This window comes from Paenibacillus sp. 4624, assembly GCF_050435065.1.
Taxonomy (GTDB): domain Bacteria; phylum Bacillota; class Bacilli; order Paenibacillales; family Paenibacillaceae; genus Paenibacillus; species Paenibacillus amylolyticus_D.
Genome location: NZ_JBNDJR010000001.1, coordinates 403,701 through 519,043 on the forward strand (window position 1 = coordinate 403,701; position 115,343 = coordinate 519,043).

General features: G+C 46.7%; 95 protein-coding genes, 1 pseudogene and 1 other annotated feature (1 of these 97 only partly in view). Of the genes and pseudogenes, 82 read left to right on the forward strand and 14 right to left on the reverse strand.

Annotated features, from left to right (window positions below; genetic code table 11):
- The 26 genes and pseudogenes from ABIE27_RS01870 to ABIE27_RS01995 form a co-directional block, all read left to right on the forward strand.
- A protein-coding gene (locus ABIE27_RS01870) for a hypothetical protein (protein WP_429349809.1) crosses the window boundary here: on the forward strand, positions 1–728 show its 3' portion. 337 nt of this gene lie to the left of the window's left edge; 728 of the gene's 1,065 nt are visible here — the last part of the coding sequence; the start codon falls outside the window, past its left edge; its stop codon occupies positions 726–728.
- Positions 728–964 (forward strand): hypothetical protein, encoded by a 237-nt coding sequence (locus ABIE27_RS01875; protein WP_429349810.1) that lies wholly within the window; start codon positions 728–730, stop codon positions 962–964. The genes ABIE27_RS01870 and ABIE27_RS01875 overlap by 1 nt, the downstream gene beginning before the upstream one ends.
- The gene (locus ABIE27_RS01880) at positions 961–1,248 is read left to right on the forward strand and encodes a hypothetical protein (RefSeq protein WP_429349811.1); all 288 of its coding nucleotides are present in this window, start codon (positions 961–963) and stop codon (positions 1,246–1,248) included. Before ABIE27_RS01875 ends, ABIE27_RS01880 begins: the two co-directional genes overlap by 4 nt.
- Positions 1,235–1,693, forward strand: a complete 459-nt coding sequence (locus ABIE27_RS01885) for a sigma factor-like helix-turn-helix DNA-binding protein (protein ID WP_429349812.1) — start codon at positions 1,235–1,237, stop codon at positions 1,691–1,693. The genes ABIE27_RS01880 and ABIE27_RS01885 overlap by 14 nt, the downstream gene beginning before the upstream one ends.
- 227 nt (positions 1,694–1,920) lie before the next feature.
- On the forward strand, positions 1,921–2,049 hold the full coding sequence (locus ABIE27_RS01890; protein ID WP_429349813.1) for a hypothetical protein: 129 nt from the start codon (positions 1,921–1,923) through the stop codon (positions 2,047–2,049).
- Positions 2,050–2,127: 78 nt separating this feature from the next.
- Positions 2,128–2,637 carry a BC1881 family protein gene (locus ABIE27_RS01895; protein WP_429349814.1) on the forward strand — a complete coding sequence of 170 codons (510 nt, stop codon included), beginning with the start codon at positions 2,128–2,130 and terminating at the stop codon, positions 2,635–2,637.
- Positions 2,638–2,665: 28 nt separating this feature from the next.
- Positions 2,666–3,076 carry a terminase small subunit gene (locus ABIE27_RS01900; RefSeq protein ID WP_429349815.1) on the forward strand — a complete coding sequence of 137 codons (411 nt, stop codon included), beginning with the start codon at positions 2,666–2,668 and terminating at the stop codon, positions 3,074–3,076.
- The gene (locus tag ABIE27_RS01905) at positions 3,063–4,541 is read left to right on the forward strand and encodes a PBSX family phage terminase large subunit (protein WP_429349816.1); all 1,479 of its coding nucleotides are present in this window, start codon (positions 3,063–3,065) and stop codon (positions 4,539–4,541) included. The genes ABIE27_RS01900 and ABIE27_RS01905 overlap by 14 nt, the downstream gene beginning before the upstream one ends.
- The gene (locus tag ABIE27_RS01910; RefSeq protein WP_429349817.1) at positions 4,535–4,738 is read left to right on the forward strand and encodes a hypothetical protein; all 204 of its coding nucleotides are present in this window, start codon (positions 4,535–4,537) and stop codon (positions 4,736–4,738) included. Before ABIE27_RS01905 ends, ABIE27_RS01910 begins: the two co-directional genes overlap by 7 nt.
- Positions 4,713–6,470 (forward strand): portal protein, encoded by a 1,758-nt coding sequence (locus tag ABIE27_RS01915; protein WP_429349818.1) that lies wholly within the window; start codon positions 4,713–4,715, stop codon positions 6,468–6,470. The genes ABIE27_RS01910 and ABIE27_RS01915 overlap by 26 nt, the downstream gene beginning before the upstream one ends.
- Positions 6,471–6,551: 81 nt before the next feature.
- Positions 6,552–7,340 carry a hypothetical protein gene (locus tag ABIE27_RS01920; RefSeq protein ID WP_429349819.1) on the forward strand — a complete coding sequence of 263 codons (789 nt, stop codon included), beginning with the start codon at positions 6,552–6,554 and terminating at the stop codon, positions 7,338–7,340.
- Positions 7,341–7,354: 14 nt separating this feature from the next.
- A complete protein-coding gene (locus ABIE27_RS01925) occupies positions 7,355–8,329 on the forward strand; it encodes a N4-gp56 family major capsid protein (RefSeq protein WP_429349820.1) in 975 nt (324 codons plus the stop codon).
- A 45-nt stretch (positions 8,330–8,374) separates the two neighbouring features.
- A complete protein-coding gene (locus tag ABIE27_RS01930; RefSeq protein ID WP_429349821.1) occupies positions 8,375–8,704 on the forward strand; it encodes a hypothetical protein in 330 nt (109 codons plus the stop codon).
- Between the two features lie 44 nt (positions 8,705–8,748).
- Positions 8,749–9,333 carry a phage adaptor protein gene (locus ABIE27_RS01935; RefSeq protein ID WP_429349822.1) on the forward strand — a complete coding sequence of 195 codons (585 nt, stop codon included), beginning with the start codon at positions 8,749–8,751 and terminating at the stop codon, positions 9,331–9,333.
- A complete protein-coding gene (locus ABIE27_RS01940; protein ID WP_429349823.1) occupies positions 9,333–10,862 on the forward strand; it encodes a GDSL-type esterase/lipase family protein in 1,530 nt (509 codons plus the stop codon). The genes ABIE27_RS01935 and ABIE27_RS01940 overlap by 1 nt, the downstream gene beginning before the upstream one ends.
- 481 nt (positions 10,863–11,343) lie before the next feature.
- Positions 11,344–12,267, forward strand: coding sequence for a hypothetical protein (locus ABIE27_RS01945; RefSeq protein ID WP_429349824.1), 924 nt, complete (start codon positions 11,344–11,346; stop codon positions 12,265–12,267).
- Positions 12,267–12,995, forward strand: coding sequence for a hypothetical protein (locus tag ABIE27_RS01950; protein WP_429349825.1), 729 nt, complete (start codon positions 12,267–12,269; stop codon positions 12,993–12,995). The genes ABIE27_RS01945 and ABIE27_RS01950 overlap by 1 nt, the downstream gene beginning before the upstream one ends.
- A gap of 49 nt (positions 12,996–13,044) precedes the next feature.
- Entirely contained in the window at positions 13,045–13,659 is a 615-nt protein-coding gene (locus tag ABIE27_RS01955; RefSeq protein WP_429349826.1) for a hypothetical protein, read from the forward strand.
- Positions 13,660–13,716: 57 nt separating this feature from the next.
- Positions 13,717–15,438 carry a hypothetical protein gene (locus ABIE27_RS01960; protein WP_429349827.1) on the forward strand — a complete coding sequence of 574 codons (1,722 nt, stop codon included), beginning with the start codon at positions 13,717–13,719 and terminating at the stop codon, positions 15,436–15,438.
- A complete protein-coding gene (locus tag ABIE27_RS01965) occupies positions 15,402–15,854 on the forward strand; it encodes a glucosaminidase domain-containing protein (RefSeq protein ID WP_429349980.1) in 453 nt (150 codons plus the stop codon). Before ABIE27_RS01960 ends, ABIE27_RS01965 begins: the two co-directional genes overlap by 37 nt.
- Before the next feature lie 4 nt (positions 15,855–15,858).
- Positions 15,859–20,313: an LPD38 domain-containing protein gene (locus ABIE27_RS01970; RefSeq protein WP_429349828.1), complete on the forward strand. Its 4,455-nt coding sequence runs from the start codon at positions 15,859–15,861 to the stop codon at positions 20,311–20,313.
- A 116-nt stretch (positions 20,314–20,429) separates the two neighbouring features.
- Positions 20,430–20,696, forward strand: coding sequence for a hypothetical protein (locus ABIE27_RS01975; protein ID WP_429349829.1), 267 nt, complete (start codon positions 20,430–20,432; stop codon positions 20,694–20,696).
- Positions 20,697–20,913: 217 nt separating this feature from the next.
- Positions 20,914–21,789 (forward strand): N-acetylmuramoyl-L-alanine amidase, encoded by an 876-nt coding sequence (locus tag ABIE27_RS01980; RefSeq protein WP_429349830.1) that lies wholly within the window; start codon positions 20,914–20,916, stop codon positions 21,787–21,789.
- Positions 21,790–22,134, forward strand: a complete 345-nt coding sequence (locus tag ABIE27_RS01985; RefSeq protein WP_429349831.1) for a phage holin, LLH family — start codon at positions 21,790–21,792, stop codon at positions 22,132–22,134.
- 72 nt (positions 22,135–22,206) lie between these two features.
- Complete coding sequence (locus ABIE27_RS01990; RefSeq protein WP_429349832.1) at positions 22,207–22,524, forward strand: hypothetical protein; 318 nt, start codon at positions 22,207–22,209, stop codon at positions 22,522–22,524.
- Between the two features lie 28 nt (positions 22,525–22,552).
- Positions 22,553–22,831, forward strand: a pseudogene (locus ABIE27_RS01995) (sigma-70 family RNA polymerase sigma factor); the annotation flags it as partial.
- A gap of 423 nt (positions 22,832–23,254) precedes the next feature.
- Here the strand turns inward: ABIE27_RS01995 and ABIE27_RS02000 are convergent.
- The gene (locus ABIE27_RS02000) at positions 23,255–23,824 is read right to left on the reverse strand and encodes a TetR/AcrR family transcriptional regulator (protein WP_429349833.1); all 570 of its coding nucleotides are present in this window, start codon (positions 23,822–23,824) and stop codon (positions 23,255–23,257) included.
- A gap of 332 nt (positions 23,825–24,156) precedes the next feature.
- On the opposite strand from ABIE27_RS02000, the gene ABIE27_RS02005 reads away from it, so the two are divergent.
- From ABIE27_RS02005 to ABIE27_RS02025, 5 genes are all read left to right on the forward strand, one after another.
- Positions 24,157–25,590: a 4-hydroxyphenylacetate 3-hydroxylase family protein gene (locus ABIE27_RS02005; RefSeq protein ID WP_123062652.1), complete on the forward strand. Its 1,434-nt coding sequence runs from the start codon at positions 24,157–24,159 to the stop codon at positions 25,588–25,590.
- A 38-nt stretch (positions 25,591–25,628) separates the two neighbouring features.
- Complete coding sequence (ssuD, locus tag ABIE27_RS02010; protein ID WP_123062651.1) at positions 25,629–26,786, forward strand: FMNH2-dependent alkanesulfonate monooxygenase; 1,158 nt, start codon at positions 25,629–25,631, stop codon at positions 26,784–26,786.
- Positions 26,787–26,963: 177 nt separating this feature from the next.
- Positions 26,964–28,040: a dimethylsulfone monooxygenase SfnG gene (gene sfnG / locus ABIE27_RS02015; protein WP_123062650.1), complete on the forward strand. Its 1,077-nt coding sequence runs from the start codon at positions 26,964–26,966 to the stop codon at positions 28,038–28,040.
- A gap of 95 nt (positions 28,041–28,135) precedes the next feature.
- Entirely contained in the window at positions 28,136–29,341 is a 1,206-nt protein-coding gene (locus ABIE27_RS02020) for an acyl-CoA dehydrogenase family protein (protein WP_429349834.1), read from the forward strand.
- A gap of 241 nt (positions 29,342–29,582) precedes the next feature.
- A complete protein-coding gene (locus ABIE27_RS02025; RefSeq protein WP_123062648.1) occupies positions 29,583–30,932 on the forward strand; it encodes an amino acid permease in 1,350 nt (449 codons plus the stop codon).
- A 142-nt stretch (positions 30,933–31,074) separates the two neighbouring features.
- On the opposite strand, the gene ABIE27_RS02030 is transcribed toward ABIE27_RS02025, so the two are convergent.
- The 3 genes from ABIE27_RS02030 to ABIE27_RS02040 all read right to left on the reverse strand — a co-directional run bounded on the left by ABIE27_RS02030 (position 31,075) and on the right by ABIE27_RS02040 (position 33,165).
- Positions 31,075–31,923 (reverse strand): alpha/beta fold hydrolase, encoded by an 849-nt coding sequence (locus ABIE27_RS02030; RefSeq protein WP_123062647.1) that lies wholly within the window; start codon positions 31,921–31,923, stop codon positions 31,075–31,077.
- A gap of 53 nt (positions 31,924–31,976) precedes the next feature.
- Complete coding sequence (locus ABIE27_RS02035) at positions 31,977–32,399, reverse strand: MarR family winged helix-turn-helix transcriptional regulator (RefSeq protein ID WP_123062873.1); 423 nt, start codon at positions 32,397–32,399, stop codon at positions 31,977–31,979.
- A gap of 139 nt (positions 32,400–32,538) precedes the next feature.
- Positions 32,539–33,165 carry a DUF421 domain-containing protein gene (locus ABIE27_RS02040; protein ID WP_240036618.1) on the reverse strand — a complete coding sequence of 209 codons (627 nt, stop codon included), beginning with the start codon at positions 33,163–33,165 and terminating at the stop codon, positions 32,539–32,541.
- A gap of 191 nt (positions 33,166–33,356) precedes the next feature.
- Between ABIE27_RS02040 and rnhA the strand changes: the two genes are divergently transcribed.
- The 7 genes from rnhA to ABIE27_RS02075 all read left to right on the forward strand — a co-directional run bounded on the left by rnhA (position 33,357) and on the right by ABIE27_RS02075 (position 39,232).
- Positions 33,357–34,010, forward strand: coding sequence for a ribonuclease H (gene rnhA / locus ABIE27_RS02045; RefSeq protein WP_123062646.1), 654 nt, complete (start codon positions 33,357–33,359; stop codon positions 34,008–34,010).
- A 213-nt stretch (positions 34,011–34,223) separates the two neighbouring features.
- A complete protein-coding gene (locus tag ABIE27_RS02050; RefSeq protein ID WP_123062645.1) occupies positions 34,224–35,093 on the forward strand; it encodes an alpha/beta fold hydrolase in 870 nt (289 codons plus the stop codon).
- Positions 35,094–35,505: 412 nt separating this feature from the next.
- On the forward strand, positions 35,506–36,495 hold the full coding sequence (locus ABIE27_RS02055) for a serine/threonine protein kinase (RefSeq protein ID WP_123062644.1): 990 nt from the start codon (positions 35,506–35,508) through the stop codon (positions 36,493–36,495).
- A gap of 188 nt (positions 36,496–36,683) precedes the next feature.
- Positions 36,684–37,265, forward strand: a complete 582-nt coding sequence (locus ABIE27_RS02060; protein ID WP_123062643.1) for a hypothetical protein — start codon at positions 36,684–36,686, stop codon at positions 37,263–37,265.
- 45 nt (positions 37,266–37,310) lie between these two features.
- Positions 37,311–38,240 (forward strand): nucleotidyl transferase AbiEii/AbiGii toxin family protein, encoded by a 930-nt coding sequence (locus ABIE27_RS02065; RefSeq protein WP_429349835.1) that lies wholly within the window; start codon positions 37,311–37,313, stop codon positions 38,238–38,240.
- Complete coding sequence (gene imm48 / locus ABIE27_RS02070) at positions 38,233–38,673, forward strand: Imm48 family immunity protein (RefSeq protein ID WP_123062642.1); 441 nt, start codon at positions 38,233–38,235, stop codon at positions 38,671–38,673. Before ABIE27_RS02065 ends, imm48 begins: the two co-directional genes overlap by 8 nt.
- Positions 38,674–38,692: 19 nt before the next feature.
- Positions 38,693–39,232, forward strand: a complete 540-nt coding sequence (locus ABIE27_RS02075) for an RNA 2'-phosphotransferase (RefSeq protein WP_123062870.1) — start codon at positions 38,693–38,695, stop codon at positions 39,230–39,232.
- A gap of 145 nt (positions 39,233–39,377) precedes the next feature.
- Here ABIE27_RS02075 and ABIE27_RS02080 read toward each other — a convergent pair whose 3' ends face one another.
- Positions 39,378–40,235 carry an SDR family oxidoreductase gene (locus ABIE27_RS02080; RefSeq protein WP_123062641.1) on the reverse strand — a complete coding sequence of 286 codons (858 nt, stop codon included), beginning with the start codon at positions 40,233–40,235 and terminating at the stop codon, positions 39,378–39,380.
- A gap of 566 nt (positions 40,236–40,801) precedes the next feature.
- On the opposite strand from ABIE27_RS02080, the gene ABIE27_RS02085 reads away from it, so the two are divergent.
- From ABIE27_RS02085 to ABIE27_RS02160, 16 genes are all read left to right on the forward strand, one after another.
- Positions 40,802–41,278 (forward strand): DUF6790 family protein, encoded by a 477-nt coding sequence (locus ABIE27_RS02085; protein ID WP_240036616.1) that lies wholly within the window; start codon positions 40,802–40,804, stop codon positions 41,276–41,278.
- Between the two features lie 62 nt (positions 41,279–41,340).
- Positions 41,341–58,134, forward strand: a complete 16,794-nt coding sequence (locus tag ABIE27_RS02090; protein ID WP_429349981.1) for an amino acid adenylation domain-containing protein — start codon at positions 41,341–41,343, stop codon at positions 58,132–58,134.
- On the forward strand, positions 58,124–62,266 hold the full coding sequence (locus ABIE27_RS02095; protein WP_429349836.1) for a beta-ketoacyl synthase N-terminal-like domain-containing protein: 4,143 nt from the start codon (positions 58,124–58,126) through the stop codon (positions 62,264–62,266). Before ABIE27_RS02090 ends, ABIE27_RS02095 begins: the two co-directional genes overlap by 11 nt.
- Entirely contained in the window at positions 62,263–62,520 is a 258-nt protein-coding gene (locus ABIE27_RS02100; protein ID WP_090914993.1) for an acyl carrier protein, read from the forward strand. The genes ABIE27_RS02095 and ABIE27_RS02100 overlap by 4 nt, the downstream gene beginning before the upstream one ends.
- Positions 62,517–63,674, forward strand: coding sequence for an acyl-CoA dehydrogenase family protein (locus tag ABIE27_RS02105; RefSeq protein WP_123062638.1), 1,158 nt, complete (start codon positions 62,517–62,519; stop codon positions 63,672–63,674). The genes ABIE27_RS02100 and ABIE27_RS02105 overlap by 4 nt, the downstream gene beginning before the upstream one ends.
- Positions 63,671–64,651, forward strand: a complete 981-nt coding sequence (locus ABIE27_RS02110; protein ID WP_429349837.1) for an ACP S-malonyltransferase — start codon at positions 63,671–63,673, stop codon at positions 64,649–64,651. Before ABIE27_RS02105 ends, ABIE27_RS02110 begins: the two co-directional genes overlap by 4 nt.
- On the forward strand, positions 64,648–65,970 hold the full coding sequence (locus ABIE27_RS02115) for an aspartate aminotransferase family protein (protein ID WP_123062636.1): 1,323 nt from the start codon (positions 64,648–64,650) through the stop codon (positions 65,968–65,970). Before ABIE27_RS02110 ends, ABIE27_RS02115 begins: the two co-directional genes overlap by 4 nt.
- A 28-nt stretch (positions 65,971–65,998) precedes the next feature.
- Complete coding sequence (locus ABIE27_RS02120; protein WP_429349838.1) at positions 65,999–66,850, forward strand: 3-hydroxyacyl-CoA dehydrogenase family protein; 852 nt, start codon at positions 65,999–66,001, stop codon at positions 66,848–66,850.
- A gap of 18 nt (positions 66,851–66,868) precedes the next feature.
- Positions 66,869–67,918 (forward strand): HAD-IIIC family phosphatase, encoded by a 1,050-nt coding sequence (locus ABIE27_RS02125; RefSeq protein ID WP_429349839.1) that lies wholly within the window; start codon positions 66,869–66,871, stop codon positions 67,916–67,918.
- A gap of 15 nt (positions 67,919–67,933) precedes the next feature.
- Positions 67,934–68,197, forward strand: a complete 264-nt coding sequence (locus ABIE27_RS02130; RefSeq protein WP_090914983.1) for an acyl carrier protein — start codon at positions 67,934–67,936, stop codon at positions 68,195–68,197.
- The gene (locus ABIE27_RS02135; RefSeq protein WP_192895044.1) at positions 68,194–69,078 is read left to right on the forward strand and encodes a hypothetical protein; all 885 of its coding nucleotides are present in this window, start codon (positions 68,194–68,196) and stop codon (positions 69,076–69,078) included. The genes ABIE27_RS02130 and ABIE27_RS02135 overlap by 4 nt, the downstream gene beginning before the upstream one ends.
- Positions 69,079–69,103: 25 nt before the next feature.
- The gene (locus tag ABIE27_RS02140; protein WP_123062633.1) at positions 69,104–69,868 is read left to right on the forward strand and encodes a thioesterase II family protein; all 765 of its coding nucleotides are present in this window, start codon (positions 69,104–69,106) and stop codon (positions 69,866–69,868) included.
- Positions 69,869–69,916: 48 nt separating this feature from the next.
- The gene (locus ABIE27_RS02145) at positions 69,917–72,220 is read left to right on the forward strand and encodes an ABC transporter permease (RefSeq protein ID WP_429349840.1); all 2,304 of its coding nucleotides are present in this window, start codon (positions 69,917–69,919) and stop codon (positions 72,218–72,220) included.
- Between the two features lie 15 nt (positions 72,221–72,235).
- Positions 72,236–73,003 (forward strand): ABC transporter ATP-binding protein, encoded by a 768-nt coding sequence (locus ABIE27_RS02150; RefSeq protein WP_123062631.1) that lies wholly within the window; start codon positions 72,236–72,238, stop codon positions 73,001–73,003.
- Positions 73,004–73,064: 61 nt separating this feature from the next.
- A complete protein-coding gene (locus ABIE27_RS02155; protein WP_123062630.1) occupies positions 73,065–73,718 on the forward strand; it encodes a TetR/AcrR family transcriptional regulator in 654 nt (217 codons plus the stop codon).
- Positions 73,719–73,720: 2 nt separating this feature from the next.
- The gene (locus ABIE27_RS02160; RefSeq protein ID WP_123062629.1) at positions 73,721–75,049 is read left to right on the forward strand and encodes an MFS transporter; all 1,329 of its coding nucleotides are present in this window, start codon (positions 73,721–73,723) and stop codon (positions 75,047–75,049) included.
- A gap of 238 nt (positions 75,050–75,287) precedes the next feature.
- Here ABIE27_RS02160 and ABIE27_RS02165 read toward each other — a convergent pair whose 3' ends face one another.
- The 4 genes from ABIE27_RS02165 to nirB all read right to left on the reverse strand — a co-directional run bounded on the left by ABIE27_RS02165 (position 75,288) and on the right by nirB (position 79,827).
- Entirely contained in the window at positions 75,288–75,917 is a 630-nt protein-coding gene (locus ABIE27_RS02165) for a YfbR-like 5'-deoxynucleotidase (protein ID WP_090914967.1), read from the reverse strand.
- A 245-nt stretch (positions 75,918–76,162) separates the two neighbouring features.
- Positions 76,163–76,945: a formate/nitrite transporter family protein gene (locus tag ABIE27_RS02170; protein ID WP_123062628.1), complete on the reverse strand. Its 783-nt coding sequence runs from the start codon at positions 76,943–76,945 to the stop codon at positions 76,163–76,165.
- A gap of 59 nt (positions 76,946–77,004) precedes the next feature.
- Positions 77,005–77,331, reverse strand: coding sequence for a nitrite reductase small subunit NirD (nirD, locus tag ABIE27_RS02175; protein WP_123062627.1), 327 nt, complete (start codon positions 77,329–77,331; stop codon positions 77,005–77,007).
- A gap of 66 nt (positions 77,332–77,397) precedes the next feature.
- Positions 77,398–79,827 carry a nitrite reductase large subunit NirB gene (nirB, locus tag ABIE27_RS02180; RefSeq protein WP_429349841.1) on the reverse strand — a complete coding sequence of 810 codons (2,430 nt, stop codon included), beginning with the start codon at positions 79,825–79,827 and terminating at the stop codon, positions 77,398–77,400.
- 269 nt (positions 79,828–80,096) lie between these two features.
- Here nirB and ABIE27_RS02185 point away from each other — a divergent pair, with 269 nt between their 5' ends.
- Positions 80,097–80,804: a metal-dependent hydrolase gene (locus ABIE27_RS02185; RefSeq protein WP_308722840.1), complete on the forward strand. Its 708-nt coding sequence runs from the start codon at positions 80,097–80,099 to the stop codon at positions 80,802–80,804.
- Between the two features lie 279 nt (positions 80,805–81,083).
- Here the strand turns inward: ABIE27_RS02185 and ABIE27_RS02190 are convergent, their stop codons facing one another.
- A complete protein-coding gene (locus ABIE27_RS02190; protein WP_123062624.1) occupies positions 81,084–81,404 on the reverse strand; it encodes a hypothetical protein in 321 nt (106 codons plus the stop codon).
- 193 nt (positions 81,405–81,597) lie between these two features.
- Entirely contained in the window at positions 81,598–82,671 is a 1,074-nt protein-coding gene (locus ABIE27_RS02195) for a M42 family metallopeptidase (RefSeq protein WP_429349842.1), read from the reverse strand.
- Between the two features lie 649 nt (positions 82,672–83,320).
- On the opposite strand from ABIE27_RS02195, the gene spoVAC reads away from it, so the two are divergent.
- From spoVAC to leuS, 17 genes are all read left to right on the forward strand, one after another.
- Positions 83,321–83,773, forward strand: coding sequence for a stage V sporulation protein AC (spoVAC, locus tag ABIE27_RS02200; protein ID WP_123062868.1), 453 nt, complete (start codon positions 83,321–83,323; stop codon positions 83,771–83,773).
- Positions 83,770–84,786 (forward strand): stage V sporulation protein AD, encoded by a 1,017-nt coding sequence (gene spoVAD / locus ABIE27_RS02205; protein WP_123062622.1) that lies wholly within the window; start codon positions 83,770–83,772, stop codon positions 84,784–84,786. Before spoVAC ends, spoVAD begins: the two co-directional genes overlap by 4 nt.
- Positions 84,787–84,791: 5 nt before the next feature.
- Positions 84,792–85,142, forward strand: a complete 351-nt coding sequence (spoVAE, locus tag ABIE27_RS02210; protein ID WP_123062621.1) for a stage V sporulation protein AE — start codon at positions 84,792–84,794, stop codon at positions 85,140–85,142.
- A 196-nt stretch (positions 85,143–85,338) separates the two neighbouring features.
- Positions 85,339–86,295, forward strand: a complete 957-nt coding sequence (locus tag ABIE27_RS02215; protein WP_429349843.1) for an AAA family ATPase — start codon at positions 85,339–85,341, stop codon at positions 86,293–86,295.
- Positions 86,296–86,298: 3 nt separating this feature from the next.
- Positions 86,299–87,546 carry a DUF58 domain-containing protein gene (locus ABIE27_RS02220; protein WP_429349844.1) on the forward strand — a complete coding sequence of 416 codons (1,248 nt, stop codon included), beginning with the start codon at positions 86,299–86,301 and terminating at the stop codon, positions 87,544–87,546.
- Positions 87,543–89,756: a transglutaminase TgpA family protein gene (locus ABIE27_RS02225; protein ID WP_429349845.1), complete on the forward strand. Its 2,214-nt coding sequence runs from the start codon at positions 87,543–87,545 to the stop codon at positions 89,754–89,756. Before ABIE27_RS02220 ends, ABIE27_RS02225 begins: the two co-directional genes overlap by 4 nt.
- Positions 89,757–89,864: 108 nt before the next feature.
- Positions 89,865–90,392, forward strand: a complete 528-nt coding sequence (locus ABIE27_RS02230; RefSeq protein ID WP_123062617.1) for a YqeG family HAD IIIA-type phosphatase — start codon at positions 89,865–89,867, stop codon at positions 90,390–90,392.
- The gene (yqeH, locus tag ABIE27_RS02235; RefSeq protein WP_123062616.1) at positions 90,389–91,516 is read left to right on the forward strand and encodes a ribosome biogenesis GTPase YqeH; all 1,128 of its coding nucleotides are present in this window, start codon (positions 90,389–90,391) and stop codon (positions 91,514–91,516) included. Before ABIE27_RS02230 ends, yqeH begins: the two co-directional genes overlap by 4 nt.
- 51 nt (positions 91,517–91,567) lie before the next feature.
- Entirely contained in the window at positions 91,568–92,437 is an 870-nt protein-coding gene (gene aroE / locus ABIE27_RS02240; RefSeq protein WP_429349846.1) for a shikimate dehydrogenase, read from the forward strand.
- A 76-nt stretch (positions 92,438–92,513) separates the two neighbouring features.
- Entirely contained in the window at positions 92,514–92,807 is a 294-nt protein-coding gene (gene yhbY, locus ABIE27_RS02245; RefSeq protein ID WP_123062614.1) for a ribosome assembly RNA-binding protein YhbY, read from the forward strand.
- 14 nt (positions 92,808–92,821) lie between these two features.
- A complete protein-coding gene (locus ABIE27_RS02250; RefSeq protein ID WP_429349847.1) occupies positions 92,822–93,412 on the forward strand; it encodes a nicotinate-nucleotide adenylyltransferase in 591 nt (196 codons plus the stop codon).
- Entirely contained in the window at positions 93,396–93,962 is a 567-nt protein-coding gene (yqeK, locus tag ABIE27_RS02255; RefSeq protein WP_123062612.1) for a bis(5'-nucleosyl)-tetraphosphatase (symmetrical) YqeK, read from the forward strand. Before ABIE27_RS02250 ends, yqeK begins: the two co-directional genes overlap by 17 nt.
- 17 nt (positions 93,963–93,979) lie before the next feature.
- Positions 93,980–94,327: a ribosome silencing factor gene (rsfS, locus tag ABIE27_RS02260; RefSeq protein ID WP_123062611.1), complete on the forward strand. Its 348-nt coding sequence runs from the start codon at positions 93,980–93,982 to the stop codon at positions 94,325–94,327.
- Entirely contained in the window at positions 94,324–95,226 is a 903-nt protein-coding gene (locus tag ABIE27_RS02265) for a CvfB family protein (protein ID WP_429349848.1), read from the forward strand. The genes rsfS and ABIE27_RS02265 overlap by 4 nt, the downstream gene beginning before the upstream one ends.
- Positions 95,227–95,436: 210 nt before the next feature.
- Positions 95,437–96,207, forward strand: a complete 771-nt coding sequence (locus tag ABIE27_RS02270; RefSeq protein WP_429349849.1) for a class I SAM-dependent DNA methyltransferase — start codon at positions 95,437–95,439, stop codon at positions 96,205–96,207.
- Positions 96,208–96,430: 223 nt separating this feature from the next.
- Positions 96,431–97,387, forward strand: coding sequence for a phosphotransferase family protein (locus tag ABIE27_RS02275; protein ID WP_161556836.1), 957 nt, complete (start codon positions 96,431–96,433; stop codon positions 97,385–97,387).
- A 114-nt stretch (positions 97,388–97,501) separates the two neighbouring features.
- Positions 97,502–97,754: a binding site (T-box leader), on the forward strand.
- A gap of 73 nt (positions 97,755–97,827) precedes the next feature.
- Positions 97,828–100,272 (forward strand): leucine--tRNA ligase, encoded by a 2,445-nt coding sequence (gene leuS / locus ABIE27_RS02280; protein WP_429349850.1) that lies wholly within the window; start codon positions 97,828–97,830, stop codon positions 100,270–100,272.
- Here the strand turns inward: leuS and comER are convergent.
- Positions 100,253–101,098, reverse strand: a complete 846-nt coding sequence (gene comER / locus ABIE27_RS02285; RefSeq protein ID WP_123062606.1) for a late competence protein ComER — start codon at positions 101,096–101,098, stop codon at positions 100,253–100,255. The genes leuS and comER overlap by 20 nt on opposite strands.
- A gap of 185 nt (positions 101,099–101,283) precedes the next feature.
- Here comER and ABIE27_RS02290 point away from each other — a divergent pair, with 185 nt between their 5' ends.
- From ABIE27_RS02290 to ABIE27_RS02305, 4 genes are all read left to right on the forward strand, one after another.
- Complete coding sequence (locus ABIE27_RS02290; RefSeq protein WP_240036615.1) at positions 101,284–101,883, forward strand: ComEA family DNA-binding protein; 600 nt, start codon at positions 101,284–101,286, stop codon at positions 101,881–101,883.
- Positions 101,884–101,930: 47 nt separating this feature from the next.
- The gene (locus tag ABIE27_RS02295; protein WP_123062605.1) at positions 101,931–102,452 is read left to right on the forward strand and encodes a deoxycytidylate deaminase; all 522 of its coding nucleotides are present in this window, start codon (positions 101,931–101,933) and stop codon (positions 102,450–102,452) included.
- Positions 102,453–102,703: 251 nt separating this feature from the next.
- Positions 102,704–105,664: a ComEC/Rec2 family competence protein gene (locus ABIE27_RS02300; protein WP_429349982.1), complete on the forward strand. Its 2,961-nt coding sequence runs from the start codon at positions 102,704–102,706 to the stop codon at positions 105,662–105,664.
- 136 nt (positions 105,665–105,800) lie between these two features.
- Positions 105,801–107,771: a copper amine oxidase N-terminal domain-containing protein gene (locus tag ABIE27_RS02305; RefSeq protein ID WP_429349851.1), complete on the forward strand. Its 1,971-nt coding sequence runs from the start codon at positions 105,801–105,803 to the stop codon at positions 107,769–107,771.
- 149 nt (positions 107,772–107,920) lie between these two features.
- On the opposite strand, the gene ABIE27_RS02310 is transcribed toward ABIE27_RS02305, so the two are convergent.
- The gene (locus ABIE27_RS02310) at positions 107,921–108,223 is read right to left on the reverse strand and encodes a hypothetical protein (protein ID WP_123062602.1); all 303 of its coding nucleotides are present in this window, start codon (positions 108,221–108,223) and stop codon (positions 107,921–107,923) included.
- Between the two features lie 349 nt (positions 108,224–108,572).
- Between ABIE27_RS02310 and ABIE27_RS02315 the strand changes: the two genes are divergently transcribed.
- The 3 genes from ABIE27_RS02315 (at position 108,573) to holA (ending at position 111,686) form a co-directional block, all read left to right on the forward strand.
- Positions 108,573–109,121, forward strand: coding sequence for an RNA polymerase sigma factor (locus ABIE27_RS02315; protein ID WP_090914823.1), 549 nt, complete (start codon positions 108,573–108,575; stop codon positions 109,119–109,121).
- On the forward strand, positions 109,118–110,410 hold the full coding sequence (locus ABIE27_RS02320; RefSeq protein ID WP_123062601.1) for a zf-HC2 domain-containing protein: 1,293 nt from the start codon (positions 109,118–109,120) through the stop codon (positions 110,408–110,410). Before ABIE27_RS02315 ends, ABIE27_RS02320 begins: the two co-directional genes overlap by 4 nt.
- A 259-nt stretch (positions 110,411–110,669) precedes the next feature.
- Positions 110,670–111,686 carry a DNA polymerase III subunit delta gene (holA, locus tag ABIE27_RS02325; RefSeq protein ID WP_123062600.1) on the forward strand — a complete coding sequence of 339 codons (1,017 nt, stop codon included), beginning with the start codon at positions 110,670–110,672 and terminating at the stop codon, positions 111,684–111,686.
- A 185-nt stretch (positions 111,687–111,871) separates the two neighbouring features.
- Here the strand turns inward: holA and rpsT are convergent, their stop codons facing one another.
- Complete coding sequence (rpsT, locus tag ABIE27_RS02330; RefSeq protein WP_090914815.1) at positions 111,872–112,144, reverse strand: 30S ribosomal protein S20; 273 nt, start codon at positions 112,142–112,144, stop codon at positions 111,872–111,874.
- A gap of 176 nt (positions 112,145–112,320) precedes the next feature.
- On the opposite strand from rpsT, the gene gpr reads away from it, so the two are divergent.
- The 3 genes from gpr (at position 112,321) to ABIE27_RS02345 (ending at position 115,227) form a co-directional block, all read left to right on the forward strand.
- Positions 112,321–113,322, forward strand: a complete 1,002-nt coding sequence (gpr, locus tag ABIE27_RS02335) for a GPR endopeptidase (RefSeq protein WP_123062599.1) — start codon at positions 112,321–112,323, stop codon at positions 113,320–113,322.
- A gap of 155 nt (positions 113,323–113,477) precedes the next feature.
- A complete protein-coding gene (locus ABIE27_RS02340; RefSeq protein WP_123062598.1) occupies positions 113,478–114,770 on the forward strand; it encodes a stage II sporulation protein P in 1,293 nt (430 codons plus the stop codon).
- A 100-nt stretch (positions 114,771–114,870) separates the two neighbouring features.
- Positions 114,871–115,227 (forward strand): DUF3679 domain-containing protein, encoded by a 357-nt coding sequence (locus ABIE27_RS02345; RefSeq protein WP_123062597.1) that lies wholly within the window; start codon positions 114,871–114,873, stop codon positions 115,225–115,227.
- The last annotated feature ends 116 nt before the right edge of the window (positions 115,228–115,343 follow it).

The window sequence follows — 115,343 nt, forward strand, 5'->3', positions numbered from 1 at the left end:
AAACGGCGTCCAAGGATGCGGCACAATCAGCGGCTGACGAAGCTGGAGAAGCGAATGCAAAACTGGTGACGGAGATTCGGGACATTCGTATGGAGTTGGAGGACACAGCAAGCAAACGTGATGCCGCGAATGCACAACTGGAGGAAGCTAAAGCAGAGATTACACGCTTGAATGGTCATGTGGATGATCTGCGCCAGCAATTGGCGGTGGGTGCTGCAAATGCAGTTAAGGTAATTGACACTGGGGACGTGATGGCGGCTTGGAGAGCGCAGAAGGAACGCGAGGAAGAAGAAAGACGTAAGGCAGAAGAAGCGAGAGAGGCGGCTAAACCTGCTATTTATGACGTGCAATGGGGAGATCACAAACGTTCGTTTTACATTGCAAAACTGGCTGAAACGGATGAAGAGATCAAAATCCCATTCTTGACAATCAAGAGTTACCGGGAGGTGAGCGCCGAAGAGGCGCCGCAATTTCGAATCGCCCAAGAACCCGAACGTGTTGATGCGGATTTGGCACAACCTGAAAGTGTGGAAGAGAGCAGCGAACTGACGCCTCCCACATGGCAGTTTCCAGAAGCAGACGAAGCCGAAAACGGACACGAGTTGGCTGAAGAACAGCTGGCAGGAAGTGCTACTGAGACGCAAACGGGAGAAGTTACGCGAGCAGAATTTGAAGAACTCAAGAAACGCGTAGCCCTGTTAGAACCGCCACAAACTGAGGTGGCGTAATGGCGAAATATCGGAAGAAGTCGGTTGAGGTTGAGGCGATACTGTTTGATAACGTTGGAAACGTGTATGACTTTGTTGGTGAAAACATGACTCAGCCGCTTGGAGGTAAAGTCGGGATAATTACTTTGGAAGGTACGATGTGGGCTTCTCCAGGAGATTACATCATCAAAGGCGTAAATGGTGAATTCTATCCGTGCAAGCCTGACATATTTGAAAAGACATACGAACCAGCATGATCTACCACCGCAAAGCAGAAACCGTGAGAGCGATCCAGATCAAGGATTACTCTCCGGCTACTGTTGCCGCAGTAAAGGAGTTTACAGGCAGTGAGATGGTGGAGCATCGGAAGTACATCCGGGCCGGGCAAGACGCAATTCAGGTGGCGATACGAGGTGTACACGGATACATTAATTTATACCGTGGAGATTGGCTTGTACGATCGGATTTAACAGGCTGGTGTAAATATATGGATTACGAGTTCAAACAAAGGTATGAGGAGGGAGAACATGGATCAGCGTAACGTGACCAAACTGCTGAAAAACTATCCGCAGTACAAATATGCAGTGAAGAACTACGACGAAACAGTCGAGTCAAGGCATTACCTGCAAGCAACCAGATATTCGGATATGCCACGAGGTGGCGATGGATACGGACCGAAAGCGCCAGGAGGATATGGAGTTGGTTTTAAGGACAGCTTGGACTACCATGCGTACACACGAGCGGTGAAGATGGTGGAAGGTGCATTGGATACGCTGACCGATGAAGAGCGGAGCGTAATCAAACTGAAATGGATGGACGATCTTACACTTGGTCAGATAGCCAATCGGAAGAATTACAGCAAGGACACGATCAAGAGAACACACCGCAGAGCTATGGAGAAGTTGAACATATGCTTCCGGTTCGTGGAGATTCCCGAGATCGAAGATATGCACCTTTCTGCACCCTTTTTGCACCCCAGCGCATGATAATATATCATCATAGGGAACGGATGATAAGCGCCGATAGCTGTATGCGCAGTCGTCGTTTACAACGTTCCTTCCTTGCATGCCAAAACTGAATGCGACCGTAACGCACGGGACTAGCTCCCCGCACGATTGAGTGCAACATTACGGATAGAGAGTGACGGTCAAGCGCCGTTGCTCTTTTTGTTTTTATCATGTCGTGCAACTGCACGGAAAGATGGTGAGATGCAGTGGAGATATTCTTCAAACCGCAAGAGTCGATCCTGCACAAAGCGATCATTTACTTTGTTGTATCCGTGTTGGGTGGAGCAGTAGGAGGCTTTATAGGCGGCATGGTTGGCATTTGGTTTTTGCCGTAGGCCATCGAGTCCGACCGAATCACCCAGCGACAGCGGGGGCCGTATAGGGGTGGGTCATTAAGAGGAGGGATAACACATATGAAACTCCATAAAGACGGAACAGTAGAAGGTACACCACAGGAGATCGCGGAGTATAACGGGTTAGCGGTTAGTGGTGGTGGAGAGAGTGAGCGATGCCGACTAATCAACCGACTACACGAGCTTAACAAGAGAGCATGCGCAGCTACAAGTAGCACAGAGCATGATGAGATCATACGTGAAGCAAATGAGATACGTAGTAGGTTAAAAACGCCGGAGGAAGAAAGTGCGATTAAAGGTGTGTTGAAAGGGATTGGAAATCCATATGCGGGTGCATTGAAGCACACACATAGTCTCGCAGGAGTGAAGGTTACATCGAATGAATGGGGAGAAGTGGTTCCTGTACAAGAGAAGGTAGCTCCAACAACCAAATGGCTGTCAGAAGAGTTGGAGAAGCGCACAGGAGTAGAAGTTCACAAGATCGCTCCACACGATGAATACTCACTTATCATCGGACATGTACGACACGACAGAACAGGCCCAGCAACGATACTGATCAATATAGACTAATTGGGGAGTAGAGAGGAAGGTGATACCCATGGCAGACTTGAGACCGCAAATGATGCTGTTTGTAACGGAATATCTGCAAAACGGAAACAACGCAACACAGGCTGCCATTGCAGCAGGATACAGTGAGAAGACAGCGTCAAGTCAAGGAAGTAGGCTGTTAAAGTCTGTTGAGGTTCAACAATATCTTAACAAAACTGAACAGAATCTTAACAAGGACTTGCGCATGATGTTCGCTGAGGATGCTGTCAAGGCGTATAACGTGCTATTGGAGATCATGGAGAGTCCGAATGCAATGGACAAGGACAGGTTGGTTGCGGCACGGGATTTGCTGGATCGTGCAGGATACAAACCAATTGATAAACTACAAGCCGACATGAATGCAGAGGTTAGTTTTAAAGTTGCATTACCTGAAGGGTTTGGTGGCAATGCCGACGATTAACATCGATTTAACCGAGCTGCCGAACCTGACAAATGACAAATTCTATCCGCTCTACACCAACAAAGATAGATACCTTGTACTCATGGGCGGCGGCGGTTCGGGTAAGTCGGTGTTCACGGCTCAGAAGATAGTTGTACGAATGCTGACAGAACAAAAGCACCGCATCTTAGTACTGCGTAAGGTAGCTAAGACGTTGCGTGAATCGGTGTTCACCGAGTTGAAGAATGGCATTTACCGATGGGGACTGGAAAAGCTGTTTAAAATTCCGAAGGGTACAAGCTCAGAACTGCACATCAGCTGCGTGAACGGGAATGAAATCTTGTTTGCTGGGCTAGATGATGTAGAGAAGCTGAAGTCTATTTCAGGCGTAACCAGCGTGTGGATGGAAGAGGCGAGTGAGTGTTCACCTGAGGACTTCAGGCAACTGGACATCCGGCTCAGGGGCAGGACACAGAATTACAAACAGATGATGATCACCTTCAACCCGATTGACATTAATCACTGGTTAAAGCGTGAGTTCTTCGATATGCCAAAGCCGAATGCGATGACATTGCACAGCACATACAAGGACAACAAGTTTCTGGATGCAGAAGCCATCGCAGTACTGGAGGCGTTCAAGGAGACAGACCCATACTTCTATCAGGTGTACGCGCTTGGTGAGTGGGGCGTGCTTGGTAAAACCATATTCAACGCTCAGAAAGTATCTGAACGAATCTCATACCTTCGTGACCATGATCCTGTGGTGCAGCGAGGGTATTTTGTTTACGACAAGGATTCAGCAGATAAGATCATCGACAGATCAATCAAGTGGATTGATGCAGATGACGGGTACATTAAAGTGTTTGAGAAGCCTCAGTCCTATATCCCGTATGTGCTTGGCGGCGATACCGCTGGTGATGGATCAGATAATTTTGTCGGGCAGGTCATCAACAATGTGACAGGCAAGCAAGTGGCAGTGTACAAGAATCAGTTTGACGAGGATTTGTACGCCGAGCAGATGTACTGCCTGGGCAAGCATTACAACAATGCACTGGCAAGCATCGAGACCAACTTTAGTAGCCATCCAGTTAAGGTTCTTACACGACTGGGCTACACGAACCAGTACGTCAGAGAGCGTGAGGACACGTTTACAGGCTCCGTAGTCAAAGCCTATGGATTTGTCACAGGCAAGCTTACAAGGCCATCAGCCATAGCAGAGTTGGTCACAGTGGTGCGTGAGTCGGTAGAGTGCATTAATGACATCGACACGCTGAACGAGATGCTTACCTTTGTTCGTAGCGAGAAAGGTAGGCCACAGGCACAGGAAGGCGCACACGATGACTTGATTATGGCATTGGCAATAGCATATTACAGCCGAGGACAGCAGGAAGACAAGGTGCTGCAGAAGGCAATAGAAGCAACCGTGACCCCGTTCCCATTTCGGACGGACACAGAAAGCACAGGAGGTGGATATCTGGAATGGTAGATGAGGCAATCAAACTGGGAGAGCTCCTGAAGCTGCCGAACCTTGAGCAAGAGACGATAACACTGATCAACGGCAAGATGCGAGAAATGATTGGCGAAATTAAGCCGCTGACACCAGCGCAAAAGGCTGAGGTCGAAAGCTTAATGAATGAATGGATGGGAGGTGAGGCGAATGGACAAAGAAACAACGCTGGATAAACTGGCAGGCGAGATGCAGAAACAGTATCAGGATGGTTTGTCATACAAGCGCCGCATGCGCTTTCTGGACAAATGGCCTGAGTACGAGCGCTTCAAAGCGGGTGACCAATGGCCTGCGGCTACACAGCGCACCAAACATTTACCACGTCCGGTATTCAACGTCATTAAGATGATCGAGACACACAAGGTAGCTACGGTCATGAGTGAACAGATCAAGATGGTGTACAGTGCACAGGAGATCGTCGAGGACAATCAGATGGACGTGGATGTGGGTGAACTGTTCAGTCGCTATTCTGAGGCAACCTGGGAGCGTATTAAGCAGGATGAACTCAATGAGGAAGCTTTGGACATTGCAGCCAATACTGGCACATGCGTACTGCACTATTACTGGGACAACGACGTGAAGGGCGGAAAGCGATTCGCCTGGATCGGAGAGATGGAGGGTGAGGTGATTGATCCTATCAACGTATTCTTTGGTAATCCTCAGCAACGTAATGTTCAGAAGCAAAACTATATCATTATCAGTAGTCGCGAGTTGGTATCCAGTGTTAAAGATTACGCCAAGAACAACGGAGTCAGTAACGCGATGCTTGGTCAGATCAAGCCGGACAAGGAGACGACAGATCAAGGGTATGACATGGCGAAGGTGGAACTCAACGACACTAGTAAGGTGACTCTGCTCACCAAGTACTGGAAGGAAGGCGGCAAGATCATGTTCGCCAAGACATGTTGTGGGATCACCCTCAAAAAGCCAACAGACACAGGCCTCAGCCGCTATCCTATCGCAGTCATGCAGTGGGAGAGACGGAAGAAGTCTATTTTTGGTATTGGCGACACAGAGGGATTGATCCCGAACCAGAAGGCAGTCAACATGCTGGTAGCCATGCAGATCCTGTCTGTTCAGCTTACAGGTTGGCCTAAGATGGTGTACAAGTCACAAGCTATTGACCCGAGCAAAGTAACCAATGCACCGGGCGAGATGATTGAAGATCGTTCACCTCCAGGAATGGGTGATGGCGTGAAGTACCTTAACCCGGGTGCAATCAGTTCCAGTGCTGCCAACTTGGTTGAAGCAATCCTTGGTTATACCCGTCAGATGACTGGAGCAGATGAAGCAGCCACAGGCTCAGCACCATCAGCACAGCTTAACGCAACGGCAATCATGTTGTTACAAAAGGCTGCTGCTATCCCGATTGAGTCTATCAAGCGTCGGTTCTACCGGCTCATTGAGGATGTTGGCCGGATATGGGAGGACTTCTTCAAGGTTAAGTACAACCTACCGCGTCAAGTTAAGCTGAAAGATGATGACGGTGAAGAGTATGCACAGATGTTCAACGGTTCGCAGTTCCAAGACACTGATCTGAACCTGAAGATCGATGTTGGCCCGAGCTCCACGTACTCTGAATCTCTGGTGCTCAGTAGCTTAAATGATGCCCTTAACCGTGGAAATATCACATATGAGCAGTTCTTGAAGTATGCACCGCGCAATGTTGTGCCGTTCCGGGATCGATTGATGAAGGAAATGGAAGAGAAGAAAGGTATCATCGGCATCATTGAACAGATGGTTGCCACCATGCAACCACAGGAACAGGAGGCATTCGCCAGCCTGACACCTGACCAGCAATTAATGCTTGTTCAACAACTGATGATGCAACAGCAAGGCATGCAACAGGCATCACCCATGCAAACAGAGATACCACCGCCGATGGCACCACAAGCGATGGGCATATAAAACAACGGGCTTCTGCTGAGACTGCAGGGGCCCTTTCTATATACAATTTTGCTCCTACCATAGAGCAGGGAGGTTACACCCATGGAGGAAATCGCCAACCATAGCGATGACGTAGTGCAAGAAACGGTTGAACAGACAACTGATACGCAAGTTGACACACAAACAGAAGGGCAAGATTCCCCACCACAGGAAGAGCCCAGAGGAATAAAGGTCAAGTACAACAAGGAAGAACGCTTTGTGCCAGAGGATGAGGTACCGAATTGGGTTCAGAAAGGCTTGAACTATGACAAGGTGTCCGAAAAAGCCCAGGAAGCCGAGCGTTATCAGCAGATGCTTGATCGTACTGCAAAATATTACGGATTTGACAATTACGAAGCGTACATGACTGCGCTTGATCAAGCCGAAATGGAGCAAAGAATCCAGCAAGAGGCTGACAAGTTAGGCGTGGATGAATCGGTTATCAGAGATCACCTACAACCTTTAAACCAAAAGGTTACTGAGTACGAGAAACAATTGAATGAGTTGAAAGAAGCTGACTTGGTCCGCAAGGTTGAGTCACAGATCCAGAACATGGAGAACGACACAACCAACTTCCCGGACTTTGGCAAATACAAAAACGATGTAATCAACATGGCTGCAACCAACGGATACTCGCTTGACGTCGCGTACAAGATCGTTACATACGACGAGCGAGTCAAGACAGCTACGGCACAAGCCGAGCAAGAGGCAATACGAAAACTACAACAAAACGCGGATAGCTCAACCGGCTCTCTTGGTGCTGATGCGCCTGACCCACAGGGTGGATACATGAGTATGACCCCGGCAGAGCGTAAAGCATTCAGGGACAACAGGCGGGGCCGCGTAATATAAGGAGATGACTAACCATGGCAACATTAGTACAAGGTTATAACGCAACAACTGGAGTAAACGCCCTTACTGCGGAACAAGCAGAGTTTTACCAAGACGAATTACTGGAACGTTTGATTCCCGAGCTACAATGGACGAAATTCGGAGATAAAAACAAAAATATCCCTAAGCGCAAAGGTGCTACAACAAGCTTCCGACGTCTAAATTCTTTGGCTGTGAACACAACAGCACTGACTGAGGGTGTTACTCCAGACGGTGTAAACCTGGATATCGTGAAAATCACTGCTGTGATCCAAGAGTACGGATCATGGACAAAGATTTCTGAGTTCATCGACATGACTGGTCTGGATCCATTGCTGCAAGAGGCGTCTGGATTGATGGGTGAAAACGCAGGTGAATCCATTGACACCATCGTTCGTGATGTGGTTGCTGCTGGTACGAATGTGTTCTACGCCAACGGCAAAACGTCTCGTGCAAACTTGGTGCCAGCGGACAAGATCACGGCATTGGACATCCTGAAGGTACGTCGTACCATGAAGCGTAATAAGGTTAAACCAATCCGCTTGCCTAACGGTGGTACTGGATACGTCGCAATGGTTCATCCTGACGTCGCACTGGATATCATGCAACTGCAAGAGTGGAAGGATCAGAACACGTATGTGGACACCAAGAACCGCGAGGAAGGCATCTTGGGCAAGATGTATGGTATCTACTTCATGGAGGTAGACAACGGCGTGAAATACGCTTCTGGTTCGGCTGGCGCCCCTGCTGCCAACGATGCATACGCAACAATTTTCCTTGGTCGTGGTGCTTATGGACTGCCTGACATTGAGGGTTCCATGAAGCCAGAAATCATCGTGCACCCTGCTGGTTCTGGCGGTGTAGCCGACCCGCTCAACCAATTCAACACCGTCGCTTGGAAGTGTGCGTTTGCCGCAGTTCGTTTGCAAGAACTAGCTATCGTGCGTTACGAGTCCGGCGCAACAGTATAATACAGGGAGCCTTCGGGCTCCTTTTAATTTGAGGAGGAAACAACCATGGCAGCAAAAGAAACCGAGAAAACACCTGAGCAAATGCAAATGGAAGAGAAAGCATACGAGCGTCAAGCAGCTGAAGCAGAAAAAAGTGTACTGGAACAGTTAAAGGCGATGAAGAAAGTTAGTATCTTAATTCCAGACGACCCTACTAATCCAGATGATAAAGTGGTTCCTATCGGATTCAATGGAGTAATATACACAGTTCCGCGAGGAAAACCAGTTGATGTACCAGAGGCAATCGCTGAAATTTGGAACTATTCCTATATCCAGACACGCGAAGTCAACCAACGCATCGAAAACAGCACCAAGAAGGAAATCAAAGGCATGTGACAAGGCCCCATAGGGGCTTTTTCCTGTTTGAAGGAGTGATAACAGTGAATCTACAGGAGATCCTGGATGAAATAGCAGAGAAGTACCCGCATGGCCTGTCCAATGACAGTGTAATCCGGAAGCTTAACAGCGTGCAGGGTGAGTTGTTTCGCACAACATTCCGCATCAACACGATGTTCCAATACGATGTAACCGAAGGGATATTTGCTTACCCGCTGCCGTGTGCCAGGTCCAACGTAATAGACGTACTGGTGGGTGATGTTGAATACATTTATCAGGATGTGAAGAAAAGCGCAAACACACCGTTTTATTACTTCACAGAAGGCGATGAACTTGGTATATATCCAACACCTGACAGGGACATTGAAGGCGGTCTGATCATCTTCTACAACCGGGAGCCAGCCAAGTTAACGGCAAGCAACACAAATGTGACGCCAGATCTGGACGTAGACTTCCATCAGTTGCTGGTATATGGGGCACTTGTACAGATTGCGGAGAATTTTGCTGATGTTGCGATGGTGAACAACTTCGCTTCCAGGTACAACGGATTGATTAAAGAGTTCCAGCGGGTAGATGATGAAGCCCCGGATTACCCTGTTATTGAAGATGTCATGGGGGTGTGGAGTTAATGGTCCAAGCGAATCAGCTTATCGCAGCACAATACAGAAACGCAGATTTAAACAAACGTAACTTCGGAGACTCAATGTACTTTGTGTCTGCTTATGATGTTTTCCCGGATGGTTCGGATGCCACAGCAAAGCTGCAAGAACTTGTTAACCTTGCTCAGACTGAAGGGAAAGCGACATTGTTCTTTCCGCATGGTGCCTACAGGGTAACCAGTCTTTATAACACAGATGGAATCGTATTTCTGGGCGATAACTCCACATTTATTGGTGGATATGATGGGGTCATCAGTAACTTTGGAGAGATCACGGGTGATTTTAGCGGTGGAATGATCGAACTAAACTCCATTCCGTCATCCAAACTGAGCATATCTACGGACGAAGATCGCATCCGTCTCGCTAACCTGAGCCAAGAGGTTCTGCAAGCGATGGCTGGAACAACTCCGATCAACTCGATCCCAGCGGATAAGAGTGTGACGCCAGACAAAACATCGTTTATGCAGACGACAACAAACTTGTTTAATCCGGCAGCAGTAGAATACGGGATTGTACACTCAGCCAATGGAACGATAGTATACAACGAAAGCTATTATGCGAGCGGGTATATTCCAGTTTCTGTGGGCACGGTGTACAAAGCCACCAAGTGCGCGGATTACGCATATTACAATTCAAGCAAAGTGTTTGTGTCCGGTGTAGTTAATCCCATTGGCCCATCAGTGAATACACTGACGCCTCCTGCAGGTGCTGCCTATGTCAGGATTACAATCAGAGTCGTTGATCTTAATACCACTATGGTGTGCAAGAATAGTCTTCCATCCAGTTACGTCGCCTATGGCACGAATCGAATAGATATCACAGACCAGGGTTTCATTGAGGCGATCAACAGAGATTTAGAATCGGGACAATCCAAATGGTCAGGGAAGACGTGGAACGTAGTTGGTGATTCAATTACCGAACACAATAGTAAAACAACTAAAAACTATCAGGATTACATCAGCGCAAAAATAGGCTGCACTGTGAACAACTACGGTATAAGCGGCACAGGCTGGCGCACACCGTCCGTCTCTGGCGGTACAAATGCATTCTATCAAAGGGTGCCTTCGTTGGCAGCAGGCGCGGATCTTATCACCGTTTTTGGCGGTGTTAATGACTGGTACCAAGTGGGCATCCCGTTTGTCATGGGGACATTCGGAGATACGGACCCGGCAGCATCATTCTACGGTGCAGTGAATAATACAATTACACAACTGGTCACAAAGTATCCGACCAAGACAATCGCGATTATCACACCAATTCCTTGTGACAATGCGTGGGCAGCCAATAGCGCGGGTGTAACGCTTGATCAAATTGCAGAGGCGATTAACAAGGTAGCCAAGCGCTACAGCTTACCTGTACTGAATCTATACCATCACAGTAATGTCTACGCATGGGATACCAATTATAAAGCATACGCCATGCCTGACGGACTGCACCCGAATGACAACGGTCATTTGGCGCTAGCTGACAAGATACTGGCGTTCATCAATTCGTTGTAAGGAGGCGTATGGAATGGAAGGGTGGAGTAATTCGCCATCAAAGACAAAGCAATCCATCGTCAACCTGAGCGGTGGAATTAATCAATCGGTCGAATCTATAGAGATCAAAGATAGCCAATTGGTAGCTGCGTTAAACGTAGATTCTTTTTTATATCCTACCTTACAAGTAACAGATGGACATACACTGTATAGTCAACACACGGGCTATATAAACCGTATTTTTAATTTCCTTGGTGTTTGGTACTGTGGTAATGGAAGAGGGCTATTCAAGCAATCTGGATCGTCATGGGTAGCTGTTTATGAACAAAGTAGCACAGACAACAGTCGTCTGTGGGATTCAGCAATGTTTTTTGATGGCAGCAAACTATATTTTTTAGATGGTTTTTCTCAGCTACGACAGTACGACGGTACAACCTTGACAACATTATCTGGGGCTCCGAACAACAGCAAATACATGACGACTCATGCAAATCGCTTTTATTTGGCTAACTCAGCGGATAACCTTCTTGCATACTCCGGACTGAGAGATGCTACAGACTGGTCTAGCACCAACAAGTACACCGGAACAGGCAAGATTACGGTTGAGACTGCAGATGGGCAGAAGCCTACAGGGCTTACAACCTTCGCTAACCACGTCATCCTGTTCAAGAAATGGACTATGCATGAACTGTTTGGGGAAGATTCAACCAACTTCCAGATGCAAAACCCCTACGGTGTGGGATGTATCTCTGACCGATCGATTGTGCAGACCAATGAGGCGTTGTATTGGCTGGCAACTGATGGCGTATATGCCTATATGGGTGGTGCTGCTCCGATCAAGATTAGCGATCCAATACAGGACTATATCAAGCGCGTCAATCAAGAGTACGGTCAGCATTGTGTGGCTGGTTATGATGGTAGATTCTTGTACTTATCACTGGCGATTGATCAGTCCACCTTGCCTAATGTCACTCTGAAATACGATATTAAGAACCGTGCATGGTGGCCGATGTCTTTCGTGGCATCTTCCTATTACTTAGACGGTCAAACGTTGTATTTTGGAACAACAGATGGTCGTATCATGCGGCAAGGAGCCAGCTCTTTCAACGGTACACCTGTTGAGTGGTCGTTTGAAACTAAGCCATTTTCTGAGGGTGATGAAACCGTCCATAAAGCTATTCATCGTCTATGGGTAGTCGCAGAAGTTCCATTGGGAGCAACGTTGCGAGTTGAATACGCAGGTGGAACATCTGGTGGAATATGGACGCAAGTGTACACCACGGTTAACAACACAGGCCAACTGGATAGCATAAAGATACCTGTGGTTGTACGTACGCCTGAAACATGGTTCCGGTTGAGGTTGAGCGGAACAGGTAAATCCAAAATACACCGGATCATCCGGGAGGTAACAAGGAGGGGTGCCTGATGGCTTCGTTTGAAATGCCAAATGTTGATGGGATGTCATCCATGGACGAACTGAAGAACGCAGTCGGCAAGATGGCGAAGGAACTCGGCTGGCTGCTGAACAACATTGACTGGAAGAACATTAATGAGCTGAATATTTCACTCAATGGTGGAGCATCCGTCAATATCGCCAACGAGGGAATAACAGTAAATGACGGGACGAAGAACACCTTTACCGTGAATACAGCCGGGCAAGTGACGATGACCGGGGCTAAGGTGCAAAGTTCGGAGGATGGATATCCAAGGGTAGAGATGAACCCAGACGATACTTTGTTCGGCGCCTATTCTTCAGCCGACAATTACATCCAAATGCGTGCGGTATCAGTTGGCACCGGTTCACCACAATTAGTACTAGTAAGTCCCGTTGGTTCCCTAAGCCTTTACCAGCAAGCGAATGTATCCGACATATATGCATTTAACTCAGAAGCGAGAATAACTGCTCAAAGAGATATAGTTTTAACACCAGGTAGCATTGCATACGATGTAATCATGCCATTTGAACAGGTTCTTGACGCTAACAGAAACACTACACTGTTTGCACAACTTCTAGGTAAAGCCACCAAAGGATCACAGACTGCTACAGCGGGAGCATCAGATGGAGGAATTCCTATTGGAACAATACTTCGAAAAGCAGACGGAGGCACAGTTCAATGGAACGGCTTACCATCACATACACATACCCAAAACTAACAATCTATGCTATGATGTTGGCAAAATCTAACACAGGGGTGTGTGCGGAATGAAGAAGATAGTAAAGAACATTGGTCTTGTAATGGGCGGAGTTGTTATTGGTGTGTCAATCTCTTTTTCAGGGGATATCAGTGCAGCGACATCTAAATTGCTCGGGGTCAAAGTCGGCAAAGTAATGACAGTGTCATTGGATAATAAAAATATCGGGGATGCGCCTGTTATTGGCGGTACTAGTTATGTGCCAGTAAGAACGGCTGCAAATGAACTGGGATTGGAGGTTTCGGTGGAAGGTAACGAAATCAAGTTAAGTACACCTGAAGAGGAGCCAGTGGTTAGTACACCAATTAATGAAGGTACAGATGAAATAAATAAGGAAGAATTAACAGTACAGATCAGCAATTTAAATGTTGAAATCAGAAATTTGGAGGATGTACTCTCTAAAAAAGAAACAATTCTGCGGAGGATTAACAGTGATACCGAATATCTAAAAAAGATGGAAGAATCAAAGGCAAGAGGTAGCGACTTCTATAGCGATGCATTAATTGAAACAACTAAAGAGGGTATCGCCAATTCAAAGAAAACACTATCTGATGCTGAAGCAGTACTTCCTAAACTACAAGCTAAACTCACTGAACTCGAATCACAGCTTGCAGCACTTAAATAATCCATAACAAGAGGGACTCCATGCGGGGTCCTTTTTCTATTGCAAAGGAGTGAGAACATGATCGAGACCACAGGTACTGTGTTGCCGCAAAAGAAGAAACAACCCACGCTGGCTGCGCCTGTCTCTGCTGTACAGGGGATGGTTGCCCCCAAGCCTACACCATCGTTATCCACTCTAGCCACGCCGGGCATGGGTAATGGCGGTGCGAACTACAACACAGGCGATCAGGCCATGAAACTACAGATTGCACAGAATCAGGCACGCATCGGAAGTGACACTGGCTTTAGAGACAACGAGGTTTCTCGCGCGCTTCAGGTTATTAAGAATCGCCAAGCACAGGGACAAGACACCTCAGCACAACAAAAGTACCTCACAACCAACTTGGGATATAAAGCACCATCAGCAACACCACCTACTCCAACGCCATCACCGAGCACTCCAAGTGCCAATACGCAAATGACCAACACCCAGCAGGGTATGGACTTACTCAGCCAGATGCGCGCTATAGCGAACCGAGAGCAAACGCCGTTCAGCTACGATCCTAACGCTGATCCACTCTATCAAGCAGCGCTCAAACGAGCACAGGCTAACATTGATAGCGGAAACTCAGCCACACAGGCCGAGCTTAATCGCCGCGGTATCCTGAACAGCACCATCACGAGCGACCGCATGTCTGAGCTAGCAGCACAAGAGATGGGCCGCGTAGAGACGGACGTCATGCCATCCCTGATGCAACAGGCGTACCAGCAGTATATGGACAACGAAGCTTTGAAACAGCAACAGTTTGGCAACCTCGGAGCGCTATCACAAAGCTACTTGGGCGAGGATCAGCGACAGTTTGGTAACCGTGTAACTGAGGGTGAACTCTTAGGCAACTACATGCCAGAGGGAGCGCAGACAGCAATCAATAACATCCTGCAGTTGAAACAACAGGCAGAGGCCAAGGGCATTACAGCACAAGAGCGCTCCAAACTGAGCGCTCAGGCTGACGGATACAGGGCTCAATTGTTGTCTATGGGTATTGACACGGCTGCATATGCGTCAGGCGTCAACTACAACACCGCTCGTACAAACAACGCTGGCATCCGAACACTAGGCGGTCAGGCAATGGACTTGAACAACAAGCAAGCTAACCTCAACGCTGCAGGAGCGTATATGGATGCGACAGGCAGAGTGGTTACACCACAAAGCGACTGGAGCGGATTGGCACGACAAGCAGCGAATCCAAACGCACCGCTAACGATGGCTGGACAAAATCAAGCGTTTAACCAGCAACAGGTGGGAATTGATAACCAGTTCCGTGCAGAGCAGTTCGCCTATGCTAAAGCCCGTGACGCTGTGGCAGATAGCCAGTGGTCAGCACAGTTTAACCAGAACGTTACTCAGTTCGGCCTGAACTATGCATTGCAACAGCTACAACAACAGGACGACAGTGCGTACCGCAATGCAATGCTGAGTATTAACCAGGACGAAAACTCCCGTGCATGGCTGGGTCTCCAGAACGCACCATCAGCAGAGTATAACGGCATGAATGCAAACCAAGTACTCAGTGCATTGCAGTCCCAATACATTGACCCAACCACAGAGAAGTACGCTGCGCCGAAGGATGCAGCAACAAGGGAACAGATTTATCAGCAAGTTGCTGGGTTTGGATTACCGCCAGGTCAAGACGATCAAGTTATGCTTTCTATGGGATTGACGACGAAAGAGATTCAAGAGTTCGATAAAAAGTACATCCAGCCATCAACCGGCACGGGAGCGGCAACAGCGGGAAAGTAGCTGGCCTCACAGCTCCCACGGCTGGTGGGGCCAAACTAAACGCTAAACTCGGCGGTGCACTCAAAAACACTGGCGGGGTATTCGAAGCGGCTGGACGCAAATATGGAATTGATCCTGCGCTATTGGCGGCTATTGCTGTACACGAGACAGGTAATGGTACAAGTAAAGCAGTCAGAAACAAGAATAATGTGGGCGGCATGATGGGTAAAAACGGACTTATGACATTCTCCAGCATCGAAGAAGGCATTGACAAGATGGCATCCAACTTGAAACGTCTGTATTTTGATCAAGGACTGACGACCATCCCACAGATCCAGAAGAAATATGCGCCAGTTGGTGCAGCAAATGATCCAACAGGACTCAATAACAACTGGGTCAGTGGCGTAACCAAGTACTATAACATGTTTGGAGGGTAAGCGTATGGCGACAAGGCTCGAACGATTTTCAGAAGAACAACGACAAAAGGCGATGCAGATCAGGGATGCAGCAATGTCTGGTACGCTTAATTTACAACAACCTAGTGCGCCAATTAACCCTCGGACACAAGCGGTGCAAACCTATTTTGCAAATCAACGATCCATGAATGACCTGAAGTCAGCCTTGCCGCCTGCACTTACCCAACCGGGATCAGACATCTATATGAACTCCACGTTGGGACGGTCGCTCGCTGGTAGCCCAAGTGATATTCGAACGTACCAACAGGCAACGGGAGTCAATCCTACACCTATTCCACCACAGCCAAGTCAGTATGAGATTAACAAACAGAAAATTGCGGACAGTGCGGCAAAAAGTCCATTTGCTAACTTTGTATCCCCGTTCTCTAACCTGATGAATGATCTCACCTACGGTAACCCCGTGGGTGGGTTTATCACTCGTGCAGTCGGTACAGGTGGAGGCATGTTGCTGGGCACGCCTTCGATGGCTCCAGGATCAACTGGTAACGCTACAGCTGACCGTGTAGCAGATATCACAGGTATAGCTGGTGGCGTACTTGGCGCAGGTTTTAACCCAGCTGGGGGAGGAAACTTGATCACAGCCCCATGGAGAGCGGCAAACGGACTGCTGGCAACGCGTGGCGGTAATGCTGTGGCGAATATGGTCGGCGGAGGCATTAACAAGGTATTGCCAAGGTTAAGTCCTACAACGGCAACCAGAGTGGCAGAGACGGCCTTGCGTGGCGCAGGAACGGGTGCATTGAGTAACACTGCCATGGGATTGATCCAAGGCCAGAACAGTAATAGTGATATCCTGAGAAACGCCGCTTTGGGTGCCGGCCTCGGTGCTGGTGGTGACTTGCTTATCGCTGGTATAGGCGCTGGCTTACGTAATGCACTGACCAAGCTTAAGGGTAACAACGGCGTACGTCAGGCAGAGGAAATACTTGCATTGCCGCTTGGACGTGGGGACGAAAGATTAAACGCCGCAACCAGACGTAGTCAGACTACAGCTGGACGCGATCCGATTATTAACTCCACAGATTGGACGCCTGAACCTTTGGGGCTTCCTGCTGGTAAAATGAGTGGGCCTACGGTTGGGCGAATAGCCCGTACACCAAATGTGTACCGTCAGAAATTTGAAAACCTGATGCGTGTGGCAAACGAAACGCAGTTTACACCGGGACGAGAAGCGGAAGAATTAGAGAGTCTATGGGCGAGCATGGCTGATCGCAATGACCCGGGTCTGTCCGAACTTATTGACCAAGCTTACGCAAGCACGCGCCGTGAGATCGCGCCGGATCTGATGCAACGTGCGCGGTCTAACCAAGCTCAACGTGATGTATACGGTGTTCCGCTTCCGGTCAAGAGCCTGGAAGATCGTATGCCACGCCCGACCGTTGCTGACAATGCGAAGATTACACAAGAGCGACTAACATTTGAACGCCCTACCCGCCGCAATGAACCGGAGGTTATTAATCCCGGTGGCAGCGCTTCAGTAAATCCAAGAACTGAGGCTGTGCGTAGATATCAAGCAGACCAAGCTACACCATCACCGGATACAAGCGCCCCATCAGAAAACTTTTTAAACAGCCGACCGGGTCGTGAATTTGAATCGCCTACAGCAACGCAACGCACGCCCGAAACGACAACCGTACCCGAGCCGGATGCACCGTTGAATTACCAAGAGGATTATCAATCCGCAGCCAATGCGGCAAAGCAGAACTGGTTTACCAATTTGTTTGGCAATCAGGGCGTGGGTATCTCGCCATTCGGCAGCAACCGCAGACAAGGTGTTAACCCGATCAGCACAGAAGATCAAATTGTCGGAAATCGAATCAGACGAGATACAGAAGGGAGAATTGCAGAAGGCAAAGCGGCAGCTAGGGCAGCTTATCAAAACGCGGTAGATTACTTGTCACCGTTAAAAAATATCAGCAAGAAGGCATATGAACAGTCTATCGATGCGAATAGGGCGAACAACATTGCCAACACGATTATCAATGATAAGTTTGTAGACCCACAAGGACGTATCATTGGCGAGAGTTTGCAAGAAATATTCAACAAGGTTCCGCGAGGTCAGTCAAAACGGTTTGTGGATTATCTGATTCAACGCCACGCCGTCACCCGTTTAACTCGTGGAGAGCGCGTTTATGCAGAGAACCTACAGATGACACCACAAAAATTAAAACGTCAAATGGAACAAACGTTATCTCGCAATCCGGAATTTGATAGCATAGCAAAGGACTGGGATCGATTCAATGAAAATTTGCTTAAAGTATACGGTGTAGATGAAGGTCTGATTTCACCACAGTTGTTCAATTCTCTAAGAGAGAAAAATCCTAATTACGCACCTATGCAGCGCCAATTCAAGCTATCAGAGAAGTTTTCACAACCATTTACTATGAAACAAGGCAATGCGTTCAGCGGTCAGAAAGCGCCGATTAAGCAGGTAAGTCCAACCGGTTCCGTTCGAAACATCGTCGACCCTCGACGTACGATCATTGAATCAACAGGCGCTTGGGTTAATGCGTCTCTTAGAAACCGCGTTATGCAATCGTTGGTCGATGCTGTTCGTCGTGATCCACAAGCGTTTAAAGGTGTAGCAGAGATTGTACAGGCCCCAAAGGGTCAACATAACTTGAAGCAAGTGCTGTCCGAAGGCGACCAAATGGACTTTATGAACATGCTAAATGACGATTTTAACAAACTGTTCAACCGCACGCGCTTGGATCAGGACAATGTTATCAGAGCCATGTATAAAGGTGAGCCAGTGTACTTGCGAATCCATGATCCAGAAGCGGTTAAGGCTTTGTCTGGTATGGGTACTGAAACATCAAACGTAGTTCTGGATGCTATCGGCAAACTTAGTACGGCAACAAAGTATTCAGCAACAGGCCCATTTGCACCGATGTTTGCAATCAAGGGTTTCTTCATGGATACACCACAGGCGTTAATCCAATCCAAGAATCCAGCTATGCATATGGTTGATTTGGGACATGCATTGATTAGTTCTATCGCTGATAGTTTGCCTAAAGGTACACCTGGAGTAGAAAAAATTAGATCACTGGCGCAAGAATACCGCCGTGTTGGTGGTGGATATTCGGCAATCTTGCGAGGTGACCGCGGTTTAAAAAGGGGGATTTCTAAGCTGAATCGTGATCCATTGCTATCCCCAAAAAATGTAGCAAAGACCGCTGGTAAGGCAGTAGCAGCACCATTCAAAACACTTGCTAAGTTTGGAGATGTCGGTGAAAACCTGAACAGGATGGCTGCATATCAAGGAGAACTTCGCCGCCGCGGGTTTGATCGCAGTCCCGATAATGTTACAGCTGCTTTGAATGAATCCCGTGAAATCACAACTAACTTTAGCAGACGCGGAAACCTTGCCACACAGGTAGAAAAGTTTGTGCCGTACTCTAATGCAGCGATGCAGGGATTACGCCGTTTTGTTGTACAGTGGAAACAAAATCCTGTGAAGACAATGGCTTTGGTCGGAGGAACAATTCTGCTACCAAAAGCGCTTGAATTGATGTCTCACTATGATGATCCAGATTACCAGAACATCCCTGCTAGGGAAAAATACCGTAACCTGATCTTAGGCAAAACAGAGGATGGAAAGTTCAACAAGGTGCCAATCCCTATGGAATACGGAGCGATGGGTGGGCTATTTGCCTCCATCTTGGAATCTGTTTATCTGGATGATCCACAAGCATTCAAAGGTTCTGCAGAAGCATTAGTGAATGCGTTCCTGCCACCACAATTGTCGGGTCCAATTGCGCCGCTTGCAAGGGGAGAAGGATTAGAACAGATGATTGTAGGTGGCCTTAATTCGACAGTAGCGGCACCATTCGTGGCAACTGCTGCAAACATTGACTATGCTGGACGTCCGATTGAATCACGTGCGTTAGAAGGTAATTCACCAGTGAATCGATACGATGAACGGACATCATCGGTAGCGAAAGAAATTGCAAAGTACACCAATATGTCACCGAAGAAGATTGATTACCTGATCCGTTCCTATGGCGGTGACCCTGCCAGATTGCTGCTACCTCTGACCTCAGAAGTTGGACAGGGCGATGTAAAAGGAACGTTGCTGAAAAACTTTATTGTCGATCCACAGTATTCCAACACGCTGTCAACGGATTATTACAAGTACAAAGAGAAGCTTGCTCAGACCGAAAAGGACGCGAAGGACGGAAAGTCCGATCTGCCATCATGGTACAGATCTGATTTGGCTAAAATGATCACGACTACACGAGCAGGATCATACAATAAGCGTCTGTCTGTGCTGAGTCAACAAAAGAGAGAGATTCAAGCGAATAAAGAATTGACAGCCAAACAAAAGACGGATCAGTTACGTGATATTCAATTCAAGATCAACGATATTTATATGACAGTAAATCAGGCAATGGAAGATGCAGGAATTCCTTTGAATTAGCACTGTATTTACGTGTTATCTGTGGTAAAATGATAAAGTATAGCGGTAACCCCGCATACACCCTAAAAAGGACTCTGGGAAATCATCCCGGGTCCTTTTGTCATTGAGGTGACGATATGATTGAAATGGACGAGAACGAGTATCAGGAGTCGGCAGTATCCGACGACACCCTGTATCTCGTCTCTTTATTTTGCGGACCAGAAATAAGAGATAAACTGCTCTATCGGAGAGTGGACGATGTACGATATCCTACTAGAAATTTCACATGCAATAGTGAAGAACGGCCTCACGCTATCAACAGCGGGAACGGTCGTTTTTTTGATCTTGAAGCAACGGAAGATGAAAGCACGGCTGAAAAGATTCATACCTTGGATGTTTCATGACGACTCCGAAATCAAGCCATACATGCACAACCAGATGATCATTATGAAGAACCAAGAGATCATTATGAAGGGGATGGGACTGGAACCATGTGTGATCATTTTGAGCGAAAAACCGCAGGGCTCAGCGACCAACTTAAACAAATTTTACTCATCATCTTGGGCGATTACTACCTATGCCCGCATTGTAAAAAAATTAAGGAAACGGAGGGTTTATCCGATGGCAGAAAAGCTAGTAGTTCTTGACCCTGGACACGGCGGGAAAGATCCTGGCGCTTCTGGACCAACCAAGAAGAGGGAGAAAGACTTCACGCTGACGATGGCAATGAAAGTGGAAGATATCCTGAAAAGCATCCCCGGTATCACGGTCTCATTGACCAGAAGAACTGACGTATACATCGGGTTGAGTGACCGTGCAAAAGTGGCCAATCGAATGAAGGCTGATTTCTTTGTTTCGATTCATGCAAATTCATACCTGAGCACTTCACATGGATCGGAAACTTTTTATAAAAAAGACAACAGTAAATCGGCGGCTCAGATACTCAACAAAGCAATGGTGAGTGCATCCGGTTTATATGATCGCGGCGTGAAGTATGGAAATTTTGCTGTAGTCAGAGAAACGAAAATGCCCTCTGTGTTATTGGAGGTAGGATTCATATCAAACCCGGAGGAAGAGAAGCTGCTATTTGATCCTGCATTCCAGGACCGTGTAGCACTGGCAATAGCGAAGGGTATCTGTGATTACATGGGCGTGAAATTCGTTGTCCAACCAGAACCAGCGCCGGGCAAGCCTATTCCGGTATCGTATCCAATCATGGAAGTCACAGTTCATGCTGAGCCGGCACAGAAATTTGAAGGAATCAATGTGAGTGGCACAACATGGTTACCATCACGGCCCATCGGAGAGTATCTGGGAGGTAAGATCGGATACAAGAAGGGTCAGGTTACTATCAACGGCACGGCTGTGGAAACGATGAATATTGGTGGCACCGGTTATGTGCCGGCTCGTGCGCTTACTGAGAATGTGGGTGCTCGGCTGTTTTGGGGAAAAGAGAATCCAACAAAAGTAGATATCTACCCTAAGGAGGCGATTTAAATGTTAGAAACCATCTGGACATCATTTATCAATAAGATTGCAGCGGATCTGGTAACGGTGATTGTGAGTGTGTTGCTTGTATTGTATGCGATGATTAAAGCGAGAGTATTTTCATGGATCAAGAACGAGATGATACGCAAAGCTGCAGAAGAAGGGTTTGCACTGGTGGAGCAGAGATTCACGGATGCGTATAAAGAAGACAAGTTTGATCGCGCATTCGCCTACACCAGCGAAAAGCTAGCACGATGGAAAATTAAGATCCCGGATAAGGAAATTGAAGCAGCTATTGAAAAAGCCGTTGTTGATTACAACGCGAAAAAGGCTGGTGGCAAGGTTGCCAGCTAAAAGGAGAGGCCCTGCTATTGCGGCAGGGTCTTTTTGCTTTATACTGGGATAAAACGAACGGAGGTTCTGTTTATGCCATTACCTGCATCAACGCACGCTTTACAAATGGCTGGATATACGGCACGGTACATGCGCGAGAAAGGATACTGGGAAGATTGCACGCCTGATGATATCCTGAGACTGGCAGAATCCTATGCGGAGCTATCAGCGTGGCAGAAGTATGTATGGGCGCATTACAAGATGAATAACTACTATTATAGTCTGTATGATGTAGTGCAGCCGGAGGAAGGTCAGACAGCAGTGATCGTGGAGAGTGAAAAGAAGATGACGCGATATCGGTATCAGGATGGGAACTGGAACTACATGCAAGATGAGACTCCATTTGATTAATTGTTAACACGGATATGTACTTAGTGTTAATGAAATTACATTAATTGATATCCTCGGCACCGAGGCGGATGATGTGGTAGATCGCGTGCAACTGAAAATTGAGAAAAGCAAGATTTATCGTAATCTTGACATTTTGGATGATCGGGAGAAAGAAGTCGTCATTGGCCGCTTTGGCCTGGAAGCTGGCGGAGAAGAGCGCACGCAGCGCGAGATTGCCAAGGAGCTTGGCATTTCACGCAGTTATGTTTCGCGGATCGAGAAACGCGCGTTGATGAAGCTGTACCATGAGTTTTATAAGCAGAAATAGATGTGAACTAATGTATGTGTTTAAGATTAGAAGGGCGGCCTTTCGTTAGGAAGAAAGGTGGTCCTTTTTCGTATATGTATGCAATGCGACAGACTCATCACGTCAGGAGCTTTTCCCATGAATACTATTCCGGAATAAAGCCCCTGGGACGCTGGAGCGGATTGAGGCACAGGTGGATCAGACGGAGCTGTTTTGATATACCGATCATGGATCAGCTTTAAAAAAACGAAGATGTAACAGGAAAGGAATACGCGCGTCGGTTTACGCGATATAACGCAAGGAGGAAAAGTCCAATCTCTGAATCTCTGATACACTCCCATTATCGTAGGCAGTAGAAAAAACTACGTTTACTCATGATGGGGGTTCTTCCCATGTCCAAAAGAAGTTCATTTTTTGATGTAGTCAGGCTGCGTCAGGAATGGGTTAATGTGTTTCCTGACCCTGAGCACCCATCGCGGTGTACACACCTAGTCGGGCAAGGCGGGTAAGCTGCAAAGCCATATGATGGGGAGAGTAAATTTTGTTGTTTTCTAGCCATTTATGAATGATTCCGGTGGTGGAGAAGCTGAGATGATCCAGTAAAATGTCCAGCGGCACCTGAACCTTTTGATTTAGTCCGATTCGAGTTATCCGTTGGAAAAAGTGAACTTTAATCACCTCGTTCAACCTGGTACTGAAATTGCCAACAGGATTGATCAGCAGCATAACGCGGTAGAACTCATCATGTTCAAAGATGTGTTCAAACAAGACCTCAAAGATCGGGTCAGGCTCGGCAAATGAGGGAAGCACATCGATGGCAGCACCACGTTCCTTGAGCACATCGTCCAGCAACTGGAATTTCTCGTTTACAATGGTATCCAGCAAATCCTCCTTGTCTATAAAGTGGGCATAGAACGTTGAGCGGTTGATGTTGGCTTGTTCTGCGATGTCTACGACACTGATATCCGGGTAATTTTGCTTCGCCATAATGGTCAAAAAGGCTTCGGAGATCATGACACGAGTTCTGTGAATTCTTCGGTCTATGCTTCGGGATTCATTCACTTATATCACCTCGAATACAACAAATTGGGATGAATTGTTGGTTAAACAACACCGTCTAGATCCGTATTTAATAAGTCTATGGGAATGAGCTTACAATTCAGCCACCTCCAGATGAAGCCAAATTGTAGTTTATTTTGACGTTGCCCAACAGATCAAGGATTAGTGTTTGGTAACCGTCAAAACTTGGATGATTGATTGTTGCACTCCAATGGATATTAGCTATGATAAACAATAAAACAAAGCAAATCAATCGGAAAAATAAAATTTGAGCAAGGGGTGATATTTTGAGGGGAGACACTTTCATTTCCAGTCTGAAGGATGGACGATGTGTCTGGCTCGAGGGGCAGCAGGTCAGGAATATTTCTGAGCATGCGGCTTTTAAAGGCACGCTGTCCACCATCAGGCAGCTGTTTAACATGCTCGATGATCCTCTTCAACGGAAGCAGGTAGGCTTTGCTCCCGATGGACAGGAACGATACGTACACAGCTCATTTCTCATTCCGTATACAGCAGCCGAGCTGAACAAGCGCAGTCAGTCCTTTGCGGTCTGGTCTTCTAGTACCAGTGGCATGATGAGCCGGTTATCTGACTATGCCCGTTCCATAATCACCGGGTGGTATGCTGCCCGGCACGAATTATCCGAACTGGACCCGCGATTCGTGGACAAAATCAGTACCTATTACCACGAGGCCAGAGACCGAGACCTCTTTCTGACGACAGCGATCATTGATCCCCAGATTGATCGTTCCAGCGGGCTGGATGATCAGCGGATCGCCGAGCGATTTCTCCATGTGGTGAAGGAAACTTCTGAAGGCATTGTGGTCAGGGGAGCCAAAATGATTGCAACGGGTGCACCGTATACGCATGATTTTCTCATCTTTTCGTTTCTGCAATTTCAGACCCGGCATCAGAAACATGCTCATGTCCTGATCGTACCCGCGAATTCACCAGGACTGCATATTGTGTGCAGGGAGTCGTTTGCTGATGCCCGAGAACGCAACCATCCACTCAGTGCACGATACGATGAGATGGATGCCGTCCTTTTTTTCGATGATGTTCTGATTCCTTGGGAAAGGGTGCTTCTCTACGGAGATTCTGACAAGGTGCTGAAACTTCGCGGGAACCGTACGGCCAATGGACTGGCATTTCACCAAAATGTCGTGCGCTTTGTAGCCAAGCTGGAATTTGTCACAGGGGTGGCGTTTGCGGTGGCTGAGTCGATTGGCGTAACCGGATTTCTGCATATTCAAGAGAAACTGGGGGAGCTGCTGACACAGATTGACGTGATCAAGGCACTGATTATTGCAGCGGAGGCCAAAGCCGTGCCTGATGCGGCAGGCGTGCTCGTTCCTGATCTAACGTATGTGGAGACGGCGCGAAATTTGGGAACCAAATATTATCCACGGGCTGTCGAGATACTTCAACAAGTTGGCGCAGGTGGCTTTGTTCAGACTCCTTCCGGGATTGAGGACTTCTACGGTCCGATATCCGAACTTATGCATTTGTATTTTGAAGGTGCTGCAGTAAGTGCTGAGAAAAAAGTGGAGCTGTTCAAGCTGGCCTGGGATCTAATCGGCAGTCCGCTCGGCGCAAGACATCTTTTATATGAAAAGTTTTATGCAGGTGATCCGATCCGTGGCCTTGCATCCCATTACGTTCGACATGACAAATCGTCGTTAACAGCTCCTGTCTGGAAGCTGATTCAAGAGAAAAGCTAGAGCAGGATAGCCATCATATGAGCAGGAGGAGAGAAAAAATGGAATTGTTTTGGTTTATCCCGACACATGGGGACGGAAGATTTCTGGGCACCCGAGAAGGCGCCAGGGCAGTGACCTACCACTATTGCAAGCAGGTAGCACAAGCTGCCGATGAGCTTGGGTTTGCCGGAGTGTTGCTGCCTACGGGAAAATCATGTGAAGACGCCTGGATTGTTGCTTCCTCGCTGGTATCGGTAACGGACAAGCTGAAATTTCTGGTCGCTGCCCGTCCAGGGCTGATGCTGCCTACCACGGCGGCACGAATGGCGAGCACATTGGACCGATTTTCCAAAGGGAGATTGCTGATCAATGTCGTAGCCGGAGGTGACCCGATCGAGCTTGAGGGAGACGGGGTATTCCTGGGTCATGATGAGCGCTACGAATTAACAGATGAATTTCTAACGATATGGCGCAAGGAACTGGCTGGAGAAGAAGTCAATTTTGACGGCAAATATTTAAAGGTCCACGGCGGAGCGGTTCTGTATCCGACCATTCAGAAGCCTTATCCTCCGCTTTATTTTGGAGGCTCCTCTGATGCTGCCATGGAGGTGGCATCAGAGCATGTGGATGTATACCTGACTTGGGGTGAGCCACCAGATCAGGTAGAGGCCAAGATCAACCGAATGCGAGAGCTTGCTGCCAAAAAGGGAAGAAGTTTGCGCTTTGGCATCCGGCTTCATGTCATCGTTCGTCCAACCGCAGAAGAGGCCTGGCAGGCCGCGAATGACCTGATCGCTCATCTGGATGAAGAAACCATTGCTTCAGCCCAGAAGATCTATGCTCGCATGGATTCCGTCGGTCAACAGCGAATGGCCAGACTGCATAACGGGGATCGTTCCAATCTGGAAATCAGCCCGAATCTGTGGGCAGGCATTGGACTGGTCAGAGGCGGTGCCGGTACAGCGCTTGTAGGCGATCCCGACCAGGTTGCAGAGAGAATGAGGGAGTACGAGGCATTGGGTATTGAAACCTTCATTATGTCGGGGTACCCGCATCTGGAAGAAGCCTACCGTACTGCCGAGCTGTTGTTCCCAAAGCTGAATTATGCACAGTATGGGAACAACGGTGAACGTTCATTTATCAGTCCTTTTGGTGAGATGATCGCCAATAATACCCTTCCTGATCATGTGGTAAAAACGCCTGCAGCTTCCAAATGATGCCGTCTGCTTTTTGCGTTATCTTCATTGAAAACATCATATTTTCTGGCCGATTAGACGAACTAAAGGCACTTCACATGTATAAGGTTGAAGGTGTCTTTTTTTGTTGCATTTAGCTCCGGTAGAGAGGGTCCTGGCCCTTGACTATAATTCATTCCATTGAAGAGGTGATTTAAGATGTCCATGCAATTTGCGTATTGGGTTCCTAATGTAAGTGGGGGTTTGGTTATCTCCAGCATCCCGCAAAAAACAGGCTGGTCATTCGAGGATAACGCGAGGTATGCCAGAATCGCAGAAGAGGCGGGCTTTGATTATGCGTTATTGCAAACCAGATTTATGGCCAGCTACGGGGCTGAAAATCAACTGGAAGCCATTGCTCTTGCCTCTGCACTCGCGGTAGTTACAGATCGCTTGAAACTGATAGCGGCCATATTGCCAGGATTATGGCATCCCGGTCCAGTAGCAAAAGCGATTACGACGATTGACCATATCAGCCAAGGACGGGTTGCCGTAAATATTGTCAGCGGCTGGTTCAAGGGTGAATTTCATGGATTCGGAGAACCGTGGCTGGACCATAACGAGCGATATCGTCGCTCCGAAGAGTTTATTCGTGTGCTGAAGGAGTTGTGGACGCAAGACAAAGCTAATCACCAGGGTGACTTTTACCGTATTCATGAAGCGCCACACAAACCCAAACCGGTTGCAGTTCCCCCTGTGTTTCAGGGAGGAAATTCGGCGGCTGCACGCGACATGGCTGCACGAGTCTCGGATTGGTATTTCATGAACGGGAATACCATTGATGGTTTCCGTTCCCAGATCGAGGATGTGACCGAGCGGGCGGCGTCCTATAATCGCAAGCTGCGATTCGGAGTCAATGCATTTGCCATCGTGCGGGATACGGAAGAAGAAGCAGTGGAGGTACTGCGTCAGATTATTCGATATGCTGATCCTGAGGCCGTGGAGGGTTTTCGCAGTCAGGTTCAATTTGCAGGCAAAGCCTCCCCTGAACAGGAGGGAATGTGGTCGAATTCCAATTTTGACGACCTGGTGCAATATAATGACGGGTTCAAAACAGGCTTGATTGGTACTCCCGAGCAGGTGGCAGACCGCATCATTGCGTTGAAAAAGATTGGAGTAGACCTCGTTCTGATCGGCTTTCTTCATTACGATGAGGATATTCAGGCTTTCGGTGAGAAGGTCATCCCGCTGGTTAAAGAGAAGGAGGCTGCGCTAAGCCGGGTTACAGCTACCTGAGCAGAACATTGATTTTAATAGATGGAATGGATGGGTACATCTGTATTCGTGTTATTGAGGGGTAATCCCTATTTTAATTAGAGGAGAGATGACATATGAGTATTCAAGCAAAGACGATTCACACCCAGCCTGACTATGAGCAATTGAGAGCTGAAATCCGGGGCATTGTCGACGAAGTCATTAAACCACGTGCGGAACTGATCGACCGTGAGGGTCGGTTCCCGCGTGAGAATCTGTCCGCGCTTGCCGAGACCGGGTGGAATGGCGTGCTGATTCCCGAGCGCTTCGACGGACGCGGCCTGGATCACGTTGCCTTTGCGATTGCGGCAGAAGAAATTGCCAAGGGATGCCCTTCGACTTCACTGGTGTATGTCATGCATGTTGGAGCCGTTCAGACGATAGCCCTCTACGGAAATGAGGATCAGAAGAAGCGCTGGCTAAAGCCGGTACGCAATGGGGCCATTGGTACGTACTCTACTAGCGAGCGTGCTTCGGGAGGTCACTGGTGGTTTAATTTCAGCGAGGCCTCCCGAGACGGAGATGATTACATTCTGAATGCCGAAAAGTCGTTCACGACAAGTTCGGGACAAGCTGATTTTTATGTAACCCAGACCCGCACGCCAGGAGCACAAACTCCAACAGATGTGAGCTTTTTCCTTGTCGATGGGCAACTGGAAGGCATTACTTCGGGGATATGGGATGCACTTGGTGTTCGAGGAAACCATAGTGGCCCGATCACGTACGAGGGCGTCCGGATTGCTGCTAGGGATAAGCTCGGTACGGAGGGACAGGGACGCGAAATTCTGGAAAGTGGTGTATCCCCCGTATATCTGATTGGCCTGGGCTCCACCTGGCTTGGAGTTGCCGAGGCAGCTCTTGAGGCTGCATCCGAGTATGTGAAGGGTATGGTTCATCGGGACTTTAACAAGCGTTTGGCTGATTACCAGATCATCCGCCAGCAGTTGGCTGAGGTGAAGGTGCTGATCTCCAGCTTGAAGCCATGGCAGTTATCTCTTGCGAGGCAGCTGGACGAACTTCAGGCACAGGGCAGACCGCAAGTCGAGCTGTTCCTGCCGCTGGTTGAATTCAAAATTCATGCTGCAGAAGTTGCTAATAAAGCGACCAAAGCAGCGCTGGATGTTACCGGAGGTTATGGTTATAAAAAAGGCGTGTTTGAACGCCTCTTCCGTGATGCACGTGCAGGCATCGCCATGGGTCCCTCCAACAACATCGCCAGAGAGTGGATTGGCAAATCTCTGGTTGGTTTGCCGCTGGAGCTATGGTACGAGGGAGGGGATTAATTCCCGCAAGAAACTAAAAAATGTTAGGACTTCAAAGCTGCTGTCTGTATCAAACAGGCGGCAGCTTGTTTACATTCTATTGGCTCCGATGCGAATTGTGGTCATACACGTTTTGAAATCTGCTTCATGATAAAATAATCAAAAAGTAATGATAGGTATTCAGCGAAGATTATTATATATTAGATGGTATATTATTTTTGCATCACAGAGAGCATGCGCAGAAAGAGAGTGGTGGTGTACCATGCAGGAAGAAACGTTGACAAGAGGATTAAAGAACAGGCATGTGCAGCTAATGGCGATTGGAGGGGCGATCGGAACAGGGTTGTTTCTCGGAGCGGGCAAAACGATTCAACTCACCGGCCCATCGATCCTGCTCGCATATATCATTACAGGTGTCGTATTATTCCTCATTATGAGAGCACTTGGAGAGTTGTTGCTGAGCAATCTGCAGTACCACTCCTTTGTGGATTTCGTGCGTGATTACCTGGGAAATATGGCGGCGTTTATTACGGGGTGGACGTATTGGTTCTGCTGGATATCCATCGCGATGGCGGATATTACTGCTGTTGGTTTATACACGCAGTTCTGGTTTCCGAACGTACCACAATGGATGCCGGGACTGATTGCCTTGGTGATTTTGCTAGGGATGAATTTGGCTACGGTCAAGCTGTTTGGGGAGATGGAGTTTTGGTTTGCCTTGATTAAAGTCATCGCTATACTGGCACTTATCGTGGTTGGTTTGTATATGATCTTTACAGGTTTTACAACGGATCAGGGTGCTGCAAGCTTTACTAACCTCTGGAGCCACGGGGGCTGGTTTCCGAATGGAATGCATGGTTTCATCATCTCATTTCAGATGGTCGTGTTTGCGTTTGTAGGCATGGAACTGGTGGGGTTGACCGCAGGGGAGACGGAAAATCCGGAAAAAGTCATTCCCAAAGCCATTAATCAGATTCCTATTCGGGTATTGCTTTTCTATGTGGGTGCTTTGTTGATTATTATGAGCATCTATCCATGGAATGCGATTGTGCCAACGGAAAGCCCGTTTGTACAGGTATTTGCAGCGGTAGGTATTGCGGCAGCAGCCGGAGTGGTTAATTTTGTCGTGCTGACATCGGCGGCATCTGCATGTAACAGTGCGATTTTCAGTACAAGCCGTATGGTATATTCCATGGCCAAAGACCGAAATGCACCCGAATCCTTTGCGCGTGTTAACAATAGAAAGGTTCCAGCCAATGCGCTTTTTTTCTCCACCGTTGTGATCTTTATCGCGATTGTGCTGAACTACATCATGCCCGAAGGGGTTTTCACACTGGTTACCAGTGTGTCAACGGTATGTTTTATATTTGTCTGGGGAATCATGGTGATCTGTCATCTGCGATATAAGCGCACTCAGCCTGACCTGGCACGTCAAAGTCGGTTCAGACTGCCGCTCTATCCTTTTTCCAATATATTCATTCTGGTGTTTCTGACCTTTGTGGTCATTGTATTGGCGCTCGCAGACGATACAAGAGTGGCGTTGTTTGTAACACCCGTGTGGTTCCTGATCGTCTCAGTTATTTATATGATCAAGAAAAGAGCGAAGCAGTAAGGGGAAATGTACCTTTTATTTAAAGCAGATAAACCGATGGAGAATAAGAACTAAAGAACTAAGGACATAAAGAATTTAAGAATTATTGAAGTAAGGAACGAGAAAAAGAAAGAGCAATCTCCAAGGAGGTTGCTCTTTTCTCTCATCCCGTTTTTTTATCTGAATAATTGGAATCAAGCCACTCCAGAATCACATCTACGGCTTCTTTATATCGCTGACCCACAAGCAGACCTGTATGTGTTGTATCCCAAAGCCCGGCATAACTGGACCCTAGTTGCTTCGCGGTTAATTGCCCTCTTTGATCCTCGTCCTCAGACAACACAGCTTTAATCACGAGACTGGGACAAGTAATCAGACTCCCATCGATGGAAAGCCCTTTTGCTCCACAGAGGGCTGAAAAGGTTCGAAATGCTTTTGCCGATTCCATTTGCAGATAGTGGCGTTGAAAAGCGATATCCTCTGAGGTTTCATCGATCGTTTCGTTCTCCTCGCGTAAAGGTGCGGGCATGATGATTCCTGGTTCTATTCGATCCACCAAGGGGTAAGGGAGGGCATCATGAACTTCTCTGCTGATACTGGTGTCGATGATAATTAAACCTGCCAGGTCAGCGGTTTCCGCAATCTTTTGGCTGAGTATGCCTCCCATGCTGAAGCCCACCACTATAAAAGGTTCATCAAGCAGAGACAGTACCTCACGAATGTCCTCCAAATAATTCTCCACCGATATTTGAGTCATGTCCATCACCCGGCTTCTATAGTGGCTTCTGAGATTCATTGCATAACAAGTCCATCCATGCTCTACAAAGTGGGGGATATACTTACTCCACATCCAGCTGCCTGTGTATGCCCCGTGAACCAATAACAGCGGAGGATGAGTGCTCATCGTTGTCGTGCCTGATCCTTGATTTGGCTTGTAAACTTCAACGTGAAGTTCATGTTTACCGATTCGCTCTACCTCATGTTCAGGTAAATATTGTGTGTAATCTATCATATAAATCCTCCTCGGGAATTTAGTTTGATATAAAACTATTAATCCAAAAAAAATTAAAAGTTATCGTGTATTTTGATCAGAATGCGAAGCAGTTCATTTTTCTCATCGTCTGTAACGCCCGTATAGAAGGTGTCCAGCAATCGCTGTGAAATATTCTCGAAAATCGGTTGTAATGCTTCGCCTTTGGGTGTTAAAGCTACATGGAGGATGCGTGAATCAGTTGCATCTCGCTCTTTGGCGACGTATCCGGTTCGCACCAATTTATCCACAAGTGCGGTTACCGTCGATTTATCTTTGCGAATGTTCTTTGCAATCTCCGCCATGGTCAACCGCTGATGATTGTAAAGTGCGTAGATGATATCTCCATGAGATGTAGCGAGATCGTGAATGCCCTGTGCCGCCATTTCGGTCAAAATAAAACGACTGGTTTTCTCTTTAATTTTGGATATAAGTGAAACAGCATCTCTTGTTTTCATATTTGTAATATAATTTGATATCAAACTAATGTCAAGTGACTCATTCAAATTGATATAGGCCGCCCTGGTTTGAGCGATAGAGATATGGCTTACCAGGGTGTGATCTATTATCGCTTTTTTTATAAAGCAAGCAGTGTATTTATTGAAGTTTGGGATTAATGGGGTGAGTGTGGTCTCCCTTGATGACCTCTTCGAAAATGTCAGTCGAATTCGTACTCGTCTTTGTGGGTTGGCTTTTACTGATCTTTTGCTGTTGAACCGTATCAGGTTTAGTTGTAATGGTGTAATTACGCAAAATCTCTTCCAGATCGCTAACGGTCACTGGACGAGCGTGACGTTTCAGGACATATCCGAGTTGCCCGTTAGGTTCGACCGTGGCTGTCTGCAAATCCTCTATACTATTAATTCCTGCCTGTCTTAAATGCATCTCTAGCTGATCCATCGTATACCGCATTCGTTTCAGATTCGGAATGATGACTTTACCATCCTCCACAACGACCTTGGAGCGTCCGCTCATTATCTGTTCAAAAAAGTTAAATTTCATTTGTAGTTGCTCTACGATGAGCAATGTTACAATAAACACGGCTGCGGAGCCAATCGCTTTCCCTAATTCATGGTTGGCAATCGGCTGTACAATCGTTGTTCCAATGGAGATCATAATAACGGTTGTTGCAACACTCATTTGAGAGATCGATTTGCGACCTGCGATTCGCAGCAGGATCATACCAATGAGAACAAGTAAGACGGATTTCCAGATCCAATCCATGCACAACATCCTTTCTCTTCCGGTGTGTGTACTCTGTTTATTAGAATGTTCTGGAATGAGAGGGAGTATACCCACTTCATCCGTTCTGGTTATACTCTGTTCTGACGCTGAGGCCCATAACAAACTTTCATTTTAACCACTTCTTCGTTTACAATAGGGTATTGATGCAGTAAACAAAGGAGCGGTTACGCATGGCAAAGCAGAAATATTACGTGGTATGGGAAGGGAAGCAACCCGGCGTATATGATACTTGGGCGGCGTGCAAAGCACAGACAGATCAATATGCCGGAGCCAAATATAAATCATATGAGTCCAAGGAAGCTGCCGAAGCGGCTTATCGTGCTGGCTGGAAGGGGAACTGGGGTTCAAGCGCAGGTGGCGCTTCCAAGTCGAGACCCGGTAGTAGCGGGCGAAGTGCCGGGATGGAGACATCCGAGGAGATAGACTATGATAGCATCTCTGTTGATGTAGGCACACGAGGCAACCCAGGACCAGTAGAATACAAAGGTGTGGATACTCGCACAGGTGAGGTGCTTTTTTCCGTCGGGCCGATATCAAAAGGCACCAATAATTTGGGGGAATTTCTGGCGATTGTGCATGCGCTGGCATATCTCAAAAAAGAAGGTAGTAACAAAACGGTCTACACCGATTCGGTCAATGCGATGAAATGGCTGAAACAAAAAAAAGTTGCGACAACACTGCCACGTGACAACTCAACGGAAGAAATCTGGTTAATGATTGACCGGGCGGAGCAGTGGCTTCGCACGAATACGTACACCAATAAAGTGCTCAAATGGCAGACAAAACAGTGGGGCGAGATCAAGGCAGATTACGGTCGGAAGTGATACTTCCACTTGAGTTTAAAAAAGATAAGCTCGTCTATTAGAAACGATATTTACAATTTCCAATTTCCATTCTATAATCATCAGCATATGATAAGTCGCACATATGGAGGAGCCTGTCATTTTTCACAGGCCCTCTTTATCTTTTTGGGCCGGGAATATCCGGATTTTGATCACTGGAATAGGTGAGATGAGTACACATTGCAGGAGGCAGACATGAGTTCCATTTATAAAAGTGAAGAAGGCAAGAGCAGTATTCTGGAAGAATACGAAATTTATTTGAGTGAGCTGGGTGAAGGATTTACAAGAGAGTATGTGGAGACACGTTTTGGGAAAACACATGTGTTGCTGACTGGGCCGGAAGATGGTAAGCCGTTATTTATTCTTCAGGGTGGCAATTGTGTGAATCCGATGACCCTGTCCTGGTTCTCTTCCTTATTTCAATCCTATCGGATTATTGCGCCGGATACGATTGGCCATCCCGGGTACAGCGAGGAAACGAGCATTTCAGCTCGTTTTGACAGCTTGGCGATGTGGGTATCCGATCTGCTGGATCATTACGATATTGAACAAAGTGCGTTCATTGGTCCTTCATTTGGCGGCGGCATCATTCTGAGATTAGCTACTTATATTCCGGAACGTATTGCGTGCTCAGTACTGGTAGCTCCCGCGGGTCTTGCTGTCAACTCCAGAATGAAAACCGCTCATGATATTACACTTCCACTCGTTAAGTATCGTATGACTTCTTCGCCAGCTTCTTTGCAAAAGATTACGGATAACCTGTCATGCCATTGTATGAAGGAAGCGGATAAAAACTTGATCGGCAAAATATTCAAATATGTCAGCCTGGAGCAGGATCTGCCCAAACTCGCAGAGCGAGAAGAACTTGAAAATTATACCTCGCCTACATTACTTCTAGTGGGGGAGAAGGATGTCTTTTTCCCAGGGGATAAGTGTATTGACCGTGCTCAGAAAATTATTCCGAATGTACAGGCGATCAAATATGATACAGGTCACTTCCCTTCTGAGGATGTACTAAGAGAGATGAATGAGGAGATTCAGCAATTTTTAAATAAGCACTATTAGAAGCATCGTATTTCGAAGATCAAATAGTTAATAAAAAACGATGACATCAATGCTTAGCATAGGAACATGGGGCAGTTCGTATTTTTACGAACAAATTAACGAAACTGCCCCTTTTGTCGATACTATGTATAGAAGAGTGCTTACATCTTTTATATAGAAAACGGAAGCTTGAACGAATTTGCACTTTCCGCGAAAAAAATGTTTCAAACAGTGGTGTATGGTTTATAAAGATGGTTAGCGATGAACTGATAACTGGTTTGATTCATTTTGCGAAGTGTTTAAGGATCAATTACACAGTCATCTATATAAGTTGAACATCTCTTTTACACGTTAACGGAGAGGACTGTGTAAAATCTTTAGTTCAACTTATATAGCAAGTCTTCCGATCGACAAGGTTGAAAAGAGGTTTGGGATGAGAAAAAATAACTGGAATATGGCTTTGCAACGCAATGTCATTTTGAATGATACATATCAGGTAAGACAGGTATTAACTAACAGTGAATTAGCGATTGTGTATGTTGGGCGGAATCGGCATACAGGTGCGAAAGTCGCTATAAAGGAATTTTTCCCCCATCGGATTGCTGCACGTCAGACGGATAAGCGCAGTGTATATTGTGCATCCCGAGGATATGGCGGGCAATTCCATGAACTGTTATCTGCATTTCTTCAGGAGGGTGAGTTGTTGTCATCTCTTAACCATCCTCACATTATTACATATGTGGATCATTTCGAGGCCAATGATACGGGATATCTGATCACAGAATATTGTACCGGCATGATCTTGACCGATTATTTACAGGAACGTAACCATGCATTGCAGCCCGAGTTTATTACCGATACGCTGCTGCCGCTGGTGGATACGCTGGATTATATTCATAAACAAGGCATTCTCCACCGGGATGTCAAACCTTCCAATGTCATGGTGATGGAGGATGGATCGCCCAAATTGCTGGACTTTGGTGCAGCTGTGCGCTGGCCGATGCAGACCGGAGCAAAACAGGCGATTTTCACCTCTAAAGGGTATTCGCCGCTTGAATTTTATTCCGAGAAAGCGGTTCAGGGACCGATGTCAGATATCTATAGTCTGTCCGCCTTGCTTCATTACTGGACTTGTGGTCAGCCGCCCATGGATGTGAAGCAACGTTTATTCCAAGATGAATTGCCATCCGTGCGCAAGCACAATGAATATGTCAATCCGTGGCTTGCCCGAGTAATTCATTGGGGACTTATGGTGCGTTCGGAGAAGCGCTGTACCTCTCTGTTTTGGGTGAGAAGATCGCTTCGCATTCAGGCCTTGGTGTGGAAGGTTCGCAAACCAGGTATGATGGAGTGGATGCATGAGAAAAATGAGCACACCCAGGTCTATGAGTCAGAGCCGAAGAAGCAGCATGAGACGGCCTGACCGTGGTGAGTTTCAATGAAAGTGGAGCAAGACTGTGCTGCGTATGTAGCTGTGGTGTTTAAATGAGACCAAATCGACTCTATCTGCAGAGAAGATTTGGTTTTTTTACTATTTTGGGTTTTACTATAATAAAGGTAGATTTAATTTAATTTAGCATAAGCACGTTGGAGGAAAGAGGGTTATAACAAATGGAGTTTGAATTTCATGTTACCCTAAGTGACCTGAGCCCGCAAGAAACGCAAACTTTTATCCGTGTCTGTGACGAAGAGAACGTAAAACCGGTCCTGATCGAACTTGATCAGGGAGAGCACATCCATCAACCGATGATTACGGGCATTGTCCATAGCGAGTATTTTCAGGATGTACAGCGTGTCATTGAAGAGATTTCAATAACGTTTAGGAATAACGGGTTTACTGTGGTACGGATCAAAGTGGAGATACCGGCCAGGGAGGAACGGTTTTTTAAACAACCGATGGTGCCTCAGTCCAGACCTTATTTTGAGTGGCATGGTAAGGTTCAAGTCGAAGATGTGAATAGGCTGAAGCATATATTTGCGGGGACAGAGGGACATATCTCCCGTAATTCGCTCCATAAGGATGGCAGTATAAGGTTTGTGACTGTGCGAGAATATGAACATGCGGATCACTTTTATGACAGTGTGGAAGAGATTCATACCATTTTGCAATCTAACCAGATAGAACTTCTCAAACAACAATATGAACTGTGTATATATGATAGTCGGGAAGAATTGGATCGGGGCTGGATCTGATTGAATCTGCCTGATCCGTTTAAGATGAAGAATGGGGGAAGAATTGTGACGGGGAACGGGAATGAGATACCGATGCATCGCTTCAATGAAGAAGAGAGACTGATTGTTGTATTGGAAGCTCTATTGAAACGGGCTACGCTAGTCAATTCATCTTTTATTTTGAAAGGCAGCCTGTTAACGAGACAATATTTGGAGAACCAAAGTTTGCGACATGTAGAGGATATTGATTTTTTGTATAAAGGTACGATTGAACACGCGGATCAGGCCAAGCAGATTTTTACGGATTGGATGATTCAGGTGACTGAACTTGATCTGAACGACGGGATTCATTTTCGCAGCTTTCGGGAGAATCCTTTCTGGCGTGAGATTGACTATGCAATGGACGAGGACTTTCCGACAGTGAATACGGATATTGCTTATGCCATTCAGAGTGAATCCAGTGAAGGGAATCGGTATGAGGACGAGCTTTTTCTCGACGTTTCATTCAACCTGAAGCTGGATGCGGAGCCTGTCCCGTTAAACTATCAGCCGTTACGGGGAGAGTCTTTTGTAGTACCGTGGACTGTACCGCTCTCCACTCAAGTGGCTTGGAAGCTGCATCAGACGATTGTGAGGCCCAGATTCAAGGATCTCTATGATTTGCAATATTTAGTATCGCACATGTTGTATGACAGGCAGGCTGTGGATGAAACGCTGCAGACGCTTGTAAACGAATGCAGCATGTCGCATTGGATTACAACGGAAGATATGAAGAAAATACTAGTAGAAGATCTGCGTGCATTATATCGCGATCTGGAAAATGACGATCAACTGAAACAGCTCGCTGGTGACCGGTTGCCCGATGTTTATTTTATGGAAGTGGCGACCCGTTTGCGGAAAGCAATGAATCATGCGGGCATTCATCAGGAAGCTTTCAAACACCTGCCGTCCCCAACATGGAATAAAGCACAGAACGGAGAATGTGAATATGAATGATTTTATGAACACGGATGATAAGAATGATGTTATTTTGGGCGCGGCAGCCCATGAACTGGAACAGATGGTGGATCAGGTCTGCGAACTGATTGGCACACCACTCGCAGAAACGACGGAACTGCAACGTCAAGTGCTTGCCGCTTTTGGTTTTGGTGCGGTATACAGCATTACTCATCGTGACCGTTTGGCCGAACCCCAGGCTCATGCACTGAGCATCCGAATGTTGACCAAGCCATTCAACTACAGTGAACAGCAGGCGGTTGATTTTGCTGACGACCTGATTCGTGTTGCATCCAATGAAGAGGCTCATCCAGTGATGAATACGATTATTCATCGCGGTATTAATGGACATATCCAGTTTACACAGGAGGATCACGAAGCTCTTGCTCGTAACATTCAGGAGATTATGGCGGCAGTTCAGCAACAAGGATAGATGAGAGAAGGTGAGAGACATCGACTACATGAAATTAAGTAAAGAGCTTTCCTATGCATTGAGACATGCACCATGGGAATACGAGCTTGAGCTGGATGAAGAGGGATGGGTAGAGATGTCACAACTGCTCGTCGCTTTGCACGAAAGCCCGGGGTGGCGGAATGTAACAGAAAATGACCTGGAACATATGATTGCAGTTTCGGAGAAAAAAAGGCACGAGATCAATGCTGGACGAATTCGTGCACTTTATGGTCATTCCACACCGCAAAAAATATCCAAAATAGCTACACAACCTCCCGAATTGTTGTATCACGGTACACCCGTACATGCTGTGTCCTCCATCATGGAGCACGGTTTGCAACCACGGCAACGGCAGTATGTGCATCTATCGGCTGATATGGATACGGCACGTCAAGTTGGACAAAGGCGAGATGATCAGCCTGTCATTCTGCGCATTCAGGCCGGGCAGGCCGCACGTGAAGGTATTCTTTTTTACCATGGCAACGAGAGTATTTGGCTGGCTGATGTGATCCCTGTGCGCTATATTGAGCAAGATTAATGGATTAGTGAAAGCAATCATGTGTAAGGTTTGTTCGAATCTATTCATAATATACACGAAAAGGGCTGTTCCCCGTCATCTGTTGACGTATGGAACAACCCTTTTTCTATATCCTGTATGTTAATGCGATGGCAACATGACGAATTTATTTACCTAAAATGGCTTTAAAACCTTCGCTTAACGGTTGAGCCGGACGTCCAAGCAATGTTTCCAGTGCATCGCTCTCGACAGCCAGTGCGCCCTGGCGAATCGCGCTTTGCATTTCAACCAGCATGGATACAACAAAGTCAGGCAAACCTGCACCTTTCATGATGTCCGCATAAGCCGCATCGTCGACATTTTGTACGTTAATCTCCTGCTCTAACACTTCACCAGCAATGGCAGCAAGCTCAGCTTGTGTGCGCAGTTTACCAGACAATTCATAGACCTTATTCTCATGTCCTTCGCCTGCAAGTACAGTAGCAGCTGCTTCAGCATAATCAAGTCGAGTAGCCCAGCCAACCTGGCTATCATTCGTTGCATGTACCCAAGGAGCACCATGTGTTGCGGCTTGTACACTGCCAGCTTCATTTTCAAGGTACCAATTGTTACGCAGGAACGTATAAGGGATGCCGGACTCACGAATTGCTTGTTCTGTCTTGCGGTGTACCTCAGCAAGGGATAGCGGGTTATGCTCGGCGTTGACTACACTTGTATAAGCGATATAACCGACACCTGCTTTTTTGGCAGCTTGAACAGCAGTCTGGTGCTGACGGATACGTGTTTCGTTATCACCGTCTGTGGAGATCAGTAGTAACCGATCTACACCAGCGAAGGCTTTCTCCAGCGTTTCCGGCTGATCGAAATCCCCTTGACGAACGTCTACACCTTGGGAGCGCAATGCTTCTGCTTTTTCAGGTGAACGCACACTAACAGCCAAGTCTGTTGCAGTGTTTGTCTTCAACAACGCGTCAACAACCAGTGAACCAAGTTTACCTGTAGCGCCTGTAACTAACAATTTCATTTTGTTTCCTCCTAAAATGTGGTTTGCAACATTTGCATCGTTAGCAGCTTCATTGTCACTATTGAACAATCGTGTATGTACAGCGCACCTATGGGGTATTAAGGCAATACCACTTCCAAGGAGTGGCTGTGGATGTGTGAAACGAAAGTGTATATCTATGTAACTATAATAGTTACATGAATAAGTGTTGTCAATTTTTATTATTTTTAAAGATGACTAAAGTAATCTGAATATATGGGTAAAAAGAATCAACCAATGGTTATTAAAATTTTTTTGAGGTTGAAATAAATGAGTGGTGGTTCTTTTGGAGTGTTAAAAAAGAAACATTTATTGGTTTATTATGTGTAAAAATGGTATTTAAGTCCCGATAATTTCAAGTTAAATAGAACTAGGTATGATAGATTCATTGCGTATAAGAGAAGAAAAATGTAAAAACCTTCGACAAAATAGAAAATTATGTACGAATTGACAAATGTAAAAGCAATTATATAATGTGGTTATCTACAAATTAATTCATTTAGTTACAAATGATTCCAAAATAACAAATTGGCAGGAGTGAAACAGCGATGTGGTTTTTGGTTCTATGGTTATTTGGGCTTATTTCAGGAACGATTCATCTTTGGATGCTCGGTTTCCCTGGCGAAATGAGCGAGATTAGCAGAGTGTTATTGCTTCATCAGTTTGTGGTTACATTTGGACTTGTAGGTGTTATTGGTTACGTGGTTAACATTGCTAGAGCAGAACAGACAGCCAAAATGCTAGGTTGGCCAGGAGGACCGTTTCAGGTCAAATATGGATTCTCGCAAGTCGGACTTGGCGTTATGGGCATTATGGCAATCTGGTTTCAAGGGAACTTCTGGGTCGGTGTATTGGTTACGATGTACATATATGGTTTGAGTGGTCTGTGGTCACATACTTATGTCATGATCAAAAATCGCAAGGCAGATGGGGACAGTATCGGCAATTTGATTATGGATGTTGTCTATCAAACGTTTATCACGGTTCTTTCCGTATGGGCTGGCGGCATCTGGGTAATGAGCTAAACAGGGACTGGATTTATGACAACACAGCTTGAATCTCAATTAATGAATGAGGTGTGGTCGTGATGGTACGTAAAACCGTGGAACTCTCCGAAACACAAAAGGGAATTTATTTCGATTGCCAAGTGAATGATCCTTCTTCTTATAACATCTCGGCTTCGATACAATTAGAAAGGCTTCAACTTGAAGCCTTTCGACGTTCGATTGAATTGCTTATGCATGAACAAGTCGTACTCCGCACGCATATTGAGATACAACAGGACAGACCAGTCCTAGCGATCCAAGATGATATGGAGTACTCCCTGATTTTGCGGGATCTGAGTCAGGAACATCAGGACAACAAGGAACAACAACTGGAGGCATACATTGAAGAATGTATTCAGGCTCCCTTCATATTGGAGCAAGGCCCTCTGTTTCGAATCATGCTTGTACACATAGATGAGAACAGACACGTTCTTACTCTCTGTGTCCACCATTTAATCTGTGATGGTATGTCGCTGGAACTTTTAAAAAATAAACTTCTCCATGCGTACACCTGCATTCTGCAGGATCTACCTTGGGAAGTAAAACAGGATCAAGGTTTTATCTCTTATATTGAAGCAGAAAACCTGAAGTTACAGGAGAACAAGTATAATCGGGAGCGTGAATTCTGGTTATCCAAATTGAAGGGCGCAGAGCCCATGGCACTACAGCATGACTATCCGACTGGCGGTTCGCAGATCGGTGTGGGGCATGAGCAGCGTTTTGAAATTCCCGAAGCGTTGATGGCTGACATTACACAGATGTCAAAGGACCATGAAGTTACTGTATTTATGTTTTTCATGGGGGCATTCAGCATTCTCTTGAATAAATATGCAGGCAAAGAGGATATCACGTTTGCTTCTCCGTATTCCCACCGTCCGGGTATCGAATTGGAAGAAACGATTGGCTGTTTTGTACATATGTTGCCGATGCGGTTCCAGATTGATCTTGAATCAAAATTTGCTTCTCTCCTTAAGCAAGTTACTGCAGCCTGGATCGATACGTATAAACACATTGGCTATCCCAATAATCTAATCGTCAGAGACAGTATGTTGCAGGTGCAACCAGGTTCCCCATCGGTATTTGACATCTCCTTTGTGTATGACTCATATGAGGATGATCTGTCAGGAAGCCAGCTTGTGGAACAGGATAAGGTTACTTTCCCAGGTGATCTGATGGTTGTATTGAACGGCACACCTCAAGGTACACAGCTGAAACTGCAATATAAACCGAATGTGTTTCGAGCAGACTCCATTGAACGAATGGGTCAGCGCTTCTTGTTCCTCATGCAACAGCTGGTAACTGAACCAGCGAAGAGCATTGGTGAATACAGCCTGCTGATGCAGGAAGAGCAGGAGCAATTGCTGCATCAATTTAACCAAACTTCATATTTTCCCTATACTCCGCAGCATATCATCGATGTTTTTCATACAAAAGTAACAAATCACCCAGAACGAGTCGCCCTACTGGAAGGAAAAGAAAAACAAACCTACGCACAAGTTAATGCAAAGGCCAATCAACTGGCAAAACAGATCATCGCACGAAAAAAGACCGAAAATGAGGCAGTTGGTGTTCAGATGCCACGTTCTTCCGATCTGGTCATCGCCTTGCTGGCTGTTCTGAAGGCTGGATGTGCTTTTGTTCCCCTAGACCCTTCCTATCCGGTATCCAGAAAAGCCTATATTTTATCCGATGCGAATATATCCACCGTCATTGCCATCCGGCCAGAAGTGGAGGATGACTCTCTTCCGGCTCACTATATCTACACAGAAGATGGGATGGTATACACGGGAGATAGTTCCAATCCCGAAGAGCCTTTAGATCCTTACAGTCTCGCCTACATTATGTACACGTCGGGATCAACGGGCAAACCTAAAGGAGTCATGATTGAAAATCATAGTGTGGTCAATACATTGCTCGATTTGGAACGTCGTTTTCCAGTACAAGCAAGTGATGTGTATATGTTAAAAACAGCGTATACCTTTGATGTATCCTGTACAGAATTGTTTGGTTGGTTTATGGGTGAGGGAGCATTAAGTATTCTGCCGCCAGGCGAGGAGAAGAACCCTGATCAGATCTTGACTACAGTAGCTGAACATCACGTAACTCATATCAACTTTGTACCGACGCTATTCCGTCTTTTTCTCGAAACGATGGAACTTCGCTCTGATCTCTCGGGACTGGACACGCTGAGATGGGTATTTGTAGGCGGAGAGGCCGTCACACCCGATATCATTAAAAAATTTAACAAACTGAATATCCGGGCAAGCCTGGATAATGTATATGGTCCTACAGAATGTACGATATGGGTCTCCCATTATCCATTGAGTACCTATGAGGGGCATGGAAACATACCTATTGGTTCTCCGCTGAACGAGTCCAGATGGTATGTCGTGGGAAGCCGGGATGAATTGCAGCCTTTGGGTATTCCGGGGGAACTATGTCTAAGCGGTGTAGGTCTTGCACGTGGATATTTGAATCTGGAAGAAATGACAAAGGAGAAATTCGTTCCTAATCCTTTCTTTGACGAAGAGAAGGACCCTGATCATTTCAGAATGATGTACCGCACTGGGGACATGGTTCGATCCCTGCCAAGCGGAACGATTGAATACCTGGGACGCATTGATTTTCAGGTCAAAATTCAGGGTGCAAGGTTAGAAACAGGTGAGATAGAAAATACCCTTTCATCCTACCCGGGAGTCATTCAAACCGTTGTTGTGATGAAATCATCCGATACAGGGTCCGGTTTACTGTATGCCTACTATCTGTCGGAACAGGAATTGCCCATAGCTGATCTGAGAGAACATTTGTCCAAATCTCTGCCGGCCTATATGATTCCATCTGTTTTTGTACATAAATCGGAGTTCCCACTCAATAGCAGCGGGAAAATTGATCGCAATGCGCTAATCGCAGATACCACGCATATTCACACTTCAAGTACGGCTTACGTTGCTCCTGCTACGGAGTTGGAGCAAGAGATTGCTGCCGTATGGGCGGAAGTACTCGGGGTGGAGAGGGTCGGAAGAGACGATCATTTCTTCGAACTGGGTGGCAATTCATTTTCCGTTATTCAGGCTCATAATCGATTAAAACATCGTACTGATGTGGACTTTCCGGTGCCCCGCTTTTTTGAGTGCCCTACATTGCGGCAGTTCGCAGCAATGGGACAAAAACAGGAAGCAGCACCGATACCGATGTTGCGAGAAGAACGTTTTGGGCGGAAAGCGGGTATCCTGCGTGAGGATATTGCCATTGTAGGAATGTCCGTGAATGTACCCGGAGCAGAGGATATTCATGAATTCTGGCGTAATCTGATGGCACAAGAGGAGAGCATTCATTTTTACAGTGATGAGGAACTGAGGACACTCGGTGTAGACGAGACGTTGCTGCGTTCCCCTCGTTATGTTAAAGCCAAAGGACGGGTCAACGGGATTGAGGAATTTGATGCAGGCTTTTTTGATTATACACCTGGCGAAGTTAAAATGATGTCCCCTCAGTTCAGACTGATGTATCAGGGAATATGGGAAGCGTTCGAGGATGCAGGGTGCAGACCCGATGAAGCAGGCAAAGTTGGCGTATTCCTCGGTGGATCGGATGACTTCGAGTGGTATCGCCAAGTGCTGTTTGGGGATGCGGGATACAGCAGTAAATATGAAGCATTTACACTCAGCACCAATCATTTTTTGGCTACGCGAATGGCTTATAAATTAAACCTTAGAGGTCCTGCTTATACAGCTCTTACGGGATGTTCAACGTCTTTGGTGACTCCACATCTGGCATGCCAGTCTTTAATCGTTGGGGAATGCGATGTGGCTGTAGCTGGTGGAATTACGGTGGAGCTGCCGAATGAGGGTGGCTACGTGTACGAGGAGGGCATGATGTTTTCCTCGGATGGCCATTGCCGTCCATTTGATGCAGCCGCAAGCGGCACGGTGTTCTCCAATGGTATGGGGATCGTGGTGTTGAAGCGGTTAAGCGATGCTTTGCGAGATACAGATCATATTTACGGGGTCATTAAAGGTTCAGCCATTAATAATGACGGTCAGGAGAAGCTTAGCTTTCTTGCGCCAAGTGTAAGCGGTCAGGCAGAGGTCATTCAGGATGCGTATCAGGCAGCCGGAGTTGATCCCGAAACGGTTAGTTACATTGAGGCGCATGGCACAGGCACACTTCTGGGTGATCCGATTGAAGTCGAATCGTTGACACGTGCTTTTGCCTCCGAGAAAAAGCAGTTCTGTTATCTTGGCTCAGTAAAAGGCAACGTGGGACATACGGATACAGCGGCTGGCGTCGTTGGTTTGATTAAGGTTGCACTTAGCCTTGATCAAGGTTATATCCCGGGTACCGCCAATTATGAACAGCCGAATCCGAAGATTGATTTTGCAAGCACGCCCTTCAAGGTCAACTCGCAAGGGGTGGACTGGAAACCAGGTGAAGCTGGTGTTCTGCGTGCAGGGATTAATTCATTTGGTGTGGGAGGCACGAATGCTCACATGGTATTGGAGGAGGCTCCCAAGATGGACAAGTGCAGTCCGGATGATGATGTTAATGTATTGCTTTTTTCAGCCAAAACAGAGTACTCGCTGAGCCGCACTGCTGAACAAATTATGGAGCATCTCGCACAGCATCCACAGCTGTCCGTTTCGGATGCAGCGTGGACATTGCAGACCGGTCGAACAGGTTTTGCTTATCGTAAGGCACTGGTTCTGGATAAAAGCTGGAAAGATGATCCCGAGCAATTCATACGTCAGCTGGAGAAGGCAAAAATGGTTCATTCGCCGCAAGATCGGCGCCCGGTTTATTTTATGTTCCCTGGGCAGGGCAGTCAGTATCAAGGCATGGGTGTGGCATTGTACAAATCGACAGAACAGTCGGGCATTGCACCGCTGTTCAAGAAGCATGTACAGCAGATTCTGGATCTGCTAGCTGAAGAAGAACGGGGAGAGATTCTTTCTGTTGTATACGGTGATGAGCATCCAGAGCGAATTAACCAGACGGAGTACAGCCAGTTTGCACTATTCATGACCAGTTATGCTATGGCTCAATCTTTGATCGATCTGGGTATCCGGCCAGACGGCATGATTGGACATAGCATCGGAGAACTGACAGCAGCTGTGGTTGCAGGTGTATTTGATCTTGCAGATGCTGTACAGATCGTAAGACTACGGGGACGTTTGATGCAGCAACAACAGCCCGGTGTCATGCTCGCCATCATGGAGGACTCTCAGTTGGTAAAATCCCAATTGGAAGAAGATACGTGGCTGGCTCTGGTTAATACAACAGGTTCAAGTGTTATTGGCGGGACAGCAGAGGCAATTGGCCGAATGGAAGAAAAGGCTGGAAGACTCGGCTGGAAATGCGTTCGTGTGAAAACTTCCCATGCCTTCCATACACCGATGATGAAGGATGCTGCGATGGAGTTTGAACACAGTCTGTCGGCTTATTCGCTGCACAGCCCGCAGATTCCATTGCTCTCCAATACAAGCGGAACATGGGCATTGCCGGATGAGATCGTAAATCCGAACTATTGGGCAAGGCATATTTTAGAACCCGTTCTGTTTGAAGCAAATCTGGCGGAAATGTTAAAAGAAGAACAAGCTGTATTCATCGAGGTTGGGGCAGGACGCACATTAAGCTCGTTTGTGAGACAGCACATTCAGTCCAAGGAAACACAAACCGTATTGAATATGCTGCGTCATGTTAGAGAAACAGAACCGGACGTGCTGTATACCACCCGCAGAATCGCCGAGTTATGGTGCGAGGGCATTGAGCCGAAGTGGAAGGTATTCAAGGGACAGAACGTACGCCGCAAATGCTCCTTGCCAACCTATCGTTTTGATAAGCAGCATTATCCCATTGGTCAGTCGCTTATTGGTGGTGCGACGTTGGAAGGAACAAGCGGTAGTCAACATACACCTCAGACGAGTGAACGATATAGCAACACGTCCCTTTCCATTGCGGGAGGTTATGCAGGTAGTCTGGGGGCCATGAAACGGGTTGTTCTGGAGGCGTATGAAACCATTTTTGGCATAAACGACCTGGAAGAGCATGTTAATTTCTTCGCCGTTGGTGGAGACTCGCTGAAAGCAGTCAGTTTGTCCGCATCGATCCGGTCTTCCATCGGGATTCAGGCAGAGGTTGCGGATGTGTTTAACCATGCTACTCCAGCCCAACTGGCGGAACATCTCTTTGCGATGGTTGAGCCGCAAGTACAGAAGCAGAACATGATTGAGGCTGCACCGATTATGGATGCCTATCCGATCTCACCTGCGCAGATGCGTATGTTCACCCAATCAATGCTGGATCCAAATAGCACGGCGTATAATTTGCCGTCGGCCACCCTGATCGAAGGAGACTTGGATCATGCCAGAGTAGAGGCTGCACTGGAAAAGCTGGTGCAATGTCATGAAGCACTTCGAACGACGTTTGAAATACGCGGAGATCAAGTCGTGCAGATTGTTCATCCATCCGTTCCTTTAGATTTCAGCTTTACCGAGCAGTATTTAGCCGATGCACAAGAGATTTCTGCTTTGATTACGACACTGATTCGTCCTTTTGTGCTTCATCATGCTCCACTCATGCGAGTGAATCTGATTAGAACAGGAGCGCGCAAGCATCTGTTGTTCTTTGATATACATCATATTATTGCGGACGGTACTTCAGTTGAGTTAATTACACGTGACTTCAATGCACTGTATTTTGGGGAGGAACGCACTGTCCGGTTACATTACAAAGATTATGCGGTCTGGCAACAGCAACGTCTTACCTCCCAGGCATATCAGCCGCATCAAACATACTGGCTGGAACGTTTGGGTCCGACGCCGCCTGTACTGCAGCTTCCGCTTGACCATGATCGTCCATTGCAGCGAGCGATGCAAGGTGAACGAGTTCATTTCACGTTGAGCCACTCGTTATCGGAGCGATTGCACAAGCTGGCTTCATCCACGGAAGTTTCCATGTATATGGTGATGTTGAGTGTATGGAATCTTCTGTTAGCGAGTCGAACAGGTCAGCAGGACATCGTAGTCGGGACCCCTGTAGCCGGTAGGTTACAGGAAGAATGGAAAGAAACAGTCGGAATGTTTGTCAATATGATTGCCATGCGGAATTATCCAACATCAGATCGGGCGTATACTGGCTTTTTACAAGAGCTGAAACAGAATACACTTGATGCTTTTGCGCATCAGGAGTATCCATTCAATGAGCTTGTAACGCAGCTTGGACTTAAGCGGGAACTGAACCGTAATGCCATCTTTGATGTGTGTTTTGATTATCAGAACATGGAGTTGCATGATCTTGAACTTCATGGACTTCAATTCAGTTCTATTCCTGTGGAGACTGGAGTCTCAACCTATGACCTGTTGCTGACATGTCAGGAGAACAGGGAACAGCAAGTCATCGAAGGATACATTGAATATGCGCTAGACCTGTTCCGGGGGGAAACAGTTGAGCGTATGATTCAGGACTTCATTGAACTATGTGAGCAGGTTGTGCAGCAACCGGATGCACCTCTAGGTCAACTGTATGAACGAGTCCAGTATGCTTCGGGAGCTGAGGTTCATCGGTTGGCGGGACCCATTTTGCATTATGATCATACCCTGAGCTTGCATCGGTTGTTCGAACTACAGGCAGAGCGTACACCAGACAAGACTGCACTTATTGTTTCTTCGGGCAAGGAACTTACCTACCTTGAGCTTAATGAGCGAGCGAATGCGCTGGCTTGGAAGCTAATTGATCGAGGGGTGCGCAGAGATGAACCTGTGGGCATATTAACTGGCCGGAATGAAACTCTCATTATTATGTTGATCGCAGTACTTAAAGCGGGTGCAGCCTATCTGCCTATAGATCCAGCATTTCCACCGCAACGTATTCTGGACATGATGCAAGATAGCAAGATGAAGTTGCTGCTGTGCACTGCTAATAAGGCCGATGTCGTGGCCTTTGAAGGAGAACGCATCGTTTATGAGCCTGATTTTGCTGACGAACGTTCAACTATTAATCCAAATGTGGACGTCCTGTCTTCTGACTTGTCTTGTGTCATCTTCACCTCTGGATCCACCGGAAGGCCTAAAGGGGTGATGATTACTCATGAAGCGATGGTCAATTTTGTGGAAGACATCAGACACCGAAACATTTTTGAATATGAAACAGACCGAATGATTAGTGTAACAACGGTGTCTTTTGATATTTTCGGATTTGAAGTGTGGGCACCATTGTGTACAGGATATTCTCTATATTTGGCAGACGAGCAGGAACAGCTTGATCCCGTTCTTGCCGCGCGCCGGATAAGGCAGCATGGCGTAACGCACATTCTCAGCACGGTGTCTCGGATTAAAGCATTTGTTGAGAATTCGGAATTTGCCAAGGCACTTTCTCATCTTCGGTGTGTCCTTACGGGGGGAGAAAGTGTTCCGGCAGGGCTTCTGACCGATATTAAAAAGTATTCGTCCGCCCGTGTCTTTAATATGTATGGCCCTACAGAAACGACGATTTGGTCAACGACCAAAGAGTTGCAACAATCTGGACTCATCACGATTGGCAAACCCATTGCTAATACGGAGCTTTATATCATGGATGAGCAGGGTGAGCTATTGCCTCCCGGAAAGTATGGGGAACTCTGTATTGCAGGCCGCGGGGTGTCCAGAGGTTACCTGAATAATATGAGCGAAACGACTGCCAAGTTCATTGACGATACGAAGGTTTTGGGTGGACGTATGTACCGGACAGGTGACCTGGCTCGTGTGTTGCAGGACGGAGAGGTCGAACTAGCAGGACGTTTGGATCAACAAGTGAAGATCAGAGGGTACCGGATCGAATTAAACGAGATCGAGCAAATGGCTATGAGCTATGAACGTTTAAGAGAAGCCGTCGTGACGGTCGAAGGAAACCAGCCTGAGCAGTTGCAACTGGTTCTCTACTACAGCTTGAAGCCGGACGTAAGTGTATCAAATAAGGAAGAGCAGGACACATTGCTTAGGTCTTGGCTCAAACAGAGGTTGCCACAGTATATGATGCCTTCACGCATCATTCGTCTAGACAAATTGCCGGTTCTGCCGAATGGCAAGCTGAATCGGAATGCTCTTCAATGGACTGACTTTGGAGCTATTGAGGCGATCGAAGCTAATGAGAAGCCAGCTCCATCTTTCATTGCTGGTTCCTCTTCTCCAGTGGGAAGAGAAGAGGCTCGCAAAGAGCTGGAACAGATGCTGATTGAAACATGGAAAGAGATGTTGAACCGGGATCATGTCGGAGTACAAGAGCACTTTTTTGATATTGGCGGTAACTCGCTAGGTCTGATCTTAATTAATAACCGGTTAAACGCATATCTGGGGAAAAATATTCCGCTTGTGCAGTTGTTTGAACACTCTTCCATTACTTCGCTGGTTGATTATCTGATGTCTGAACAGATGTTGACTGCTGTGGATGTCCCTGTTCAGAATAAACGTGAGCAAGAACATGTATCCAGGGAAGTCATCGCGAGCACGAGCACTGCGGTCAAACCTGATCCTTTCATGATGCAAGAAAGAGTGATTATGGACAGAGCCGCCCATGATCTGGTGGAGGAGCAGCGAAAACGCCAAGAACAGGCAATAAATATCAAAACAGATGCCGATGTGAACAGCAGGAACAGAAGCACTTCCCCATCGGATATCGCTGTTATAGGTATGGCCGGTCGTTTTCCAGGATCAAGAAATATTGAGGAGTTCTGGGACAATCTGATGGCAGGTAAGGACGGCATTACCCGACTGACTGAAGAAGAATTGGCAGCAGCAGGGGTGCGGCCTGAAGAGTATAAACATCCTGAATATGTGCGAGCTAAAGGCGTTTTGCAAGATACCGAGTTTTTTGATTCCGGATTTTTCGAATACCCGTATCAGGAGTCCAATATGATGGATCCGCAGATTAGACTGCTTCATCAGTGTTCCTGGGAGGCACTTGAACATGCAGGCTGTGATCCATATCGGTACTCAGGTTCCATCGGTTTATTTGCCGGAAGCGGATTGAGTTTACCTTGGATGGTGCAATTCTTGGGTCGTTCAGGTGATCTGTTGCAAGCTTTTGAAGCGATGACGCTGAATGAGAAGGATTATATTACGACACGTATATCTCACAAGCTGAATCTAAGAGGGCCAAGTATGGCTGTGCAGACGGCATGCTCGACCTCGCTCGTCGCTATTCATCAGGCAGCAGAATCACTGATCCGGGGAGAATGTGACGTGGCTCTCGCAGGGGGAGTGTCCATCTCTTATCCGCTCAAAGAAGGGTATCACTGGCATGAAGGCATGATCTATTCCAAGGATGGGCATTGCCGAGCATTTGACGAACAGGCATCAGGTACCGTTTCGGGGAACGGGTGCGGCATGGTTGTGCTGAAGCCGCTTCGTGATGCTTTGCGCGATGGGGATCAGGTCTTTGCCGTGATCAAAGGCTCAGCGATTAACAATGATGGATTGGATAAAATCGGATATACTGCGCCAAGTGTTACCGGACAGGTGAAGGTCATTCAAACCGCACTTGACCGCTCGGGGGTGTCTCCACAGGAAATCAATTATGTGGAGGCACATGGGACAGGCACCAAGCTCGGTGATCCCATCGAGATCGAAGCACTTAGACAGTCCTGGGGAACGGATAAACGTAATTATTGCGCTCTCGGTTCGATCAAAGCAAACATCGGTCATCTGGACGCTGCAGCTGGTGTTGCTGGATTTATCAAAACCGTTCTAACGTTGCATCACCGAACAGTTCCGCCGCAAATTTATATGGAAAGAAGCAATCCCATGCTGGAACTGGAACGCAGTCCTTTCTACATTAATCGGGAGCCGCAACACTTCAAAGATCAGGAGCAGGTTCTGCGCGCAGCGGTAAGTTCTTTCGGGATTGGCGGCACGAATGCTCACGTGATTTTGGAGCAACCGCCCGTACGAGAGAGTCAAAGTGTCTACCAGCCTGTACACTTACTCCCGTTCTCGGCCAAGAGCGAATCGGCTTTGAATCGAACGTACCAATCGATTTTACAGGCACTCGAAAACATGCCGGAACAGGTGCCGAGCGCTGCTTGGACATTGCAAGAAGGGAGAGGGCGATTTAATCACCGGAAAGCTATTGTCGTTGTGGATGGCTACGTCCCTTCGCAAGATCAGGTGGAGGAACATGAGGCACAAGCGAGTGTGATACAGGGGAATAAACCTAGAGTGATGTTCTACATCCGTGGGAATGTCCGATGGGAACCACACGTAATTCGGGAACTTTATGCTTCCAGGTACCGCAGTCTAGTGTCTGAACGATTCAAGCAACACTTTGAAGAAGTACTGAACTTTTTTGAATCCAAGGAACAGTATGCACTTCGCCAGAGTATAGGCAGGCCGATTCAGGATTCGCGTCTGAAATTTATGTATTGCTTTGTGGTGCAGTACGCTCTGTTTGCAACGTTGATTGAGTCAGGGATTAAACCCGATGGAATATGTGGAGAAGGTGTCGGTGAACTGGTCGGACAAGTAATTAGCAATACGCTTGAGTTGGCTCATGCAGTGCGTCTGTTATATAGCCGTGAAGATTGGCAGACACAAGAAGGTACCTTATGTGAAGCAATGAGTACAATCGGCACATCGAGAAATTTTTTACAGTCTGCGGAAAATACACTTTGGGTTACAGCCTATCCGCTGCAGAACGATGAGCTTGTTGACAACGATATGTTGAAGGATGCGCAGGTTATCTCTGTTACTGGAGATCGTTCCAGCTCACTTGAAGCAGATATCTATTTCATGAAAACATTGGGATATTGCTGGTGCAGAGGCATTGAACTCCATTGGGAGCAGGTTAATGGCCAGGGATCGGGGCAAAAGATATCTCTTCCGACCTATTCATTCGATCCAATCGTTCATAAGCATGATGTTCCGCTATACCTGCTTTCGGGTATGCCACAGGCTGCTGCTTCGGGGAACTCTTCACCGGAACAAATGATGGGTGGCAAGAGCGGAGTCCGGTTGACCGGGGATGAAATATACGACGCAACGGCACAGCTCTGGCAGGAATTGCTTGGTTGTGAGTCCGTAACCTCGGAAGATGATTTCTTCCAGCTTGGCGGACATTCCTTAAAAGCTATCACTCTGGCATCGCGAGTCAAAGAAACATTTGGAGTTGCGATGGGACTAGAGGATGTTTTCGATCATTCTGTCTTTGCCCGTATGGTGGCGTGGATTGATCAGCAACAAGACACGGGATTGGAGCATTCGGGAGCAGGAGACAGCATTTTACCGGCAGCATACAAAGACCGATACAAGACCACTTCTGCGCAACGAAGAATGTTCGTGGTACATGAATGGATGCAAGGGGAGAGCACAGCATACAATCTCGCAAGTTCCTACCGGTTGCAGGGTGAGCTGGATACGGCACATTTTGCAACGGTGATGGATGCTCTCGTGCAGCGTCATGAGGCGTTTCGTACGCGATTTGAAATGTTTGAAGGTGAACTGTATCAGGTCATTGAGGATCAGGTTCCAAGTGTGGTGGAATTGCTGGAACTTGAAAAAGAAGAGCCAGAGCAGCAATTGATGCAATGGCTGCAACCATTTGAGCTGACCCAAGCACCACTGGTCCGCGTAAAACTTGCCCGCCTGTCCGACGAGGAACATATTCTGTTCATAGATATGCATCATATTATCTCTGATCAGAGCTCCATCGCGATTCTTATGCAAGAATTTGCTCGGTTGTACAGTGGAGAATCTTTAGAACCATTATCGATTCAGTACAAGGACTATGCTGAATGGCTTGATCAATCTACATCAATCGGGCATGCTGCCGAAGATGAGGCGTTTTGGCTTGGGCAATTCAAGGATGTGCCTGCGCCTGTCGAATTGCTTACAGATTACCCTAGACGTGGGGAACTTTCTAACCAGGGTGGCCGAATTAGCTCTGAGCTTGGAGAACAATTAAGTGAACAGATTAATGATTTTTGTGCAAAGCAGGGGCTTACTCCATACATGTTGTTCATGGCGGCTTTAAATGTGTTGATCTCCAAATACACGGGACAGCATGATTTGGTCGTGGGTACAGCTGTAGCAGGAAGAGAAAAGCCAGAACTGAATAACGTCATGGGTATGTTTGTAAACATGCTCGCCATTCGTACTATATTAAACAAAGATCAGCCTATTGAGCTTTATCTGAACGAGGTTCGCAGCAAGCTGTTATCCTGCTATGAACATCAGCAATATCCATATGAAGCGTTGGTTGAGAAGCTTGATCTGATGGGTGATGGGAGCCGTAATCCGCTTTTCGATATTGTTCTTAATTACATTAATATGGGTACGGATGAGCTTGAAGCAGGGACATTACAAGTTGAACCCTGGATGGAAGGCAAGGTCGATGCCAAGTTTGATCAGACCTGGACGGTCGTTGAACACGAGCAACAGTATACGCTTGAACTGGAATATCGTTCTGAATTGTTCCATACACAATCCATGGAAATGATGATGGACAAGTTCCGGTATGTCTTAACTCAGATGGTCACAGGGGAGGTTAGGCAGGTTCGCCAGATCAAGCTTACTGTGCCTGAAGAGGATGAATGGCTGTTGTTCGGTGTCAACGACAATCACATGGACTATCCGCGGGAAGCAACGATTCCCGAACTATTTGAGGAACAGGTTCAATTACATCCACAGAAGACCGCCTTGGTGTGGGGGGACGAGGAGTGGAGTTATGCTGATGTGTATGCACAAGTTCAGAAGCTTGCATCCCGCATACTCGAACAAGACGTGGCATCAGGCTCAAGTATTGCTTTGATCCTGGACCGCGGACCGATCCAGATGATTAGTATCCTTGCTACACTAACAACAGGTTGTCAATATGTACCAATTGATCCGGCATCACCGCCGGCTCGCATTGAGTTTATCTTACAAGATTGCAATGCTTCTATACTCTTGACCGAAGAATCGTATGCCTCGGCATGGAGATCGGTGGTTCCACGTGTCATGATTCCGTCTGTAGAACTGGGTTCGTTTGTTTCAGGAGAGTCTGTAGAGCCTATAGTCCAGCAAATAAAGACTGCTGCAGCCGATCCGGCATATATCATCTATACGTCAGGTTCGACCGGAACGCCAAAAGGCACGGTGATGAGTCATCGCAATGTCATTAAAGTGATGAAGAAAAGCAATTTTGTGACGGTGGTGCCTGAGGACCGGGTTTTACAAGTTTCCAATTATGCGTTTGACGGTTCGATCTTTGATATTTTTGCTTCATTAATCAATGGGGCCACTTTGGTACTCATACCAAAAGAGATTATTCTAGATATGGCTCGTCTGGCGGCAGTAATTCGTCAGCAGCAGATCTCTGTATTTTTCATTACAACCTCGTTGTTTAATATGCTGGTGGATTGGGATGCAGCATGTCTGAAACATGTTCGCAGAGTGATGTTTGGGGGCGAAGCGGCATCCGTGAGCCACGCAAATAAAGCAATGGCATGTGTCGGTCCAGGCGTACTGTTAAATGGATATGGACCGACGGAAGCGACCTTCTTTGCCTCCTATTATTTGCTGGAGCAAACAGAGCCGTATACCGACTCTCTGCCAATAGGTTATCCGTTGTCCAATACAGCTCTATATGTTCTTGATGAGGATATGAATCCTGTTCCTGCCAATGTGCCAGGCGAGTTATACATCAGCGGGGATGCGGTAGGCATTGGGTATTTGAACCGGGAAGAGTTGACTTTAAAACATTTTATAGCTGATCCTTTCCGCAAAGGCGAACGGATGTACCGGACGGGCGATATCGTCAAGCGTCTACCTGATGGCAGCTTGATCTTTATTGAACGATCTGATTTTCAAGTGAAAATCAGGGGATTCCGAATCGAGTTATCCGAGATCCACAATTGTTTGGAGCAGCTTCCGGGAATCAGGGATTCGTTTGTGATGACAGCCACAGATGCTTCCGGAAGTTTATATGTCACTGCCTTTTATACATGTGAATCCAGCGCTGCACGAGCGGTTGATGATGTTCGAACAGAGTTGCACAAGCGACTGCCCGAATATATGGTACCTGCACAGATCTGGCGAATGGATCATCTGCCTATTAATGCTAACGGCAAGGTGGATCGGAAGGCTTTAGCCGATCTGGTAGAAGCACAGTCCGTTCCTACAGCGACAGATTCTGTCCTGACGGAGATCGAGCGAAAAATCCTTGCAGCGATGAGAAAGGTGCTGAGTAATCCTAACTTTGGCGTAACCGATCATTTCTTCCAAAACGGCGGACATTCGCTTAAAGGTATCGCACTTACGCAAATTTTGTCAAAAGAAGGAATTGCCATCAGTGTGAGCGAATTATTCCAATATCCTACAGTTAAAGCGTTAGCGAATTCGCTGGAAATGTTGAATTCTCCATCCAGTTTATTCGAAGAAAGCCTGCAAATTCAGTCCCCTATCGCAGTTCCCCAAGACATATCACTTCATGAGAAACAATTGGACAGCCTGGCATTACATGTCTTGAATAATTGTAATCAGGTTTCAAGTTTTATGGCGGGAACACCTGTTATCGGTCGTTTCCCACTATCTCCAATTCAACGAGCACACGCTTCTACAACTGCGCGAACAAGCGGTTTTACAACTATATTGGAGGGTAATTTAAATGAATTTACTGTGAAAAGACTGATTCTCGGGGTGATTGCCCGTCATCAGTTGCTACACAGCATTATATATGAGGAAGACACGTTACAGTGGCATCAGTGTGATTTGTCCGAAGCAGCAGATATGTTGCAACAGCTCATCCCGTATCTTGATGTTCGTCACTACGCCCTTGCTACGCTGGAACAAATGGAGCACAAATTAATTCAGTCGCTATTACACAATTCTTATACACTCGATGGATTGCCATGGCGTCTTTGTATTCTGCGAACAGGAGCTAGTAAGCACAAACTGATTTGGAGTTTCGATCACCTTGCCTTTGATGGCATGAGCGCCGAGATCATCAAGCAGCAACTTGAGTCGGCAATTGCCCGTAACCAGCAAGCTGGGATGATTGATACAGAAGGTTCATTGGAAATACGCAAATACGAGGATTATGTAAACATGCTGTCTCGGGGACCTGTTAACATCACTGAGCATGAGCTCGAGGAGCAGTACTCCATTCAGGCTTGGCAGCAATGTAATAGTAGCGTTATGAATCAACTGTTAATCACCGCAGGCGAGTCAGAGCCCTCCGCCATAACGGTTGAAATACCGCGTACAGATATTACAGACCAAGATCTTAATGAGTCCTGGTGGAATTATTTCAAATCCTTTGCCGGCATTGTCGCATCTTATTTGAATACAGATGAGTTGCCTGTTGCGCTTGTGCATTACGGCAGAGAGTACGGACAAGAAACTTATTATGATCACGTGGGTGAATTCCTCGATCTGATTCCGATTCTTGTGCATGCTGATTTTGCTCAGGAAGATTTGATGGAACGCCTAGATTTCACGAAACGACACAGTATTAACTTTATGGCACTAACAGATGATTCGGTCATGAGGTCTCCATATTCCAAAATTCAAAAACAATTGGCTGCAGCTTACAGACAGACGGGTCAGGAACCAAGGAAACTTATTTTGTTCAACTTCCAGGGCTTTATCTCCTGCGAGGAGACAATTCCAGAGTCGGAACAGATTGATGACTCAGATTCTAATCCGAGCCTCGCATGCATGGAATGGGTCATTCGATATGATGAAAATTCTATTTACGTGCACCTGGGTTGTCATACAGGTTTGGATATGGAGCGGTTAAAACAGCAGATTGAGGAGCAACTCGGCAGTCACGGGAATGTAAAAGTGAAAGTTCATAATGAGGCAGTGGAGGTGCAACATGTCCAGTAAATCCATACAACGAGGGCCGGAGTTGATTGTGCCGGAGCATTATGCAACAGTTGCTGAACTTCTTATGTATATCGCTGACAAACATCCGGATAAGGGAATCACTTATATCAGTTCATCTGGAGAAGAACAGTTTGAATCGTATCCTGAGTTGCTGAAGCAAGGACGTTTGTATCTCCAAGGCCTGCTTGAGAGCGGGTTAGCTAAGGGAGAAGTCGTTATATTAGAGATTGATCATTCACAGCAGTTTTATCGTACATTTTGGGCATGCATCCTGGGTGGCATTATTGTCGCCCCGGTCAGTCCTCCTGCCTCCTGGGAGCCGGGTTCAGCTGGTTTGGAGAAATTCACGAAAATCTGGGGAATCCTCGGGAAACCTGCTGTAGTGGTAGAAGAAGCATTTTTGCCAAAATACAAGCAGCTTGCTGAGAGTCCAATTTTTGAGGGATTGAACTGCATTAGCGTCAGCAAGCTTCAGACAAGCTATACACTTGCTGAAATAAGTCTGACTGCTCCTGAAGAGGTCGTTTTTCTACAGTTTTCGTCAGGAAGTACAGGTATCCCTAAGGGGGTACAGTTAACCAACCGCAATATTATTGCGAATAGTATTGCATGCAAGACTTTCCTTGGTGCTGAAGAAGGAGATAACGTGTTTACCTGGCTGCCTCATACGCATGACATGGGAATGTTTGGGCAACACCTAACAACTGTACTAAGCGCTGCTAATCTAATGGTTATGTCTCCGTATACCTTTGTACGATCACCTCACTTGTTCCTGCGCAAAATTACGGAACATCAAGGGAAGTGGTTTTGCTGCACAAACTTTGGCTTTGAATGGATGGTTCAAAAGATCCCGGATTCCAAACTGGCTTCGCTAGATTTGTCTTCGCTACGCATGGCCTTAAACGGTGCCGAGCCTATATCAACCAAAGTCATTGAACGATTTGCTCATAAATTCAGTTCCTGTGGTTACCGCACGGATATGATGTTTCCTGCTTACGGCATGGCTGAGGCAACTGTGGGTGTGTGTACCTGGAGGTTGGAAGAGGAACCGCGCATCGAACAAATATCACGTAAAGCGCTTGTGCAACAAGGAAAAGCGATTCCGGTGGATGCGGCTGTTCATGACCCGGCAGATCTGATTGAGTTTGTGCATGAAGGTTATCCGATGACGGGAATCCAGATTCGAATAGCCGATGAGCACGGCGAAGTTGTCGATGAGCGCACGGTGGGTGAAATCCAGATTCGCGGGGAATCGGTAACTTCCGGCTATTATAATCTGCCAGAGGTCAATCGAGAGCTATTCGTGGACGGATGGCTGAAGACGGGGGATCTCGGTTTTATGGCGGAAGGCTCCCTGGTTGTAAGTGGGCGAATCAAGGATATCGTTTTTATCCGTGGGCAAAATCATTACGCACATGATTTGGAAGAAATTTTATATCAAAATGGCAGTATTCCAAGAGGCAATCTGACGGTCGTGGGACATTTCAACAACATTTCTCAAACAGAAGAACTGCTTGTATTTGTGAAATTTAAATCGAGTACACCGCAGTTTCTGGAAATAAGGAAGGACTTAATAGATCGGATGAGGGCTGGTCTAGGAATTGAGATTACTCATGTTCTTCCAATTAAGGTTATTCCGAAAACGACCAGTGGCAAAGTTCAGCGCTTTATGCTGAGAAACGAGTATGAGGGCGGTGCATTTAACAAGGATATCGAGGCCATTGAAGCGATGCTCCTTCAAAACCAATCACAGTCCATCGCGGAGAGCGTTCATCCTTTAACTATGGAGCAGACTGTGCGTGGGGCTTGGGCTGAGGTTCTACAGTTACCTGTGGAGAAAGTAGCCACAGATATTCCGTTTCTGGCACTAGGGGGAAACTCCATTCTTGCCTACCAATTACTTGATAAGCTGTCTGCACACATTGGACGTGAACTGGGACAGGAAGTACTCGTCTTTGGCAGAACGGTACAAGAAATGGTCGAGTATCTTCAGGAACTTCCCGAAGAGAATACGTCACTCGAAAAGGAAATACGCCCGGATAATCAGTTGAATGTACACCGAGCGATTGCAATAACAGGGTTGTCCCTTCGGCTGCCTGATGCAGATACACAAGAGGAGTTCTGGAGAAATCTCGTTCAAGGATTGGACAGTGTGGATCAGGTGAGTCTGGAACGGGCTGTACGCTCCAAACGGCCGGATTGGACAGATTGGATTGGAGAATTAAAGAACCCGGACACCTTTGACCACGAATTTTTTGAAATGCCAACGGAACAAGCTGCATTTATGGATCCGCAGCACCGAAAATTACTGGAGGTTGCCTATGAGGCGCTCGAGGATGCAGGCATGATCGTGGATCAGGAGGAGAAACGTGATGTTGGTGTATATGTCGGTATTAATCCCAGCTCTTACTTTGATCTCGTTGTAGATTACATGAATCGTAGCAAGGGATTCGAGGTGCACTCTCATGCGATGGTTGGCAATATGTCCAATATCGCAGCGGCATCGATCTCACATTTATACAATTTCACGGGCCCGGCGATGGCTATTGATACAGCTTGTTCTTCCTTTCTCGTTGCCTTGACGCAAGCGGTGGCGGCGATTCAGGACAAACGTATCTCTGGCGCGGTTGTAGGCGGTGCGAGCATTTTGGCAACACCTCATGTGCACCAGTTATCGCGTAATGCCGGAATCTGTTCATCTACACAACACACCAAAGTGTTCGATCAGGAGGCGGATGGTTCGGTTATTGGGGAGGGTGCAGTAGTTGTATACCTGGAGCCGCTAACAGAGGCAGTTCGCGCGAATAAACATATCTATGGCGTAATCCGTGGCACAGCGGTGAATAACGACGGATATTCGTTAGGCATTATGGCACCTAATCCTCAGGGACAGTATGAAGTGCTACGTGCTGCATATAACGATGCCAATCTCAATCCAAAAGAAATCTCGTATATCGAGGCGCATGGATCAGGAACAAGAATTGGAGATCCCATTGAGGTGAATGCGTTACTCCGTCTGTTTCAGGAGAAAGGATACGGCGAAGAAACCTCTATCGGTCTAGGCTCGGTCAAAACCAATATTGGACATCTATTCGCAGCTTCCAGTGGAGCCAGTCTGGCCAAAGTTTTGCTTAGTATGCAGCACAAGGAACTTGCTCCAAGTCTGCATATGAATAACCCTAATCCAGCTCTTCGTCTGGAACAGTCTCCATTTTATATCGTTAATGAGCATACAGACTGGAAGGTACCCGAAGGGAAAACACGTAAAGCAGGTATCAGTTCATTTGGTCTTGGCGGTACGAATGCCCATATTGTGCTGGAGGAGTGGAACGCACCGGCAGTTTGGGGACAGGACTCGGAACGGGATCAATTGTTAACCTTCTCTGCCAAGTCAGAGCAGGCGTTGCAGAAGCTGATTCATAACACCAAACAATATATGGAAGAACATCAGGATCTGCGCTTGACAGATCTGTGCTTTACACGGAACAGGTATCGAAAACATTATCGTTACCGTGCTGCTGTAACTGTAAGCGGCACTGGGGAGTGGAGTCAGGAAAGCTTGGAATTTGGCTTCAAAACGAGAAGCCGAGCCGCCCGCGTCAACATCGTTGTTGGAGGAAATAAGTTGGATCTGGCTGATCAGGAGTATTGGGTGAACGTGCTTGAATCCCTCATGCGTGCCGTACCTTCCATCCAGGAGGTTCGTGGCATTGACGGTGGAGAACAAATGGTATCCCAGCTCGAGCTGAAGGATAAGGCGTATTCCATCCAGGCTCCAGATAAGCAGACAACCATGCTGAACCGAAGCAAAATAACATCCGGAAGTATTCAGGACACAAGCTGCCCGATGGCGGATGCTGATATTGTTGTGATGCTGGCTGCAGGTGATGGGGTCAAACCTGCAGGAGGAACAGGCAAAGAGAGTTATATCCACTTGTCTGCGACGACAACGCTTACTATGGAAAAACAATTAGCCTTGTTGCTGGGACAGCTCTACGTGCGGGGGGCTTCACTGGATTGGGAACAGTTGCATCCCGATGGAACGGGCCAGATCGTACATTTACCAGCGCATCCATTCGAGCCACATGTACATTGGGTAGAGGTGAATCAGGGAACGGAGGTCTTGATATGACAAGAGAAGAGATTGAAGGGTTTATTAAAGGCGAAATCGCTGCCGCACTGAAACAGGAACCTGATGAGATTGATGAAGAAACGAATTTTTTGAAAATAGGGGTTTCTTCTGTTCAGGCACTCAAGATCATAAATCGTACTCGTAAACATCTACAGGTGGATATTAGTCCTGTTGCGTTGTTTGAATACAAGACGATTGCAGAATTCGCTTCATATCTTCATGAATCGCTTCTTCAAGGGGAGGCAGTCGAATGATTGAACTGGATTCGAAACAGGAGCAGGAGATTCTCCATGAAGCGGAGTTGTTTGCTGCCCGTGAGATTCGTCCTCATGCCCGGCAGATTCAGGAGCAGCAGTCCATCCCCCGTTCATTAATTCGTGCTATGGCCGAAAGAGGGTATTTAGCTGCATCGATTCCACATGAGTATGGGGGAATGGGGCTTGGTCCTAAAGCATACGGACTGTTAACGGAAGTGTTTGGTAAAGCACTTCCGGCGGTTCGAAGCTTATTGACGGTACATACCTCATTGGTGAGCGAAACCTTGGTACGTTTCGGATCGCCAGAACAAAAGTCGTCCTGGCTGCCCAAGTTGGTCCGCGGGGAATGGATCGGAGCGTTTGGACTGACAGAGCCCGAGGTTGGATCGGATGCCAAAAACGTAAAGACAACTTGGCGGGAAGAAGCGGACTGTTATGTACTTAATGGAAAGAAAAAGTGGATAACCTTTGGAGACATAGCGGATGTATTCATTATTGTTGCCTCTCAAGAGGGGAGAAGTACAGCATTCTGGGTTGAACGCCAATTTGACGGTGTGCAGACACAAGCCATCGAAGGGGTAATGGTTGGCGGCGAGACAGGAATCGCTGAAATTGGTCTTGATGAAGTTCGTGTGCCCAAAAGCCATCTGATTGGGCGTATGCACGAAGGCTTTGAGTACATCGTAAGCGGTGCGCTTGATCAGGGCAGATATAGCATCGCTTGGGCAGGACTCGCTATAGCGCAGGAGGCTCTTGACTCCATGGTGACCTATTCACGTAAGCGAAAGCAATTTGACCAGAAACTCAGCCATTTTCAACTCATTCGCGGCATGATTGGTGATGCAGTAACGAAAGTCCATGCAGCAAGGGCATTATGTTTGCGGGCAGCCGAGCTTAGAGAAGCCAAGGATCCGCAGGCTGTCATGGAAACGACGATTGCCAAATATTTTACATCCAAAATTGCAGTAGAAGTTGCAAATGATGCGCTCCAGGTTCATGGAGCCAATGGAATTAGCAGTGAGTATCCGGTGTCCAGACTGTACAAGGAGGCTAAGATCCTGGAGATTATTGAAGGCTCTTCCCAGATGCAGCAGGAGATGATCTCACACTACGGGCTGAAAACCTATTACAAGCGTGGCGGTGGGCTATGACAATCTGCGCATTATTTCCAGGGCAAGGAAGCCAATATATCGGCATGTGCAGTGATCTCTTAGACAGGGAAACGGAAGTCCGATTGATTTTTGCCGAAGCGAGTGAGGTTGTTGGATTTGATCTCAGAGATTTGATTCTGGCCGGCTCACTAGAGCAACTGACACAATCCGAATATGCTCAGCCCGCTGTCCTCACAGCAAGTTATGCGTTGTTTGATTCCTTCGTTCGCCGGACAGGAATTAATCCAGATTATGCGATTGGTCACAGCCTGGGAGAGATCTCTGCTTTGGTGGCTGCTGGTGCATTAAAGTTTGCAGATGCAGTCCAATTTGCGGCTTCACGGGGCGCTTTGATGCATCGTGCGATACAGGAGCAGAAAGGCAGAGCAGGCATTGTCGTTGATATGGGTCAAGCAGAACTCGAAAACATCGTTGCTAATATTCGAGAGGTTCATTACGTGACTATCTCAGGGTATAACTCACCTAACCAATTCGTTGTTGCAGGTGAGGCGGGAGGTCTGCGTTTGCTGGATGATCTCGTAGATCAAGCTGGAGGGGAATTTATTCCCTTCCGCATGATGCCTATGAAAGCAGATGCACCATATCATAGCGAACTGATGCAATTTATCCAGCCTGAGATGGAAGCGATGGTATCTAAGCTTGCCTTTTCCGAGCCTTCATTTGCGATATGTTCCACAGTGAACGGAGAGTTCATCCGAGCAGCAGAGGATATCCCAAGGTTACTGACAGCCCAGCTGTTGCAGCCGATTCACTGGATTCAGGCTTTAGGGCAAATTGGGCGGTTGGGTGCGACCATTTGGATGGATGTTGGCCCAGGCCAGAGTGCAAGAAATATGATTGCCGAGTATGACACTTCAATCACTGCTTATTCGCTGGATGATTCGCAGGATCAGTCGAAGTTGCTGGCAATATATGCGGCCGAGATTCAAACATATCGGGGAGGCGAAGCGCGATGATTACTTCAAATATGATGGCGTATAACCAGCGAGTGAAACAACACCTTCCTGGCGGTGTGCATTATAATTTCCACCTACCCTGGGAGGAGACACCGCTGCACTTTGCCCATGCTTCCCGAAGCAGGGTAACCGATATGAACGGCCGTGAGTATCTGGATCTCTATGCCCGCTTTGGTGCACTCATCGTAGGTCACGGGAACGAGGAATATAACGAATGCCTGAAGGATACGATTGATCGTGTTCTGTCGGTAAGCCATTGTGATCTGGACGCTGAGGCATTGGAATTAATCAATCAATATGTTCCTTCAGCTGAGATGATCCGCTTTGGATTGTCGGGTACGGAGATTGTACAAAATGCACTGCGCCTTGCCCGCGCCTGGACAGGAAAAAATCGTTTTGTTCGTTTTGAAGGTCATTATCATGGCAATTCAGATAACATTATGGGCGGTAAAACGCCCCGGACAGGATTGCCCGTACCTTCGGACTACCCTGGCGACATGAAGGGAACACAGGGAAGGGCAAGGGATGTCATGGAATCCCAATCCTATCTGTTGCCTTGGAACGATGCTGTCCGTTTAGAAGAATTGTTTGTTGAACATGGTGATGACATTGCAGCAGTAATCATGGAGCCGGTTTGTGTAAACGGTGGCGGAGTCATGCCAGCTCCAGGTTATCTGCAAAAGGTCAGACAACTATGTGATCATCATCAGGTTGTACTTATTTTTGATGAGATTATTACAGGGTTCCGTATGGGACTTGGCGGGGCTCAGGAGATGTTTGGTGTTACGCCTGATCTGACCACTCTGGGCAAAGCGATTGCTGGCGGAGGTGTTCCCGTGTCTGCTCTAGTTGGCCGGGCCGATATCATGAAGCTGCTGGTGGACAAAAAAGTCATTCATGCGGGAACATTTAACGGTTATCCGTTAGGCACAGCCGCGGTGAAAGCAACGCTCGAAATGTTGGGCCGCAATGGAGGAGAAGCCATGAATCGTATGAATCGTCACGCTGAGATGATTCATGACATTCTCATAAGGGAAGCAGCGAAGGCAGGGCTGCCCCTTGTTGTTCAAGGCCCAGCGGGATGCGCTTCCTATCATTGCTGCACCGAAGAGCTTAGCAGTACGGCCGATTATACGTTTGAATTGATGTCCTTTGATATTTTGTTGAATGGCAAGCTCGCGGAGCACGGTATTCTTGTATCGACACTCTCTCGTATGTATCCAAACATTATGCTGGACATGAAGGATGTGACCTGGTTCAGTGAACGTGTACCTGGGGCTATTGCGGAGATGAAAGAGCTTTACGATGAACTTGTATAAGCCAGATCAACAGGGAGAGAGGTTAGGTATGCATAATCAGCTTATTGCCATCATTGGCGCAGGCGTTATGGGATGTGCTACAGCACTGGATGTTGCCAGAGCGGGGTATCGGGTCATTTTGCAGGATCATTCAGAGTCCGTGATCGCCCAGGCACCTGATGTTATACGTCGTGAATACCGTTCAGCCTGTTTCTTGAAACAAGGATACGGTGAGGTTCCGCTCGATATCATCATGGATCGAATATCGTTCCAAATGCATGACGAAGGTGTGGAAGAGGCCAGCATCATTATTGAAAATGTGACCGAAAATATAGAGTCCAAAAAGGAAGTTTATGCGCGTTTGAGTCAGAAGGTCCGTCCTGATGCTCTTTATGCGTTGAACACAAGCTGTATTTCAGTAACCAAGCTGGCCTCCTTTTTACCTGATCCAAGACGTGCGATAGGTGTACATCTGATGAATCCGGTTCCCGTTAAATCGATGGTAGAGGTGATCAAGGGGCATCATACAACACCTGAAACAGAGCAAGAGATGGTAGCGTTTCTGGAGTCTCTCGGCAAAAATCCGGTCGTCATCGAGGATTTGCCGGGCTTTGTATCGAATCGACTCTCGCATTTGTTAATGAATGAAGCGGCCTTTATTGTGCAGGATGGTATCGCTACAGCTGGGCAGATCGATGCCATCATGAAAAAGGGCTTTAATTATCAGATGGGCCCGCTGGAGACAGCTGATCTGATCGGTCTGGATACCGTCGTGCATTCGCTTAAAGTGCTGTACGACAGTTATCAGGATCCCAAATTCCGCTGTTGTCCGCTACTGCAGAAAATGGTGGATGCTGGACACTGGGGACGCAAGACGGGGCAAGGGTTCTATGCCTATTAACGAAAGGGAGGCATGTCCATGGAGCGGTTGAAGGATATCAAATGTGTCGTATGGGATCTGGATCACACGATCTGGGATGGGGTCTTACTTGAATCCGGAGATGTGAAGTTAAGGGCGCGTATTAAGGAGGTGATAGAACAATTAGACCGCCGCGGTATACTGCACTCCATTGCCAGTAAAAATGATGCAGAGCTGGCTTGGGCCAAACTTACCGAATTGGGCATTGCTGAGTATTTTTTATACCCCGAGATTCACTGGGATGCGAAGTCCATATCCGTTGGGCGTATTCAGCAGAACATCAATATCGGAATGGATGCCATCTTGTTTGTGGATGACCAGCCGTTTGAACTGGAAGAAGTGAAAAGTGTACATGCAGATATTCAGGTTCTTCATGCAGATCACTATGAGACGATGCTAAATGACCCGAGACTAATGCCTCGCTTTATTACAGCAGACTCTTCTCGCAGAAGACAGATGTATAAGGCAGATACACTTCGAAAGCAGGCCGAAGAACAGTATGAAGGTCCTTCCGAGAAGTTTCTGGCTTCACTTGGTATGAAATTTACCATCTATGAAGCGACAGAGGATGATCTTCAGCGAGCGGAAGAACTCACGGTTCGTACCAATCAGTTGAATGCTACAGGGATCACTTACAGTTATGAGGAACTACATCAGTTGATGACTTCAGAGGATTACTTGCTATTGGTGTGCGAACTTGAAGACAAGTACGGAACATATGGAAAGATCGGGCTTGCGCTTATTCATAAGCAGCCGGATATATGGAGACTGAACATGTTGCTGATGTCGTGCCGCGTCATGTCTAGGGGGGCAGGAAGTGTATTGCTCACTTATATCATGCGTGAAGCGAGGCAACAGGGTAAGCAGATGCTTGCTGATTTCAGAGATACCGGCAGAAACCGGATGATGAATATCAGCTATCGTTTTGCTGGTTTTACACAGCTCTCTGCAGACCCTGACGGAAAGATTGTCTTTTCGCATGATCTGAAGCAGGTTGTGGAGTTTCCGGACTATATTGAAGTTAGTGTGCCTGAAAGACAACATCAATAACAAGGGGGAAGAGCAGTGGATTATCGTCAGGAAATTCGAGAGTTTATCGGAAACAATCTTACTATGGAACATGAGGACGCTCAAATTAGCGACAACGACAACTATTTTGAAATGAGATTTGTTAACTCACTCTTTGCCATGCGTTTAGTGGATTTTGTAGAGCGTAGATTCCAGATTGAGATCGGAAATGATGATCTGGATTTGGCCAATTTCAGTACCATTAACCGATTGCATGATCTCATTGAGAGAAAGCTTGCTGCCAAGGAGGTGGCACGATGATTACAGCCAATCAGCCATCTGTTCGTCCAATGGCGAGCCCGGCAGCCAGTCCTTCCAATAAGTATATGTACCTGTTTCTGGCGATGTCCTTTGGTACTTGTTATGGTATTGCCAGCTTGTTCATGTTCTTTCCTGATTTTATTGTACCAATTACTGGTGAGCTTCATCTGATGCATCCGTTAGCTATCGTTGCTCTGTACTCTCCTTCCATTGCCGGATTAATTACTTGTTATTTAATGGGGGGCAAAGACGCGCTGAAAGGCATGTTCTTGAAGCTGGTTCCGCGAAAAAAAGATCTGTTCTGGATCCCTGTAATTATTGGTATTTCCATCATATTTGCTTCATCAATGCATTTTGGCTCCCTGCTATTCGGCATACCGGTTCCCGATCTGACATATAGTGTACCTGAAATGATTTGGCTCGGCATTTTGAACTTGTTCAAGGAGACGGGGCTTATCGGCGGTTTATTTGGCTGGATTGGATTCTTGCTTCCGTTTCTGCAAGGCAAGTTAAAAAACAATGTAACAAGTGGTCTGATTACAGGACTCCTGTTTGGACTATGGGTGCTTCCGGGGTATCTGATTTCATCTTTTGGTACTTCAACCACATACATATACTACGTGGTGCAGCTTATGGCGTTTATCGTGTTTCAGAGCTACATCTTCAATGCTACCAAAGGCACACTGTTGTTTTACCTTCTGGCCTTCTGGCTTGTCGCTACAGGAAGTCAGATCGATCTGTATTACTTCAATCCGCAAGTACAGATCATGCAATTTTTCTTTTTTGTAACGTCGGCAATTATCATTCATATCGTCTTTAAACTCAAAAAAGTCGACACAACGCTCCAGACATTTCCTGCATATGTTCTAGACGCGAAATAAAGCAATTAACGGTGGTGATGGAGTGATGGCGCAGAATTATCTTGAACGACTGCAGAAGGGCAGGGGGAACAGGCAGGTGATCTGTTTTCCTTATCTGGGTGGATACTCTCAGAGTTTTTATCCTTTAGTATCTCACCTTCCGGATACGGAAATATGGGCATTTACCCCTCCCGGCCACGGGATGAATTCGGAAGAGCCTCTGGAACATATGCAGCAGCTTGTAGAGCTCTATACGAACGAACTGTTGTCTATAATCCAGCCTGGTGCAATGTTGTTTGGGCACAGCTTGGGCGGAATTACAGCTTATTATGTTGCTCGGCGGTTACAAGAGGAGCTTCCAGATGTAGCGAAGACATTAAGGCTTGTGTTATCCGCCTGCAATACACCTGCTGAATGTGGATTGAACCGTTATGATCAGATGTCTGATGAGCATCTGATCGATCACCTTTTTTCCTATGACGGTCTACCTAAAGAGCTCATCCACGAAAAAGAACTTTTGCAGTATTTCATGCCTGTAATTCGGGCAGATTTTCGAATGCTGGAATCCGCTGCGACACTTGAATGTCAGCCTCTCTCACTGCCAGTGCTCTATCTGTGGGGAGAACGGGACGATGCCGTTCCCCTTCAGTCGGCACTCAAGTGGGAACGATATTTTGATGTACCGATGAAGCTGCAGACCATTAGAGAAGGGACACACATGTTTATCATGCACCACCCTTCAACAGTGGCGTATTATCTGACAAGCTTTATGACTCCAGAAGTAGAACGACTGAACATAGTAGATAGATGAGAGGAGCCATGTTAGTTTATGCTGCTGAGAATGCTGAGAAACGACTTAATGAGGAAAAAAGGAATTACGGCTGCGCTGTTTATTTTTGTCCTGCTGGCTGCTTTGCTGGTATCTTCCGGTTCTCGAATGATCATGGAACTGACGAGTTCCATTCAGTATCTGTTCTCTGAATCGAAGACACCTCATTTTGTGCAAATGCACGCTGGAGATCTGGATCAGACCAAAGTGAATACATGGGCCGAAGGAAATGCAATGGTTGAGCAACATCAGATTGTCGAGATGGTTAACATCAATGGAGCCAACCTTTACCTCGGTGCAGAGTCCGAGAAAAACACTGTCATGGATATTGACCTCGTTACACAAAATCAGCAATTCGACTATTTGTTGAATCTGAACAGTGAGATTATCCAAGTTCGTGATGGCGAGATTGCTGTACCTGTGTATTATTTACAGCAAAATAAATTAAATATCGGTGACCAGGTTCGGATCAATAATGGGGCTTTTGAACGTTCATATACCATTGTTGATTTTGTGCGTGATGCACAAATGAATCCATCTGTTGTGCACTCAAAGCGGTTTATCGTAAGCCCGAATGATCTGGAGCAATTGAAGCAAGGAGTCGGAGAGATGGAATATCTTATTGAGTTCCGACTGCATGACCCTGCCAAAACAAGTGAGTTCACCCAAGCGTATCAAAATGCAGGGCTTCCTAATGCTGGCCCGGTGGTGACCTATGGTTTGTTCCAGCTCCTCAATGGGATGACAGACGGAATTATTGCAGCCGTTATTATTTTGGTCAGCCTGGTGCTGATTCTGATTGCGATGCTGTGTATTCGTTTTACCATGCTTGCAACAATTGAGGAAGATTACCGAGAGATCAGCGTGATGAAAGCCATTGGTATCGCAGAAAAAGATATCAAGCGGCTCTATTTGGTCAAATATGTGTTTATGGCAGGTTTTGCTTCCATCTTGGGATACGTCGCTTCCCTCGGAGTGAACCAGCTCTTTGTATCTAATATTATGCTGTACATGGGGAAAGCACCGGCTACATTACTGCATTTCGCCGTGCCTCTGCTCGCAACAGGTTTGATTTTCACCATGGTTGTTCTGTTCTGCCGTGCAGTGCTTCGTCGTTTTCGTTCGATCTCTGCTGTGGAGGCCCTTCGCACGGGAAGTTTGGGGGATACACAGATCGTTCGCAACCGTTTAAACCTGTCACGTAATCGCTGGTCTTCCGTGCCTGTTTTCCTTGGGTTAAAAGACGTGATGCAGCGCGTCAAAATGTTCCGTTTGTTATTATTCGTATTCATCGTCAGCTCATTTATTATGATCGTACCGCTTAACTTTTTGAACACACTGCAGGCTCCAAGCTTCATATCCTATATGGGTGTAGGGCAAAGTGATATTCGAATCGATCTTAGACATACCACTGATGTAGAGCAACGTTATGCTCGTCTGGTGAATCAAATTAAAAACGATGCAGATGTTCAAAAATATTCCCCTCTCGTAACAAGCCAGTTCAAGATTCGTAATGCAGAAGGCAGTTACGATAATCTTAGCGTGGAGAGCGGAGACTTCAGTATATTTCCTTTGTCTTATCTAAGTGGAAATGCCCCAGCGACAGATCGTGAGATTGCTCTCTCGGATGCAAACAGCAATGAGCTCAAACTTAAAACGGGGGATCAGCTGACCTTGCAAGTGGGCGGTCAAGACCAAGTAATGACGGTCAGCGGCATCTATCAGGATGTGACGAATGGCGGAAAAACAGCAAAGGCGCTTTTGCCTTACAACAAAGACAGTGTGCTGTGGTATGTGGTCAGTTTGGATCTGAAAGACCGTGATGTGATGGCTGCCAAAATTGCAACATATGAGAAAGACTTCTCGCCAGCGCGCGTAACTGATCTTCAAGGATACTTGAATCAAACGCTTGGTGGTACAATTCAGCAATTAAAGCTGGTGACAACACTTGCACTGGCCATTGGAGTATTCATTTCTATTTTGATTACCTCACTGTTCCTACAGATGATGGTTGCCAAAGATAACAACGATATTGCTGTATTGCGAAGCATCGGCTTTGCGTTATCCAAGATCAAGTTGAAATATGTCGTGATGTCATTGGTCATCCTGATTGTAGGTGTAGCCGCAGGCACAATCTTATCCAATACACTGGGTCCAATGCTGGTAAGTGGCATTATGTCCTCCTTTGGCGCCTCAAAGATTGTATTTGTGATTAATCCGGTGCAGGCGTATGTACTCTGTCCATTGCTGCTGGCAGGAACGATCATCATTACAGCCTGGATCAGCATTCAGTCGATTCGGGAAACTAGCATTTCGAAAATGATAGTTGAATAGGGAGGCATAACGAAGATGACAACAATACTAGAAGCTAAAGACGTGAATAAATCCGTAGCGATTGGCGAGAATGAAGAACATCGCATTCTGAAAGATATTAATCTGCAGCTCAGAAAAGGAGAATTTGTCTCCATTATGGGCCCATCCGGTTCGGGTAAATCGACCTTGCTCTATAACATCAGTGGCATGGATCAGATCAGCACAGGCAGTGTGTTTTTTAACGGTAAACAAATATCGGCTTTCCCGGAGAAAGATCTGGCGAGTTTACGCTTGACCAAAATGGGTTTTATTTTTCAGAACATTCATCTGCTCAAAAATTTAAACTTGCTCGACAACATCATCCTTTCTGCTTATCTGGCCAAAAACAGCAACCGGGACACGATTAACAACCGTGCAATGTCATTAATGAAAAAAATGGGAATCGACGAACTGGCTGAGCATAACATTACCCAAGCCTCAGGGGGACAACTGCAACGGATCGCGATATGCCGGGCTTTGATCAACAATCCGGATATTTTGTTCGGAGATGAACCTACCGGGGCGCTGAATTCAAAATCAACACATGAAATCATGGACATTCTTGGTGATATTAATGCCACAGGCACAACGATTTTGCTCGTGACTCACGATGTTAAAGTTGCAGCCCGCTCCGAACGAGTGCTGTTTATGATGGACGGCAATCTGGTTGCAGACAAAAACATCGGAAAGTATGACCGGGACAAACAGGATTTGAAGGCGAGAGAAAGTCGGCTAGGACAATGGTTGACGGAAATGGGGTTCTAAACTTAGAGCTTCATGACTAAAATAGACCGACAGTCGGTCGAGAGGTAATGGAGGACAGAATATGAGATTGATGAAAAATCCGGAGGAACGCAGAAATGAAATTTTGGATGCGGCTGAAATTCTGTTCGTGACCAAAGGATACACCAAAGCAACGATTATGGATATCCTCCAGGCATGTGATATTGCCAAAGGCACGTTCTATTACTACTTTGAGTCCAAAGAGGAGGTTATGCATGCCATCGTTATGCGTTTTATTATGAGCGGCGAAGCGGCGGCGAGGCGTGTCGTGGCAGATCCCGAGCTTAGCGCGCATGATAAAATTTTCCGCATCATTATGACTCAGAATCAGCCTGATGATCGCAAGCTTGGCGTGATCGAGCAGCTACACAGTGTACAGAATGTGGAGATGCATCAAAAAAGCCTGGTTGAAACGGTTCTCCGTCTCAGTCCCATTCTGGCAGAAGTCGTGGAACAGGGCATACAGGAGGGGGTATTTCATACCCCCGCTCCTCAGGAGAGCATTGAGTTTCTACTCGTCTCCTCGCAGTTTTTGCTGGATCAGGGTATTTTTCATTGGCAGGAAGAAGAGTTTCAGAAGAAGGTTAGAGCATTCAGTCAGATTATGGAGCGGGTTCTGGGTGCTGCAAATGGAAGCTTTGCTTATGTAACGGAACTATATTTCCCACATAAAGCTCAACAAGTAAAGGAGTCGTAACTATGGAACAAACTGTTCACAAATCATTTGGTAAGTTTCTGATTGTCTGGTTTGGTCAACTGATCTCGATGATTGGTATCGGATTGACCGCGTTCTCTCTCGGGGTATATGCCTTCGAAAAAACAAACACGGCAACCAGCGTTGCGCTGATTACGCTATTCACGTTTTTACCCAACATCTTGCTTCGTCCGATTGGAGGAGTGATGGCTGACCGGTTTGACCGCCGTACGATGATGATCATTGGTGACCTTGGCTCTGCGGCCGGCCTGGTCTTTATTCTGTCGATCATGCTCACGGGCGATATCCAGTTATGGCATATCTATGTGGGTGTGGCATTCAGCTCGGTGTTCTCGGCGCTGCAAAGTCCGGCATATAAAGCGTCAGCGACGGACTTGTTGGATAAGGACCAGTTCTCTAAGGGAAGTGGCCTAGTACAGCTTGCGGAATCCTCCAAGTTTTTATTTTCACCGATTATCGCGGGTATTTTGCTTAGTGTAACAACGATTGAAGTTATTATGATCATTAACATTGCGACATTCCTAATTGCCATTCTGGCCGTACTCGTTATTCGCAAGAGCATGAAGGTGGAACGAGAGGATAAGGATGATCGCAACTGGCTGACCGATATTCAGGAAGGCTGGAGAGAAGTTGTCACCAACAAAGGCGTACTGCTACTTGTTATTATCATCTCCCTAGTTACCTTCTATCTCGGGTTTCTGGAAACGCTCATTGGCCCCATGTTACTCTCGTTTACTGATGCCAAGACACTGGGAACGTTTCAGTCCGTTAGTGCAATCGGTATGCTGATCAGCAGCTTGTGCATCGGTATTTTCACCATGACCAAGAAATATGCCAGTGTGCTGGTTGCAGGTCTGGTCATGTGTGGTCTGGCGTTCTCCTTATTGGGTGTTTCTACGAATATTTACTTTATCATCTTTGCAGGATTTCTGTTCCTTTCATCGTTGCCATTTGTTAATATGAGCGCAGATGTATTGGTGCGGAACAATATTGCCAATGAAAAGCAGGGCAGAGTATGGGGGATTATCGGTATCCTGTCCCAGCTTGGTTTTATAATCGCGTACAGTTTAGCCGGATTTTTGGCGGACCATGTGTTTAATCCACTGCTGGTGGAGGGAGGAGCGCTGGCGTCATCCGTGGGTCAGATCATTGGAACCGGGCCAGGGAGAGGTATAGCCTTGCTGTTTATCATAGCGGGACTGTTCGTTATTCTGATTGCGATTATCACGTCACGTTTGAAAATGATCAAATCCCTGGAACAGAGCAGTGATATCGCTTCACCTCCTGATGTGGGCGGACTTGCGCATGATTAATGATTCATCAGTTAGTAGTGATACAGTAGAGTAGGGGAAGAGAGTCCTCATCTGATCTCGTGTAACGATCTGTATATCGGACGTTATGCAATGAGTTCAGACGAGGGCTTTTTTTATCTAAACGATGCAATCGTGCAAATCAGAAGTGGCACGACTAAAGAGGATGACACGAGCCAGCATCTCAAAGCAACAAAAAAAGCTCTGTCCATGGATCAAATTCATCCGGTGGGCAGGGCGATTATTGGGATAATGCTTCTTCAGTAATTTTGCGGATATCAAACGGGGAGCGGTTACCCTCTTCGATAATATCGGGCAGGATGTGGTTCAGGAAATAACGAACACAGTGGAGGTCGATGTTTTTGATTTTGATTAACGCGTAGCGGTACATGACAATGAATTCTTTTTCCGTATTGCCACGTTGCAACTCTGCAAATGCTTCATACACTTGATCCATTTTATCAGCTACTTCAAGGATAAGCCCTTCAACGGAGTTGTCTTTACCTTCACGCAATTGTCTGCGGAAAATGTCTTGAAACTCAGGTGGGATATTCTCATTAATAAAATGGGATACCATGCCTTCTTCCACCTGTTGCAGCATGGAACGAAGCTCCAGCGAGTAGTGTTTGACCGGTGTTTTGATATCACCAATGAAAATTTCGCCATAATCATGGCTGCTGGTGATCTCGTATAACTTTTTCCAATCGATGCTTACACCTTGCTGTTCTTCGATATCGGCGAGTGTTTTGGCGTATTGCACGACTTTCCAGGAGTGGGCGGATACACAATGTTCTTCGAACTTGAATTTGCCAGGGGTACGAATGATACGTTCAAGATCGTTCAGTGATCGGAAGTAGGTATGGATTCCCATAGATGTGATCATCCTTTGCTAATTTGGGTGGTCGATACACCGACTATACTGTCGTTATGTTAACCGAAGATTAACGATGTATACACTATTTGTAAATTTGTAAAAGGAAGGTCAAAAGCCATGTGGGATGCTGAATCAGATTCGGCATCCCACATGGCTTTGAGCAAAGGCGAAATTAAGGATATCGTGCAGTCAAGAAACTATTGATAGTAGTAGTTTCAGAAACACAGTATGCGGGAATTATATTATGCTTTTTTGCGTACCGGTGAAGTGTACCAGTAGGCCATACCGACAAACAGGGCGCCACCGATGATATTACCAAGTGTGACCGGAATCATATTGTGGAACCAGCCAGCCAGCGAAATCGCATCCGGGTGGTTTGGCAACAGCCACGCCAGGGAAAGGAGGGTCATATTGGCTACGCTGTGCTCATAACCGCTTGCGATAAAGGCATACAGACACCACCAGATGAGAACCAGTTTGGCGATATCTTCTTTGGAGCGAGCAGACATCCAGATGGCCAGACATACGAGCCAGTTACAGAGAATGCCGCGGAAGAAAAGTTCTGTAACTGGAGCACTCATTTTTTTGGCAGAAACGACGAACAGAAGATGCTCCGGGGTGGCTGCTTTGAACAGCCCGCTACCTACAATCAGCAGGCTAAGCAGGACGGCGCCGATCAGGTTGCCGAGAAACACAAGTCCCCAGTTTTTCAGCGTATCATTCACTGTGGTTCGTCCGGCGAGTGTACTCATCGTAAAAAACATGTTGTTACCTGTGAAAAGTTCTGACCCGGCAAAGATTACAAGCGTCAGGGCGAGCCCGAAGGACATGCCCATCAGCATCGTTTGCAATGGTGAGTGTGCTGCAAGCAGCGGAGCCCCGATACTAAAAATCAGGATAATGCCAAGCCCTACATATGCGCCTGCCATTAAGGCGGCGACCATGTAACGTGGTAAACTTGCATTCATCTGATCTCTCTTTTTAACAGCAGCTTCAATAATTCCTTCAACACTTGGTGTATACATCATGGTTTCCCCCATTAGTCAACATCAATCGAATCTCCATTGTTACGGCAGAGCAGAGGTTAGACAGCAATCCAGACCTGGTCGTTCTCCACCTTGACCGGGTACATCTGCACTTGACCGTTATCAGGTGCCTGTACCTGACCTGTCGTCAAATCAATTTTCCAATCGTACAGCGGATCATAAAGATAGTGCCCGGATACAATGCCTTCAGCCAGCGGCCCACCCTTAGGGTGGGGGTTATGGTTGTCAGCAGCAAAGATGGTGCCATCCGAAGCACGGAATACCGCGAGCTGAAGATCGTCGATCTCTACAACTCTGCCGATGCGTGGCAGAAATTCATCTATACCTCCAGCCGGGAAATACGTGCCTGTTTGTTTGGTCGTCATCATCAACCACTCCTTTAAACTCATTTTTTCTCTACTTAATCCGGTAAATATGAAGTCTGATTTGGTTTATGGGCGAGCCGTAACTTCAATGCTATGGAACATTTTGCTTTGGCCTTCTTCATCACGAATCGCTTTTTGCCATGGTTCTTCCACCTGTGCAAGGGCGAACTCGATCCGTCCCATCAGCGCTTTACGTTCCTCAATGTTATCCACAACAACCGAGCGGATGTGCTCCAGACCCATGCGTTCTACCCATTCCGAAGTACGCTCCAGATAGTTACCTGTCTCGCGGTAATACTGCATGATGGCTCCGCACAATTCGATCAGTTCATCATCGGTTTTCACTTTACACAGCGAGTCAGCGAGTCTTGCTTTGATTCCGCCGTTACCACCGATGAAGATTTCCCAGCCGCCATCATTGCCGACGATACCGATATCCTTCGTGCATGCTTCTGCACAGTTTCGAGGACAGCCGTTCACGGCATATTTGAATTTGGCTGGCAGATCGAGACGTTCAAATTTACGTTCGATTCTCGCACCCATGGCCATCGAATCCTGAGTACCGAAGCGGCAGAATTGGGAGCCAACGCACGTTTTAACGGTACGAAGCGATTTCGCGTAGGCGTAACCCGAAGGCATATCCAGTTCAGCCCACACTTTAGTCAAATCTTCTTTTTTGACACCGATGAGATCCAGACGTTGACCGCCCGTCACTTTAACCGCTTTGATATCATATTTGACTGAGACGTCAGCGATCTTTTTCAGATCGGCTGGTGTCGTTACCCCGCCGTACATCCGAGGTACAACGGTATATGTTCCGTCTTTTTGAATGTTTGCGTTCATACGTTCGTTAACAAAACGGGATTCTTTTTCATCCTCATGTGTGTCCGGATAAATCATGCCCAGATAGTAGTTGATGGCCGGACGACATTTCGAGCAGCCCTCAGGCTGGCTCCAGCCAAGTACGTTCATGACTTCCTTGCTTGTTTGCAAGCCTTTTTCCCGGATTTCAGCTACAATTTCATCTCGCCCGAGAGTTGTGCAGCTACAGATTCCCTGTTTGCCACCGGCAGTGAAATGATCTCCAAGCACGTATTGTAAAATCTGTTCGACCACCGGTTTACATCCTCCACAAGAGCGGGTTGCACCCGTGCAGGCTTTAATCTCGTCAACTGTAGTCAGACCTTGATTGGTAATGACATCTACGATAGCACCTTTGGTTACGCCGTTACATCCACAAACGATTTCATCTTCCGGCATCGTTTCAACTGATGTCGTTTTTTTGTGACCGCCGCAGCCTGTACCCATAAGTGAACTGTACAATTCATCTGTCATTTCAGTCTGGTTCTTGATCAGTTTCTGCAGCTCAGCGGAATCCGTAATGTCACCAAAGAGTACAGCACCTACCATTTTGTTGTCTCGAAGCAGGATTTTTTTGTAAGTACGTTTCCAGTCATCTTTCTGTGAAATCACGGTATGTTCAGGGCTGTCAATGAATTCGCCAGTAGAGAAGACGTCTACACCCGAAATTTTCAATTTCGTAGATACAACCGAGCCTTCATACGGAGCAGTCTCCACGCCGCAAATATGTTTGGCAAGAATCATGCCTTGCTCAAAGAGAGGAGCCACAAGTCCGTAACATACCCCGCGATGTTCGTTACATTCCCCGACAGAGTAGACATCTTTCAGGGAGGTCTGCATGTAGTCATCCACGATGATCCCTCGATTGACTTCCATACCGCTCTCGCGGGCCACAGATGTATTCGGTTTAATACCAACTGCCATCACTACAAAATCTACATTCAGCACAGAATCGTCGGCAAAACGAATGCCTTCAACCCGGTCTCCACCTAGCAGTTCGGAGGTTTGTGCTCCCATTTTGAATTTAATTCCCTGACGTTCCAGTTCCGCTTTCAACATCGCAGAAGCCTGTGGATCGAGTTGGCGCTCCATCAGATCATCCATCAAATGCACAACGGTAACATCCATGCCGAGTTGGACAAGTCCTTTAGCAGCCTCCAAACCCAGCAGTCCGCCCCCGATGACAGCTGCTTTTTTGTATGCTTTTGCTGCTTCCAGCATGATATTGCAATCGGCGATATCACGGAACCCAACGACACCTTGCTTGTCATGTCCGGGTACAGGGAGGATAAAAGAACTTGAACCTGTTGCGATAATAACTTTGTCATACGGAGTACGGTGACCATCTTCTGTTACAACTTCACGAGTCTCCGCATCAATGCGGGCAACGGTTGTGCCTGTGTGAAGCGTGATTCCATAGTCCTTGTACCAGTGAAGATCGTTAAGGACAATGTCATCCAGCGTTTTACTGCCTTCCAGGACATAGGACAACATAATACGATTGTAGTTGGGATAAGGCTCTGTACCAAAAACCGTAATATCAAAACGCGAAGTTAATTTTAGAATTTGCTCTACCGTGCTGATTCCGGCCATCCCGTTACCAATGACAACTAGTCTTTCTTTATTTCCGTTCATGTGAATGCCTCCTTGGGTAAACCTGTGCATTTACCAACATTTTTAATGGCTTATATTTGAATTATACAACGACTAACTCGAACTAAATGTGATTAATTTCACTAATTACGATAGATCATTCATATTAAAATAAGTGTGATGAGCATCACGAATGAAAAATATTTTTCGGAAATAAGAAATACGAACTATTGTTCTTGTTTTTCTTTCGAGGTATGATCAGATTGGGGTCGGTTACGTTCCCTATTTTCTCGAAAGGACGTTTTTGCATCATGATGGGAAGATCCCACCTTATTATCGGGACAGGCGTTTCACTTTCAGTGTTGCAGCTCCTTGGAATGCAGGTTACTGCACCGGCTGTAACAGTCGCACTAATAGGCTCGTTGCTGCCAGATATTGATGAGCCTAATTCATTGCTGGTATCGAAAGCATTGCCGAGCAGTTTGATTCGACTGCTGCAGACCATTCTTTTGCCTGCGGCTGTGTTTGTGTATTTTTACGTTCCGGCCAAACCGTGGAATCTGCTGCTTGCTGTATTCATTGGGCTTGTGTCGTTCCTGCCTTCGCGATCACTTCGTAAAGTATTAATGTTTGCCATTGGACTGGGCTTGGTCTTCTATGGTCATGCTTTTGCTCCGTGGAATTTGATTGCAGGTAGCCTGCTTATGTTGTGCACGACACTTACACACAGGGGATTAACGCATACCTTGTACGGAACAGCTGTTTGGACGGGTTTACTGTACAGTACAACGCAGCAACAAGGCCCAGAAATTTGGGTCGCTGGAGGTTCCGCTTATGCTCTTCATCTGCTTGCCGATTCCTTGACTAATCGGGGGATTCGTCCATTGCCGCCATTAAAGCTGCGTATTCGTGCAAATCTGATGAGTACGGGAACTAAACATGGAGCAGTTGTAGAAAATGTCTGCGTGATCCTGACACTGATTTTGGCTTGGTTTGCGTTCTCGCCTTTATTTCTGTAGGACAACCACAAACGCCAGCCCATTTTTATGGACTGGCGTTCTAAAAATCAAGAGCGTAACTTGAATGGTCGCGCTAAGCCGCCATTGCCTCAGAATCGCTGTTGTTGGTTACATATCAAGAAACAAGTAATTTAGACTTTCGTAGGTGTACCGCTAAGTGTATCGATATCTGTAGAACCAAATGCTAACAAAACAATAAGAATAAGTACAATTAGCATTTCGGCAAAACCGACTCCATCAAACTCAGACATCACAGCCACCTCTTTTCATGCTTGGCATTTAGGAATTTATACGTTGCTGAAAAGCCTGAATTACATCGTTTAGAGTCATATCTCGGCCCGTTTCATCCAAAAATTGGACTAGTTTATCTGAATTAGAAGGTTCAACCTTTTGGAGTGTTTTATACTGGCCCACTAATTCTACAACTAATGTGGCTTCTCTAAACAGCGTGACTGCATCCACTCTTAATTTCCCGCTAACCAATAATGCGGCAACAATCAGTTCAAGTTTTTTTCCTTTTAAATTGCCACTCAGAAGGGTGTTTGCGGCATTAGTTTTTCTGGAACCTTTATTTGATTTTCCGTTCCTTCCCATTGCCATACAAAGGTCCCCCGCTGTTTGATGTGTTGGTTCTTCATCTTTAGTTAACTAACCTTCCAGTATCCTATCTTATGTATCTCGTGCTCAACATGTTCAAACGATCCATTTATTTATTTGATCGATAGAAAAAGAGATACCCCGAAAAAGGATATCTCTATGGTTTGAAGCTTTATACCGTTGACTTATGCTTAAATCAAGCGTTATTAATAATGGTTTCCATCGTTGAACGATCGAGACCTTTCACGAGCTTCACAATTAATTCTTTAGCCGCATCGTAATCATCCGTATGAATAATGGAAGATGAGGTGTGAATATATCGGCCGCAGATGCCAATTACGGTAGAAGGTACACCAATACCACTCAAGTGAACCTGACCTGCGTCCGTACCGCCCGGCGAGATGAAGTATTGCGTCTTGATCTTATTGGAAGCAGCAGTATCCTTAACATACTCCACCATTCCACGATGCGTGAACATTCCTGGGTCAAAGATGCGAAGCAATGCACCTTGACCGATATGACCAAAGGATTGTTTGTCACCCGTCATGTCATTAGCCGCACTACAGTCCAGAGCAAAGAAAATGTCTGGTTGAATAAGGTTGGCTGCTGTACGTGCTCCGCGCAGTCCCAATTCCTCCTGAACCGTTGCACCGGAATAGAGGATATTCGGTAACTTCTCTTTATGCAGTTCTTCCACCAGTTCAAGAGCCAGACCGACACCATAACGGTTATCCCAGGCTTTGGCCATAATTTTCTTAGGGTTTGCCATCGGTGTGAATTCACAGAGCGGTACGATCTGCATTCCGGGATGAATTCCCCATGATTCTGCTTCCGCACGATCATCTGCGCCAATGTCCAGATACATTGAATTCAAGTCTACCGGCTTGCTTCGCTGGGATTCATCCAGCAAGTGTGTAGGCGTAGAGCCGACAACACCTGTAATCCGGCGCTCCGGAGTAATAATCTGAAGACGCTGCGAAAGCACAGCTTGACTCCACCATCCACCAAGTGGACGGAATTTGATCATACCCGTTTCCGTAATGCCTGTTGTCATAAAGCCGACTTCGTCAAAATGTCCAGCGACCATGACTTTCGGGCCGGATTCATCCCCGCGAAGAACACCAAAGAGACTACCCAAGCGATCTTGTACAAATTCATCGGTATATGCGGACAGTTGCTCCTTCATCCAGCCGCGCAGTTCACGTTCGAAGCCGGAGGCGGAAGGGAATTCCGTTAATGTGCGAAACATGTCCAACGTTTTTTCATTCATGTGTTAACAACTCCTCTGTTGATATGTATATCAGGTCACAGTAAAACGGTTGCTGGCCTGGTGTCCTTTTTTTCGTACAAAGGACTCGTTATTAACCACTGGTCACATTATAGTATGAACCTTGCACAAGTGAATGTCTATGTTTATGTTACGTTTTTAAGGCATGATTTTGCGTGGTTAGTCTAGATTTTCCGTTTTTCTGTCCGCTGTTGTCTCAATCTTGAAGCCGCCTTCATGAATATGATTATAAAAGGGAGCCATATTCTTCTGTAATCAGGCTGTCCTGTTAAACGACGTTCAAGCGTAGGAAGGAGCCGGGATACAAGATGAAGCCTCCTGAAGAAGGCAATGAGAAGGTGTTGTTCATTGTACTCTTTATTTTGCTCGTCATCATTCTTCTTTATTTATAGAACAAACAGGTTGTGAACTACAATCAAGCGGCGTGATCTATATAACTTCCCCATCTCTTTCTCTTTGGAAACATATGCTGTTTCTCGCCGGATACATAACCTTCCCGATAATAACAAACAATGTATAGAAGTGCTCCACAATCGCCATTCAGCTATAACTGCAAACCATTCACATAAAGGAGGTCCTGTACTTGCCAGAACAATCTGCAACCGGAAAGAAGAAAACCTCATCGCTATCGATGGATGAAAAGGAATATAAAAAAGTCGCCAAAAAACATGAACCTTCACGTCCAATTTTTAAAAATTGTATCAAAGCTTTTCTGGTGGGGGGAACCGTCTGTTTGATTGGACAAGCCATCCAGGAAGCGTTTATGGCTGGGTTGGACATGACATCCAAAGAGGCCGCAAGTCCCACGGTGGCCGTCATGATTCTGATTTCAGTTATTCTGACATGTCTTGGTGTATACGACAAAATTGCGCAGTGGGCGGGAGCGGGTACGGGGGTCCCTGTCACAGGATTTGCCAATTCCATGTGCTCGGCTGCTTTGGAGCATCGTGCTGAAGGCCTGGTGCTCGGTGTTGGAGCAAATATGTTCAAGCTTGCCGGTTCCGTCATTGTTTTTGGGGTCGTGGCGGCTTTTATCATTGGGATCGTGTATGCCTTTTTGGGCTTTGGAGGTGGACATCTATGAAAAGGCTGGGCCGCCAGACTTGGGAGTATGAACATCAGCCGCGAATTATAGGCAGAGCTACCGTTGTAGGCCCAGATGAAGGTAAGGGGCCGTTATCTTCTGATTTTGATTACGTTTATGATAACCTGGAGATCGGTGAGAAAACATGGGAAAAAGCAGAGCGTAAACTGCTGGAACAGGCATCCCAGCTCGCATTGGTGAACGCCAATATTACCAAGGAAGAACTGCATTATTTTGTCGGCGGGGATCTGATGAACCAAATTATCAGCAGTTCGTTTTCGGCAAGGAAATTGGGCGCACCCTATCTTGGTGTATTCGGAGCCTGCTCAACCTCAATGGAAACGTTAGCTCTAGCGTCCATGATTGTCGATTCTGGTGCCGGCGATTATGTGCTCGCTGGAACGGTGAGTCATAACTGTACGGTTGAGAAACAGTTTCGATATCCGACGGAATATGGTTCCCAGAAGCCGCCATATGCACAGTACACCGTCACGGGTTCCGGTTGTGGTGTCATTTCCCGTACAGGACAAGGCCCGTATGTAGCGAAAGCCACGATTGGCCGGATTATGGATCTCGGCATCAAGGATCCTTTTAATATGGGTGCAGCGATGGCACCGGCTGCGGCAGATACGATTATTTCTCATTTCAGAGATACCGGACTGGAGCCAGGATATTATGATCTCATCGTTACAGGTGATCTGGCTTCGGTCGGTCTGCCTATAACGAAGGAACTTTTGCATAAGGAAGGTATTCCGATGGAGCAGACCGTTTTTAACGATTGCGGGCTCATGATCTATGATCGGGAGAGTCAGCCTCAAGTCGTTGCTGGAGGAAGCGGCTGCGGATGTTCTGCTACAGTTACTTATGGTCACATCCTGAACCGGATGCAAAAAGGTAATCTGAAGCGTGTGCTTGTGGTTGCAACAGGAGCGCTCTTGTCTCCACTCTCATATCAGCAGGGTGAAAGTATTCCTTGTATTGCACATGCTGTCGCAATTGAACAGGAGGGTTAAAAGAGATGCAATTTCTATGGGCTTTTATCGTAGGTGGTCTGATCTGTGTGATCGGACAGCTGTTGATGGATGGTGCGAAGTTAACACCCGCGCATACGATGAGTACGCTGGTGGTGGCTGGTGCTGTAGCTGATGCCTTTGGTTTGTATGACCCTCTGGTGAAATTCGCTGGTGCAGGGGCATCCATTCCCATTACAAGCTTTGGAAATTCTTTGGTGCACGGAGCTTTAACCGAACTGGAAAAAGAGGGTTGGATAGGCGTAATCACCGGTATTTTCGATCTCACGGCGGCAGGGATATCGTCGGCGATTATCTTTTCTTTTCTCGCGGCACTGGTTGTCAGGCCAAAAGGTTAAATTTTTAAATATATGCTGTGATAAGCAAGGGCTTCGGATCTATGTGATCCGCGGCCTTTTTTTTGTCGTATCTATGCGTTAAATGCGGTGAATCTGACGACTGGAAACAAATTGTGAGTTCCTTCGAGTGTACTCGTGACGTTGGATCATGTACAATAAAAGGAAATCTGTATGCTTTTTTAGGAGGTTAGACCACATGCCTGTGCGCAAAGAGTCGATCCAAATCATCTCTGCAGTTCGTTCCAATCTGGAATCCTGCATTATGGGGAAGTCCTTTGAAATTCAACTTTTACTCACAGCTTTGCTAGCAGGTGGACACGTTCTGATTGAAGACGTACCGGGAACGGGCAAAACACAGCTGATCAAAGCACTATCAAAATCCATGCGCGGGGAATACCGGCGTATTCAATGTAATCCTGATATCCTGCCAAGTGATATTACAGGAGTTTCTGTTTTCCATCCGAAGGATGAGCGTTTTTATTTCCGACCGGGTCCGGTCATGACCAATATTTTGCTCGCAGACGAGATTAACCGTGCAACGACCAAAACGCAATCCGCATTGCTGGAAGTTATGGAAGAGCGCAGTGTAACCGTGGACGGTGACACGTATGATCTCCCGCATCCGTTTATGCTCTGTGCTACACAGAATCCGATTGACTTTGAGGGGACCTATACGTTACCCGAAGCGCAGCTTGACCGTTTTATGTTGAAAATCAGCCTTGGTTATCCCGACAAGGATATTGAAAAAATGTTGCTGAAGCAGCATCAATCGGGCCAACCGGTAGATCGGCTTGAATCTGTGACTCACATGGATCAGATCTCGGCTATCCAGCAAGAGATTAAAGAAGTGTTCATTGGAGACCCTGTGATGGATTATCTGCTGGATGTTGTTCGCCACACGCGCACTCACCCGTCTGTTTTATTGGGTGCTAGCCCAAGGGCTGCAATTGCCTTCATGATGGCCGTGAAAGCTTTTGCCTTCCTGCAAGAGAGAGACTACGTGCTGCCGGATGATGTGAAAACGATGGCTCCGTATGTTATTTCTCATCGTATTGTGCTTCGTCCCGAATCCAGATTGGACAGCATGAGCTCAGAGGCCGTTCTGAACGCTGTATTACAGCAGGTTCGTGTGCCTGTATCGATGGGGCAATAGTTGATGAGACCGCTTTTGACTACAGTCAATCGAGGCCTGCGCCACCCTCGCGTATGGGGCATCGCCGTGGTGTGGATGTGCTGTCTGGCGTACGTTTTATTTCAAGGAGGAAAGACCTCACTTATGCTTTTGTCCATGGTAACGCTGCTTTGCCTGTATCTTGCGATTGCTGGATTCAGCGGTGTGAAACGGGCTCAGGGCGTACGGAGGCTCTCTTCCGGACAGGATCATGAAGAACTGCTTCATGCCGGTGATCAGGTGCGGGTGAAGCTGAACTTGACCATTCCGGGATTTCTTCCGCTTCCTTATGTGGTCGTGCGTGAGATGTTACATCGACATAATGGGGAATCGTGGTCATTTAAGGAAAGCCTGATCCCGAGTATGCGGGGAACGGGTGAACTGTCCTTTCAAACTCCACCGCTTGAGCGGGGAAAATATGTTTTTTCGGATACGGAATGTGCTAGCGAGGATATTTTTGGATTGATCGAACATCGCGGAACATTCAAGGCCAGTGGTGAATTTCGTGTTTTACCTCGTACGGTATTTATTCCTTATTGGCAGCTGTATGATCGCAAGTCACGCTTGTCAGGGCCACAGACGGCCTTGACACGTTCACGCAGGGAAACAACCCAGATCAACGGCGTGCGTGACTACGTTTATGGGGACCGTCTTTCTCGCATTCACTGGAATGCTACAGCAAAAACAGGCAACTGGAAATCTAAAGAATTTGAACATGAGTCTGTGCCTAAAACCATTCTGGTTCTGGATGCGCTCGCCGGAAGTTATCAGCACGGTGAAGCATTCGAACTGGCCGTTTCTACTACAGCTTCTCTGCTAGACTATGGCAGCAGGGAACGCATGGGGATGGGATTGTTAACCTTGGCTGATAAGTCATCCTTCATGCCTCCAAGTGAAAGTCTGATTGAACGGCAGAAGATGATGCATCATCTCGTGGATATCCAGGATAACGGAAAGGATGCTACCTTGTTACCTGGAGTTGAGAAATTAGCCCGTCAGTTTCCGCAGGGAGCCTATTTTGTTGTCATCTCTCCACAAAAAGATGAAAAGATTCTCGAGTTGCTTCGCTGGGCAGATACACGTGGCATGACCCCATGTCACATTCTGATTGATTCAACGGAATCTCGCCAAAGTAAGGAATGGAATGCCATGCTGCGTGGCAGGGGCACAAGATCATTCAGTGTTGCTCACCTGCAGGAACTTCCAACGGTTATGGGGGGAGGTTCGGTATGAATGCCATAAGAAATGAAAGTTTGGGATTGAAAAGATCCTGGTATCATGCGGCATCCTTGCTCTGGATATTTCTCATTGCGTTGCAATGGATATCGTTCACCCAGGAGTCATGGTATACCGAGACGACTTCGCTGGTGCTGTGGACTCTGGCAGCTGTTAGTATTTTGGAGGTCATTCTTCCCTTTAAAATGCTGTATCGAATGATAACCAAGGCCGTTGTTCTCTTATATATTTTGCACAAAACGTTGATTGATTACATGGTTTACATCCCTTACGGGACGTTAACAGAGCGTATGGAGCAATTTATCTTGCACATGCCTCCGTACATCTGGTTTACCTTGTGTGCATGGGTGATGTTAGAAGCTGCGCTTCGCCTTGTAAACTCAACCCGCCGCATCCTTGTGTTCCTGGGAATTAATATCATATCTCTAGGCATTCTGGATTCCTTTACTCAAATTCCACTCTGGGTTGAGATTGCCTGGGTGATGTTTGCAGGTATGGGTTGGCTCGTATGTCAGCACTTCCGTAATTATCAGCTTCAGTATCCGCAGGGCTGGAAACGAATGATTCGGTATCCTTATAAAATACTGGCGAATATTGCTATCATTTTCTCATTAATTATTGTTGCCAGTGTGAACATGCCGGAAATTCCGCCAACCTTGACCGATCCTTACACCGCTTGGCGAAATTACACGGGAACATCTTCAAGTCAATCCGGGAACGGAGTACTGGATATCCCTACAGCAACGGAGTCAGGATACAGCCGTGAGGATAGTCAGCTTGGCGGTGGGTTTAACTTTGATTACACGCCAGTCATGTCCATTACGACCAGTGATCGAAGTTACTGGCGGGGTGAAACGCGTTCTGAATATACAGGCACGGGCTGGGATGAGCCTGGACGTGGTTCAATGGAGAATGTGTCAGCCAGTCAAACGCTGGAAAATGAAGAGGCTGGTAAAGTAAATACGAAAAAAGTCACACAGAAAGTAACGATGTTGAATGACACGGTATATCCCATTTTATTTGGTGCATACTCCATATCACAAGTGAGCTCTGTGAATGGTGAAGAAAGAGCGGATCGTATGCTTTGGAATACAGAGCGGGCGGAGTTGCACGTGGTCACATCGCGTCAGCAGCCGCAGTATCCCAAAAACTATACGGTTGTATCCGAAGTGCCGATTATCGTAGAAGATGAGCTTCGTACCAAATCAGCAGATACTCTGTATACAAGCAATCCGGCAGACGACAAGTATTTGCAATTGCCTTCCCGATTCCCTGAAAGGGTAAAGGATCTCGCGGCCGAGGTTACAGCGTCCGCAAAAACACCGTATGAAAAAGTAGCATTACTGCAAGACTATTTACAGCAAAACTTCAACTACACCAACAATCCGGATCTGTCCCGGAAAGTGAGCAATGATTTTGTTGAAGGGTTCTTGTTTGATATTCGTGAAGGGTATTGTGATTACTTTTCCACCGCGCTTGTGATGATGGCAAGGGCGGAAGGCATCCCAGCCCGATGGGTAAAGGGTTATGCACCCGGACAGATGTCGCTGAACTCGGACATGCAGGCTCCACGGCAGCCAGGTGCACCCATTGAAACGACTTACACCGTCACGAATGCAGATGCACATTCGTGGGCAGAAGTGTATTTTGGCGAGTACGGATGGATTCCGGTTGAAGCAACACCGGGATTTGATATGCCGTTACTGACCGAAGCACCAGAAGTTCAGCCGGCGGATCAGCCAGAAGATCAACCAGAGGAAGAACCGGTTCAAAAAGAAGAGCAAGCACCTGCTCCTGAGCAGACTACAGCTGCGATTCCAACTTTTGTGATCTGGATTGCAGTTGCTGTTATCGTTCTGTGGGTAGCCTATATGTTCTGGCGCAACCGCCTTTCACTGCGATTTTTGCTGCTTCGACTGCGGACAGGCAGACCGCTGACACCTGAACAGAAGGTGCTGGCTGAGACAGAACGCTGGATTCGTTATGCAAGAAGACGAGGTCTGACGCGCAGTGGGGACGAAACGCTTCGTGAGTCCGTAACCCGCTGGAGTCAGCTAATCCCATCTGCTCAAGGCACATTGGAAGAGTTGCTTATGAAATTTGAACAGACCCGCTACAGTCCGGCAACCGTAACCGCCGATGATTGGAAAGTTGTCTATCAGGCAGCTTTGAAGTTGCGGAAAGAACTGAAAGCGGAACGGGCATAGGTAATGCCCGTCCCGTTTTTCCTTTTTTTAACGTGATAAAGGGTGTTTTCATTTTCAGGAAAGACAGATTTGTGATATAGTGTGTCGTATGAAACTGAGGTGACTTCTTTGTTTAAAATGTTAATGCCCAAGCTGCGTGTAGACACGGTTTTTGATATTGATTTGGAAGAACTGTACGCTCAAGGGTATCGTGGAATCATAACTGACCTGGATAATACGCTTGTTGGAGCCAAAGCACCTGATGCTACACCAGAATTGATCGAATGGTTCGCGCGTGTAAAAGAGGTGGGATTCAAGCTGATGATTGTGTCCAATAACAATCTGAATCGGGTTTCCCTGTTTGCGACTCCGCTGGATATCCAGTTTGTGCATAGTGCACGCAAACCATCGAATGTACCGTTTCGTAAAGCAATGAAAATGATGGAGCTTACTCCCGAAAAAACGATTGTTGTAGGGGATCAGATGCTTACCGATGTTTATGGAGGGAACAGGCTTGGACTCTATACCGTTCTGGTGCTGCCGATTTCCATCGGGGATGAGGGCTTTATGACCCGCTTTAATCGGAGAGTGGAACGGATTGCTCTATCGAATTTGCGTAAGAAAGGCTTATGGCTTGAGGAGGAAAAGAAGAAATGACAGAACCGCATAACGGCAATATTGCCGTAAGATGCAGTGGATGCGGCGTGAATTTACAAACGGAAAATCCAGATTTGCCCGGATATCTTCCAGAAAAAGCACTTGACCGTGAGCCGGTCATCTGCCAGCGCTGTTTCCGTATCAAAAATTATAATGAGTCATCATCTGTTACGGTGGATCAGGACGAGTTTCTGGCTCTGCTCAGCAAAATCGGGGATAAGGATGCGCTTGTCATTCATATCGTTGATTTGTTTGATTTTGATGGCAGTATTATCTCCGGATTGCAACGCTTTGTTGGCAACAATCCGGTACTGCTTGCTGTGAACAAAACGGACTTGCTTCCTAAAGTTACTAACTGGAACAAAGTTCGGAACTGGGTGCAAAAGCAAGCCAAAGAACAGGGCCTGCGGACAGTAGATGTTGTGCTCTGCAGTGCGAAGCAAAACCAAGGGTTTGACCGTCTGCTTGAGCTCGTAGGCACGTACCGTGGAGATCGGGATGTGTACGTTGTCGGTGGAACCAATGTCGGTAAATCGACACTGATTAACCGTTTGATTCGAGACTACAGCGATCTGGAACAAGAATTGACGACCTCTCGTTATCCGGGAACGACACTGGATATGGTGAACATTCCCCTGGACGACGGAAAATATATTATTGACACGCCGGGAATTGTGTATCCATGGCGCTTCAGCGAAATTGTATCGCGCCAGGATCTTGCAGCGATCATGCCGGAGAAACCGCTTAAACCTGCTGTATATCAATTGAATTCCGGTCAGACTCTGTTCTTTGGGGGAATGGCTCGGTTTGATTTTATTGAAGGGGATCGCCAATCGTTTACTTGTTTCATCAGCACTGCTTTGAACATCCACCGGACGAAACTGGAGCGGGCAGATGATTTATACCGTGATCACTTGGGTGAGTTGCTGGCTCCGCCAACACGTGAGTACGCGGCCGAGATGCCGGAATGGACGAGACATGAATTCCGAATCAAGCGTGGAAGTCAGTCGGATGTATTCATCTCTGGTCTGGGCTGGATCAAGGTTAACGGAGATAACGGTGCCCTGGTGGCTGTCCATGTTCCAAAAGGCATTCGGGTACAGATTCGTCCTTCCCTGATCTAATTTGGGTACAATCTTTACATTCGAACAACGGATCAGATCGGAGGCGTATCGATGTCAGCAGAAAATAAGTTCAAATCTTCACTTCCTGTACTGCTGGGTGTAATGGGGGACCCGATTGCTCATTCCAAATCCCCGGCCATGCATAATGCTGCTTTGCAAGCAACCGGTGTGCACGGAATGTACATGCCGCTGCATGTGCACCCTGATCAGCTTGAAGCTGCTATTCGTGGCATTGTTGCTTTGGGCTATCGTGGTGTTAATGTCACGATTCCACATAAGGAGCAGGTGATGCAATACCTCGATGTGATTGATGACAGTGCTCGCTTAATTGGAGCAGTAAATACGATCGTGAACGAAAATGGCAAGCTGACAGGGTACAATACCGACGGAATTGGATATGTGCGCTCGTTGAAAGAAGAGGCTGTTCCTCAGCTTGCAGGGAAACGGATTGCTGTTCTTGGTGCAGGCGGCGCGGCAAGAGGTGTGATCTATGCGCTTGCACTCGAAAAGCCTGAACAGATCAGCATTCTGAACCGCACGGCTGACAGAGCACTAGCTCTTGCTGCGGATTTGCGAGGTCATGGTCTGGGAGACATCTCCGGCAACGGGATGCAGGATGCTCAAACTGTACTCGCAACGGCAGATATCGTTATCAATACGACAGCAGCGGGCATGCACCCACATGTGGATGATGTGCCAGTTGATCCTGCATGGATCCGGGAAGGGACAGCTGTCAGCGATCTGATATACAACCCGCTAGAGACACGTCTGCTTCGTGAGTCCCGTTTGCGCGGATGCACCGTGCATGGCGGACTAGGGATGTTTGTTTATCAAGGAGCGGTCGCATTTGAACACTGGCTTGGCATCCCTGCCCCTGTCGACACGATGCGACGTGCAGTACTGGATAGTTTTGAAAAATAATAATTGAACGGCCAGGCCCTGAATCAGCCTCGTGCTATGTGCAGAGCCTGCTCAACATAAGGAGTATGAAGTATTCATGTTAACTGGTAAACAAAAGCGCTTTTTGCGGTCACAAGCACATCATCTGACCCCTGTGTTTCAAATTGGTAAAGGGGGCACGAATGAGCATTTGTTCCGTCACATCGAAGAGGCAATTGAGAAGCGCGAACTGATGAAAGTTCAAGTGCTAAACAATAACCTTGATGATAAAAATGAAATTGCTGCAGAAATAGCTCGCGAAACAGGCAGTGAACTTGTGCAAGTGATTGGTAGCACCATTATCTTGTACAAAGAATCACGCGACAATAAACAAATCGAACTTCCAAGATAAGGAGCGTGGCGCGGGTGAAGATCGGCATCATGGGCGGTACGTTTGATCCGATCCACATGGGGCATCTGCTGGCAGCGGAAGCGGCAAGGGATTCGCATGCACTGGATGAAATCTGGTTTATGCCGTCCCATGTCCCGCCTCACAAACCCAGTGCAGGTGCGACGGGGAAACAACGTCTGGAAATGACCGAGGCGGCTGTGAAGCAAGCTCCTCAGTATGAAGTACTAGGCATCGAAATGGAACTTGGCGGCGTATCCTATACAATTGACACTATGCGTGAATTATGGCGCCGCTTCCCTGAGCATGAATTTTATTTTATCATTGGGGCGGATATGGTGAACTACCTTCCCAAATGGGAAGAGATTGAAGAGCTGGCGTCCAAAATGACCTTCATCGGTGTTGGACGTCCGGGCTTCCAGCTACATCTGGACGATTTACCGGATGCATTGCAGGGACGGGTTCTGCTGGCCGAGATGCCGCTTGTTGATATTTCATCCACAGCTATTCGCAGACGACTTGCGAGTGGACATTCGGTGCGGTTTATGATCCCCGATGCAGTTCATCAATACATTGTAAGGAGCGGTTTATATGGCACTAAGCCGTGAGGGGTTAATCGAGGCTGTCTCTGCACAGATGCCGGCCAAGCGCTGGAAACATACGCAGGGTGTTATGGAATCAGCCGTTGTCTTAGCTGAAAAGTATGGTGCTGATCCGGCAAAAGCGGATATAGCGGCGATTTTACATGACGTGGCCAAATATTGGCCGGTAGCTGAGATGGAAGCAGTTATTCGTGATAACGGATTAAATATAGAACTTTTACATCATGATAAACAGCTTTGGCATTCGGAAGTGGGTGCCTTTGTAGCTGAACGGGATTATGGTGTGTCCGATTCCGAAATTATTAACGCCATTCGGTGGCATACTTCTGGTAGGGTAGGGATGAGTCTGCTGGACAAAGTGGTATGCCTTGCCGATTATATTGAGCCGGGACGTGATTTCCCGGGAGTAGAGTACATTCGCGAGCAGGCACAGCGCAGTCTGGAGGAAGGTCTGATAGCAGGGTTTGATTCGACGATCAGCCTATTGCTCTCCCAGCGCCGTGTCATCTACCCGCTTACGGTGCTCTCACGTAATGACTTGATTGCACAATTATAGATTATGGAGGTTGGTTCATGACAGTATCATCGAAAGAACTTATGAATATGGTGGTTGCCGCCGCTGACGATAAAAAGGCATCAAACATCGTGGCGCTTGACCTGAACAATATTTCACTGGTCGCTGATTATTTTGTGATCTGCCACGGTAACTCGGATACACAGGTACAGGCGATTGCTACAGAGATTCGCAAACAGGCGCATACAGCTGGTGTAACCATTAAAGGTATAGAAGGTATGGACTCTGCACGCTGGGTGCTGATGGATCTTGGTGACGTCGTGGTTCACGTATTCCACCGCGATGAGCGTGAGTATTACAATATCGAGCGTCTCTGGTCTGACGCCAAAGTGGTGGAAACGGTATGAGTTTGATCGCAGGAACAGTCGTCTCACTGCCGGTTTCACGTGAAGTGTCACCGTTTGGCTACTTTTTGACGACAGGATCGGAAGATGTATTGCTTCACTATACCGAGCTGACTCGGGATATCAAGATCGGTGAAACGCTGGAGGTTTTTGTATTCTTTGATACAGAAGACCGCCTTGCTGTTACAATGAAAAAACCTTACCTCACACTTGGTGAAATGGCTAAACTGGTCGTAGCTGATGTGCATCCGCGCCTCGGCTGCTTCCTGGAAATGGGTCTTGGTCGCCAGTTGTTGCTTCCAATCCGTGAGTTGCCTGAACTTGAAGAACTGCGTCCCCAAGTTGGGGATGAAGTATTCGTAATCATGGAGCATGACAAGCAAGGACGTCTGCGTGCCCAATTGGCCGGAGAACGTGAACTTGCTCCGCTTGCCTTCCACGCTCCGACAACATGGGTGAATGAGTGGGTTGAAGCTTTGGTGTACAAGCCACTTCAGATGGGTACGTTTGTCCTCGTAGATGGCGGTGTGCTTGGTTTTGGAGCGATTGGCATGATCCATTCCTCGGAGCGCAGCCATATGTTGCGTTTGGGTGAAAAGGTGAAGTGCCGGGTTACGCTGGTGCGTGAAGACGGCCGTGTAAACCTGGCGATGACGCAGCGTAAAGAAGTCGGACGTAACGAAGACGCAGACAAGTTGCTCGCATTTATGAAAGAGCGCCCTATGGGCGGCATGCCGTATTCCGATGCGACACCTCCGGATATTATCAAGCAACGTTTTGGCATCAGTAAATCTGCGTTCAAACGTGCTCTCGGTAAGCTGATGAAAGATGGATTGGTGGTACAGAAGGAAAACTGGACATACCTGTCCGAATCTGTGCCAAAACCACAGCAGGAAGAGTAGACACAGGCGAGGCGCAGCCGAGTACAGCATGGATGTTTCAAGTTAGAGCATTCATTTTGGTTGAAATATTGCATGTTTCATTGAGCCGATACTTTATGCAGCGGTTTAAGTAAGGCAGGGCCAGGCTGGGTAAACACCGGAAGCCCTGCTTTTTGTTTGAGTTTCGATCCAATCCGACGAGGAAAATGATATTGAAAGTGCGGTGCCGACATGTCTTACCGGAAATTTGCCTACGTTTACGATGAATTAATGGAAGATATGCCTTATCCGGACTGGATAAGGTTTGCAAGAACTGCCTGGGAACAGCATGGCATGCCCAAAAGTGTGGCCGAGCTTGGCTGTGGAACGGGATCAATTACGATTCCGCTGGTGAACTCTGGCTTTGAAGTGACGGGTATTGACCTCTCCGCAGATATGTTATCTGTTGCACGTAGCAAAATGGAAGCGACACCGCAGGGGCACCGTTTGTACCGGGAAGGCAGTGTACGCTGGATACAGCAGGATATGCGTGATTGGAGAGTGCCTGAACCTGTAGACTCGGTCATTTCGTTCTGCGATTGTGTGAACTATTTGCTGGAATCAGAAGATGTCATTCGAACATTCGAGCGGACGTATGAAATGCTGAAGCCGGGAGGTACATTTCTGTTTGATGTACACCATCCCAATACATTGATTCGGTATGACGAGGAACAGCCTTTTGTATTAGATGAACGCTCGGTCTCATATATCTGGACGTGTGATTTCGATCAGGAGCGGTGTGAGATTGAGCATCATCTGAGCATTTTTTCTAGATTGGATGATGGCAACAGGGATACGTATCAGCGATTTGAGGAGATTCATATGCAACGGGCTTATGATCCAGAATGGATGAAGCTTGAATTAAGCAAAGCGGGCTTCCGTGATGTGAAGGTATATGCAGACTTTGAGTGGAAAGAAGCTGAAGATCACGCGCAGCGTTTGTTCTACGTAGCTGTAAAATGAATGCTTAATGAGATATAAATAGCGATGCTTAACTAATTTAAATTAATTCGGATAAGAAACTGTCCTTGTGCAACACGTAAGTATGTTGCTAGAGGCAGTTTTTTTTGAACAGATATGATAAAAAGTATTGCCGCTTGGAGCAAAGAGAGACATAATGAATTGAAAAAGGAAAACGTTTTCTAAACGAGCGAACCACATTCCAATCACAGGGGGATTTGTAGAGATGGAAAGTACATATAAAACGAGATTGTCCAAAGAACAGCTGGATCAGATCATTAAGCATCACCTTGCTGTATCGATTCAAGATTACGAGGAAATGATTGATGGCTGGGCCAACCATGCTTATAAAATTTTGCTTGATGATGGACGGAAAGTTGTTCTTAAAATTGCACCTGCGGCTACGACCAATCTAATGCGTTGTGAACAGGATTTAATGACGGCCGAAGTGGAAGCACTCAAGCATGTTGCTGAGTTGAAGGATGTCCCTGTGCCTCTGGTACTGGCATACGATGCTTCATTAATCATGGCCCCCGCCCAGTATTTCATTATGGAGTTTATGTCTGGGATTCCATACAACCAGGTGAAAGCACAGTTTACTGCCGAAGATCAGGAAGCGGTTGAACAGCAGTTAGGCTGGTATAACCAGCGAATCAACGAGATTAAGGGGGAGAGGTTTGGTTATTTTTCCGGAAAGGACAGACAACGTGCGACGTGGAGAGAAGCTTTCTTGATGCTCATGGATGATATGCTTGCGGATGGTGAAGAGGCGGGAGTTGACATCGGCATTGATTACAATGAGCTGAGACGTTTAATTGATGAGAAATCAGATGCACTGGATGAGGTGACAGAACCTTCCCTGATCAGCTGGGATCTATGGGATGGCAATGTGCTGGTCCAGGATAAACAAATTACGGCAATTATAGATTTTGAACGCTCGCTATGGGGCGATCCGCTCATGGAGCATTATTTCAGTCATTTTAACTATACTCCGGGTTTTCTCAAAGGATATGGACGTGAGGTTGAGACGGATCATGAGCGGAAGCGCAGAGGTTTGTACGATTTGTATTTTGATCTTGCGCTACGGATTGAATGCGATTACCGTCTGTATGATAACAATGAGCATATCGACTGGACGATTCGTAATTTGCATGAAGGCATTGAACGGTTTAGAAAAATGTGAGTAAGGCCAGTTGGCATGTGATGGGCAATACAGTCTGACTTGTGAGAAAGAGATTGTGACATGTCATATTGACTTTGAGCTTGCATTTTTATATAATGCTTCCTATATTGTATACATATTTCGATGATAAGGATCAGTAGCAGGTGCTGTACATGACAGAGAGTCGGCGGTTGGTGCAAGCCGATTGACAGTATTTTGCGAACTCGCCTTGGAGAAATGCGGTGATTACAAAGTTCTATGCCTTGTGGGAAGAACCGGAAATCCGCATCGGTTAACCGCCGTTACAGGTCTAAAGGGAGTGGATGACGAAGCACGTTCGTCCGCTAACTAGGGTGGTACCACGGGAATTCAACCTCTCGTCCCTAGCGCTGCAAACGCTACGGGATGCTGAGGTTTTTTTGTTGTTATCAAGCGCATATAACCTGAAGGAGGAATTATAGATGAGTGAGAATCATCAGCCGAAGCACGGCTATCAGCCGCAAGTGATGGAGAAAAGTTGGCAGCAATATTGGGATGAAAACAAAACGTTTAAAACAGGAGAAGACCCGTCCAAACCGAAGTTTTATGCACTGGATATGTTCCCATATCCGTCCGGTTCAGGACTGCACGTAGGTCACCCGGAAGGATATACTGCAACGGATATTGTATCCCGTTACAAACGGATGCGTGGATACAATGTGCTGCACCCAATGGGCTGGGACGCTTTCGGTCTGCCAGCAGAGCAGCACGCACTGGATACGGGGGAGCACCCGCGTCATATCACATTCCGCAACATTGACAATTTCCGTCGTCAGATCAAATCTCTCGGATTCTCATATGACTGGGATCGTGAGATCAGTACAACAGACCCTGAATATTACAAATGGACACAGTGGATCTTTATTCAGCTGTACAATAAAGGTTTGGCCTATGTCGATGAAGTGCCGGTGAACTGGTGTGAAGCATTGGGCACGGTTCTGGCGAACGAAGAGGTTATTGACGGTAAGAGTGAACGTGGCGGACACCCGGTTGTACGTAAACCGATGCGTCAATGGGTACTGAAAATTACGGAATACGCGGAGCGTTTGCTGGAAGATCTGGAAGAGCTGGACTGGTCGGAAAGCATCAAGGATATGCAGCGTAACTGGATTGGCAAATCGACCGGGGCTGAAGTGGTTTTTGCCATCGAAGGCCGTGAAGAAGTGATCAAAGTATTCACAACCCGTGCAGACACATTGTTCGGTGCAAGCTTTGCTGTTCTGGCTCCAGAACATGAATTGGTTGACGCGATTACGTCCGAAGAACAACGCGGGGCAGTGAAAGCTTATCAGGAGCAGGCTGCGCGTAAGACTGATCTGGAACGTACAGACTTGGCCAAAGACAAAACAGGTGTGTTCACAGGTGCATACGCGATCAATCCGGTCAACGGAGCGAAGCTGCCGATCTGGATTGCTGACTATGTACTGGCTGGTTACGGAACAGGAGCTGTTATGGCTGTTCCGGGTCACGATGCACGTGACTGGGAATTTGCGAAGCAGTTCGATCTGAATATCATTGAAGTCATTACCGGCGGAGATGTTACAAAAGAGGCGTATACAGGTGACGGCGCACATGTGAACTCCGATTTCCTGAGCGGTTTGAACAATGAAGAAGCCGCGGCGAAAATGATCGCTTGGCTCGAAGAGAACGGCAAAGGACAAGGAAAAACAACGTACCGTCTGCGCGACTGGCTGTTCAGCCGTCAACGTTATTGGGGAGAGCCGATTCCGATTCTGCATCTGGAAGACGGGACGATGAAGACTGTACCAGAAGATCAATTGCCATTGCTGCTGCCTGACATCGACCAGATCAAACCTTCAGGTACAGGGGAATCCCCACTGGCAAACGTAACGGATTGGGTAAATACGGTTGATCCGGAAACAGGCATGAAAGCTCGCCGCGAAACCAACACGATGCCACAATGGGCCGGAAGTTGCTGGTATTACCTGCGGTTTATTGATCCACACAATGACAAGGAACTGATCTCACAGGAAAAACAACAGCAATGGCTGCCAGTTGACCTGTATATCGGTGGAGCAGAACATGCAGTACTGCACTTGTTGTATGCTCGTTTCTGGCACAAAGTGCTGTATGATCTGGGTGTCGTACACACAAAAGAACCGTTCCATAAACTGGTTAACCAAGGTATGATTCTGGGAACGAACAATGAAAAAATGAGTAAATCTCGGGGAAATGTCATCAATCCAGATGAGATTGTGAACGAATTCGGTGCAGATACACTGCGTCTCTATGAAATGTTTATGGGCCCTCTGGAAGCGACTAAACCTTGGAACGCAAACGGGGTAGAGGGAATGCACCGTTTCCTGTCACGCGTATGGCGCCTGTTCATTAACGAAGATACTGGTGCGATCAATGAGAAAATTACGGCTGAAGGTGGAACCGATGAGTTCAAACGGACAGCACACAAAACGATCAAAAAAGTCACAGAAGACCTGGAGCATCTGCGCTTCAACACGGCGATCAGCCAATTGATGATCTTCATCAACGACGCGTACAAAGCAGAGACGCTGCCTCGCGAAGCGATGGAGAACTTCGTTCAATTGCTGTCACCTTTGGCACCGCATATGGCAGAGGAACTGTGGAGTCGTCTTGGACATGAAGGCGGAATCTCTTACGTAGCTTGGCCTGAATACGATGAGTCCATGACTGTGGATGCAGAAGTGGAAATCGTGGTTCAAGTGAATGGCAAAATTGTAACTCGTGCGACCATTGCGAAGGATCTAGATGCACAGGGAATGCAGGATTACACCATGGAACTTGCACCTGTGAAACAGGCACTGGAAGGCAAGACTATTCGCAAAGTCATTGCCGTTCCAGGCAAACTGGTTAATATTGTTGCCGGTTAATCTCGCTGGCACGGAATACCTCATCCAGTTTGACTAAATCTTCATCGTATTTTTCATGTGTCGTATGGATCAGGCTGTCAAATACGCCATCCAGGTTGTTTCTCAGTAGTGCAAGTGCCTGAGCGGTAATTCCGCCAGGTACAGCGACACGAGCTTGAAGCTCTTGTGGAGTATAACCTCCCTCGGTGAGCAGCTTGCCTGTTCCTAGAAGCATCTCACCGGCAAGGGCACAAGCGTCCGCACGCTTGATACCTGTCAGTCGAACAGCACTTTCAATCCATTGCTCCAAAAAGAAGGATATGAATGCGGGGCCACAGCTGGAGAAATCAGATGTGATTCGGGTGCAGGCTTCATCCACTTGATATGGTTTGCCGATATGACTCATCAGGCCTTCGAGCAGAGAGCGATCTTCGGCAGTCATGCGTTCACCATGGATGAATAGGCTTGCTCCGCTGCCAACCTGATGTGTAACACTGGGGATAACCTTGGAGACTTTGCAAGGAAGTGAAGATTCCAGATGGCGCAGCTGCACGGGGCTGGTGATCGAGACAATTATGTGATTGGAATTCACAACAGGCAGGATATCATCAATGACATGTCTGAATTCCAGCGGTTTCACGCACAGGAAGATGATGTTGCTACGAATGACTGTTTCCCGATTGCTCTGTGATTCATGCAGCCCTGGGTAGCGGAGGGAAAGCTGACGTACTTTGGATGGAGTTCGATTGCTTGCTGCAATCTGACGGGGTTCGAGTGCACCGGATTGGATCAGGGCATAGATCAACAGACTGCCCATGCTGCCGGTTCCGATAAATCCAACCTTCATTGGTTCAGGCCTCCTTTCATGCTTTACGGTAATGGCGCAGTATCTTCCCTCTATTGTATGCGGGGGACTCTGGTTCACATGACATGAAAATATGTAATTTATGTACGCCATAGCATTAAACGGTTCGGAAGCACCGCCCGTGTTCGAAATGATCTCTATTTTGAATAAGAGGGAGTGTGCGGAAGATGAGATGGAACAAAGTGTTGTCCATTGCTGCGGCAGTGGTTGGATGTATACTGATATTATGGTCGGGCAAAAGTGAACAGCCACCTAGCGGCTGGGAACCGATGCAGCTCGGCTCCAATCAGCCGACAAGTGAGCAGAATTCTTCTGCTATACAGTCGGCTGCTTTGGTTACCGAGTATTCAGCTGATGTTGCGCCTAAAGGTGATGGGAACGAGCGGCAATCGGACGATGTTGCTTCAGCACAGGATTCGAAGATTCAGGAGCCTAATGTTGCTCCTACTGTGTCAAGCAATCAAGGCAATCCACCGGCTCAGCCAGAGACCCAGTTAAATGAAAGCCGTTCATCTGTATCTGAAACAGCATCTAAACCGGCTGACAAAACAACCAGTGAGACGGCAGATCACGGTAAGATCGATGTGAATACGGCATCTGTCACCAAACTCACGGAGCTTCCGGGGATTGGACAGAAGAAAGCTCAAGCTATTGTGGATTATCGCAATGCACATGGTCCTTTTACCAAAGTTAGTGATCTTACCAAGGTGAAGGGCATAGGCATGAAGATGCTGGAGAAGATGGCTCCGTATGTACAGATTCGCTAAAAGTTCAGCATAATAGTAATAGCTTCAAGGCGGGAGGAGAAAACGGCATGAGTGCAATAGAGCTTCGCAAGGACTGGGATACGTATTTTATGGACATTGCTTATATGGTATCGACACGTTCCCGTTGTCCGCGCCGGCATGTAGGAGCTGTGCTGGTTCAAGGGAAAAAGCTGCTGGGTACTGCCTATAACGGAGCACCGATGGGAGTAGCGGATTGCTCCGAGGAAGGTTGCATGATATCGGAAGAATATGAACTTGTAGTCACGGACGGCCAGGAGGAAATGGTTAAAAAGCAACGCTGTATTCGTACCATTCATGCGGAGCAGAACTTGCTTTTATTCACGGATCGCATTGACCGCGAAGGTTCCTCTGTGTATGTAACCGATGAGCCTTGCTGGACATGTGCCAACATGCTGGCGAACAGTGGCGTTACGGAGATTGTATTTCATCGCTCATATCCCAAAGATACGAGCAAAGTAAAAAATATGATGCAGCAGAAAGGCATTTCGTTCCGCAAACTGGACAATTACCAGCCTCCACGGGAGACGATGATGACTGTAAGTAACTAACAAGAGCTCGTTAGAACAGGTTAGAGCACGTTAGTAGATAGTAATACATTGTTAGTACATGTTAGGGCAGGGAAGTCTTGCTTTTTCAAAATAACTTTCATACGTATGGGGAAGAACCTCTGGCAGGCCTGAATAGGCTTCCGGGGGTTTTTTGTGTATTTATTGCCTTGGAGATGAGCAGAAGGGAGAGGGACGGAATGAAAGGCAGACCATTGCTTCGCTTTACAATCTTTTGGTTGTGCGGTAGCAGCATGGCGTGTTTATTGACGGGATGGGCTTTATTTTGGGGAATAGTCGGGGCGATGGCATGTCTTCCACTCTTATTTCGGTTCATGAATATTCGCGGGTGGTCGATTCTTCTTTTAGTTATTGCTTTTGCAGGTGGTTTAATACAATGGGAATGGAATGATTCTCGTAATTACAGTACATTGCCAGCATATTTACATAGCTCTACGTATGAAATTGATGGGTTAGATGCTCTAATTGAAGGGGAACTTGTAACGGATGTGCAGGTGGATGGGGATCGGGCAGGTTTTGAGATGCAGCTTTCTTCTCTGAGGCTGTACGAAGAGATAGATAAGGAGGTAGAGAATAAAGATTCTTCGCCAGATACATCCTTGCAATCTTTAAAGTCACAAGTGTCCTCAGACAAAATGAATGAACGAGTCATTGTGCAAGTCCGATTAATGGAAGAGCAGGAACAGCATATAGCAGCATCTTGGAAGCGAGGGGATAAGCTGAAATTGTCGGGCTCGATAGTTCTTCCTGGTGAAGCCAGAAATTTTGGGGGATTTGACTATCGCAGCTATCTAAAGACGCAGTATATCCATTGGATGGTCAAAGTGAAGGGGGCTAGTTCGGTTAATGCTTCGTCTCCTGAAGGGATGGGGAAAATAAACATCCTACGGTGGACAGATTCGGTAAGACAACTGCTTGGTTCGGCGGTAGATCGGTTGTTTCCTGAGCCACATGCCGGTTATATGAAAGGCCTGATCATCGGAATGGCGAAGGATATTAACCCCGATACGTATGGTCAATTCTCTCAGCTCGGATTAACTCATATCCTCGCCATCTCAGGTACACATGTTGCAGTGTATGTGACTTCATTGCTCATGCTCTTATCATGGCTGAGACTAACAAGAGAGACAGCTCTAACGATTGTGCTGGTTCTCGTGCCAGCATATGTACTGCTCTCGGGTGGTTCTCCATCGGTCATTCGGGCAGGCATCATGTCTATGATTGGTCTGTATATGGCAAAGCGTGGATTTGCCAGAGATGGAATCCAGATTATCAGTGCGGCGGCTATGCTGATGCTTTGGTGGAATCCCTATTTCTTATTAAATGTCAGTTTTCAACTCTCTTTTCTGGTGACGGCGGGACTGATGATTTACATGCCGCTTATCAACAGATTGTTTGACAAGTGGCCCAAATCCTTAGCGGCTACAGCTTCAGTTACGGTGACAGCGCAGCTGATTTCTTTTCCAGTGACGATTCTGTACTTCAACCAGTTCTCGTTGCTGTCTTTTGCAGCCAACTTTTTGCTGGTGTCTTTGATTAGTGCTGTAGTGCTTCCCTTAGGTACGGTTGCGATGATTCTATCCTTTGTGTGGTTTCCGCTTGCGAAACTTCTGGCATGGATTGCAATTCAATTGAACAAGCTCATCTTTCTTTGCGTGGAATGGATGAACAGTTTGCCAGGTTTTGTGATGATCTGGCCGACACCGTCCTTGTTATGGATTGCAGCTTATTATGTGATTCTGTATGTGTTACTATATTTGCTTCATCAGCGGAGCGGCGGTGACATGCCAAAACATATTCATGTTGCAGAAGAGGATACAGCGCCGCTTAATCTGTCAGCAGGAGGTGCTGTACAAAAGGGAGCTACACTGGCACTTGGCTTTCATTCTTCACGGTCTGTTGAGGCTAAATCACTTAACACAGCGCAAGCGAACGATCGCTTGCAACTTCCAGCGCCCCATGCCTTGCATACTCAAAAAGTAGCTTCAACTCAAGGATCGCTCTCTACTCTCGGCGCCAGTATCGCCTGGCCTGAGTATGCAAGCGCATTTACATCTAGAGGTGCGGCCTTCTATAGCGAAGTACGCATGAGCCAAGCGAAGCGATGGTTATGTGGTGTGCTTGCGGTCAGTTTTGCGGCAGGATTATGGTGGGCATATCAGACGCCGCGTCCAGCGGGAACAGGTGTAGTACAATTTTTGGACATTGGTCAAGGCGACAGTACTTTGATTACAACACCAGGAGGCAAACATATCCTTGTAGATGGCGGAGGTACGGTTAACTTTGGTGGCAGCGAACACTCGTGGAAAACGAGGCGTGACCCGTATGAGGTGGGAGCTAAGGTTGTTGTTCCTTTATTGAAAAAGAGAGGTATTCACCAGCTTGATGCGGTCATTGTGACTCATGCCGATCAGGATCATGCCGGTGGCCTACAGGCTGTACTGGAGCAAATTCCAGTTAGACGCTTTGTGTTTAACGGAACGACGAGTGGAAAAAAGAAATTTGATCAGCTGCTGGATACAGCGATACAACGCCAAATTCCGCTATTCGCTATTCATCAGGGCATGACATATAAGCCCGATTCAGAAACGGCTTTATATTTTATCTCACCAGAGCGGAGTGGACGGGCTATTCCATCAGGAGATGTGCCTGTTCTTGAGAATCAGAACGGTGAGTCGGTCGTTTTTTTGCTAGAGATGGCGGGCTCGTCAATGCTATTTACCGGAGATATGGATGCGGCAACGGAACAGAATGTGTTGTATGACATTCAGGATGGTTCGCTGGCAACCTCTTTTGGGCAGGTCGTTCAAAAATCGGGGGGAACTGTTCCGAGTAGTGATACGAATATAGTTGTGCCTGAATGGATGGGGAGTCTAGCTGACAATGGCAGAGATCATAGTTCTTCAGTGGTGGCCTTACCACGACTACGATCACATCTATCCTTAGATGTACTTAAGGTTGCCCACCATGGCAGCAAAACATCATCCTCAGAAGCATGGCTTCAATATTGGAATGCTAAAGCTGCACTGATCTCTGCAGGTGTAAACAATACCTATGGTCATCCCAACCCAGACGTAATGAAACGTTTGGAAGCAGTAGGTTCCCAGATTTTTCGGACGGACCAGATGGGTGAGGTACAGATGAGCGTGAAAGATGGGGAAATAAGTGTGCGGTATAAGCTGGCTCCGAGATAAGAGTGAATCATAAAGCTTGAAGGATACCTTGAAGGAAATTTGGTTATTTTTGCCGAATAGTATTAGGCTTGGCTTAGGAGGGGTCAAATGAAGAATTTAGTTTACTAGATACATAGAGAGAAGGGAACGTATAGAAATGCTGCCATTCAAAAAAGCACGAGTTAGAACGTTTACATTGTGGATCGGGATTCTGGTTCTTAGTGTTCTGGTGGGGATACCTGGAGCATTTGCTTCGTCTGAGTCGAATCGTTCTATTCATTCTGTTCTTGACCGAAATAACTATCTGCTAAATGATGGAACCCTTTGGTCAAAAGGAAGTATTGCTGGAGTGTGGACACAAAATCGAAATTTAATCGGAATCTCAGGATCATATAATGGAGTTATTTTTGGTTGGACTGCGGATGATCAAGTGATCATGTGGGATATGGATAATGCTCATTTGCCAACAACCAAACAATTCAAAGGAGTTAAGAAGGTATATGGTAATGGATGGGTTCAGCTTCAGGATGGGGGCCTGTATAAGTTCAGAGATCAGGAGAAAGTTCTGGATTCTGCTCTAGATGTAAGTTCCTATTCATATGGAAGTGACATCACCGACACCATTTTGTCTTCATCAGGTGATATATATTATTCAAAATATAGTAAAATTCGAAAAGCTGGAAATGTAGCTAACGCTACCGCAATTGCAGCAAATAGTGTTTATGCAGCAGTATTAAAAGATGACAACTCGGTAGTTATTGTCAATATGCTGTATCAGGAAGAGCAAATTACGATTGCGAGTGATGTCCAATCCTTGATCTGGTGGGGAAACAAGTATAAACTACTCGTGGTGAAAAAGGATGGAACAGTCTGGAGCTATGACCGGAATGACAATTACAAGGGTGAGCAGTTACCGGGACTAAACAATGTATCCAGAAAGGTGTATGCACTTGATCTGGACGAATTATATGCACAGTTACAGGACGGCTCGTGGGCTGCATATCATAGTGGGAAGTTAACTTCTCTATCGGCACCGACTCTGAATCAAGTAACGCTTACGGCATCAACCAAGGAAGCTAATATCGGGGATACAGTCACACTTACTGTTCAGGAGAATTATAGTAACGGGTTCAAAACAAAACGTGCGCCTTTGCCTGGTGAAATTACGTTGGAACAGTCGCAAGTAGCTCTGATTCTGCCAGAAGGCAAGCTGAAAGCAACAGGCATGGGAACTACAAAAGTGATGCTGAAAATAGGGGATAAGTCTTCCGATACACAACTGACCGTTAACTCTCAACAGAAATTGACAGGAGCTGAACTATTAAACGGAAATGTGTATTTGCCTGTACAATCTGTCTTCAAAATGCTAGGAGCCAAAATCGATGTTCAGGGAATTCATTTCAAGATACAGATGGGAAATGACCTTATCACACTGACAAAAGGAAGTGCAGTAGCAGATTTCAACGATAAAGCGATCACAATGAAAGGTAAGGTGCAGACCATTAACGGGCAGACCGTATTTCCTGCGGAACTGTTAAAACAAGTGGCACGTATACAGGTGAATTGGGATGCTGAGTTGAAACAAGCCAAAGTGTTCGTTGGAAATTCTGCTATTGTGGTGGAGTCGAAGTATACGCTTGCTTTGATTAAGAAAAAAGAGTTAGGGAATCTGAGCCGGTTCATTGGCAAGTCCTACTGGATTAACAGTGATACAAGCTTAGGGCAACGCTTTAGTAAAGTCACTATCACCGATATTAAAATTGAAAAAGGGAAGTATAATGAACGAAGTTACTCCATTGTTTTCCGTAATACCAAGGGTAAAACCGTTATTGCTTATGCAGGCGGTGTTTCATCGAGTGTAACGGAGATGCTGGCGGATTCAGATCAATTCTTTTCTTACGATCCATATAAAAAATACAACTGGTCTTCATCTACATGGAAGAAAATCATTGCGGGTGAAGTAGCTCTAGGGATGAATACTACACAAGCGCGTCTGGCATGGGGAGATCCAAACAGTATTACGCAAGAATCAAGCTCAAAAGGCAAGATTGAAGTTTGGGTTTATGCAAGTTCTGAAGGAGTCAGAGCTTTAGGATTCCTCAGTGGAAAGTTGATGGCCATTTATTGATTTCTTTATAATCTAGCTCGTTTTTTATAACAACTACCAATATAACACAAGAAAAAGCCCTGTTCTCCATAACTCTCTTCAAAAGAGAATTAAGGGAAAGGGCTTTTTCATATCCGTTCTAATCACTGAATATAAATGTAAATATTGAATTACTCCACGCCGTCTTTGAAATGTTTATTCCAATGTTTGTCGCCTTTGTGAAGAATGTCTTCAACGGTTTTTTCGAGTGTCGCCAGTAGTTGTGCTCTGACATCCAGTACCGTTTCTCTGTACAAGCGTTCTTCCGATCCGACGATTTTATCGCCGTATAACGCCTGTGCAGCTACGTATTTACGATGCTCTTCGACCAGAGTATCGATGGATTCCAAAGCATGTTCTACAAAGTGGGAAATGCTTTGATATTCCTTTGGCATTTGTTCTTTTAATTGTTGAATTTTCGCTAGAGCTGGCATGCTCATCACCTCGTCTTATGAATGTAAATTTACAATACACCATTTTCATGAATAATGCATTAAAAAAAGCTTAAATTTGGACAAATTTCGACTTTTTTTATTTTTAGGCCTATAAAAGTACTTAACCATAATGTATGCCGTTGCATTTATTTTGAGTCGTGTAAGTAATGGAATCCCTGATCTCAGACGTTTGATGACTACGTTTGCATTTTCTGTTATTCTAAGATAAGATTCGGCGGCCCTTATACATATGCCGTTATTTTGTGATGGAAAATTAAAATATACTTAACTTTGCAACAATTTTATCGATGATTACGTCAGTAAGGTTGCAGGGAGAGGGGGATCCTTTGTGGTAGAGCCGGAACTCATCAGAGCCGCTCAATCGGGCGATCGCGACGCTCTAATTACCCTATTGCGGGAGATTGAACAGCACGTCTATCGGACCGCATATTATATTCTAAATAATGAACAGGACGCCTTGGATGCTGCGCAGGAAGCGTTGATCCGCATTTACACCAAGATTAATTCTTATGAAGAAAAAGCCCAGTTCAAAACCTGGGTGCAACGCATCGTAACGAACATCTGCATTGACAAGTTCAGAAGAACCAAGCCTTCCGTGTCCATCGATGAACACGAAATGGTTTTTCAGGATAAACAGGATGTGGAATTCGAAGTGATGTCCACTTATGTAGCCAAGGACATTCAGGATGCGATCAACAAGTTGCCAGAGCATCATCGGACCGTCATTGTTCTAAGATATTTGCAAGATTTATCCTATAACGAAATTGCGGATTGTCTCGATCTTCCGCTCAATACGGTGAAGTCTTACTTATTTAGAGCCAGACAACAGTTACAAAATCTACTACAGGAGTATCAGAAAGGTGGTGTGACAGGATGAAATGCGAAGAGGTGGTGGAATGGATGCACCGGTATCTGGATCATGATCTGGGCGAGGCGGAAACGACGCAGATGCTACAGCATGTGGCCAAGTGTCCGGAGTGCGCCGAAAATTTTAGTATGCTCAGAGCTCTATCCAGGGAACTGGAAGATTTACCGCAAGTAAGCCCTAAGTTCAGTCTGGTTGATGCGATTATGCCTCAATTGGATGCGATTGACGAAGCGCGTAAAGAACAAAGCAGTACCGTGCAAGAAATGAGTCCTGTCCCTGCGGCATTTGAGAGTCTACAGCGATCAAGCTCAAGTGAGCAAAAAGCGAAGACTAAATGGTTTAATTCAATGGTGGGACGGACGTCTATGGGTGCAGCGGCTGCGGCTGTAGTATTAGGATTTGCCATCTGGGGTTATCAGCCCGAACAGATTGAGAATGCAGATTCGATGATGATGAGCTCTGGCGCATCGCAAGATAGTAATAGTGACGAGCAACCTTCAATGAGTATGAAAGTGAATAACGATCAAGCAGACACAACCAACCAAGCTGAAGGTAGTGCGATTGCGCCTGACTCTTCAAATGATCCGGAGATGGAAGGTTCTATGCAACCGAATGCGGATCAACCTGACGAGAGCAACGGAACAGAACTGAAAACCCCAGATGCTTCAGGTGATCAAGAGTCAGCCAAACCTCCCACAGAGGGACCGGTTTCTCAAGACAATGGCAAGCAAGAGGTGAATTCAAGCCCTTCTTCTGACTCTGCCAATACGCAGAAGAGCATGGAACCAAAACAGGGAACGGAGCAGAAAAAGCCGGACACAAGTGAAGGTGATGTTTCCACTCCTAATGACAAGGGAAGAAGCGCGTCCGATTCAAACGATCAGTTAGACGAGACATTTTCGGCTCAAACGATCATTCCAAATCAGGATAACCCAGCTCAAGGCAGTGAAACTGACAATGCAGGAACTGGAACGGAATCGGGTGCTGCTGGAGGTCAGCAGGGACTGATGGCTCCTGAACAGGGAATCACTGCAGCGACTGGAGCAAAGGAATGGAAATCACCTGATGGTTCTTATGTTGTTATGTTGCTTGGTGACCAGTTAAGTATTTATGCGAAATCTGCGAATGATCCGGATGTTCTGAATCTAATTGAGCAACGGAGTGTAGAAGGTACGTTAAAGTCGGGAAGTTGGTCCAAAGACAGCCAGCAGTTTAATTATGAAATGGACAAAGACGGAGCGACCACAAAGGATACCTTCAAAGTTGGTATCTCATCTAATGTGTCACCTGCGAAATAGTTCTGTGTATATGGTTCCTGCAAGGCATGTAGAGAGAACCTTTTTCTATGAACAAGCATATACTGGATATAACTAAAGAACGTCCTATCTCTGATCAAACAACTGACGTCGTATGACCGCACGCCAGCTATTTCTAGAATGGCTGTGCTTGCGTTTATATAGATGCAGAACAGTGGACCTTTATCCATACATGGATGAAGGTCCCTTTGTTGTCTTGTGTATTTTCTGGTAGGATAAAAGGGATAAGGAGGAACGGTGAATGGACGTAAAAAGCGCAACAAAGGCAATACGCAGCGGGGAAACTGCGCCAATCTATGTGCTGTATGGAACGGAGAAGTACCAGATACAGCAGTTCACAGAGATGTTAAAAACGCATGTTATTGAAGAGGAGCATCGGGATTTTGCGGTTATTCCATATGATCTCTCCGAAACACCGATTGAGGCTGTTGTGGAAGAAGCAGAAACAGTTCCTTTTCTTGTTCCACGCAAATTGATTATTGTAAGGGACACAAGCTTGTTTACGGCGGGAAAGGAATCCAAAATAGAGCATCAGGTAGATCGCTTGATTACATATATGGATAACCCTGCTGACTACAGCACGATCGTTTTTTTAGCGCAAGGGGACAAGCTGGATGAACGGAAGAAGCTGGTGAAAGCAGCCAAGAAACAGGCGGTTGTTCTCGCCTTTGCACCGCTAAGTGGAGAAGAATTGATCCAATGGATTGTTAAACTTGCAAAACAGAGAGAGGTGACCTTTGAAGCTGGGGCAGCAGATACGCTAGTCAGTTATGCTGGAACAGGACTACAGGGGCTATCTGCCGAAGTAGATAAGCTTTGTTTGTTTGCTGGAAACGGAGGAACAATTCGCCGTGCAGATATTGAGTCACTGGTGGCTCGTAGCACGGAACAGAACGTATTTGCACTTGTGGAGGAACTAGCCAACCTGAGATTGGAAAAAGCACTTTCACTCTTTTATGAACTTTTGAAGCAACGCGAAGAACCGATCAAGATTGCAGCGCTGATTGCGCGGCAGTTCCGCATTATGATTCAAGTGAAGGAACTCGGGCAACAAAGTTACTCGCAGCAGCAGATTGCCAGTCAACTTGGCTTGCATCCGTATGCTATCAAAATTGCCGGGGAACAGGCTCGAAAATTTGAAGCTGACCGTCTACGGAAGATTCTGAGTCATTTGAGTGAGCTGGATTATCAGATGAAAACAGGAGCAGTGGATAAGGTGCTTGGCTTGGAGTTATTTTTGTTAAGACTTGGAGCATAGCCGTAGGCAAGAGCAAAAAAAACAACCTGAACGTTCTCCGCATGTTGATATTTCAACATAAGATCAGAGAGATTTAGGTTGTTTTTTTATGGTATGTTCTTTTTACTTGGCGGAACAGATGCTAAAAAATCCTGAAAGCCCATGCTGTTCAGGATTTTTCCATTGGTTCGTATAAGTAACGCTTCTTACGCTTGTGCGGAAAGAGCGTTCAGTTTTTTCGCCAAGCGAGACTTTTTGCGTGCAGCTGCATTTTTGTGAACCAGACCTTTAGTTACAGCCTTGTCCAGCTTTTTGGAAGCAGCTTGAATCGCAGCTTTAGCAGTTTCAACTTCGTTGCTTACCAGAGCAGCATCAGCAGCTTTAACAGCTGTGCGGAGTGCAGACTTCTGAGAAGCGTTGAGTGCGCGGCGCTTGTCGCTCGTTTTTACGCGTTTAACAGCGGATTTGATGTTTGGCATTACATTCACCTCCTGTAAGGCATTCGCATGAATACAAACGTTTCACAACTTAAAATATTCTATCACGCTAGCATATAAATTGCAACAGATTTTGCATCGTTGTTTGGCATGTTGCATAAAGCCCGCCTTTTTCCCACACAATATGCTCAAATGCAATAAGGGAGGCAGGGACACAGATGACACTGGATTTGCAAAATTATACCGTACGCACGGATTTGGCTATCGACTCCAAAGAAATGGCACAAGGCAGTCAGAGACAGACGATCCCCGGATTACGTGAGGATGTTGATAAGAAAGACGGCATTACGATCACACGGATTGATGTGTTGAATGATGAAGCAGCGAAAGCCATAGGGCGTGTAAAAGGCCACTATGTCACACTCGAGGTGCCTTCCCTTCGCAACGGAGATACTGAACTACAGGAACGGGTGGCCGCCGAATTTACACGAGAAATGGAAGCGTTTATGACCAAGGCGGGCATTGGCAAAGATTCCAAGGTACTGATTGTGGGTCTCGGCAACTTGAATGTCACTCCAGATTCTCTTGGTCCGTTGGTTGTAGAGAATCTGATGGTGACCCGGCAGTATTTTGAATTGGTACCCGATCAGGTTGCGCCTGGATATCGTGAGGTCAGTGCTATTGCTCCGGGTGTGCTTGGTACAACGGGGATTGAGTCGAGTGACATCGTGCAGGGCATTGTTGAGCGTACCCGTCCTGATGCCATTATCGCCATTGATGCGCTTGCTTCCCGCTCTCTTGAACGGGTGAATACAACGATTCAAGTGGCCGATATCGGGATTCATCCTGGCTCTGGTATTGGTAACAAACGTCGTGGATTAACGAAGGAAATTCTGGGTGTTCCTTGCATTGCCATCGGTGTGCCAACGGTATGTTATGCTTCGACCATCGTGAACAACGTCATCGAAATGATGCGTTCTCACTTTCGCCAGGAAACCGATCAGACCAAACAAATTATGGGCATGCTCGATGACATCGGTGAAGAGGATCGTTTGAGTCTGGTTAAAGAAGTGCTTGAACCGCTTGGACATGATCTGATCGTTACCCCGAAGGAAATTGATGAGTTCATTGAAGGCATCGCCAATGTCATTGCAACCGGACTTAATGCGGCTCTTCACGAAGCGGTAAATCCAGATAACGTTGCGGCTTACACGCACTAGAGCGTATCCCCTAATATGGAACGAGAAAGAAGGTCCGAATCTATCGGACTTTCTTTTTTTGTTCACTTTATCTTTCTACTTCCTGTTCTATCAAATTGCACACGCTCATAGAGTTGAAGTATAAGAGTTGTTCTGCAAGGGAAGGAGACATAAGAATGAACAAGATATTGGCATGGAACATTGGCAAGTGGAAAAAAAGATGTCTGCACGTGCTGGCCATGGGCCGTACACTGTTGCTGCTTATGATCATATCTGCCCTCTTTTTTGTTGCACTCGGGCTTGGAGGCATGGCGGAGAAACGGTTGAATAGTTCCCCTGTTTCTTCGATGAAGGGATTTGCAGGTTCAGTCTCAAGCCGCTTTTTTGTGGACATGTTGGGTATGGAAGTGCCTCATCTTACCCAGAAGGAACAGAACACTGCGATTTCCGGTGAAAATCTAACTTCTTTTGTGTTTCAATTGCTCACCAATGTGAATCCTCAAGATCCCAAAAGTTTAATCGCACGAGAAATGCCAGGCATGGGTGCAAATCAGCCCGTTCTGCTTAGGCCAGGCTCTGGCAATACCAAGGCAGAAGCACCTGAGGATTATCAGCCAGGCCCAGGCCTGACAGAAACAGCCTCATCAGGTGAAGGTAAGCCAGGAAGTGAGCTGCATGTCCCTCCGGGTCAGGATGATCCAAACGTTTCCGGTGAGGATGATCCGGGAAAGGGTGCCGTAGATGAAGATCCACCAGCAAAAGGGAATGGGCAAGACAAGGGGAATCCGGCCATTACTAAAAAATCCGTCCTTATCTATCACTCTCACCCGCGTGAAGGATATAATCCACTGCTAGGCACGGATAGCGACAACCCATCTTCCGGCAAACCGACAGGTAATGTTTTTCAAGTGGGAACCTATCTATCGGATAGCTTGGAGAAGCTGGGTGTGGGTGTAGAGCATGCGAAGGAAGATTATCAAACTAAAATCAAAGATTACAATTGGAACTTTTCCTATAAATATTCCAGACAGACCGTCAAAGCGGCGCTTGCTCAGAATGACGACCTGACATATCTAATTGATATTCACCGCGATTCCCAGCGGCACAAAAAAACGACAACAACGATCGGTGATCAGAGTTACGCCAAGGTATATTTTATCATCGGGCATGAGAACCCAAATTGGCGTAAAAATGAAGCCTTTGCTGCAAAAATTCACAAAAAGCTGGAAGCGAAGTACCCGGGGGTATCCCGAGGAGTGTGGGGGAAGAATGGCGGAGGAGGCAACAATGGGGAATATAATCAGACGCTTTCCCCGAACAGCATTCTCATCGAAATCGGTGGCATTGACAATACGGCAGCTGAGCTGAAACGAACATCCAAAATTCTGGCGGATATGATCGCGGAAGTATATTGGAACGAGCAAAACGTAGATAAAGCAAGTGCAAAACCGGTATCCAAGGGCGGATAAATGAAGGAAAGATTCGGAAAACTTTCGTAGCGATTGCAGAAGTGTAATGAAACGATGATCTATTCGATTAGCTATCTATAGAAGAAGGGAGATCTGCGAGATGTCCAGATTTGGCAAAAAACTGCTGTCTGTCAGTGTGCTTATGTTACTTGGTGTCCTGCTTGGCATGCAGCTGGCGGGCAGTGGTTTTCAGCATAACAGTCCTGTGAAAAGTGTCCCTGCAGTGGCGACCACAGAAACCGCACCCGAGGAAAATAAACCTGTACCCGCCGAGCCTGTGCAGCCCGAGGTTAAAAAGCCGTTCGTTCCTGTCCAGACCCCAAGCCAGGTGCTTGGGGCAGATCAGCAGAAAGCTCCGGTGGATGTTCTGGCGGAAAAAACGGCTGGCTTGCTACAAAACTTGTCAAACAGCGGCATCAAGTGGGTTGTCTCTCTTTTTGGCGGAGTAGATGAATAGAAGCAGATGGAATAAAGGAAAACTAATCCTTCGAGGCACTCATCCAGTGCACTTTATTATAAAGTTAAACCATCATGGGATTGATGCACCTTGCAGCAACTGTTATAATGAAGTGA

Bases quoted from the DNA above. Each gene is read 5' to 3' on its own strand.
- ABIE27_RS02195 (WP_429349842.1), bottom strand. From the start codon at position 82,671: ATGAATGAAAAAACGTTGGACATGTTTCGCACATTAACGGAATTCCCT.
- ABIE27_RS02090 (WP_429349981.1), top strand. From the start codon at position 41,341: ATGGTACGTAAAACCGTGGAACTCTCCGAAACACAAAAGGGAATTTAT.
- ABIE27_RS02080 (WP_123062641.1), bottom strand. From the start codon at position 40,235: ATGAAATTGTTAGTTACAGGCGCTACAGGTAAACTTGGTTCACTGGTT.
- spoVAD (WP_123062622.1), top strand. From the start codon at position 83,770: ATGAAAAGGCTGGGCCGCCAGACTTGGGAGTATGAACATCAGCCGCGA.
- ABIE27_RS01955 (WP_429349826.1), top strand. From the start codon at position 13,045: ATGAAGAAGATAGTAAAGAACATTGGTCTTGTAATGGGCGGAGTTGTT.
- ABIE27_RS02265 (WP_429349848.1), top strand. From the start codon at position 94,324: ATGAGTTTGATCGCAGGAACAGTCGTCTCACTGCCGGTTTCACGTGAA.
- ABIE27_RS01895 (WP_429349814.1), top strand. From the start codon at position 2,128: ATGAAACTCCATAAAGACGGAACAGTAGAAGGTACACCACAGGAGATC.
- ABIE27_RS02040 (WP_240036618.1), bottom strand. From the start codon at position 33,165: ATGGATTGGATCTGGAAATCCGTCTTACTTGTTCTCATTGGTATGATC.
- ABIE27_RS02170 (WP_123062628.1), bottom strand. From the start codon at position 76,945: ATGTATACACCAAGTGTTGAAGGAATTATTGAAGCTGCTGTTAAAAAG.
- ABIE27_RS02135 (WP_192895044.1), top strand. From the start codon at position 68,194: ATGATTACAGCCAATCAGCCATCTGTTCGTCCAATGGCGAGCCCGGCA.
- ABIE27_RS02120 (WP_429349838.1), top strand. From the start codon at position 65,999: ATGCATAATCAGCTTATTGCCATCATTGGCGCAGGCGTTATGGGATGT.
- yhbY (WP_123062614.1), top strand. From the start codon at position 92,514: ATGTTAACTGGTAAACAAAAGCGCTTTTTGCGGTCACAAGCACATCAT.
- yqeK (WP_123062612.1), top strand. From the start codon at position 93,396: ATGGCACTAAGCCGTGAGGGGTTAATCGAGGCTGTCTCTGCACAGATG.
- ABIE27_RS02145 (WP_429349840.1), top strand. From the start codon at position 69,917: ATGAGGAAAAAAGGAATTACGGCTGCGCTGTTTATTTTTGTCCTGCTG.
- ABIE27_RS02020 (WP_429349834.1), top strand. From the start codon at position 28,136: ATGAGTATTCAAGCAAAGACGATTCACACCCAGCCTGACTATGAGCAA.
- ABIE27_RS02050 (WP_123062645.1), top strand. From the start codon at position 34,224: ATGAGTTCCATTTATAAAAGTGAAGAAGGCAAGAGCAGTATTCTGGAA.
- rpsT (WP_090914815.1), bottom strand. From the start codon at position 112,144: ATGCCAAACATCAAATCCGCTGTTAAACGCGTAAAAACGAGCGACAAG.
- ABIE27_RS02115 (WP_123062636.1), top strand. From the start codon at position 64,648: ATGATTACTTCAAATATGATGGCGTATAACCAGCGAGTGAAACAACAC.
- ABIE27_RS01875 (WP_429349810.1), top strand. From the start codon at position 728: ATGGCGAAATATCGGAAGAAGTCGGTTGAGGTTGAGGCGATACTGTTT.
- ABIE27_RS01880 (WP_429349811.1), top strand. From the start codon at position 961: ATGATCTACCACCGCAAAGCAGAAACCGTGAGAGCGATCCAGATCAAG.
- ABIE27_RS02340 (WP_123062598.1), top strand. From the start codon at position 113,478: ATGAACAAGATATTGGCATGGAACATTGGCAAGTGGAAAAAAAGATGT.
- ABIE27_RS01950 (WP_429349825.1), top strand. From the start codon at position 12,267: ATGGCTTCGTTTGAAATGCCAAATGTTGATGGGATGTCATCCATGGAC.
- ABIE27_RS02305 (WP_429349851.1), top strand. From the start codon at position 105,801: ATGCTGCCATTCAAAAAAGCACGAGTTAGAACGTTTACATTGTGGATC.
- ABIE27_RS01905 (WP_429349816.1), top strand. From the start codon at position 3,063: ATGCCGACGATTAACATCGATTTAACCGAGCTGCCGAACCTGACAAAT.
- ABIE27_RS01930 (WP_429349821.1), top strand. From the start codon at position 8,375: ATGGCAGCAAAAGAAACCGAGAAAACACCTGAGCAAATGCAAATGGAA.
- leuS (WP_429349850.1), top strand. From the start codon at position 97,828: ATGAGTGAGAATCATCAGCCGAAGCACGGCTATCAGCCGCAAGTGATG.
- ABIE27_RS01960 (WP_429349827.1), top strand. From the start codon at position 13,717: ATGATCGAGACCACAGGTACTGTGTTGCCGCAAAAGAAGAAACAACCC.
- ABIE27_RS02220 (WP_429349844.1), top strand. From the start codon at position 86,299: ATGAGACCGCTTTTGACTACAGTCAATCGAGGCCTGCGCCACCCTCGC.
- comER (WP_123062606.1), bottom strand. From the start codon at position 101,098: ATGAAGGTTGGATTTATCGGAACCGGCAGCATGGGCAGTCTGTTGATC.
- ABIE27_RS02060 (WP_123062643.1), top strand. From the start codon at position 36,684: ATGGAGTTTGAATTTCATGTTACCCTAAGTGACCTGAGCCCGCAAGAA.
- ABIE27_RS02270 (WP_429349849.1), top strand. From the start codon at position 95,437: ATGTCTTACCGGAAATTTGCCTACGTTTACGATGAATTAATGGAAGAT.
- nirB (WP_429349841.1), bottom strand. From the start codon at position 79,827: ATGAACGGAAATAAAGAAAGACTAGTTGTCATTGGTAACGGGATGGCC.
- ABIE27_RS01970 (WP_429349828.1), top strand. From the start codon at position 15,859: ATGGCGACAAGGCTCGAACGATTTTCAGAAGAACAACGACAAAAGGCG.
- ABIE27_RS02300 (WP_429349982.1), top strand. From the start codon at position 102,704: ATGGCGTGTTTATTGACGGGATGGGCTTTATTTTGGGGAATAGTCGGG.
- ABIE27_RS01900 (WP_429349815.1), top strand. From the start codon at position 2,666: ATGGCAGACTTGAGACCGCAAATGATGCTGTTTGTAACGGAATATCTG.
- sfnG (WP_123062650.1), top strand. From the start codon at position 26,964: ATGTCCATGCAATTTGCGTATTGGGTTCCTAATGTAAGTGGGGGTTTG.
- nirD (WP_123062627.1), bottom strand. From the start codon at position 77,331: ATGACGACCAAACAAACAGGCACGTATTTCCCGGCTGGAGGTATAGAT.
- yqeH (WP_123062616.1), top strand. From the start codon at position 90,389: ATGACAGAACCGCATAACGGCAATATTGCCGTAAGATGCAGTGGATGC.
- ssuD (WP_123062651.1), top strand. From the start codon at position 25,629: ATGGAATTGTTTTGGTTTATCCCGACACATGGGGACGGAAGATTTCTG.
- ABIE27_RS02100 (WP_090914993.1), top strand. From the start codon at position 62,263: ATGACAAGAGAAGAGATTGAAGGGTTTATTAAAGGCGAAATCGCTGCC.
- ABIE27_RS02030 (WP_123062647.1), bottom strand. From the start codon at position 31,923: ATGATAGATTACACACAATATTTACCTGAACATGAGGTAGAGCGAATC.
- ABIE27_RS02290 (WP_240036615.1), top strand. From the start codon at position 101,284: ATGAGATGGAACAAAGTGTTGTCCATTGCTGCGGCAGTGGTTGGATGT.
- ABIE27_RS02085 (WP_240036616.1), top strand. From the start codon at position 40,802: ATGTGGTTTTTGGTTCTATGGTTATTTGGGCTTATTTCAGGAACGATT.
- ABIE27_RS02190 (WP_123062624.1), bottom strand. From the start codon at position 81,404: ATGGCAATGGGAAGGAACGGAAAATCAAATAAAGGTTCCAGAAAAACT.
- ABIE27_RS01915 (WP_429349818.1), top strand. From the start codon at position 4,713: ATGGACAAAGAAACAACGCTGGATAAACTGGCAGGCGAGATGCAGAAA.
- ABIE27_RS01985 (WP_429349831.1), top strand. From the start codon at position 21,790: ATGTTAGAAACCATCTGGACATCATTTATCAATAAGATTGCAGCGGAT.
- ABIE27_RS01910 (WP_429349817.1), top strand. From the start codon at position 4,535: ATGGTAGATGAGGCAATCAAACTGGGAGAGCTCCTGAAGCTGCCGAAC.
- gpr (WP_123062599.1), top strand. From the start codon at position 112,321: ATGACACTGGATTTGCAAAATTATACCGTACGCACGGATTTGGCTATC.
- ABIE27_RS02345 (WP_123062597.1), top strand. From the start codon at position 114,871: ATGTCCAGATTTGGCAAAAAACTGCTGTCTGTCAGTGTGCTTATGTTA.
- ABIE27_RS02000 (WP_429349833.1), bottom strand. From the start codon at position 23,824: ATGATCTCCGAAGCCTTTTTGACCATTATGGCGAAGCAAAATTACCCG.
- ABIE27_RS02185 (WP_308722840.1), top strand. From the start codon at position 80,097: ATGATGGGAAGATCCCACCTTATTATCGGGACAGGCGTTTCACTTTCA.
- ABIE27_RS02150 (WP_123062631.1), top strand. From the start codon at position 72,236: ATGACAACAATACTAGAAGCTAAAGACGTGAATAAATCCGTAGCGATT.
- rnhA (WP_123062646.1), top strand. From the start codon at position 33,357: ATGGCAAAGCAGAAATATTACGTGGTATGGGAAGGGAAGCAACCCGGC.
- aroE (WP_429349846.1), top strand. From the start codon at position 91,568: ATGTCAGCAGAAAATAAGTTCAAATCTTCACTTCCTGTACTGCTGGGT.
- ABIE27_RS01920 (WP_429349819.1), top strand. From the start codon at position 6,552: ATGGAGGAAATCGCCAACCATAGCGATGACGTAGTGCAAGAAACGGTT.
- ABIE27_RS02310 (WP_123062602.1), bottom strand. From the start codon at position 108,223: ATGCCAGCTCTAGCGAAAATTCAACAATTAAAAGAACAAATGCCAAAG.
- ABIE27_RS01975 (WP_429349829.1), top strand. From the start codon at position 20,430: ATGATTGAAATGGACGAGAACGAGTATCAGGAGTCGGCAGTATCCGAC.
- ABIE27_RS01925 (WP_429349820.1), top strand. From the start codon at position 7,355: ATGGCAACATTAGTACAAGGTTATAACGCAACAACTGGAGTAAACGCC.
- ABIE27_RS02035 (WP_123062873.1), bottom strand. From the start codon at position 32,399: ATGAAAACAAGAGATGCTGTTTCACTTATATCCAAAATTAAAGAGAAA.
- holA (WP_123062600.1), top strand. From the start codon at position 110,670: ATGGACGTAAAAAGCGCAACAAAGGCAATACGCAGCGGGGAAACTGCG.
- ABIE27_RS02055 (WP_123062644.1), top strand. From the start codon at position 35,506: ATGAGAAAAAATAACTGGAATATGGCTTTGCAACGCAATGTCATTTTG.
- ABIE27_RS02125 (WP_429349839.1), top strand. From the start codon at position 66,869: ATGGAGCGGTTGAAGGATATCAAATGTGTCGTATGGGATCTGGATCAC.
- ABIE27_RS02025 (WP_123062648.1), top strand. From the start codon at position 29,583: ATGCAGGAAGAAACGTTGACAAGAGGATTAAAGAACAGGCATGTGCAG.
- ABIE27_RS02320 (WP_123062601.1), top strand. From the start codon at position 109,118: ATGAAATGCGAAGAGGTGGTGGAATGGATGCACCGGTATCTGGATCAT.
- ABIE27_RS01980 (WP_429349830.1), top strand. From the start codon at position 20,914: ATGGCAGAAAAGCTAGTAGTTCTTGACCCTGGACACGGCGGGAAAGAT.
- ABIE27_RS02225 (WP_429349845.1), top strand. From the start codon at position 87,543: ATGAATGCCATAAGAAATGAAAGTTTGGGATTGAAAAGATCCTGGTAT.
- ABIE27_RS01990 (WP_429349832.1), top strand. From the start codon at position 22,207: ATGCCATTACCTGCATCAACGCACGCTTTACAAATGGCTGGATATACG.
- ABIE27_RS02165 (WP_090914967.1), bottom strand. From the start codon at position 75,917: ATGGGAATCCATACCTACTTCCGATCACTGAACGATCTTGAACGTATC.
- ABIE27_RS02295 (WP_123062605.1), top strand. From the start codon at position 101,931: ATGAGTGCAATAGAGCTTCGCAAGGACTGGGATACGTATTTTATGGAC.
- ABIE27_RS02215 (WP_429349843.1), top strand. From the start codon at position 85,339: ATGCCTGTGCGCAAAGAGTCGATCCAAATCATCTCTGCAGTTCGTTCC.
- ABIE27_RS02110 (WP_429349837.1), top strand. From the start codon at position 63,671: ATGACAATCTGCGCATTATTTCCAGGGCAAGGAAGCCAATATATCGGC.
- spoVAE (WP_123062621.1), top strand. From the start codon at position 84,792: ATGCAATTTCTATGGGCTTTTATCGTAGGTGGTCTGATCTGTGTGATC.
- ABIE27_RS02105 (WP_123062638.1), top strand. From the start codon at position 62,517: ATGATTGAACTGGATTCGAAACAGGAGCAGGAGATTCTCCATGAAGCG.
- ABIE27_RS01885 (WP_429349812.1), top strand. From the start codon at position 1,235: ATGGATCAGCGTAACGTGACCAAACTGCTGAAAAACTATCCGCAGTAC.
- ABIE27_RS02275 (WP_161556836.1), top strand. From the start codon at position 96,431: ATGGAAAGTACATATAAAACGAGATTGTCCAAAGAACAGCTGGATCAG.
- ABIE27_RS01940 (WP_429349823.1), top strand. From the start codon at position 9,333: ATGGTCCAAGCGAATCAGCTTATCGCAGCACAATACAGAAACGCAGAT.
- ABIE27_RS02095 (WP_429349836.1), top strand. From the start codon at position 58,124: ATGTCCAGTAAATCCATACAACGAGGGCCGGAGTTGATTGTGCCGGAG.
- rsfS (WP_123062611.1), top strand. From the start codon at position 93,980: ATGACAGTATCATCGAAAGAACTTATGAATATGGTGGTTGCCGCCGCT.
- ABIE27_RS02140 (WP_123062633.1), top strand. From the start codon at position 69,104: ATGGCGCAGAATTATCTTGAACGACTGCAGAAGGGCAGGGGGAACAGG.
- spoVAC (WP_123062868.1), top strand. From the start codon at position 83,321: ATGGATGAAAAGGAATATAAAAAAGTCGCCAAAAAACATGAACCTTCA.
- ABIE27_RS02155 (WP_123062630.1), top strand. From the start codon at position 73,065: ATGAGATTGATGAAAAATCCGGAGGAACGCAGAAATGAAATTTTGGAT.
- imm48 (WP_123062642.1), top strand. From the start codon at position 38,233: ATGAATGATTTTATGAACACGGATGATAAGAATGATGTTATTTTGGGC.
- ABIE27_RS02160 (WP_123062629.1), top strand. From the start codon at position 73,721: ATGGAACAAACTGTTCACAAATCATTTGGTAAGTTTCTGATTGTCTGG.